Genomic DNA, 114,594 nt, shown 5'->3' on the forward strand with positions numbered 1-114,594 from the left:
AGTTTCTTCTAATTCCACAACTTCTTCTGTCGCTTCCTCAGATTTCTCTAATTCTACAACTTCTTCTGCTGCTTCCTCAGCTTCCTCTAATTCCACAACTTCTTCTGTCGCTTCCTCAGCTTCCTCTAATTCTGCAACTTCTTCTATTGCTTCCTCAGTTTCTTCTAATTCCACAACTTCTTCTGTCGCTTCCTCAGATTTCTCTAATTCCACAACTTCTTCTATTGCTTCCTCAGTTTCTTCTAATTCCACAACTTCTTCTGCTTCCTTAGCTTCTTCTTCAAAAGCATCTGGTATTTCTATAGTAATTGTTTCTTCAAGCTTTTCATCTGCTTTTACAATCACTACATCTTCTAAGGTTTCTTCTTCGACTTGATTTGCTGCAACTTCAGCAACAGTTTCTTCTATTTCTGTATTACATTCATTTTCTTCTGTTAATATCGAATACACATGCTCTACTTTAGAATCTATTGACTCTTCTTGTAAAGTTTCTTCGTTATCTTCTGTAGATGATAACGCCACTACATCTTGCTCCTGCTTCAAGGCTTGTACAATTGTAGCCTCTTCTTCCACATGCTGTCCTACTGTTTTATGAAGCAAATCATCACTTAGGCTTTCTTCTAATGAAGGGGCTTGACGTTCAACTTCGTAACCGTTTTTCTCTAACCATGTATCCACAACCGATTTTTCTTCTACTTTATTACTTCGTTCGTTCACTCCGTTCTTAACAGATGAACTTCCTTGTAGAACTCCCGAAAAGTCAGATAATGTATATCCCTTTTTCTCTAACCATGCGTCAACAACAGCTTTTCCTTCAACAGATATTTCAAGATCTTCTCTTACCTTTTCTTCCTCCTGCACAACCTTCGTTTCTACTGAAGGACGGTTATATCCATAAATCGGAGAAATCATTTCTGTTGGACGAAATGGTCTACGGTTACTTTCTTGCGACGGTACGAATGCTTTTTTTACGACAGGCTCTGGTTCCGGTTCATATTGCAATTCCGGTTCCTCATATGTAGGTGCTTCTGTTTCCACATACGGTCGTCTGCTTCTTTCCACTTTTATTCCTCTTTGAGTAGGCTGTTCTTCATATGCTCCTCTTTGAATAGGTTGTTCTTCAAAGTTAGGCAGTTCTCTTACATCCTCCTCATCGAAGCCATTATCTGGTATTAATGGAAAACGACATTTCCCTGCATTCCGACTTGCCATTTGTGCTTCTCTTGCTTCAGTGTAGTGGTTTACACGAGGAATTTTCGGCTGACTTTCAATTTGTGCCGGTACTTCTTTATTCATCACTGTTTTTTCTTCCTCTTTGTTAAACAGCTTTTTCATCCAATCTAACATGTTTACCACTCTTTCTACTAAATAGTAACATCCTTTATTGTATCAGCATTCGGCAAAAAGTGCAGGTAAAATTAAGCATATTAGTTTTATCCATAATATTCTAATTCACGATTGTTTTTCATATAGAAAAACGAGGTCTTACATGTAAGACCTCGTTTAATCTTTACCCTTCCGATATTCATCCACACTATCCGTTACACTTTGCAATAAAGAATTTACATACTGTGGGTCAGATAATTTTTTGTCTTCTTCAGGGTTTGACATAAATCCAAGTTCTAATAGTACTCCTGGAACTTTTGACCAATTAAATCCAGAAAGATCATCCCGAAATTTAATTCCATTTACTTTCACTTGATGATTCTCTCTCATTTTATTTACTATCGTTTGAGAGATTTGAAGACTTTCAGCATAAATCTCTTTCGTATACGGACTTCCTTCTGCCGGTGTCAATACAGCAAATCCACTTTGATTTGGATTTTCAGAACCATCTGCGTGAAGGCGCAAAAATAAATTCGCTTTATGATCATTCGCGAATGTTGCTCGTTCCTTATTACTTATATCAACCTCATGTGACGTTCTCGTCATCAATACTTGTATACCTTTTGCTTCCAGTTTTTCTTTCAATATAAAAGCCATCTCTAATACAAGAACTGATTCCCTCTTTTTCGTTACAACTCCCGCTGTTCCGTCTGTTACTTTATATTTTTGCGTAGTTGCTCCTGGACCAATTGCCTCTAAATTTAAATTCGCTTTTTGTTGATGCCCTGGATCAATAACGACGAGAAACTTTTCTTGTTTTTCATTATTCTCTACTTTTTGTTCATTATTTTGCAGCGGTTGCTCAGTTGGCTGCAGCGGCGTAGTTTCCTCTTTCTTTTCCTCGGCCGGCACTTCCTCCTGCTTATGTTCCACTTGCTCATTCGTTTGAATTGCTTGCGGCTGTTCTTTCTTTTCTTGTTCTTCTTGCTGCTTTTCTACCGGTGCGTCTTCCTTATTATCTTTGTTTTTTTCTTGTATAGAAGATGTTGTTTCTTTTTTCGGCTCTTCTTGCGAACAACCTCCCATATATATTCCAATGACTGCAATAGCGCTCATTATTTTTATATACTTCATTTTTCTCTCCTATCACTTTGCACCGGTCTCAAAGTTTTTCTTATAATTGTTTTATAATTTCATCCATATTTCCAATATGAACGGGTTGCCACGTTTCTGTACCACGCTCTGCGGTATAGACTAGATAAGCATCATCAGCTACATTTACGAAAACAGGATCCCCCATATCCGTTTCATATCCGATAACAATCCATTCCTCTTTCCATTTTCCACTTTCTTCACTTATTAATGAATTTTTATGTTTATCATATCGATAACCGATTTGTCCTTTTTCTAATTCATTTTCGCTAAACACATATATTTCATAGGAACCTAGTTCGATATCTTGCTGTTTTGAAGTTTCAATTCGTTTCAGAAGTTCTGCAATTTTTGGTTGTTGTTTCATACGTCTACCCCCTTCTTTTTTCTAAATTTTACCTAATCCATTTTTGAAATACAATATAGATTTTGAGAGGAAACGTTACAATGCTAGGAATTTCGCACAAAAAAATAGCCTCACATATGCGAGACTACTTTTTCTAACATCAATTAAAATTTAAATTCTTGTCCAACTTCAAAGCTATCTTCTAATACAAGAATACCTTTTTCTTCTGGAGCATCTGGAAGCTCTAACTCACGTGCAGAGCAAATCATTCCAGAAGAAGGAACACCGCGAAGTTCAGCTGGTTTAATTAACATACCACTTGGCATTACAGCACCGATTTTTGCAACAACAACTTTTTGTCCTGCATCAACGTTTGGTGCACCACATACGATTTGTAATGTTTCTGTACCGATTTCTACTGTACAAATGTTTAATTTATCAGCATTTGGATGCTTCTCTTTTTCAGCTACATAGCCTACAACAAATTTCGGCGTGAAATCAGCTTCTACTTTTTCTTCAAAGCCATTCTTCGCTAAAATTCCGTTAATTTTTTCAACAAACTCTTTCGTTAATGTAACGTTTCCGTTGTCTGTTACTTCTACATAAGAAGACGCATTAAAGATGTTGAATCCTGCTGTTACGTTGCTTTCACGATCGTATACGCGAGCAACATCTCCTTTGCGGTCAAATGTACGGTTTTCTAAAGTAATATCTTGTAAGGTAACAATTAAAGTGTCACCAATTCCTTCAAGGTTGTAAAAAACGTTCACTTCGTTCATCCTTTCTCTTTTCCATCTGTCTTCTTCCGATTCTTCGCTAAAATAAAGATTGGTTCGAAGTCCCCATCTTCATATACGAATGAAAGTGATGTAATCGGAACATGCCCTTCGGCAAAAAATTTCATTGTCATTTGTGCAATAATATCATAACCGATTTCGTTGACGATATCAGCAATAATTAATACATCTTGGTGAGGAACTGCAACAACCATATCACCAGAGATCTTTTCACGCATCGAGTGTAGTAACGATTCGTTTAAAATACGACTCGCATCGTATCCATCATTTGTGTTTAAAAAGTAGAATGTATTACCTGCTACTGTCTCCTGCTTAAATTCATAGCCTAATGAGCGAGCATTAAATAATGCCATTTCACGTACTTGTTCCTCTGTAAGCTCTAATTTTTGCAATAGGCGCTCATCAATTAATCGATATGTTTTATTAGAATCAAGCGCATAGTAAATACGTGTTTCCGCCGTATGGTCCGTCATAATAAACGGATTTCCTTCTTCTGATTGTTTCGGGAAAGAAGTAGAGCGAATAACAGGTAAAATTTTCGCCGTGCTATTTTCTTCTTTATGCATTGCAATTAGCGCTTCTTGTACGTAATAAGCGACCTCTTCAATTGCTTTTTCTTTGTTCACTTCCCATTTTGCAACTACTCCTGGAAGTGATACGTTAATACCTTTTTTCGAGTCTGTTTGTTCAATACGAAGAACTTCTTTCTCGCTATCATAATGACAGTCCCATTCTGGTCGAGATAATTTCTTCATTAACTCGTCTTTCATCTTTTTACTTGTCATTTTCATCTCTTTTTCCTCCCTTCCAAAAAAATAACCTCCCCCGCGAAGGTAGAGGTTGTTTTTACAATTCAATTGGCTAATTGTCTTATTTTAAACCTTCAATAAACTCTTCGATTTGCTCTTGTGTTTTACGATCTTTATTTACATAGCGTCCAGTTTCTTCACCTTTATTGTACGCTACAAAGCTTGGAATGCCAAATACGTCTACTTTCACGCATAAATCAATAAATTCATCACGATCTACATAGTAAAATGAGAAATCACTATACTTCTCTTCTACTTCTGGCATAAATGGATCAACGAAACGGCAATCTGGGCACCATTCTGCTGAGAACATGAAGACTACATTCTCTTCATTTTTTAATTCTTGGAATTGTTCCATGCTTTCTAATGATTTCATCTATATTTCCTCCTCTAACGAGTGCACTTTTTCACACTATAATCTTTTCTTTATACTACCATACATCGCGCATGGTGCAAGGTTTATGCTTGCTTTTCATCATACTTATATTGCCCAACAAGTAACTTAACAACGTGTACAAATAATTCCGTTCGGTCGACATAATCATCTGTAAAAATACCGATAGCACCTTCGTGACTACGAATATCTTTTCGCTCTACAAACTCTTCCATCACTTCACTTAGCTCTTTTCCTTCTTCAAGCGGTGCTAAAAAATCGTCTGGTAACTTAATACGTGCCCCGCCCGCAACAAATGTTTTACCTTCAATCGTCGCTAAAGCACCCCAGTTACACATAAATAACCCATGCTCCGTTTTCATAACGCCGCCTTCTAGCCCAATGCCGATATGAGCTGCACCTTCCTGCAATGCTCTCTTCGCTCTATTTACTGCTCCTTGCATCGTCTCTTCATCTGAAAAAGGCTGATTTGCTACTCCTGATGGAACAGAAAGAGATGTAATTTCAGCATCTTCCCAAACCTTCTCCACAGCCCCAACCTTCGTCTTATTCTTCGATCCAACTACTACCTTCATTTCATTCACCTCTATATAAATTCATCATTCTATCCTAATACTAGCCTCGAACACCAAATCAGTCTTCATGACTGAGATTTATACCGTAGTGCGCCTGACCGCACACACGCATCTCTGTGTCATCTCTCCCACCTAAAAAAAGAAAAGGTTTTCCAAAAACAGCCTTCCTCTCTCTTCCTACCCGCGGTCTTAATACATCGCTCGAACACCAACTAGACACTGACCGCTCCCATTCATCGCTGGGTCATCTATTCAACCTAAAAAAAGAAGGGTTTTTCACCCTTCCTCTTTACGCGTTATTCTTAATTGTCTCTAACGTCGTTTTGTCCGTCGCTCTCACAAGCTTCGTAATTAATTCCTTCGCTGCCGCATAATCATCAACATGTAAAATAGAAGCATGTGTATGAATGTAGCGTGCACAAACACCAATTACTGCTGATGGGATACCAGAGTTACTTGTATGCACACGGCCCGCATCTGTACCACCTTGTGAAATAAAGTATTGGTACGGAATGTTATGTGTTTCTGCTGTATCTAAAATGAATTCACGCATTCCTCTATGTGTTACCATTGTACGGTCATAAATACGAAGAAGAGCGCCTTTTCCTAATTGACCGAACTGCGTCTTATCACCAGATGCATCATTTGCTGGACTTGCATCAAGCGCATAGAAAATATCTGGTTGAATCATATTTGCAGCAGTTTGTGCTCCGCGAAGACCTACTTCTTCTTGTACAGTCGCACCAGAGTATAATGTGTTTGGTAATGTTTCATCTTTTAATTCCTTTAGCAATTCGATAGCAAGGCCACATCCATAGCGGTTGTCCCAAGCTTTCGCCATAATTTTCTTTTCATTTGCCATTGGCGTGAATGGGCAGATTGGAACGATTTGTTGCCCTGGCTTTATGCCAATTTCAATCGCATCTTCATAACTATCTGCACCTATATCAATTAACATATTTTTTATATCCATCGGTTTTGCACGTTGCGCATCACTTAATAAATGAGGAGGAATGGAACCAACAACCCCAATAACAGGACCATTCTTCGTCATAACTTGTACACGCTGAGCTAATAGTACTTGGCTCCACCAGCCACCTAACGTTTGAAAACGAAGCATCCCATTTTTCGTAATTTGCGTAACCATGAAACCTACTTCATCCATATGACCTGCTACAAGAACGCGCGGGCCAGTTTCGTCCCCTTTTTTCAGACCAAATACGCTACCTAAACCGTCTTGCACAATCTCATCAGCATATTTGCTTAATTCTTGCTTCATAAAACTGCGCACATCATGTTCAAAACCTGATGCACCTTGTAATTCTGTTAACGTACGAAATAATTGTAATGTCTCTTTATTCACGAAGTCCCCTTCTTTCAAACCTTAGTAGAATACCTCTTTTATTGTAACGAAATTTTCGAAATGTTTCTAGTTTCTTCTTTTTTAGTTGCATTTGCATTATAATTATTATTGGTACACTATTTTTATTTTAAAGAATTGAGGTGAATATATGAGCTGGAAAGGTTTAGTCACAGGTCTTGGCGTTGGGTTCGCAGCTGGTTATTTCGTTGCAAACAAAGTACAAGAACAATCCCATATTTCTTCAGAAAAAGCATTGAAAATGGTGAAACAAGCATTAAGTCATAAAGGTGAAATTACTGGCTCTTGGGTACATATGGTTCCGGAGACATTTGAAAAATATGATGTCGCGTACGAAGTTTATCGCGGCGGTCTTACAACGATGTTAGATGAAATACAAGAACGATTTGAATTTTTAGTTGATGCTAAAACAGGTACTGTTTTAGAGGTTATAGCAGCATAAAAAGAGGTTTCCCATTAGGTGAACCTCTTTTTTTTTAGAATTACCAACAAAAGCTGATAATAACAGCAATACATAATAAGTGGAGATTGTTCCAATAAATATTTTTGGACACCTTCCTCTTATTAATATTAAGCTTCTATATTTGTTTTTCTCTCTATCTTCTCCACTATATGCCCTTCCTCATTCCACTTTACTGCACGGTAATATGCATCATGATAAAAAGTAAACCACGCCTCTTTTTCAGCACCATACTTCATCCACTTTTGTTTATGTTCAATCGATGTCATTGGATAGTCATCGTATGCCATTACCCATAATACATTTTGATGTGCATGCGTCGGTAAAATGTCCGCTAAATGAAGCATCGTTTCACCCTGACTTTCAAGGACGACAACAGCATGTCCATCGCTATGACCACCCGTATGCACCATCTTTATTTCATCCGTAATTTCTATTTCTTGCCTGAACGTAACAATCTTATCAACGATTGGCTCCCAATTTTCCTTCCAATATGTATTACGCGATCTAACATTCGGATTTTTCATTTCATTCCATTCAGTCTCACTTACATAAATCGTTGCGTTCGGAAACGCCGGAACAAGGCGATTTCCCTCCCATTTTGTTAAACCAGATGCATGGTCAAAATGAAGATGCGTCATTAAGACGTAATGAATATCTTCATTATGCAGTCCCAATTTTTCTAAAGATTCCTTAACTGATGATTCTTCTGTTACACCTTGATTCCGCTTCATTTTCTCATTCAATTTACCATTCCCTATCCCTGAATCAATAAGCATGTTTCCTTCTTTCGTTTGTAAGAGTAACGGATCTGTTCGTAAATAAATATGATTTGTATCATTATGTTTATATTTTCGTGACCAAAGTACTTTTGGCACAACTCCAAACATCGCGCCTCCATCTAAATGTGTATTCCCACCTTTTAGCCACGTCACTTTTATATTTCCAATTTGTAACTGTTCCATATCACATCCCCCTTTTCTATTTAATTTTAACATAATATTCCGATTATTTTTCATATAAAAAACCTATGCATTACTGCATAGGCTCCGTACGATATTTTGCTTCAACTCGATAAATACGATGACCTTTACTAGAAAATTTCTCTTCGTATTCTGTCATAATGTTTCCTTCATAATCACTATTATGAAGATCTAGGCTAAGGTAAGTTAATAACATACCATACTCAGCCATACTCATAATAGAATATTCAAATAAACCTTGGTTATCAGTTTTGAAATGAATTTCTCCGCCATCTACTAACACTTCTTCATAATTGCGTAAAAATGTTTTATACGTTAAACGACGCTTCGTATGACGATTCTTCGGCCATGGATCTGAGAAGTTTAAATAAACGCGGTCAATTTCACCTTTCGCAAAGAAAACTGTTAAATCTTCAGCATCTTTATTAATTAACTTTAAGTTCGGTACTTCTTCTTCAATTAATTTATCAAGTGCATCTACAACAACACTTGTGAATTTTTCAATTCCAATATAGTTAATATGCGGATTTGCTTTTGCCATATCATACATAAAGCGGCCACGTCCTGTACCTACTTCAATATGAATTGGCTGTTCATTTCCAAATATTTCTTTCCAGTTACCAGCACTCTCCTCTGGGTTTCCAATTACGATATGTGAATACTCATTAATTCGATCCATTGCATAAGGCTTATGTCTTAAACGCATAGATGTCTCCCTCTCTTTACAAAACTATTTTAAAGGAAAAATTCCTTCTTTCTGTTTTAATCAATCTATCAAACAAAAAACCAAGTACGTACGAGCACTCGGTCCGTTTCTTTCAAGTATAAGATGTACCATTTTGATAAAAACTACATAAAGCATTAAACATTCCATGACGAAACAGCTTTTTCTCTTACATTTCTAGGGAGAGAAAAACACTCGAAAGGATGATCCGTTCATGCCAATTAATCAACAGCATCAATTAGAAGTATTAAAAGATATTTTAATCAACCATCAAAGTGATTGCTGCGGGACAGTTTCTGAATGCGAGCAATTAGAGCGACTCATTCAATCGTTACTCGCAAACGATAGTATAAGTAGTGACACTAAAGTAATGCTAAACGATGTATATTCTTATAGTCAATCGGGTAAATCTTCCTCTAATTTGGACAACCATATTTCCAATAATCAAGAACAACTTACTCAGTGGATTGCTGGAATGGACAATTTTTCTTAAGTATTATTCTGAAGCAAGTAGTTGCTGTAAATATTGATGCCAATATTTAGCTTCTGCTTGCTGCTTTTTTGTTGTGTGCCATTGCATAGATAAAATCGTTTGTGCTATCACATACCATCTCATACGCCTAAGCAATGATTCATCTAGTTCAATCTCATAATATCCGAGCCACTCACTCCATTCATGGCGCGGAACATACCAATATAATAACATACCAAGATCTAAAGCTGGGTCAGCAATAACAGCCCCATCCCAATCAATTAAAAACAATTCATCTTCGTCCGACAATATCCAATTGTTATGGTTTACATCACAATGGCATACAACGAATTCATTGTACTCAATATCTTTTAATGACTCCGTTAAATATTGAAGACCTTGCTGAATTGTTTCATCAACTCTTATATCTCCTCTTAAAACGAGCTGTAATTGTTGTAATAACTCTTGCGCATGAAGCGGCTGCTTTCCTAGCCTTTGAATCATCTGCACAAGCGCTTTAGAGGAGTGTATTTTCTTCAAAAGTTTCGCAACACGTTCTAGTTTCATATCCTCTGGCTCTAACTTCTGTCCCGGAAGCCATTTTTGAGCAGAAATTACATCACCGTTCGTTACCCTTCTTGTCCAAAGTAATTTTGGAACAATTCCTTCTGCTGACAATACCGCTAAAAAGGGCGATGTATTCCGCTTTAAAAATAACTTTTGTTGTCCGTTTTGCGCAATATATGCATCGCCCGTTACTCCACCAGCCGGTATAAGACTCCACTCTTTTCCTAATAATTGTTCCAACCATTCCATATTCATTACCCGTTAACAAATCCTTATCTTTTATAGTTATGAAAAGAAAAACCGCAACATTTCTACACATGTTGTGGATTCATATATTTTACTGTATTTGAATGAAAAAACTTGGCATAAGCCAAAAACAGGATAAATCACCTGTTCTTCTAGTTTATTTTACAAAATCAATCATAGAATGACAACTTATGAAAATCGTCACCTTTGTCAATTCTACATTTATTACATTCTCATCGTCAAGTAGCGATTTGTCACATTATCGTCAATATATACGTGCTAATTGGAGCCAATTGAAGTTCCTTTCCTCTAAATGAAGAAATTGGCTCTATTTTCGCTTGCTTTTCGTTTACTAACACATGCCACGTTTCTTCTTTTGGAAGCTGCACCGTTTTAGCTTCCAAACCGCTATTAAATAAAACTACAATCTCTTTCCACGGTCCAAATAATTCTACATGCTCTAAGTAGTATGCCAGTACTTCTGTAGATGTTTGCAAAAAAGTCATATGCTTTTTTATAAGGTCTACATTTTGTAATCGGAATGCCCCATGCCCTTTGCGAATCGCAATTAACCCTTTTATATAGTTAACGGTCTCCATCTCTTTCTCTTTTTGATCCCAATCTAATTGATTAATTTCATCATTTGCATTATAGCTATTTTCGTTCCCTTGCTTCGTACGATAAAACTCTTGCCCCGCATGTAAGAAAGGAATCCCTTGTGAAAGAATAACCATTGCAGTTGCTAAACGATGACGCCTTTTCAAAATTCCTTCTGATTCTGGATTACTTTGCACTAGTTTATCCCACATCGTCATATTGTCATGACATTCTACATAGTTGATGCTTTGTACTGGCTCTAGGAACAATCCTGTTTCTTTCATACTTAAAAGGCTACCAGCTACTATATACTGCAAATGATTACAGTCTACATGCCCACCAAATGCAAAGCCACGTTTATTTATATTAAAAGTACTTCCTTTTATTCCATCACGAAATTGATCATTAAACTGTGCGATACATGGCATTTTATTCGCATTATTTAACGTCGCTTTCTCTTCAAGAGGAAGCGGTGTTTGCAAATCCCATCCTTCACCTAATAACAGCGCATCCTGCTTTATTTTTCGTACTTCTTTTTGTAATTCATTCATCGTTTCAACATCTAAAATTCCCATTAAATCAAATCGGAATCCATCAACATTGTATTCAGTAAGCCAATATAAAACAGATTCTATAATAAATTTCCTCATCATTTTCCGTTCAGATGCTATATCATTTCCAACTCCCGTCCCATTAGAAGGCATACCGTCTTCCCCATGACGAAAATAATATCCCGGGACAAGCTTCTCAAATGATGATAATTCTCTTTCATAAACATGATTATATACAACATCTATAATCACTCGAATGCCGTGATCATGAAATGTTTCAATTAGTTGTTTACACTCTACTATCCTGTTATATGGATCAGAAAGGTTTGTAACATAAAATCCTGTTGGTATATTGTAATATAACGGATTGTAGCCCCAATTATATGCGGAAGCAGGATTCACTTCATCTATACCACCAAAACAATGTAAAGGTAATAGTTCAACATGTGTAACGCCTAAATCTTTTATATGAGACAATCCTGTTAATGTCCCATTTCGCCCTACTGTCTCCTCTTCCATTAGCCCTTTATATGTTCCTTTCTTATTCACCCCACTGTTTGGGTGAATAGTAGCGTCACGAATATGCAGTTCATACAATATGGCATCTGTCATTGACTGTAATGGTGATAATTCTACTCGTTTTGTCACATTCGTTTTTTCCAAATCGATAACGACGCCGTATTTTCCATTTATCGTCGCAGACTTTGCATAAGGGTCAACCGCTTCGTTCCATATTAAATTAATACAAACAAGGAATGTATATCGTGCTCCATCATGATCACCTTGTAATGTATGAATCCACACTCCGTTTTCTTCTCTGTACATTTCATAATCAATATATTCTTTATCACTTTTATAAATCCGTACTTTCGCAAGCCTTGCAGTCGGAGCCCATACTTTAAATATTGTTTCTTCTTTTTTATACACAGCACCTAAGTCGGTACCTTCGTAATAATATTTTTCATCGAAAACTACTGTTCGAATCACAGCGCCTATTTGTAAATCTGTTTCTTCATTCCGTTCATCCCGTACTGTATAATACTTCCCCACATCTATCGGCTCTTCTATAAAGCATTCATACTTCGTTGCATCTGGAAGAGCAATAGTATGAACAATCGGTAACTCTTTCACATTGCTTCCTTCTTGTAAACGAAATGTCCGGCTTGTTCCATACGCATGCGGGAGCAAAATTGTAATTTTATTCATTTCATCTAAATAGGCATCAAATGGACGTTTTACTTTCAACATAAAAAATCACCATCATTCTTAAAGTTAAAATGAAACGAGCTGCAAATGATAAGGTTTTTCTTATCAGCGAAGCTCTATACAGTAACACATTATTCCCTATAGTATATTCACCTGTATAAAAAACGTTTTCATACATTCTATTTTTTTAGTTTTATTTCAGTAATCGATTTATACTTCGGCGTTTCCTTAACGTGAGATTCATACAAAGTAATCGTATCTGCTTGAAATGATGTTACAGGTAACTCTTTTACATTTGTCAGATCAAACACTTTTTCTCCTACCCATTTACGCGCAACAGTAATATGTGGATGATAAGGACGTGTATCTAGAGAGAAGCCATTTTCTTCACAAATTGTATGCACTTGCTTTTGTAAACTAAACAAATCTTGATTATCACTTATCCCCGCCCAAAATATACGCGGCTGGTCCACCTGTCCGAATGTAGAAAGTCCTTGTAACGTGAACGATAATTCCGTTTTTTCTGTAAGTGTTTGTAATCCATTCTTTATTCCTTCTAACTGTTCCTCTGTCGCACTTCCTAAAAATGAAAGGGTAATATGATAGTCTTCTTCATATACCCACGAGCGAAATGGTAATTCATCCTTCATTTCCTCTTTATAATTAGAAAGAATTTCTTTTATATGACGTGGTAAAGTTACTGCGACAAAATAATGCGGCACCATCTACATCGTCTCCTTTATGTTATTGTTGCTTTTCTTCCTTATCTCATTCAGCTAAAAAGAATCCGCCCTCTAAAGTAGAGAGCGGTCATTATTTAAATATCTTTTATTTCGCTAATTCATGAATTGCTTGAGCGTAAATCGCTGTCGCTTTTAATAAATCTTCAATTTCAATGTACTCGTCTTTTTGATGCGCAAGTTCTTCTTTTCCTGGGAATAACGGGCCAAATGCAACGCCAGCTTTCAATGAACGAGCATAAGTACCACCGCCAATTGCTAACAATTCAGCTTTTTCACCAGTTTGTTCTTCATATACACGTTGTAAAGTACGAATTAACGTATGATCTTTGTCAACGTGATGCGGGCGAGAGTTAGAATAATCCGCTACTTCAAATCCGTGAGTACCAACATATTCTTTTAACTTTGCAATCGTTTCTTCAAAGTTAGTTGTAACTGGATAGCGTACATTTAATCCTAAATTACCACCGTTTTCTTGCGAGTAAGACAGACGACCAACATTCACTGTTAACGGCCCGCTAATATCGTCTTTATAAGAAATACCAGCTTTTTCTCCCATAATATCACCTGTAAATGTTTCTGTTACAAACGAGGTAAATGAAGCCCCTTTTCCATCAAGAGAAACTTTCGTTAAGAAGTTTACCAATAATAAACCTGCATTTTCTCCCTTTTCCGGAGTAGATCCGTGAGCTGAAATCCCTTTGATTTGCAACGTCACCGTCTTTCCTTCTACAATTGCTTTACCTATTTTTTTAGCAGTTTGTAAATACTCTTCATATGCTACTGTAAGTGTATTTACATCTTCTCCTGTAATAACTGCTTCTGCAAAATCAGGAACCATATTTAAACGACGACCTGACTCAAATGAAATAAGCTTAAATGTGCCTTCTTTCTCTTCGCCACCACTTTGCACAACTTGTATGTCAGAAATTCCTTTTTCCGCATTAATAATCGGAAAATCTGCATCCGGCGCAAAACCGATTGTTGGCATTTCTTCATTTTTAAAATAATGATTTACACACTTCCAATTACTTTCCTCATCTGTTCCTAAAATCATACGAACACGTTTTGAAAGAGGTAAGCCCAATTCTTTAACGATTTTCATCGCATAATAAGCTGCCATCGTCGGCCCTTTATCATCAATTGCACCGCGTGCAAAAATCTTCCCGTCGCGAATATCCGCACTATACGCAGGAGTTGTCCAGCCATCTCCTTCTGGTACAACATCAACGTGACAAAGAATACCTACTAATTCTTCTCCTTGTCCCATTTCAAGATGACCTGCATATCCTTCTAAATTTTTAGAACAGAAACCTTCTGCTTCTCCTTTATGTAACATGAAAGATAAGGCTTTTTCTACACCTTCACCAAATGGTGCGCCCTCTTTCGCAGATTCTTCTTCCCATACACTTTTAATTTGTAAAAATTTTTGTGTATCACGAATTAAATCATCTTTTCGTTTTGTAACTTCTTCTGTCCAATTAATCGTCGACATCACGCATCCATCCTTCACTATATTGTCTCTTTCATCATAGCAAACGAAAATCTCTTATGCCATACATGAAAAACTAATAACGGACAATTGTAATATTTCAGATATTTCTTATTAGTTTTTCTTTTATTTTTTAAAAAAAATTTGCAGGAATTTGGCGTTTTACGTAGAAATTTATGAGTTAGTTGACTGACCAGACATACAATGTCAACTACCAATATTTTTCTATATGAATATTTGTTAAACTTTTGTAAAATTTAAGTAAGTTAAAGCATGAATTTTATCATGTAGAGTACAATGGTAGTAACGACCTTCTTTCCTGAATGGGGTCAAAAAAACTAGTAGAGGAGCGGTTTTCTCTTGAAACCTACAACTACTCGTATGCTAACACGCATTAAATCGATTTATATGTACATCAATGAAAACGGTACGGTAACAACGAAAGACCTTGTAGATGAGTTCGGGATCACACCGCGAACAATACAACGTGATCTAAATGTGTTGCAGTTTAATGAACTCGTGTATAGCCCTTGCCGCGGCAAGTGGACAACGACAGGAAAGAAAGTGAGAATGACCTCATAATAAAAAATAATTGTATGTAAATAAATACATACCCCTTTCTAACTCATTAGAAAGGGGTCTTTTCTATGCTCTGAAATTGGCGTTACTTTTCGTTATCTACTTGATACGTCTTTAACATTTCTACTTCTTCATCTGTTAATTCACGATATTGCCCAAGTTCTAACTCTTCATCTAACATTAAAGGTCCCATCTCTGTTCTCTTTAAATAAACTACTTTTTTCCCTACCGCTTCAAACATACGCTTCACTTGATGGAATTTTCCTTCTGTAATAACGAGTTCAATCTCAGAAATATCATCACTTTTTAAAATTGTAAGTTCGCCTGGCTTCGTTTCATAGCCATCTTCTAAAATAACACCTTTAGCGAATTCTATTACATCCTCTTCCGTTACAACACCTGAAATGTGTGCATAATATTTTTTCGGCACATGCTTTTTCGGAGATAATAGTTGATGCGTTAACTTCCCATCATTTGTGATTAATAAGAAACCTTCTGTATCAATATCGAGCCTTCCAACAGGGAATGGATCGAAAATCGCATCTTCTAATTCTAATAAATCTATTACTGTTTCGTGGTTATCATCTTCTGTCGCTGAAATAACACCTTGTGGTTTATGCATCATTAAATAAACAAACTCTTTATATTCCACAACTTCACCGTGAATCATAACCTCTTGCTCTTCTACATTCACATGAAACTTCGCATCTTTCACTGGCGTTCCATCAATCTTCACAACGCCGTCTTTCAGTAATTTCTTTACTTCTTTTCTACTTCCGTGTCCCATATTCGCTAATAATTTATCTAATCTCATGTTCTTCACCTTCTTTATTTATCATAGAAAAGGGGACGTATTTACGCCCCTTTTGATTTCAACTTTATTTTGAATCTACTACCAAGTCTACGCTGGATTTTCTCTAAAGCTTCTCCGCCAAATACTCTTTCTAGTACTCCTGTGCGAATCGCTAACAATCCGTAAACAAGACCACCAATACCTGCACAAATCGCAACTGTAATAAGAGCACCAATACGGCCATCAGGCGAAATCATGAAGGATAGAAGCCATTGTGATAGTTTTACAGCAATAACCATTACAAGTGTTAAGACTGCAATTTGGAATGTTCTCTTATATACAACACCAAATGAATAGTGTGCGTGTTTTTTAATTTGTCTATTCGTATACCATACGGAAGCTAAGAAGCCGACTGCAGTAGCCAAAATCGCCCCAACTGTACCGAAATAACGAATAAAGATTACGTTACATGCAAATTTCAAAATAACACCCATCACAAGCGCAATAACCGCATGTTTCTGCTGGTTAATCCCTTGCAGAATTGCTGCTGTTACTGTGAATAAAGCGAATAACAATGCAACTGGCGCATACCACATTAATACTTGTCCACCTAGTGGGTCTGAATCGTAGAAAGCAGTGTAAATCGGATATGCAAGTGTAGAAATACCTACAACTGCTGGCAATGTTAAAAACATATTCGCCTGGAATGTTTGTGTAATTTGTAATTTCAAATAACGGTATTGCTTTTCAGTAAACGACTTTGTAATCGCTGGCACGAGCGTTAAACTAAACGCTGTTGCAAGTGATACTGGAATCATAATTAATTTATGCGTCCACATCGTGAAAATACCGAGTGCTCGCTCTGCGATATCTCCTTGACCAATCGCCTGCATAATAGAGTTAAATGTCAATGTATCAATTTGTTGATATAAAGGAATTGTTAATCCAATTACAACGTAAGGGATTGCATATGCAAACAACTCTTTAAACAATTGAGCGGTACTTACCGTCGATTCTGGTACAGTTTGCTCAATTAAATATTGATCCAAATATTTTTTACGTTTTAACCAGTACCAAATTAATACGCCAAGTGCTCCAACTGCTGAAACGAACGCAGCGAATGTCGCAACCCCAACTGCCGTTGCTACTGTACCGCCAAGTACTTTAATAACGATGAAACTACCCGCTAATAAAAAGACGATACGAATAATTTGCTCAATAATTTGTGAAACCGTAGTCGGTCCCATCGATTGGTGGCCTTGGAAATAACCACGAATCAAACTTGCTGCCGGCACAACAATAAGCGCAAAACTTACGAGGCGAATAATCGTCGTAACTTCTTCTATCTTATTTTGTAAACTTTGTTTACCAAGCATTGCTTCTGCAAATAATGGTGCGGTCATGTACAGTACTAAGAAGGAAAGAACTCCTGTTACTATCATCATAACCATTCCCGAGCGGAACATTCTCCGGCTCGTTTTATAATCTCCAAGTGCATTATATTTGGAAACAAACTTAGAAACAGCAAGCGGCACTCCTGCCGTTGCGATACTTAAAAATATCGTATATGGAATGTATCCATATGTATAGAGCGTTCCGCCTTCTGTGCCTACTAATGCATGAAACGGAAAAACGTAAATCATGCCTAAGAACTTTACTAAAAATGTCCCTAACGTCACAATAAGCGTTCCGCGCAGAAATTTTGAATCGGACATACGAAAATCCTCCTACATCTACATAAAGTGAAACTATAATTAGTGGGAGACTCCCCTCCTACTAATCATTCGAGCATTTACGGACCTTTTTAACTCCCTCTTTACTTCTCATAAATCTTAAGATAGTAGTCTTATTGCCCATAAATAGCAGTATAATGCTGAACTCTAACTTTTGTATTGTACCACAATTCTCCTCTTAAGCAGTACTTCACTCTATTTTTCTTTTAAGGGAAAACATGCTATTCTTTTAGGCAGGAAATGTAGAAAATGAGGTCGATATATTATGCATTATGATGTTATTGTCATCGGCGGCGGTCCTTCAGGGCTAATGGCTGCAATCGGTGCTGCTGAAGAAGGCGCAAGCGTCTTACTTCTTGATAAAGGAAATAAACTAGGACGTAAACTTGCGATTTCTGGTGGTGGTCGTTGTAACGTAACAAACCGTCTACCACTTGATGAAATCGTTAAACATATACCTGGAAATGGTCGCTTCTTATACAGTGCTTTTTCTATTTTCAGTAATGAAGATATTATTACATTCTTCGAAAATCTCGGTGTACAACTGAAAGAAGAGGATCATGGCCGCATGTTCCCAGTATCAAATAAAGCGCAATCTGTTGTAGATGCACTGTTAACACGATTAAAAGACTTAGGTGTGAAAACACGTACGAATACGCCTGTCGAAACGATTGAGTATGAAAACGGTCAAACGAAGGCTGTTATTCTGCAAACAGGTGAAGTGTTAGAAACGAATCACGTCGTTATCGCTGTTGGCGGAAAATCTGTTCCTCAAACTGGTTCTACTGGAGACGGATACGCTTGGGCTGAAAAAGCTGGGCATACAATTACAGAACTTTTCCCAACAGAAGTACCAATTCTTTCAAACGAACCGTTTATTCGTGACCGCACATTACAAGGTCTTGCTTTACGAGATGTAAACTTAAGTGTATTAAACCCGAAAGGAAAAGTTATCATTTCTCATAAAATGGATATGCTTTTCACTCACTTCGGCCTATCTGGTCCTGCTGCTCTTCGCTGTAGCCAATTCGTTGTGAAAGCGATGAAAAAGTTTAAAACGAACACAGTGCACATGAGTATCGATGCATTGCCAGAAGAAAATAGTGAGCAACTGTTCCAGCGCATGCTGAAACAAATGAAAGAAGATCCGAAAAAAGGAATTAAAAACGTTTTAAAAGGCTATGTTCCTGAACGTTACTTCCTATTCTTATTAGAAAAAAATGAAATTGACGGTAGCGAACAAGCTGGGCAAGTTTCTCATGAGAAGATTCGCGCACTTGTGAAAGACTTTAAAGAATTTACCGTCCATGTAAATGGTACGCAGTCAATTGAAAAAGCATTCGTTACTGGCGGAGGGGTATCCGTTAAAGAAATTAACCCGAAAGAAATGGCTTCGAAATTCACGAATGGTTTATACTTCTGCGGAGAAGTTCTTGATATTCACGGTTATACTGGCGGCTATAACATTACATCTGCCCTTGTTACTGGCCGAATTGCCGGAACAACAGCAGGACAAAATGCGAAAATGCAATACTAAAAAAAGAAACAGGGACTCCTGTTTCTTTTTTTAGTATGTTGAAATAGCAAAGCAGTACACGAAATTATATTGGCGATACTTTAAATATATCGACCGTTTCTTCAAAAATATCCCTTCCTCCTAACTTCCCATTTCTTTTTTGTTGCTTTATATACCTTAGTACCTTTATATTTTATATTGTTGAATATTCGAAAAAGGGTAAGGGGAAAACAAATGAGAAAAAAAGTCATGATGTCTTTAATGCTAATGACGTTTCTTTCTGCGGTAGAAGGAACGATTGTTAGTACAGCGATCCCTCGTATAACGAGTGATTTGTCAGGTGTCGAACTTGTTAGTTGGGTATATGCAATCTATATGCTTGCAACAGCTGTTTCGACTCCAATATACGGAAAGCTAGCTGATTTATTCGGCCGTAAAAAAGTTCTGCTCATCGGAGCAACAATCTTCTTAATCGGTTCTGCACTTTGCGGAGTCGTTACATCAATGGAACAATTAATCTTCTTCCGTGCTCTTCAAGGTATAGGGGCTGGTGCTGTTATGCCGATCACAATGACGATTATTGGAGATCTATATAGCGAAGCTAAAGACCGCGCGAAAGCACAAGGCTGGATGAGTGCCGTTTGGGGTGTATCTGGTGTTATTGGGCCGTTAGTAGGTGGATTTTTAGTTGATTCTCTTTCTTGGCGCTATATTTTCTTCTTAAACGTTCCTTTTGGAATTATCGCTTGCTTAATGTTTGCCACTTCTTATAAGGAATCTGTTAAGTCCGCCGCTAAGCAACATATCGACTATCTTGGTGCGACAGTTTTCTCATTAAGTACAATTGCTTTACTATACGCATTATTAACAGGTAGCAGTAAGCAAAACTGGGGAGACATTTCAATTATCGGCCTATTAATCTTTGCCGCTGTTTCATTCAGTATTTTCTTATACATCGAGAAAAAGTCTCCGGAACCATTAATTCCGCTAGCACTTTTCTCTAACCGTACATTATCTACAATAAACATACTAACACTTATTGCTGGCGCAATGATTATTAGTATTACAGTGTATCTTCCAATTTGGAGCCAAGGTGTTTTAGGAAAAAATGCGACAGAGGCTGGACTCATTTTAATGCCGATTCCTGTTATGTGGACATTCGGTGCTATGTTCTCCGGCAACTTAGTTGGCAAGTTACAAACGAAACAAATTATTTTACTTGGAGCTAGCATTTTATCAGTTGCTACTTTCTTATTATTTACATTATCAACAGATTCACCATCATTCCTTATTTATGTTGCAGTCGGATTATTCGGCTTAGGAATGGGGCTTGTTACACCAATTTACATGGTAACAATTCAAGCAGCTGTACCGGCCCATACGCGCGGAACGGCAGTTGGTTTAAATACATTTATTAATACATTTAGTCAAACACTAGGAGCTGCAATCTTCGGAACGATCTTCAATACGATGATTCATGCACGTGGCATTAAAAACCTTGATCTTGTTTCTTCTGGCGGACATGGAGGGGCTACAGCAAACGTAGCAACCGAGTCACAATCCGCATTAGCATCAAGTGTACACGTCATTTATATGAGCACTTTCGTATTAGCGGTATTCACATTAATTATCGCTTGGATCCTATTAAAGCCAGCTAAACAAACAAGTGAACAATAAAAAAAGGATGACCATTTTGGTCATCCTTTTTGCATAAAATCTACTCTTCATTCTCCACAATATGTTTAAGCACGGACAATTTATTATCCCAAAATCGTTCATAGTACGAGAGCCACTGCTGTAATTCCTCTAATGGTTCTGGATGCAAACGATATATCTTCTCTCTTCCGCTCTTTCTTCCACTCACTAAATTCGCTTCTGAAAGAATATAAAGGTGCTTTACAACTGCAGTACGGCTCATCGGAAAATGATCCGTTATTTTTGAAATTGGTAACTCTTTATCACTTAATAACCGTAACACTTCTCGGCGGGTTGGATCAGCAATTGCTTGAAACACATCATATTTCGCTGCTGACGAGGACACTTAACCTTCGACAACCTTTTTCAGTTTTTCATTTACAATCGCTACCCAGCCACCATTCATTCTATCGCGAATAATAGAGCTCTTCGCATTCGCTTTCGGAAGGATTTCATCAGGATGTTTCCAGCCGCCGTGAATTAACGTAAATTCTGTTTTATTATCTCCTAGGTCTTTCAAATTAAATGAAACAACCCAGCCATCTGTGTCCCATGAGAAAGATAAATAATTCGGCTCATCAATCTCTAACACTTTACATGGTGATGGTCCGAAAGGTGATTGCACATGAAACTCATGTCCTACCGCCAATTCGAAATCATTTGGCATAAACCATGACGCAATTCCTTCTGCAGTCGATACTACATTCCATACTTTTTGAATAGGCGCGTTAAAAACGATTGTTTGTTTAATATCATTTAATGTATTTTGTTGTTCCATTTTATATCTCCTTTATTCGGCATTAAAATATAACACCTTTTAGTTTCACATTAACAATATAACACCTTTTGGTTTCATGTCAAGAAAGACTCTTTTTCACTGTTGAGAAATTCTCAACATTTTTTCAACAGGACAAACACCCTCTCACCATTCCTTCATAATATACTCACAAAGGCAATGAAAAATAGAAAATTCCCTCAATATGAAGCTCTATCACTCCTATTGAGAGAAGCGCCTAACTTATCTCATCTGTACTTCGTCTCTCCTCCTTCCCTCGGGGACAATACGCGAGATATGTAAAAATCAGAAGGAGTATGCCCGCCATTTGGGTAGGTAGTTATTTCTCTTCTCCTCAACATTTCCTTAGGAGCGAAATGACTACCGACCCACTTTTTCAAACAAAAATAAAAAGGAGATGAAAGCTATGTTCTATTGCATTAACTGTTCTGAAATTCACCATGAAAAACACCCGAATGATAAAGTTTTTAAAAACGGTTTTTATATTGATCCATTTTTAGGTGATCGTTATCACCTTGGTATGTGTACAGATGCCCAAAACCATGAAACAGGGGCGCCTCTTTTAGCGACAAAGAAATTAGGCACAACTCAATCTATTATGAACGTATTACCGACACATGTTGTCCCAACATAAAACATAAAAAAGAGCTGGCTCACCCAGCTCTTTTTTATGCTTTATAAACGATCATTGCTGAAAAACAATAAATTTGGTTTTCGTCATCGTTAATAGAAACACCGACTTGGTACTTAATATCTACAAAGTTACTATCATCAATTTTTTTCAAAAATACATTTACAGCGTCTTCTAAGTCTTTTTCATGACTTTCATCAAACACTTTCACACGAATCATGTTAACACCATCCTAGATCGCAGCCCTCCGCCGCTTGTTTATTGCCACGGTGCGTATCTATGATGCGATAAAACTTTCCATCTTCATATATATATCCGTCTTCTAACACATATTGTTTATCTTCAGTATAGACATAAAACTTACCTATCATAAACTTACTCGTATATAATTCCAAATAATCTTGCCTAAATTTAGCTACAACTTTATTTGTAATATCAATTCTAATTGTGCGCCCCACCTTCTCTCCCTCCCTTGCAAAGAACGGATTTAGGTATATTGTATTAGCGATTTTATATTTTATGCTTAAAAATAAGTGGATATGCCCTCTTTCTGCGCCTGTACTATTTTTCTAAAAAAATCCCCCCTATTTATTCAACTTATAAGAGCAAAAAAACAAACAAAAAAACGACTTTTATATATTGACTACAGCATATCAGATGTGATATCATATAAAATTTGACATTTTTATCCTAGTATGTTATCATTAAAAGTAGTTACCACATACGGAGGTGGATGATTTGTTTCAAATTGGTGATAAAATCGTTTATCCAATGCACGGTGCAGGAATCATCGAAGCAATTGAAGAGAAAGAAATATTAGGCACTACGCGTCAATATTGTGTTATACGCATCATTAGTAAAGATATGCAAGTAATGCTTCCGATAAATCAATTACAAAAATCAGGTATACGTTATATCGTCGATAAAGGTACTTTAGATGGTATACTTCTTGAATTTCATCATGGGGAATCAGACCCCTCACTCTCTTGGAAACAAAGATATACAATGAATATGGAAAAAATGAAGAACGGCAATCTTCAAGATAGTGCAGAAGTTGTTCGTGATTTACTTCGTCGCAATAAAGAAAGAGCATTAAATGCGAGCGAAAAACAAATGCTAGATAATGCGCGTAAAATGGTTATTAGTGAAGTTGCGCTCGTACAGAATGTTTCAGAACATCAAGCAACAGAATTTCTTCAAGATACAATCAATCATTAATTTTAAAAATAGCCGACCGCTATTTTTTTTTGCGTAAAAAAGGCCAAAGAGTTAAATCTCTTTGGCCTTTCATATTACCCACGCCCCGCTTGAAACGATGGATATAAAGTCATTCCACCATCTGCAAATAACGTAATTCCAGTTACGTAACTTGCCTCTGCTGAAGCAAGCCACGTTGCTACTGCTGCGATTTCTTCAGGTTTTCCAATGTAACCCATTGGAATCATACTTTCTACGTCGTCACGTTTTTTCGGGTCAGCAAATTTTTCAGCATTAATTGGCGTATTAATTGCACCAGGCCCAATATTATTTACCCGAATACCTTTTGGTGCATATTCTAACGCTAACGTTTCTGTCATAAGCTTAATCCCCCCCTTACTAGCCGCATAATGCACAAATAATGGCCACGGGATTTTCTCATGAACACTAGACATATTAATAACCGAACCTTTAATATCGTGTTCCACAAAATATTTAATCGCTTCACGACTTCCTAAAAAAGCACCTGTTAAATTTGTATGAATTACTTTATTCCAATCCTCTAACGGCATTTCATGCGACGGTACCGCGTTTTCTATCCCTGCATTATTAATCATAACGTCGAGCGTACCAAACTCTTTCACAGCAGATTGAATGAGATTCACAACATCTGCCTCGACCGTCACATCACCTTTGACAGCAATCGCTTCTCCACCTACCTTTTTTATTTCTTCTAATACATCGTTCGCTTCTGACTCTCTTGAGCGATAGTTAATAACAACTTTCGCCTTCTCTTTAGCAAATCTTACTCCCATGGCTCTTCCAAGACCAGTTGCTGATCCTGTAATAACGACGACTTTCCCTTCTAAATCACTATACATTTTAATACCTCCTTAACTTTTCGCAATCCCCAGCATAATTCCAGCTGCAATGATAAAAACGATACCAATAACAATCCCAATTAATTGACGCTTCGTTTTCCTTTCACCTAATATAAAGATCCCGCCAAGCGTCGAAATAATAATTCCCATTTGTGAAAGGGAAAAGCTTGTTGCGACCCCAACTCTTGGCTGCGAAATGAATAAAAACATATTTCCAGCTGCCCAAATCAATCCTGGAAGAATATTTCGAATCGCATATTTATTGAATGGATGATGTTTAAATGTGAGTAAAATCCCGCCTAATACCATACCGACCGCTTGTGGTAATAAAGCCGACCAACCGTTCACGTTAAATAACCGGATAACTACTACGTAAACTAAATAACCGACTGTTGAAATTAATAAAATAATAATTCCTTTTTTAAAATTTCCTGCTTGCTCTGCATTCTTCTCTTCTTTACTTTGCAGCGATGTTAAAATAACCCCGATAATAATACAAACGAGCGCCAAAACTCCAAGAACGACCGATATCGTCGTTGACCATTCATGAAACACGATAACCCCAAATAATGTTGTCGCGACTAATTGAAGCCCTGTTGAAATCGGCATCGTCCTAGAAACACCCATTAAATCAATACTTTTTAATTGATTCGCTTGACCAAGTGCCCAAAATAAGCCAGATACAATTCCAACTCCAATAACGGTCGGAGTTAATACCGGCTTCATAAAAATATAAACAACAATTGAGAAGATAAGTGCACCGAACGTTGTACCGAGCGTTTGACTATACGGTCCCCCGCCCAGTTTCACGTTAAATAGCACAATACTCCCCCAAAATATAGCTGGTAAAATCGCTAAAAGTATATCCATCGCTCATTACCTTTCTCTACAAAATGTCATAGGTTATCGCTCTAAATCATTAGAGTGAGCTTTTATTTTTTCGTTTTTTCGTGCACAAATCTTTTCTACAATAGCACCAGAAACATTCTTTTCTCGCTCCACTTTCTTTATCTTTATGTGATCTAAATTGTCTTCCAAAGTAAGTGTAACTTTATCATTCGGCGGATTATGTGCCCCTTGAAATGTAAGAAATTGTATCGTAACTTCAAACCTAGGAACAAACTCATCTTTCTTGCCTAGACGCTTTATATTTGTAACTGAGTCACATTCATACTGATCTTCTGTCACTTGCCTTATAACCGAGTAATATCGATTCAGTAACGCACTTTCTAAAAGCTGTTCCGTCGATTCTTTTGCCAAAGAATTGCTTGGAGAAAAGAAAAAAACAGAACATATCATTGCAATCATTACACATATCTTTTTCATAACTTCCTCCTTTTCCTATAAGATAGTGTTCTCCAAAATGCCATAAAAAAACGACTTTCCCTATTTAGGAAAGTCGTTTTTCATAGCATAAATCCAATATTAACCACCACTCACTGGTGGTATTAGTGCAACTACATCACCAGTGTGTATCGTGTCATCTTCATTTGCGTACTCTTCATTAATCGCAACCATAATTGGCGCTGAAACTGGTACATTATATTCTTTCGCAACAATATCTTTTAACTCTGCAACAGTAATATCTTCTTTCTCTATTTGTAATTCACTCGTTCCTGCTTCTTCTTGCAAGTTCGCAAATAACAATACTCGAATCATATTTATAACTCCTTCCCAGGCTCTCCTGCTGGATATGGTGTTTTTTCTAATTGGTCACCAATCCATGAGTCACCATCTTCCCAAAACTCCTTTTTCCAAATTGGAACAATTTTCTTAATACGCTCCATAATATATTCATTCGCTTCATAAGCCTCTTTGCGATGAGGCGTTGATACAGCAACAACAACCGCTATATCAGAAATTTGCAGCGTGCCGATGCGATGCGTAATCGCAACATGTGTACCGGGCCACTTCTCCTTCACTTCTGATCCAATTTTCTGTAGCATCTTTTCTGCCATCGTCTTATAAGCTACATACTCTAAGTATAGTGTACGACGCCCTTTCGTAAACTCCCTAACTGTCCCGATAAATGTTGTAACAGCACCACATTCACGGCGAACTACTTTCTTTGTCACCTCTTCAATCGAGATTTCTGTATCAATTACTTCATAATACGTATTTATCATTTTGCACCCCTAGCTGTTTGTAAAAACCAGTCTATATACAATTTTTCTTCTGTTATATGAAATACTTTATATTCTTCTCGTACATTTGACGAAGCATCATACCACGTAATAACTGCCGCTATATTTTCTACTTTATGTAAAAGTTCAGCGTCTTCCGCAGAACGAAGTAACACTACTTTCGGATAGTTCTCAGCTTTATAGCCCTCTATTAAAATCGTATCTACTTCAAAAAATTCGTACAAGCGGATAATTTCTTGCAAGGACCATTCATCTCGCAAAGAGGACAAAGATAGTAATCCAGCACCTTCTACACTACTTACTACAGCACCAGCTTTTCGGTGTCTTTCACTATCTTTTTGCGCTACTTCAGGAAAGCCCCCGTGACCATGATGTTTAATTGTAGCAACCTTCATTTCTCTTTCAGCTAATGCATGTACCATCTTCTCTACAAGTGTTGTTTTCCCGCTATTTTGATACCCTACTATTTGTAAGATTGAAGAGGCTTTGCCCACGGCCAATCACTTCCCTCAGAGCATTCTAACAATAATACAGACACTTTCATTCCTGCTTCAAATCCTCTCGTTCCTCCAGGCAGCACGATAAAAGCATTTGCATCCGCAAGTGAAGAGACCGCACTCGATTTATCTAAACCGACTGGCATCGCTTGTAGTGCCCCATTAACAATACTCGCTTTCGCTCTTACAAAACGAGTAAACGGATTTGGTTTCGGAAAATCTTTTTGTAAAATAGCATCAGTTCTATATACGTGAGGCTCCTTCACATGCAAATACGTTTTCATAATTGGATGCACAAATAATTCGAAACCTACATAACAAGCTGATGGATTACCTGATAAACCAAAGAGTAGCTTTCCATCAACTTCAGCTACTGTCGTTACACTTCCAGGTCTCATCGCTATTTTATTAAAGAGTACATTCGCCTGTAACCTTTCATAAATAGCTGGCAAATAGTCGTAATCCCCTACTGAAACACCGCCCGTTGTAATTAAAATATCAACCTCATCCATCGCTGATTTAACAGCTGTAAAACATGCATCTAACTCATCGGCAAGTTGCCCATAGTAACGCACTTTCCCGCCAGCTTTCATAATTTGAGCGGCAATCATGTAAGAGTTACTATTTCTAATTTTCCCTGGCTCTAACGCCTCATGCACTTCTAGTAATTCACTTCCTGTCGTTACAATACCGACAACAGGCTGTTTTACAACTTTCACAGTGCTATATCCAAACGTCGCTAATAATGCGGCAACACCTGGATTGATTACGACACCTTTCTTAACGAGGACTTGATTTTGTTTTATATCTTCTCCTTTAAATGACACATTGTCACCGTTTTGGAAAGGACGTTTTAACTTCATATATGTACTTTCGTTCCTCTCGAATCCTTCCGTCAGTTCTAGCATTACGACTGCATTGCAATCTTCTGGAATAGCTGCTCCTGTCATAATACGAACCGCCTGAAAAGCCCCTACTTCTTCTGTAAAAACAGATCCTGCTCCGATCTCTCCTATTACTTCAAATTCAATCGGCTGCTCTTGACTCGCTTCCTTCGTGTCTTCTGCTCGAATTGCGAAACCATCGTAAGGAGAACGATCAAAGTGAGGAACGTCGTGATCTGAGACAACATCCTCTCCAAGAATCCTCCCATAACTTTCTGTAATAGAAACTTCTTCTACTTCACCATGCTTAGCATATTTCATAACCCGCTCTACAGCCTCAGCAACTTGAATCGGGATTCGTTTTTCTACCATTGTTTCTCACCTCATATTTGCAAAATATCTAATCTCGATTACACTTTATATATTAAATCGCAATTACTTCAAGGAGGAATTCCATGTCTTCATTCACACATTTCAACGACCAAGGGCGCGCTAAAATGGTTGATATAAGTGACAAAAAAATAACCGTTCGAACAGCAATAGCATGCTCTAGCATTCTCGTTACAAAAGAAATTTTTGATAAAATCTCACGCAACGAAATTGGTAAAGGTGACGTATTAGCCGTCGCACAAATCGCAGGTATTATGGCTGCAAAACGTACTTCTGATATTATCCCAATGTGCCATCCTTTATTATTAAAAGGTGTTGATGTCTCTTTCGATTGGAAACAGTCAGAAGAACAATATCGGCTACTTATTGAAGTAAAAGTTAAAACAGAAGGTAGTACCGGCGTTGAGATGGAAGCTTTAACAGCTGCTTCCGCTACCGCTCTTACTGTATATGACATGTGTAAAGCCGTTGATAAGGGTATGATTATTGGCGAAACGTACTTACTTGAAAAAACGGGCGGAAAAAATGGAGATTATATTAGAAATTCTTAATCCTACCTTTTCCATTTGAACCTAAAGGATTCCCCTTTAGGTTCAACCTATATATCTTGCATATAGTCGTTTCGCAACATTCATATCATTCGTACCATGAATAAACGCCCTGCCATCTGTAAATAAAACAAAACGATATTCTTCCACTGGAAATGATAATAAATACGGCGTTGCTTTTACATCCACACTTTTTTGTAAGCGCTTTTTAATTTCCTCTAAATTAAAACCCTGACGCACACCTGGACGGATTTGAACTGTATTTCGCCCACATAATACTTCTGTTTTCGTTTGTGCTTCAAATGTTAAACTCGGATATGTACGTAACTTTCCACAGGATAAACATGTATCCTTTTTCTGCCTATTCACTTTAAATGCCATCTGTTGATTATTCCAAAGATCAAATGATAGCATCGTTTCACGAAGTGCCTCAAAATCTTCTACTAATATTTTCAAGGCTTCCGTTATTTGATGTGCAACTACTAATTGCACTGCTGGCTGTATAATACCGGCCGTATCACATGTCGCTCCGCTCGCCGGATGTTCCATTAAACATCGAAAACACGGCGTTTTTCCTGGCAAGATTGTATAAGTTACTCCGTAGCTTCCAACGCATCCTCCGTATATCCACGGAACGTTATACATCTGCGATATATCATTAATAAGAAGGCGCGTTTCAAAATTATCTGTCGCATCTAATATTAAATCTACACCTTTAATTAACTCTTCCATTTCTTGCACCGTTACATCAGTCACAACCGGTACAATTTCTACTTCGGAATTAATTGCCTTTAAATGTTCTGCTGCCGCTATTGCTTTCGGTTTATAATGCTTTGCATCTTCTTCTGTATATAATTGTTGCCTTTGTAAATTACTCCATTCTACATAATCACGATCCGCAATTGTTATTTTTCCAACACCTGCTCTAACAATTGCTTCTGCATTCGCTGCTCCGAGTGCACCAGCACCGATAACGAGCACGTGCTTCCCTCTTATTTTCCGTTGCCCTGCTTCCCCAACACCAGAAAATAACATTTGTCTTGAATATCGCTCTTGCATACGACATCCCCCTTTCTTATCCTCCTATATAAGACATTTCAATTTTCGGACGATTTTTCGCACTTTCTTCTGTCCGTTCATCTGAATATCGATCTTTTCTATTCTCCCATACATATTGTATAGCTTTTAATAACTCATTATCCGAAAGGTTCTCCCTCAGAAGTTTCCTTAAATCCATTCCTTCTGTTGCAAACAAGCAAGTATAAAACTTTCCATCTGCCGAAATTCTTGCTCTCGTACAAGAAGAACAAAATGACTCAGAAACAGAGGTAATAAAACCAACCTCTACATTCGTTCCAACGTATCGATACCGCTTCGCAACCTCACCAAAATAATGAGCTTCAGCTGGCTCAATTGGATACACCCCATGAATCATATCAATTAATTCTCGTTTCGTAATAACTTGATCAAAATTCCATCCATTCGTACTGCCAACATCCATAAACTCAATAAATCTAAGCGTGATTCCTTGTTCTTTAAAATACGTAGCAACCGGAAGTACTTGATGATCATTCATTCCTTTTTTCACAACCATATTTACTTTCACTTCAAGGCCTGCTTCTTTCGCTGCCATAATTCCTTTTAACACTGGCTTCGTATTCATATTCCGGCCATTAATTGCGCGGAACACATTATCATCTATCGCATCCAAACTAACATTTACTCGGTGTAACCCAGCTTCTTTTAACGCCTTCGCTTGCTTCGTTAAATGAATCGCATTTGTCGTTAATCCTATATCTACTAAACCGTCAATTTTCACGAGACGTTCGATAAGTTTTGTTAAGTCCTTACGGAGCAAGGGTTCGCCACCAGTAAGTCTAATTTTCCGTACACCGATGCTAACAAATACTTTTGCTAATCGCTCTATTTCATCAAATGTCAGTAAAAACTCATCTTTCAAAAAAGCATAATCAGGACCAAACACTTCCGCTGGCATACAATACGTACACCGTAAATTACAACGATCAATGACAGAGATGCGTAAATCTTGAAGTGGGCGTCCGAAAAAATCTTTAACCTTCTCCTGCATCGCCACTCTCCCTTTCTGCCAAATTTATACCTCTCTTCATTCTATTATAATATATTTTTGAACCGCGATGTTTTTGCTCAAGTGAATAAAGTGAAACTTTAATCAGTGGGGGTTTTGTCCATCCCCACTGATTATTAGCCCACAAATAGAGGGATAAAAAACCTTGAAACATAAAAGTTCCAAGGTTTTTTTGCTTATTAACTTAATCTAATAATAGTTAGAGTAGCTCCTGGCGTTGTCGTAGATAATGTAGCCACTGCAAGTAATCCAAATAACTGTAAACTAATAGCAGAGCCCGCAGCTAAATTACTAATAATTGTCGCATTAAATGAACCTGTAGCCACTGCCGGTGAATTTATTGTTCCTGCTAGCGGACTTCCATTTACAGTTATACGCGAACTTACAAGTAAAGCTGCCGTTATATTAATTGTGTAGGCTATATAATAATTACCTGCATTTGTAACGGTAAACACAGTATTTCCACCACTAACTGTTATTCCCGGTCCAATATTTTGATTGTTCGGTAATGGTATATTCGTACCGCCTAACAACACGGAAATAGCACTTCCTGAAGTATTATTTGCAAAGGAATACGTTGCAGTTGTACTAACTCCAGTCACCCCGGTCGCTCCAGTTGCTCCTGTTGCTCCTGTTGCTCCCGTTGGACCTTGGATTCCTTGTGAACCTGTTGGACCCGTGCCTCCGGTTGGACCTTGTGAACCTGTTGCCCCCGTTGGACCTTGAATTCCTTGTGAACCTGTTGCTCCCGTTGGACCTTGAATTCCTTGTGGGCCTTGCGCTCCTGTTGGACCCGTGTCCCCGGTTGGGCCTTGTGGACCTTGTAAACCTTGCACACCTTGCGGACCAGTTGGACCTATTTCTCCTTGCACACCTTGTATTCCGGTTGGGCCTTGTGGACCAGTCGGACCTTGCACTCCTTGTATCCCTTGAATTCCCTGTGGGCCTTGTGCTCCGGTTACACCTGTTGCCCCTTGTATCCCTTGTGGGCCTTGACCTCCTTGGATTCCTTGAGGACCTGTTGGACCTTGGATTCCTTGCGGGCCTTGAATTCCTTGCGGCCCTTGATCTCCCGTTGCTCCCGTTATACCTTGGATCCCTTGTGGACCTTGAACACCTTGCGGACCGGTTGGGCCTATGTCTCCTTGTACTCCTTGTATTCCTTGTGGACCCTGCAGCCCCGTTGCTCCGGTTGCACCAGTTACTCCAGTTGCTCCTGTCGGCCCTTCCCCTGTCACCCCTGTTGTACCCGTATCTCCAGTTACTCCTGTCGGCCCTTGGATTCCTTGAATTCCTTGTGGGCCTTGCACTCCTTGCGCACCTGTCGGTCCTTGAATTCCTTGGATACCTTGAACTCCCTGTGGACCCATTGGACCTGTTGGACCTATATCCCCTTGAGTACCTTGCACTCCTTGCGGGCCCTCTGGACCTGTTGCTCCTATATTCCCTTGAACACCTTGAACTCCAGTTGCTCCTTGTGCTCCGGTTGCTCCTGTTATACCTTGAATCCCTTGTATTCCCTGAATTCCTTGTGGACCTTCTGGACCTGTTACTCCTATTGGTCCTTGAATTCCTTGTATTCCTTGTGGGCCCTCTGGACCTGTTGCTCCAGCTGGTCCTGGCACTCCTTGTATTCCTTGCGGACCCTGAAGTCCTTCTGGGCCTTCTGGGCCTGTTGGTCCTATATCACCCATTGGCCCTTGAATTCCTTGGACTCCTTGTGAGCCTGTGTCCCCGGTTGGACCAGGTACCCCTTGTATTCCTTGTGGGCCTTGATCTCCGGTTGCTCCTGTTATACCTTGAGGTCCTATGGCCCCTTGTATACCTTGCGGACCTTGATCTCCGGTTGCCCCCGTTATCCCTTGAATTCCCTGAACCCCTTGGATTCCTTGTTCACCAGTTACTCCTGTCGGACCAGGAATACCTTGAATACCTTGCGGACCTTCTGGACCCGTTGATCCAATTGGCCCTTGAACCCCTTGTATTCCTTGCAGGCCCTGTGCTCCTGTTTCTCCTGTACTTCCAGTCGGACCTGTATTTCCAGTCACTCCCGCACTTCCAGTTACTCCAGTATTTCCAGTCGCTCCCGTCGCACCTGTACTTCCACTCGGTCCACCTCCTGGCCCTGTCGCACCAGTTGCTCCAGTCGGACCTGGAGGTCCTCCAGATGGGCCGGTTATCCCTGTTGGACCTGTTATTCCAGTCGGACCACTAATCCCCTGACCAGTCACTCCTGTTGCTCCCGTATTTCCACTCGGTCCTTGTGGGCCTTGTATCCCTTGAGCTCCTTGTATTCCTTGTGAACCTGTTGCACCCGGTACCCCTTGCACTCCTTGAATTCCTTGAGGTCCCTCTGGCCCGGTAGCTCCAATCGGCCCCTGTAATCCCTGTATCCCCTGTATTCCTTGTGCCCCAGTCGCTCCGGTCGGACCAATCGGACCTTGTAACCCTTGCACTCCTTGAGGTCCTGTCGCTCCAGTTTCTCCCTGTGGTCCCCTTAATCCTTGTGGTCCCTGCTGTCCTTCTGGTCCTGTTGCACCCATTTGTCTAGCTGGTCCTTGAATCCCTTGCACTCCTTGAGGTCCTGTCGGGCCCATCTCCCCCATCGGACCTTGAAATCCCCTTGGTCCTTGTGGGCCAGTCGGGCCTTGTGGACCGGTTGGACCAGTAATCCCAATGCCAGTAAATCCCGTTGGAACGGGAGGAAAAGTAGGTCCAATAAGATTCGGTGAAATTCTGAAATTAGAGTTTAATGAATTTTGTCTATCGCGCTCTTTCACACTTTCACCACCTACACACCATCTTTTTTACTTTAAACAAACCTCTTCTTAATATGTATTTACAAAAACAATCTCAAAGACTATTTTTATTCTAAATAATAAAAACTCCCTTAATTCCTTAAGGGAGTCCAGCAACTGAATCCATATTATCTGTATTAGGGACAGCTTGCGATATACTCGATACATTTGCACCTTGCCCCATATTTGTTCCCGTTACAGTACCAGCAGGGGTACCTCGTGTATAGGTTGTCGTCACCGAATCTCCCGGCTGTAAACAAAGCTTCGTCTCTGTTCCTATTACTGTAACAACATCAATCCAAGTACACCCCATTGAACCACTATACGATTTCGAAGCAGTAAACGAATTATCACTCAAATTATCACCCGTGAATATATTCCCAGTATTATTAACGATAATAAATTCTTTAATACGTGCAGGCATACTTACACTCTACCTTTCCTTTATGCACCTAATGTACGTGTACTCGTCGCCAATGGTGGAAGAAACACTGATGTTCTAATCACAGCTTCTGGCTGTCGTTTCCCATTTAAAAACACAGCCGCACTCGATCCTCCAGCACCAGCATATATTTTTGCCACAGCTAAAGGTGAGATATCATAACAGTCGCCGACATTAACAGCTCCTGTATTATTAATAATTTTTACTTTACGCATGTTAATTCCCATTTCCCCTCCCCCTTTTGTATACTGTATGCAAAAGAAAAAAACTTGAAACAGACTCGTTTCAAGTTTTTGCAGCTACTTATTTAGTTTCGCCTTCATATTGAAGCATACCGCCAACCATATTCACTGTTTTAAATCCTTGCTCATTTAAATAATGGCATACATTTTCACTACGCATTCCCGAACGGCAAATAAAGATATATTCATTCTCTTTCTCAAAGAAATCTACTTTATTTGGAATATCGCCCATTTTAATATGTACAGCTTCCGGAATTTTCCCTGCCGCTACTTCTTCATCTTCCCTTACATCTACTAAAAATAATGTTTCTCCATTTTCTAAACGCTCTTGCACTTCTTCTGTAGTAATTGTTTTTACTTCTGTCATATGTAGTTCCTCCTTATATACAATAAAACCTTCAGTTTCTTCTTTAAACAATCATTTCTCATCAATTTTAGCATGCGAAGGAAGGAACGCAAAGAATGGAACATTTATTTCTCAATTTCCCCGCAAAACTTATTCTTTACAAACATAACTGGCGCATTGTATCCTCAATATACTTGTTTGATGAAAGGAGCCAGTTAAAATGACACTTTTTCTTTTCATTATGGGCATCATTTTCTTAGTTTTTGCAGTTATTGCTCTTAGTATGAAAAATAATAAAAAGATAAAATCCCCTCAAGAAATGTCATTCTTATTTCTATTACTTAGTATAGCTTTCTTCGGTTTATCAGTCGCTTCATATATTTTCCGTCTGCAAATCATGTAAAAAAAGGTGCCTACTATAAATCATGCACCTTTCCACATTAATTATTTCCTACACAAAACTAGATACTTTCCGATTTAAAAACTCGTAAACTTTCTTTTCAAACAAATGAACATCTAATGCCCCAGCCATATGCCCATTTATACTTTCTATCTCATACACTTCTGCATATTTCCCCTGTTTTTGCAAAATGTCTACCATTTTATAATTATAACGAGGTGGCTGAAGTAAATCTTGTTTGCACGGAATCATGAGTACATTCGCTTCTATATTAGAAAGAGCCTCTTCTAAAGAAGAAAATCCATGCGCAATATCATGTAATAAGACTGCTTTCGCAGTGTACATCCACGAATTTGCATCTACTAAATCTATACTTTTGCATGTCACTTTATTAATTTCTTTCTCAAATGATGTTAATGCAGAAAATTCCTGATAAGGTGCCATTTCTATACTGTTCCGCGGGAATGCCATTTCATAAAAATGTTCATCAAACGCATTCATAAACATCATTCGATTTGCTAAATGAAGACCCTTCGTTGGCTGCTCTTCTCCATACTTTCCACCTTTCCAGTTTGGATCAAGCTGAATTGCTTCAATCGCATTTTGCGCTACATTTCCCGACGTTATAATTGGATTTTGTGGATTCGTAATAACTCCAATCATTTGTTCTACCATATGAGGATAGTGAACAGCCCATTGCTGCGCAATCATCCCACCTGCCGATGGTCCCATTACAGCATGTAGCCTAGCAATCCCCATATCTTTTATTAACTCATATTGCATACGTGCTACATCTAAAAATGTGAAAACTGGAAAATCCATCGCATACTCAAAACCAGTCATCGGATTTATCGATTTTGGTCCCGTTGTAATCACGTAAGGGTTCTTCACCTGTACATTACAAAGGTTATCAGTGCATATAACGAAATATTTATTTGTATCAATTGCTTTTCCAGGTCCAATTAATCCATCCCACCAACCAGCTTCCTCATCATGCTCTGTATATTTTCCTGCCGCATGACTTGTTGCACTAAAATAGTGACAAACCAAAATTGCATTTGATCTTTCTCTATTTAAAGTGCCATACGTCTCATACCCCATTTGAACAGGAATTTCCCTACCATTTTCAAACACAAACTCTTTTAAAACAAACTTCTCCTTTTTTACAATTTGCACAGACTCGCCTTCTTCCCGTCATATTATAAACTCCTTACTAAAGGATTTTTTCTACGGAAAGCATTCTCCTTCTTCTTTTCATAAATAAATGAATAATATACAAAAATAGCCACAAAATAGCACTATATTACAAGATCAAAGAGGGCATACATATGATTTGGAATTGGTTACGTAAGAAAAAAAATTCAAGTACAAAAGAGACAAATGATTCGAAACAACAGTCTGATGATCAAAAGGAACATAACAAAGATAAGAATGACGAGCCAAAAAGTACGGAACAAACTGATGATTCTTCTCAAGACAAACAACAAAACTCTAAACAAGAGGATAATTCTCAAAACAAACAACAAAGTTCTAAGCAAGATGATAATTCTCAAAACAAACAGCAAAGTTCTAAGCAAGAGGATAATTCTCAAAACAAACAGCAAAATTCTAAGCAAGATGATAATTCTCAAAACAAACAGCAAAATTCTAAACAAGATGATAATTCTCAAAACAAACAGCAAGGTTCTAAACAAGAGGACTCTTCTCAAAACAAACAGCAAAATTCTAAGCAAGAGGATAATTCTCAAAACAAACAGCAAAATTCTAAGCAAGAGGATAATTCTCAAAACAAGCAGCAAAATTCTAAGCAGGAGGATAATTCTCAAAACAAGCAGCAAAACTCTAAGCAAGATGATTCTTCTCAAGACAAACAGCAAAATTCTAAACAAGATGATTCTTCTCAAGACAAACAGCAAAATTCTAAACAAGATGATAATTCTCAAAACAAACAGCAAAATTCTAAGCAAGAGGATAATTCTCAAAACAAACAGCAAACCTCAGGAAGTAACAGCATTTATGACTTTAGCAAACCAGAAAATGACCATATTCATTCTCTACAAGATTTAATAGAGAAGCTGAAAAAGTCTAGTGATTTTGTTAATTACCACACATCAGATGATGAAACGATGCCTTATTGGATTTCTTACTATCGTCCTTCACTTGATGGTGAGAAATTGCAAAAGTATTTAATGCCTACTCTAATGGAACGTCCTTGCACTCCATTAGAAGAATTAAAAGAACATATTCCGATGAGTGGTATTACAATTACGAACGACTTACAAAAAATTGAGGACATGGTTTTAAAAGGACATGCAATTATTCAATTAAATCAGCAAGATCAAAAATGTATGCTTGCAAACATTGCAATTGATAATTACCGGGCGCCCAGTCCTCCATTAAATGAATCAACCGTTATCGGACCTCAGGAAGGTTTCGTAGAAGCTATTGATACAAATATTAATTTAGTACGAAAACGCCTGCCTGTTTTAGAGCTACAAACAAAAGAGATGATTATCGGAGAGTTTTCAAAAACAAAGGTTGTCATGATGTATTTAGACAACCTCGCTGAAAAAGATAATGTAGAGTTTCTAGAAGAATCATTGCGGGCTCTTGAATATGATCAAATTAACGATAGTGCTTATATACAAGAATTAATGGGTGAAAAGTCAATTTTCCCTCTCTATATAAATACAGAACGCACTGATAGAGTCACAAAAGCACTTATTGATGGCAAAATCGCTATTTTTGTTGATGGTTCACCAAGTGTCCTCTTAACACCTGTATCATATTTCGACTTTTTCATTTCACCAGAAGACTATAACGTTTCTTGGTTATACGCTACATTCTCAAGGTTTTTAAGATTGATCGCTGTTCTATTCTCAATTTGTGCCACGCCATTATATGTAGCGGTTTTAAATTATCACTATGAATTAATTCCTAGTGACTTACTTGAAACATTAATTTTATCAAGGGCACAAGTGCCGTTTCCACCCTTAATAGAAGCACTCTTTTTAGAACTCGCAATTGATCTATTAAGAGAAGCTGGTGCGCGATTACCGATGAAAGTCGGACAAACGCTCGGTATTGTAGGCGGTATCGTAATCGGGCAAGCATCTGTACAAGCTGGTTTAACGAGTAATATTTTATTAATTATCGTTGCCTTATCAGCACTCGCTTCCTTCATTACACCGATTTATAAAATGGGTAACGCCGTTCGATTACTGCGTTTCCCATTTCTAGCATTCGCAGAAATAGGAGGACTCTTCGGTATCTCTCTTGGATTTATCTTTTTATTTACCCATTTGTTTAGACTTACTTCTTTACGTAAGCCGTACGCTCTCTTTTATCCAACGAGACAACAATCCTTTAAAGATTCTTGGATTCGTTTTCCATTAACAATGATTGATACACGAGATGTTCAAGCAAGACCGCAACACGTAAAGAAAGCAACTAATGGAATTTCTACGAAACATACATCTGATTTTGATGATTAAGAAATGAGGTGCATCGATGAGTAAAATTAAAGCAGAACACCAAATATCACCTATCTTCGTTTTCTTCTTAATTCACGGTGCACAATTTGGTGCTGGTGTTCTCGGATTTGCCCGCATTATTGCGAAAGCAGCTGGATACGACGGCTGGATAAGTGTCTTTCTCACAGGAATCATCATTCATATTCTCCTATGGATGATGTATTTCTTGTTAAAAGAAACAAACGGAAATTTAATTGATTTACATCGACAAACATTTGGAAAATGGCTAGGAAACGGCATTAACCTCATTTTTATAGCGTATTTTTTAACCGTTAGTATTTCCGTTGTACGAACATATGTAGAAATTATTCAAGTATGGATGTTTCCTTCTGCTTCGATTTGGATGCTAACAACTTTTCTATGCTTAGTCGGTTACTATATTATCTCATCTGGTTTTCGTGTTATTACTGGTATCTGTGTCATTTCTATCGGCGGGACACTTGGATATCTTTTCCTTAGCCTTTTTATCTTAAAATACACTCACTGGTCTAATTTACTCCCTGTATTGTCACATTCATTTTCAGACATTTTAAAAGCAGCTCAATTATCAATCTATACTATGAGCGGATTTGAAATTTTTCTTATGATTTATCCATTTATAAAAGAGTCTAAGAAATCTCATAAATTTGCACAATACGGTGCGCTATTCTCTAATCTTTTATATTTATTTAGCACCCTCTTAGCTTTTACCTTCTTTAGCGAAAAACAATTATCCAAAACAATTTGGGCCCAGCTCTCTATGACTCAAGTTGTCCAACTTCCTTTCATAGAACGGCTAGAGTACATTGCAATCTCAGCTTATACTCTCGTTATTGTTACGAGCTTCATTCTTCCTTTATGGGCAGCAACAAGAGGAACACACGAAATATTTCGTGTAAAACAAAGAGGTGTTTTAATTGCTTTTATGCTTATTACCCTCATTGTTTCACAACTTTTAACAAACAGACATGATATTAATGACTTTATTAGTAATGCGTCAAGAATTAGTTTTTGGCTTATATACATATACATCCCAATTCTATTTATTATTGTGTGGGTGAAAAGAAAATGGAAAAAATCAAAAGAAAATTAATGCTTCTTTCTTGTATTAGCATCTTCAGTCTAACTGGTTGCTTACAAAAAAATATTATCGATGATGTCAACCTAATTCAAGGGACTGTTTTTGATACAGCAAAAGATAATAAAGTAAAAGTCACATTCGTATGTCCTATACAGAAAAAAGGTAATAAAGTTCAAGTCTTTGAAGGCGTAGGAAACGCAGTAAAACAAGTAAAAGCGGATACTTCTTTAGAATCCGCTCAACCGTTTGCAAGTGGACAAATGCGTATTGCTTTATTTACTACAAAAATTGCTAAAAAAGGGTTGTCAACTTCCTTTGACACGTTAATTCGTGATGTGAATATCGGGAACTCTATGTATGTCGGTTTATTAGAGGGAACAGGGCTAGACTTACTAAAGGGTAAATATACAACATCATCTAACGTTGCAATTTATATAAAGAAAATGTTAGACCATAATATGAAAACGGGTCCTTTACCTACTGACAATCTACATTTAGGAGCCTATCGATATTATCGTGAAGGCCAAGATTCCTATTTACCAATTCTCAAAAAAGATAAAGATAAAATAAAAATTACTGGCATCGGCCTTTTAAAAGGAGATAAATATATTGGCAAAATTAGTTATCATGATATGTTTGCCTTTAAAGGTTTATTGGAAAAACACCGATTAGATTCACATGAATTTAAAGCAAACTCAGGATACACAATCATTAATAATATTCGATCCGTCCCAACTTACCAAGTAAGTATTAAAGATGGTAAACCATCATTTTTCATACACGTCAAACTAGAAGCACGTATTCAAGAACTATCTAAACAGTTCAACTTAGAAAATAAAAAGAACACAAAAAAAATAGAAAAATCAGTTGAAAAACAATTAGGTGCAAAAGCTAATAAACTAATTAAACAGTTTAAATCTTTGAATGTGGATCCACTCGGTCTCGGCGCAAGGTATAAAGAACATTACCGTCCATTCAAATTAGAAGAGTGGCGAAGAATGTATAAAGATGTTCCTATTAAGGTGACATACACTGTCAATATTACAAATTCTGGTGTAATTGAATAAGTTAATGATTGAACTCCCCTCTCTGGCATGGTACAACGGAGAGGAGAGTTTTTATTTTTAAATAGAGAAAAGGGATATTTACGGGGGAGCTTATGTCTAAAAAATTAGTAAAACCTATTTTAAATGGTATTTTATTTCTCGGCGTCTTTTTATTTGCTCATACATACTTAAAAAATGTTTCTTTCACACGTTATTTACTTGTAGTTATACCAATGCTACTCATCGGAATGTTTGGCATCGATCTTATTTTATCCGTTTTAATTAAGAAAGAAGAATAACGAGCGAACATCTTATTTCTCATAAGATGTTCTTTTTATTTAATAACTACCTTATGTTACAATAAAGTGAAACTTTAATCAGTGGGGATTTTGTCCATTCCCCACTGATTATTAGTTGAACCAATCGGGCTTTTACGGGCAGTTATCTCCCACCTCACTTCCTCGCATTTGCGACTTTTGAGGTGGGAGTCTTACTGCCCGTTAATGCGGGATAAAATTCGGCATAACGTAAGAAAGGATGAAACAACATGACAAACGAAAAAGGTTTAGATAAAGGATACGAACTTGTTGCAAAAATGCATGAAGAATTCGGACATCCTGTGACAAGTACTCCAACAAAACTAACAGAAAAGCGTGCAAAAATTCGTGCTAGCTTTATGCAAGAAGAGCTAGAAGAATTTCTAGAAGCAACAACTGTTGAAGATCAATATGATGCACTTATTGACCTTATTTACTTTGCATTCGGAACGTTTGCAGAAATGGGCGTACGTCCAGATAAAGGATTCGAAATTGTAAACAATGCTAACATGGCAAAACTATTCCCTGATGGAAAGCCTCGATTCCGCGAGGGCGACGGCAAAATTATGAAACCAGAAAGATGGCAAGCACCAGAACCACAACTTCGTGCGGAAATCGAACGCCAACGTCAAGAGGCAGAAAAAAACTGCTAGGATCTCCTAGCAGTTTTTTATTATGTCTTTTTTCCTTTGGTCTATTAATGACCCACGTGTCCCGCGTGTCCTGCTGCTCCTGCAGTACCAGCTGCTGCTCCTGCTGCCGTTCCTGCTCCAATTCCACCTGCCCAAGGCTGTTGTTGCTGCTGATACTGTTGGTATTGTTGTTGACCTTGATGATACTGTTGACCTTGATGATGTTGTTGATCTTGATGATGCTGTTGACCTTGATGATGCTGTTGACCTTGATGATGGTGTTGACCTTGATGATGGTGTTGACCTTGATGATGGTGTTGGCCCTGGTGATGATGTTGGCCTTGGTGATGGTGTTGGCCTTGGTGACGATGTTGGCCTTGGTGATGGTGTTGGCCTTGGTGTGTTTGGAAAAGAACAGCTTGCGGATGAATTTGGTGGTGGCCTTGGTGATGTACTTGTTGCTGATGGTGGCCGTGATGATCTTGATGACCTTGGTGCTGATGGTGACCGTGGTGCTGATGGTGGCCTTGGTGCTGATGGTGGCCTTGGTGCTGATGGTGGCCTTGGTGTGTTTGATAAAGGACAGCCTGCGGATGAATTTGATGATGGCCATGATGCTGATGATGACCGTGGTGCTGATGATGACCGTGTTGATGATGATGATGGCCGTGATGCTCATGATGACCGTGAACACCTTGAGGGAATCCGCCGATTCCACCAGCTACAACACCAACGCCAGGTACAGGAAATCCTGTTTGTACACCGCCAACGAAAGATGGAAATGTAGTTGGCATACCTACAGGCACTCCTCCTTGTGTACCTCCTACTACTGCCGGAAATCCTGTTTGCACTCCAGCTACTGATGTTGGGAATCCTGTTTGTACACCCGCCACTGACGTCGGAAATCCTCCAGCTGCTCCTCCCATCCAACTTGGGATTCCGCCATATCCGTGTTGACCATCTCCTCCCATAAACATCATGTGTCCATAACTATCCGATCCACCTCCGAAGAAGCCATGTGGTGCATTATTGTCCATCCCTTTCATTCCTTTCACCTCTTCTGCTCAATTTAACCTACCTTTTTTATCATATTTCCTATAGAAGAATAGGTGTTTGTCTATATAGGAATTCCGCACCTTTTTCTTCGTTCTCCATTCATGATAGGATTAATTGACTGATTATTTTTCTTTCACTTGAAAGGGGGCATTTCCATTGGAAAACATAGCAAAAGCTTCCATCGACGATTTAGATTCAATCTTACATATAGATGTTGATGTAATCGGAGACGATAGTAGACGAGATTATATTAAACACGCTATTGATGAAGGAAACTGCATAATTGCAAAAGAGGACAATTCCATTTTTGGTTTTCTAACATACGATACAAATTTCTTTGGTCATACTTTCCTCTCATTAATCATTGTTTCGCCAACGAAAAGAAGACAAGGTCATGCAAGCTCATTAATCTCATATATGTTAAGACATTCTCCTACTCAAAAAATATTTTCTTCAACGAACAAATCGAATACAAATATGCAAAAAGTTTTTAAAGCAAATGGATTTATGCGTAGTGGAATGATCGAAAACTTAGATGAAGGTGATCCTGAGCTTATTTTTCACGCAAAAAAGCTCAGAGCATAAACGCTCTGAGCTTTTATTAATAATTAATTAGTTTGCAACAACGTTAACAAGTTTTCCAGGAACAACAATTACTTTACGAACTGTTTTCCCTTCAATTTGTTCTTTGATTTCCTCAAGTGCAAGTTGTTCCATTTCTTCTTTTGATGCGTCTTTACTCATTGTTAATTTTGCGCGAACTTTGCCCATAATTTGAACAACGATTTCAACTTCATCTTCTACAAGTTTAGACTCATCAAATGTTGGCCAGCTTGCATATGTGATTGTTTCATTGTATCCAAGCTTGCTCCATAGTTCTTCCCCGATGTGAGGTGCAACTGGTGCAATCATTTTTACGAAACCTTCTACATATTCTTTCGGAAGTGTTTCAGCTTTGTATGCATCGTTGATGAATACCATCATTTGAGAAATCGCTGTGTTGAAGCGAAGCTCTGCATAGTCTTCTGTTACTTTCTTCACTGTTTGGTGGTAAGCTTTTTCAAGATCTTTGTTTGGTGCATCAGTAATTTTCTCACTTAATTCACCGTTATCTTGAATGAATAGGCGCCATACGCGATCTAGGAAACGACGAGCTCCGTCAAGACCATTTTCAGACCAAGCGATTGAAGCATCTAATGGTCCCATGAACATTTCGTATAGACGAAGTGTATCTGCACCGTGGCTTGCTACGATATCATCAGGATTTACAACGTTACCTTTTGATTTACTCATTTTCTCGTTGTTTTCACCTAAGATCATACCTTGGTTGAATAATTGTTGGAACGGTTCTTTCGTTGGAACTACACCGATATCATATAATACTTTATGCCAGAAACGAGCATATAGTAAGTGAAGTACAGCGTGCTCTGCTCCACCGATATAAATATCAACTGGAAGCCATTGTTTTACTTTTTCAGGGTCTACAAGTGCTTCGCTGTTGTTTGGATCGATGTAGCGTAGGTAGTACCAGCAGCTACCAGCCCATTGTGGCATTGTATTTGTTTCACGACGACCTTTTTTACCAGTTTCAGGATCAACAACATTTACCCACTCTTCAATGTTTGCAAGTGGTGATTCACCTGTACCTGAAGGACGAATATTCTCTGTTTTCGGAAGAACTAATGGTAATTCTTCTTCTTTCACAGCTGTCATTGTACCATCTTCCCAATGGATTACTGGAATTGGCTCACCCCAGTAACGTTGGCGACTAAATAACCAGTCACGTAGACGGTACGTTACTTTTTGATTTCCTGCGCTTGTTACTTCAAGCCACTCAATCATTTTTACAATTGCTTCTTCTTTATTTAAACCATCAAGGAATGCTGAGTTTACGTGCGCACCATCACCTGTATATGCTTCTTTCGAAATGTCTCCGCCTTTTACAACTTCCTTCATTGGAAGATTGAACGTTGATGCGAATTCATAGTCACGCTCATCGTGAGCTGGAACTGCCATTACAGCACCTGTTCCGTAAGTTGCAAGAACATAATCAGCGATCCAGATTGGTAATTTCTCACCGTTTACTGGGTTAACTGCGTAAGCACCAGTAAATACACCAGTTTTTTCTTTCGCAAGTTCTGTACGCTCTAGGTCACTCTTCATTTTTACAGAATTAATGTAAGCTTCTACAGCTTCTTTTTGTTCTGGTGTTGTAATGTTAGCAACAAGTGCATGCTCTGGAGCCAGTACACAGTAGCTTGATCCAAATAGTGTATCAGGACGCGTTGTGAAAACTGTGAACTTCTCATCTGTACCGTCGATGTTGAAGTGTACTTCTGCACCTTCAGAACGACCGATCCAGTTACGTTGCATGTCTTTTAAGCTTTCTGGCCAATTAAGCTCATCTAGATCTTCTAATAGACGATCTCCGTAAGCTGTAATTTTTAACATCCACTGTCTCATCGGACGACGCTCAACTGGATGTCCACCGCGCTCACTCTTACCGTCAATGATTTCTTCGTTTGCAAGTACTGTACCAAGTGCCGGGCACCAGTTTACAGGTACTTCATCAACGTAAGCTAAACCTTTTTCAAATAGTTTTAGGAAGATCCATTGTGTCCACTTGTAGTAGGTTGGATCTGTTGTATTTACTTCACGATCCCAATCGTAAGAGAAGCCTAATGCTTTAATTTGATTACGGAACGTATTAATATTAAGCTCTGTAAATTCAGCCGGGCTGTTCCCAGTATCAAGTGCATATTGCTCTGCTGGAAGACCGAATGCATCCCATCCCATTGGATGAAGAACGTTATATCCTTGCATACGCTTCATACGAGATAAAATATCTGTCGCTGTATAACCTTCTGGATGACCTACGTGTAAGCCTGCACCTGATGGATATGGGAACATATCTAGTGCATAAAATTTTGGTTTTTCTGTTTCATCTGGCGTACGGAATGTTTTATTCTCTTCCCAATGCCCTTGCCACTTCTTCTCAATTTCTTGATGATTAAAGCTCATGAGATACCCTCCTTGAAATTCTATTTATTTTCACCGCCCAAAATACAAAAAACCTCTCATCCCTAGAAAGGGACGAGAGGTTATAGATTCCCGCGGTACCACCCTAAATTAATGTAATAAATACATTCGCTTAGATCCGTAACGTGGATTAACGGCAATTGCTACTAATGATTTCACAACTGCAACTCAAAGGCGAGTTCATAACGAAACGTGGATTGACTTGCACCGACCGTCAACTCTCTAAACCAGCTTCTATTACTACTACTCCTTCTCACTGTTATTACAAATATGAGTTAATGTGAACTACCCACCACTTAGTATCTCTTAAGAGCTTACTTGAAGCGAGGGCTTCTCGGTTAATCGTTACTCTTGCTAACTAACGAATTTTTCTTAGGACAGCCGAGCTAACTCCCTTGTTCCAAAGGATATTTTATTACTATTTATTTAAATATATTCTAAAACATGTTGCATGTTCCGTCAAACTAAACTGCAATTTTTTCTTCAACTGTTTCTTCTACTTTTACTCGTCTATCATAAATACTCGTTGCTATAAGCGCTACTACAAGCATTACCATGATCGCAATAAACAATACTTCCATATTGTATAAGTCAACAATCGCTCCGCCAACGACCGGTCCGAACATTTTCCCTACAGTCGCTGCGCTATTTACAACACCTTGATAAAATCCTAGCTTATCTTTCGGTGCAAGTATATTTGCGATGGTCGGAACTGCCGGCCATACGAATAATTCACCAATTGTTAATGTCACCATCGCAACGAGAAACATCGTAAATTGCTGCGCTTGGCTTAAAACAATAAACGACGCCGCAAAAATGATAATTCCAATCATAATTTGTTGTTTTAAAGAACGCTTCATCCAGCGAATTAGCATACTAACAAGCGGCTGTGCACAAACAATCATCGCCCCGTTTATCGTCCATAATAAACTGTAGTGACGAAGGCTAATATTTAACTCTTGCATATACGTCGCAATTGCCCCTTGCCACTGTACGTATGTAACCCAGCATAAAGCATATGCTACACATACGATTAGAAGCGCTTTGAAGCCAGGTGTAAGTGACCAACCTTTTTTCGTTTCGGCTTCTTTTTGTACCTCTTGCTCTTTTTTTGCTTCCATACCACGAAATCCAATAAACGCAATTAAGAAGAAAATAAAATATAAAATAAAGTTCGCTAAGAAAATATAATCAAAACGATAAGACGCAACTAATCCACCGCACGCTGTTCCAATCGCAATCCCAACGTTTTGTCCAACATACATTGCATTGAACGCTCGTCTCCCGCCTTCTGGCCAAACCGTACCGACCATCGCATACATCGATGGAAATACCATTCCAGAACCGAATCCGATTAATGCTAGCCACACAACATATAATGGCCAACCATGGAAAAATACAAGACCTAAAATCGATACAAGTGTAATGACAATCCCTACTAAAATTGATTTATAACCGCCCCATTTATCAAATAAAACACCGCCGAGCAAGTTTCCGATTACACCAGTAAGCGAGTTGATCATTAATACCATTCCGGCTACTGATAAAGATTTCCCTAAACTATCATGTAAGTAAATTGTATTAAAAGGCCATAAAAAAGAAGCACCCGTGACATTAATAATCATCCCAGCTACTAATAGCCATACTTTCCTTGGCATAGTCTCCCCTCCTATTCTCTTTTTTTCGTTCATATATATAACAGTAAAATTGTAGTCGTTTTTAAATAGGAAGGCAACTGATTAATAGTTGATGAAATTCAGATAATAGCACAAAGACGATTAGAATGTATTCTAATCGTCTTTGTAAAATATTAATCTATAAATAATGGAATCGTTCCCTAGCGGAAGGTTATCCAACTTCCTTTTTACGTTTTGCACTTTCTTTAGCACTCCATTTAAATATTTTGTCTAGTAGAGAGTATATTCTCCCAGATTCCTTCGTTAATAATGGCCCTAACGACGCCAATATTAAAACATATAAAGCTGAGAATGGTTTAATCGTTGCCATTAAGCCACCCGCTATTCCGAGATTCGCGACAATAATGGAGAATTCCCCACGTGATATAAGTGTTAAACCGATATTCGTAGAAGCCTTATGCGATAACCCGGCTTTACGCCCTGCAATCATTCCAGCTGTAAAATTACCGATGAGAGTAATGAAAACTGCTCCTAATGCCAACCATACTGCTCCTCCAAGCGAAAACGGATCTATACTTAAACCGAAGCTGAAGAAAAATATAGCTCCAAAGAAATCACGAAACGGGACGACGAGATGCTCGATTCGATCACTATGCTCTGTTTCTGAAAAGACGAGTCCTAACAATAAAGCCCCAATCGCTTCCGCAACATGAATTGTTTCTGAAAATCCTGCTACAAAGAATAAAATAGCGAATATTACGATAATAAAAATTTCGTTTGACGAAATATCTAATACTTTATTTAGAAACGGCGTAGCTTTTCTAGCGATTACAAAGAATAGTAACATATATCCTACTGCGATTAGTACGGATGTAAGAGCACCTACAAATGATGTTGCACCTCCGAGTACTAATCCTGAAACGACTGATAAATATACAGCTAAAAAGATATCATCAAACATAATGATCCCTAAAATGAGTTCTGTCTCTTTATTACCAGATCTTCTTAAATCAACAATTACTTTTGCAACAATTGCACTCGATGAGATTGTAATGATTCCAGCAATAATTAATGTTTCTAATAAGGGGAAACCCATAACATATCCATAAAGTAAACCTAATATGAAATTAAGCGATATATGAACACTACCCCCAAAAGCAATCGACTTTCCTGATTTAATTAATTTTTTTATTGAGAATTCTAAACCTAAGTAGAATAAGAGGAATATGACGCCAACACGGCCGAGGAAGGAAATAACTTCTCCGCTTTCAATAAACCTTAAATCGATAAGTCCTAAATCTGGGGCATGAGGCCCCACTAACATACCGAGTATAATGAGAAACGGAATAATCGAGAACTTTAACTTCGCAGCGAGGATAGCTGCAAAAGCTACTAATACTAACGCAGTTCCAACTTCAAAAATTAAAGTATCCATCGATTAGGAATCACCTCCTGCTGAAAGCAATTCATTAATAATTCTTTTTACTTCATGTCTTTCACCCGATAATACGAGCATATCGCCAGCTTCAATAATAGAGTCTGGACCTGGATTAAAGAATTTCTTCATATTCTTTTTCAAAATAGCAATGATTGTTACGTTATATGTTTTTCTAACGTGTAAGCTCCCAATTGTTTGTTGTACTACTGGTGCATTATTCTCCACCTTAAACCATTCAATTGATAATCCTTCAAAAGCCATCTCAATTGTGTCTAGCGCTTGCGGCCTATATACCATTCCGCCTAATATAGCCGCAATTTGTCTCGCTTCAGAATCACGAAGAGAAATGCTTGAAATACTCTCATCGTGATCCGCATCAAAATGGTACATTTCCCTTCTTCCATCATCATGAATAACAATAACCATTTTTTCATTACCCTTTGTTATCACTTCAAATTTACATCCAATGCCCGGTAGTTCACTCTCTCTAATATTCATATTCCCGCCTCCTAATTTTTTAGTTACGGCTCTTTCCTTTTACAAATCTACATCAATCTCTGTTTTAAACTTCTCATCTTTTAAGATTCCTAAATACTTTAACGTTTCTGATGGAGTTGCGTGATGAAAATGCTTTTGCAATAGCGCAATCGCTATTCCTCTTTTGTACGCATGAAATCCAAATGTTTTTCGCATTGAGTTCGTTCCAATCTTACCAAGTATTCCGACCGCTTCAGCTGCGCTATGGATAACACGATACGCTTGTTGGCGTGAGATTGAATTTGTTGTTTTGTTAGATTGAAATACGTAGTTTTCTCTTTGAATATCAAAAGATTGTACGTACGCTAAAAGCGCCTCTTTTACTTTTGTATTTAAATAAATATCTTGTTTAAACTTTTCATCTTTCACAGGAAGAGAATAAAACTCTTTAACAGTTCCATCTTCATTTAATACATCTTCAAACTTAATACTCAATAGTTCAGTAATCTTTAATCCAGTGTTAATCCCAATAACAAATAAAAGATAATCTCGCTGCGAGTGCTCTTTTAAATACTTTTTCATAGCCTCAATTTGGTTTATATCTTTTAATGCCTCTACAACTTCCATACATGTATCTCCTCATCTTATGAACGGTAATTTTCTCATTATCCTGTCCATTTTACCTTATCATGCTATGAGATTTCCATGTATTATCCATTATTTTCACAATATACTGCTTAGGTCCAGGCAATTTGCATTTGGAAATTTATGATTGTACAAATACAGTGTGGGTAGAAAAATAGGGGATACAAGTTCAGCTTCTTTCTATAGATCGAATTCCTCCTTTCGTTTTCCAGTTGCTGATACTCACATATTATGTTACTTATTTACATTATATTATATATTTCAGTAACATTAAAGTGTTTTTTCTGAAAATATAAAAAACCGAGCAGTTTCGCTCGGTTTTTCATTAATCTTCTTTCGGAAGAACAATCCCTTTATACAATTGAACTGTAATGAAGTAATAAATCGCATAAATTACTACGAAAATTACGATTGGAACCCAAATGCGGAAGTACGGATCGACTAAAATAAATCCGAAAATATTCATACCAACTAATACGTGAGCAATACCCACAATTGCCGGGAATAAGAATACTAAGAATAACTCTTTATAAATTGATTTCGTTAATAATTCACGGCGCACACCGATTTTACGCAGCATTTGATAACGCGTAATATCTTTTGATGCCCCAGAAAGAATTTTAAACATTAAACAACTTGCCATCATTGCTAAGAATGCAATTCCAAGGAAGAATCCCATAAATACTGTTCCACTCGCAATGCCGTAGAATCCATTGTAAGATTGATATTTACTATCTAATCTTTCAGCTTTTACATTTTTATATTTAACTAGCTGCAACTCGTCAAGTTTTTTCCATTCTTTTGTGTATGCTACAAAATCGTCTGTTTTTCCAGTAACTACGATTCCTTCTTTACCATTTACAGTATCGTACATTTTCTGATCTACAATTTTAATTGCATGATCTTCATATAGATAAAATGGCTGAATTGTTCTGAAAGCCTCGTTCCATTCTTCTGGAAGTTCTTTAGCACTCGCATCTTTTTCATTCATTTCTCTAGAAACTGCACCTACTGGTAGTTCCTCTGAAACTTTCTTTGTTTTTCCTAAATCCTTCATACTTTCCATCTGTTTTGTATCTTGTACGAAAGGAGGTTTTTTCTCTAAATCTTCTTTTACATAATAAACGTATTTATTATCAACTTTGTAACGATATTCATTTTTCTCTTTAAATGTAATACCATCTAAAATTTTCTTTTCTTCAGCTGTTGGGTTATGAATAACTGAATCATATATTACTAAACCATCAACCATTTTTATAACGTTATTTTTAAACGCCATACCACCTGAAATTGCACCCGCTCCAAGAGCAACTAACATCGCTACTGTTGCAAGTACTTTCGTTAAGCTATTAATACGGAAATTTAATTGTGCAAACGTAAAAGCATTAAGTCCTTTTTCACTACGCTTTTTATTACTCTTTAACTTTCTAATGATAACTGGGAGAAGTGATCCAAATAGCATGTAAGTACCAGTTGTTGTTGTAATTAATGCAATAAGGATTCCCATTTCTCTTAGTTTTTCCATGTAAATCATTGATGCATAGCCAATTCCTAATAAAATAACAGCAAGGATTGCAACGACACCTGTCATTTTTCCTTTTACCGCAACACGTTCTGTTTGTGCATCTGCATGTACAAGTTGCAGTACTGAAATACGTGATAACTTAATACTGTTCATAATTGCTGATAATACAAATAATGCAAAGAAGAAAATGCAAGTAACAGTCATAGATGGTAGATAAAATGCCTTATAGCCTTCACCAGCAAATTCTAATTGTTTCATTAATAACTGTCCGATACCTTCTGCAAGTCCTACACCAACTGTAAGTCCAATCGCAAGAGACGCAGCACCTAATACAATCGTTTCAATAAACATAAGTAATGTAACTTTATGCTTTTTTGCACCTAACATCATGTACATACCAAACTCTTTTTGACGAAGAGATAATAAGAAAGAGTTTGCATATAAAATGTAGAAGAACGTTATAATTGCTAATAAAAATGAACCTGCTTGGAATACGAAACCAATAGACTTAATAACAGAATTGGATTCGATAAACGCTTTATTCAGCGCTAACGTTTGGAACATATAAAAAATTGAAATCGACATGACAAGACCAACAAGTAAGACAATATAATCTTTCAGCTTACTCTTTAGCCCTGACATGGAAAGTTTAAATAACATGCCCTAGACCTCCCTTCTTACGCTTTTTGTGTGCCTAAGTCCGCAAGCACATCTAAAATTTCTTTATAAAATTCTTCACGCGTACCACCGCGGTGAATTTCTTTATATAGCTCACCATCTTGAATGAATAAAATACGCTGACAGTAACTTGCACTATATGGATCATGCGTAACCATCATAATAGATACGCCTTGTTCTTCATTTAAGTTTGTCATCGCATCAAGTAAACTTGCTGCATTTTTCGAATCAAGAGCTCCTGTTGGCTCGTCTCCTAAAATAATTGCCGGTTCATGCACTAGTGCACGTGCTGCTGCTGAACGTTGTTTCTGTCCACCGGATACTTCAGTTGGATACTTTTGAAGAATTTCTGTAATCCCTAACATATCCGCTACTTTCTCTACTTTCGGTCCAATATTACGTGATGAAACACCTTGAAGGGAAAGTGGAAGTGCAATGTTCTCATAAATAGATAAGTTCTCTAATAAGTTAAAGTCTTGGAAGATAAATCCTAATTTTTGTGAACGGAAATCAGAAAGCTCACCTTGCTTCATTTTCGTAATATCCGTACCCGCAATTTCAACAACGCCGCCCGTTGCTTTATCAAGCGTTGAAATTACATTTAATAATGTCGTTTTACCAGAACCAGATGGTCCCATAATACCAACAAACTCACCCTCTTGAATTGAGAATGAAACACCTTTTAACGCGTGTGATTGGTTCTCACCTTTTTTACCGTACACTTTTTGAACGTTTTTCACGTCTACAACTGGTTTCGTCATATATATCCTCCTACGCTTGTTTTTCCATTACCTATTTTGCGCCTTTTGGAGGTGAACTGCTATTTATTAACATTACAATTACCTTACACTTTTGTAAGAAAAAAAACTGAGCATGTAAGCTTAGTTTTTTCATTAGTAAATGCAATTTTATCAGCGATTTTTCAAATATATCGACTTACCGACAAAAGATGACAATAAAAATAGGCTGTTTCGCATGTGGAACAGCCTATTTCCTACTCTTATTTCTTTAAAGGCGTTACCGTCCAATACGTAATAACACGCCAAATCCATTCTAATGGACCCATTTTAAAGATTTTCATCCAAATCACACTGAAAATAATTTGAATTGCATAAATTGCGATACACACATATAGCGTCTGCATGTACGTTAAGTTTCCTGCAAAATTAAATACACTGCCTGCAATTAAAATCATTGCAGTTTGTCCAACATAATTTGTTAAAGCCATACGACCATAGTATTTCAGTGGCGCTAACAATGCTTGAACTGGTTTTAACTGAAGTAATAAAATTAATGCTCCTACATAGAAAGCTGAAATAATTGGTCCAACTGTAACACCAATTTTTAAGAATTGACCTGCAGCGTCCATTGTTCCATCTTCAGTCATAAGTATCATATTTACAAATGGATTAGCAGGAACGTGCCCATATTGATACCATAAAGCTATCACACTTAAAACAAACATAACTCCTGTAAAAATAGCGACTTGCTTTATTTTCGCTGAAAGATTTTCAAATACTTTGTACTGTCCTGCAGCAAGACCTAATAAAATTAAACCTAATGGTAATAATTCCTTAGCTGCCATAATACTAAAAACTATCGTAAGAATAAGACCGATTACTAAATTTATTTGCTTCTTCACTTTATAAAATGGTAAAGTGACTAATCCACAAATTGCGTATAACGCTAGTGCTTCCCCAGGCTGAAACATTTGATGAATCAAACCAAAAATAAATAGTGCAACTAAGCGGCGTAGAAATAGAACATATCCATTCTTCCCTTTCGCAATTGCTCTTGTAATGAAGATATAGAATCCTACTCCAAATAAGAATGAAAAGATTGAGAAGAAACGACCTTCTACAAATAAGTATAGAAACCTTTGATAACTTGCATCCACTGTACTAGGATCTGGAACTTTAATATTCAGTAGTGCAAGAATATTTACTAAAATAATCCCCAGTAATGCGAAGCCACGAATGTAATCTAACTCATCAATTCGTTTGTTTGTAATATTGTTCCCCATAATACAACTCCTTGTCCAAAATTAAATCCTCCCTTACTCTACTGGAAAAAGACAATCGTAACTATCGGCAAACCTTACAGTAATCTTACGTTATTGTAATATAATGAATTAAATCTTTAATCAGTATTATTTTGCCCCTTGATTAGCCCGCACCAATCACGAGGCAAAATAAAACCAGGTCATAATGCGACCTGGTTTACTCTGATTGCTTTGATCTTTGAGGTTGTCCTTTTTTACTATTACGCTGTTTCACTTGAACAACTGGATCAAGTTCATTCGAAAACTCAGCGTTATGTCCGTTTTGCGTTTTTTGCTCTGGATTGTTTTGATCTGAACGTTTCGCCATTACATTCACTCCTTATTAGTGCGGTGTAATAATCATTTGATGTTGCAATTGGCGAATTGCCATACGTGCTCTATTTAATTGCTCACGTTGCTCATCATTCGCATGTTGTTGCATCGTTTGTAAATCATTATATGCTTGTTCTAATTGCAACTGAGCATCCGAATACTCCATCGTATTGTAATGCTCCTGTCTCATGCCTTGGTCTAATTGTTCTTTCGCATATTCCACCGCTTGTTCTGCCTGTGTAATATACTCTTCAAGTGATTGACGCTCTGCCATAATTGTCCCTCCTTGCTTCAATTCCCCTTTAGTGTGTCCCTTCCATATGAACCTTATGAGTATGTTATAATGGATTTTGTTTCATTTTGACTCGTCTTAGGAGGGAAAATAATGAAGGTTCAAAACCCTTTTCCATATACAAATGACAATAAACGTTATCATACATGGAATTACCACTTACGAAATGAATTTGGTGAAAAAATCTTTAAGGTTTCATTAGATGCTGGCTTCGATTGCCCGAACCGTGACGGTACAGTCGCTTACGGCGGCTGCACGTTTTGTAGTGCTGCTGGATCTGGTGACTTCGCTGGCGATCGCCGCGATGATGTTATAACGCAATATCATGAAATGAAAGAAAAAATGCACTCAAAGTGGAAAGACGGAAAATGTATCGCTTATTTTCAGGCTTACACAAATACACATGCACCACTTGAAGTGTTAAAAGAAAAATTCGAACCGCTTCTAGCAGAAAAAGACGTTGTCGGTCTTTCTATCGCAACTCGTCCAGATTGTTTACCAGACGATGTCGTTGAATATTTAGCGGACTTAAATAAACGTACATACCTTTGGGTTGAACTCGGACTACAAACTGTTCATGAACGCACTGCAAATCTTATTAACCGTGCTCACGATTATCCATCTTATGTGGAAGGCGTAAATAAATTACGCAAACATGGCATTAGAGTTTGCTCTCATATTATTAACGGTCTTCCACTTGAAGATTACGACATGATGATGGAAACAGCTCGTGAAGTAGCGAAGCTTGATGTACAAGGAATTAAAATTCATTTACTTCATTTATTAAAAGGAACACCAATGGTGAAGCAATATGAAAAAGGACAACTAGAATTCCTTTCTCTTGAAGATTACGTAAGTCTCGTTGTTGACCAACTTGAAATGATTCCAGAAGACGTAATTGTGCACCGCATCACAGGTGACGGTCCGCCTGACTTAATGATTGGTCCAATGTGGAGCTTAAATAAATGGGAAGTATTAAATTCCATCGATGCAGAATTTGTACGCCGCGGAAGCTGGCAAGGAAAATATGCAAATGAGGAGAAACAAAAATGAAATTAGAACGTGTATTACCGTTTGCTCGCTCGCTGCTGCAAACGGCAGTAAAAGAAGGCGATTACGCTGTAGATGCAACACTCGGCAATGGGCATGACACTTGCTTCCTAGCTGAAATCGTTGGAGATAACGGAAAAGTATTTGGATTTGATATACAACAAGAAGCAATCGAAAGTTCTACTATCCACCTAAAAGAAAAAGAACTTTTCGAACGCACTGTTTTAGTTCACGATAGTCACGATACACTTTTATCCGTACTACCAGAAGAAGCAAAAGGAAAAGTAACAGGCGCTATCTTCAACTTAGGTTACCTTCCTGGCGGTGACAAACATATCGTTACAAAACCGAACTCAACAATCTCGGCGATCGAGCAATTATTAGAAGTAATGGCACCTGAAGGTATCATCGTCCTTGTCATTTACCACGGACATCCAGAAGGACAAGTAGAACGCGACGCTGTTCTCAAATTTGCAGAAGAACTCGACCAAAAACAAGCTCACGTTTTGCGATACGGCTTCATTAACCAGCAAAATAACCCACCATTTATTGTGGCGATTGAGAAGCGATAAAGTGAAACTTTAATCAGTGAGGTTTACTGTCCGGCAAATAGCGGGATAATTATATCAACGATTTTTCAGATATATCGATTGTTCGACAAAACATAACAAAAAAAGACGTGCACTCATTGCACGTCTTTTTCTTATTCTCCTATATAATGGATGTATACAATATTTGAAGAAAGAAGGATAGAACTTTGCTAGTAGAACTAAGGGGAATTCAAAAGAAGTACAGCAAATCACTCATACTAGACAACATCGATTTATCCATTCCAGAAGGAGAAGCACTCGCTATTATTGGCGGGAACGGGACTGGAAAAAGTACTCTACTCAAAATAATTGCAGGATTTATTTCACCTACGGCAGGGACACTTCAAAGAAAAGAACATATACAAATCGGATATGTTCCTGAACATTTTCCAGAAGAAATTCGTTTTACATTAGAGGATTATTTATATCATCTCGGCCACATTCACGGTTTATCAACAAAATATTTAAGAAATAAAATTCCGATCCTCCTTGAATCTTTTCATTTACATCATGCAAAGCATTCCATTGTACGTAACTTTTCAAAAGGTATGAAACAAAAAACAGGCATTATGCAAGCGTTACTTACAGACGTCCATTTATTAATTTTAGATGAACCTCTTTCCGGACTCGACCCTAACTCTCAGCAAGAACTAGAGCATATTTTACTCTCATTAAAACAACAAGGCATATCTATACTCTTCACATGTCACGAAAAACAACTACTAGAAAACTTCGCCGATAGAATTGTGACATTAGCAAATCATACAATTGCGGAAGATACCTCTGTGCAAAAATCAACAGAACAGGTCTATATTGAGGCAATTGTTCACGAAACATTTTCATCTATAGAACTACAAAAGCAATCAGGATTTATACAAGTTACACACAATTCAAATCAAAACCTCATTCAATTACAAATCGAAAAGGAATATACAAACGAAATGCTTCAGTTTTTATTACATAAAAAAGCATCTATCACACTGCTACAGCCTAATTTTTAAATCGAAAGAAGGTTTATTATGTTTGCGCTTATTCGTTACCATTTTCTCGACTACACAAAATCGTATAAGTACATTCCTCCTATTGCGATGTACTGCATAAGCTTACTTTTTGTATATACATATAAACCAACTCCCATTGTACCGACATACTTAGAAACAGCACTCGCACTTTATTTATTATCTGCCTGGATTACAGTCACAATTTTTCATACTGAAGATCTTGTACAAGAACAAATCACTATTTCACATACAAATAATATTTCGGCATTATACGTTGGTAAATATGTTACGGCTCTTCTTATTTGTACTGTTTTATCTTTTATATCCGTAATCTATCCAATTATTTTGCAAATGTTTAATGAAAAAATGACAGCTTCTTTATTTCTAGTCGGATTTCTCGCTCACATGTCTTTATCTATACTAGGAATTTCAATCGCAACATTATTTACTAGAAATATTATTCAAAAAGCAAGCACCGCTTGGCTTAGTCTTACATTTATATTACTTATGACGATTGCCTCAATCCGGTTAAAAAAAGAGTTACTATGGTTTTTACCACCTGTCGAAAGCTTTATAATGCTTGGACAATACAAATATAATATACTTACTCATACTCTATGGCTTACAGCTTGGGCTATCGTATATTCATTTTTATTACTTACTTTATTTCTTTTTCTCGTTCGCAGAAAACGTTTTTGATTACATATTAAAGGGGACTAAACAATGATTGGAATACTAGCAGGAATGGGTCCAAAATCAACCGGACCATTCGTCGATACAGTTGTAGCAGGGTGCCAAACAATATATGGAGCAAAGCATGATATGGACTTTCCTCATATGATGATTTATTCGTGCCCAACACCGTTTTATATGGATCGCCCTATTGATCATGCGGCGATGAAAAAAGCGATTATTGAAGGAGCGCAAAGACTTGAAAGTACTGGTGTAGATTTCATCGCAATGCCATGTAATACAGCGCATCTTTATTTCGAAGAATTACAGCGTTCTATTACCATTCCTATTTTGAATATAGTCGATGAGACGTTAAAAGCAATTCCTGAAAATACAAAAAGAGTCGCTCTTCTTGCAACAGAAGCGACTGTTCAAGCAGGTATTTACCAAGACGGGATTACAAAACGTAATATAGAGTACATTCATAATGAACAATGGCAAGAAATGATTAATCAAATTATTACTTGTATTAAAGGCGGAGAAATTGAGGAAGCTCGCAAATTATGGAGTCTGCTCGTTTTACAGTTAAAAGACGAAGTAGATACCGCTATTATCGCATGTACCGATTTGAATGTGGTGGTGAGTGAGGACTTTGTTGATTCCGCTCAATGTCTTGCGGAAGCAGTTGTTAGGATCTATGCATCAAATATAAAAAGGTCTTCATAAACATAAAACACATCCCTTTTGAAATGTGCTTTGTGTTTGATAAAAATCCCCAAAACTTTTAACTTTTTTCACAATTCTTTCAAAGTAATCACACTTAATCTCGCTATATTAAATAAGTAGTTTATTCATATAGGGAAGGTTAGGGGAACTGTCGTATGAAACAAAATCGTTCGCTTCATTATATTTTTTGGCGTTGGCATTTTTATGCCGGGCTTTTTATTACGCCGCTTCTTATTACTTTGTCACTGAGCGGAATTGGGTATTTATTTCGTGAGGAAGTTGAAGATTTCATCTATAAAGATTTATATTTTGGGAAGAGCGCCCAAACAGAATCTATTTCGATGGCTGATTCGCTTTTCTTAACAGAGAAAAAATATCCGCATTATAGCGTGACGAAAATTAGTGAGTTTAATGGGGATTATAATACTAGGCTTACGATTGCTAATGAATATACAGGAAAGCAAAAATTTGTGTATTTAGATAGCAATAATCAAATTGTTGGGGATCAAAATACAGCTGAAACGTTTGCCAATATAATGCGGGAATTACATAGTTCCCTTTTAGTCGGTGGCACTGTCGTCAATTATATTGTAGAACTTGCAGCGTGCTGGACAATCTTTTTAATTGTGACTGGGTTGTATATGAGTATACGCCAATTCAAAAACACACCAGCATCCAATAAGCGAGAAAAAGCAAAACGACGTCATTCTATTATCGGTATTATATTTACAATTCCACTCGTTCTGCTAGTCGCATCTGGATTGCCTTGGTCAGGATTTATGGGTAACCAAATTTATAAAATCGCATCGTCGAATGAATCGATTGGATATCCAAAGTTGTATATGGCACCGCCTGAATCAAAGGTAAAAGAATTGCCGTGGGCAACAAGAAAAGAAGCTCCTCCTGAATCGAATTCAAATGAGCCAAAAGCAATTTCTGTCGATGAATTACAAAAAGGAATTGAAATAAAGAAGCCATATGTTATCTCCCTACCGGCTGATCCGAAAGGTGTATTCACCGTTTCGAAATCAAGCGGTTCCGGTATTACGGGTATGCATGTCGCACCAAATGAAGAAATAACAGCTTACTTTGATCAATATAGCGGAGAACTCATTTCGAAAACGGACTATCGTGATTATGGATTATTTGCACAATGGTTCACTTACGGTATCCCGCTTCACGAAGGACATTTATTCGGATGGCCAAATAAAATATTATGCTTACTAACGACATTATCTTTATTACTTCTCATTTATTACGGAATAAAAATGTGGTTAGCAAGAAAGCCAAAAGGAAAATTAGCAGCACCGCCAAAGCAAAGAGATAAGAAAAGCATAATCGTTTTCTTTATCATGATGGTTATACTAGGCGCTGTCATGCCTTTATTCGGACTATCTGTTTTAGTAATTTTCGCGATTGAACTTCTCATATATGTATTTTTAAAAATACGATCATAGTAAAAAGGGACAGTCCAAAAAATCTAATTTTGGACTGTCCCTTTTTCATTATGGAGCAAGATTGCAACAGCACATGAAATTATATCGACTTAACTACAAAATACGACAATAGGAAAAGACCATCCCAAAATACCTTTTGAGATGGTCTCTTCATCACTGCGCCATTTTCTTTCGGTACATCTTCCCGTTCCAGTAGAAGAATCGTGAAGTGAGCCCTCCGTATTTTACAATGCGCCGTGCCATTTTATGCATATTCTTTTGCGCTGATACTTTTTGATCTGATAAATAAATACCAAGTAATCCTCGGCTTATGAGACGATGAAACTTCGCATGAGGCAAATCACCAATGCTCTTCTCTGCTTCTTCTACAAAATGTTTCATACGATCTAATATAGCTTGCTCGTTTTCATAATAACTACAGAAATTCAAATCCCCGCCTATACGGTCTTCTTCTTGATCGATGAAATAATCAAGTAAAATGTGAAGTCCTTGTACGTAAGGGAAGTATCCTTGTCTAATTTTCGCAATATCTTCATCATGTAATTCATCATGAAATGCATATGCGACAAGACAGAAAATTCCAAGCGTAGAACCTGCACATGCTGAAAACTCAAACCAACTCATCGGTGGTAAATTTTCTTTATGCGCTTCAAACCATGTTTTTAAGCGTGGTTCTCTTTCTTCTAACTTCACGTGTTTATGAATTTGCAAATCACAATAATAACAAGCAAGTTCATGAAGAATTGGAGCAATTTTATCATAATGCTTCGTTTTCTTTAAAACATCCTGACATGTTTCAACAAGCTCATCTAAATAACCACCATCATCTTGATCATCACGATAACGATAATAGTTACCGCCCCCTTCAACTTCAGGGCTTAATGCCATTACCATCGACTCATGAAGAGCCGCAAAGTCTTTCGGGTCAAGTGATGTACTACGATCACATAAATTATCTAAATAGTCGCTAATCGTTTGATAAGCTACGATAAAACGAATACATTCCTCACGATGTTCATTTGCTAGTAGCGCTAAAATGCCACCGCCCTCGCAATGAAACGTTTTATTCTCAATACTTGCGATTGCCTGACTATGAAGCTCGTCATTCGGAATATGGTAGGCACGCTCTTTCCACATCGCTAGCTCATGGTGTACTACCGGAAACACATCACGGTATACTTTCGCCATGAGCGTTATGGGATTACTCGGTACGTTCACTTCTTCCTTCATCTCCTCTATTCAATGTACAAATAATTTACTTATTTGTTTCTATTATGTTATTGATGCGTATTTCAGTAAATGACTGAATATAATTCAAAATTTCATCACGCTCATACTCATTTAATAACTCATGATAACAATTCGGCCATTCTTTAAAAGCCTTATCACTTATTTTAACATTATCAAACCAAGTACGGACACGTGTTTTATCTACAAGTTTATCCTCACAAGCCTGCATTAGCAAGAGTGGAACGTCTGGAAAATCGCCTATTTTTTTATGCGCAATTTCGATAGACTTAATCAATTCACTATACCAACGTACTGATACTTTGCGCAAGAACAATGAATCATTCTCCATCGCATCTCTCACTTCATGATTACGAGTTGACATTTCCACTGTAAGATTCGTTGCAAATTGCAATTTTGGAGCAACAACATTTAATATTTTTGAGGCAGCTCGAAGCGGAGCAGAAGGTCCAGTTAATACACCTAAACATGGTGAACTTAAAATAATACCATCTACATCTTCTCTCTTCGTTTCTTGCATCATACGAATGACAATAAGACCACCCATACTATGACCAAATATAAAAATAGGTAATCGATACTTCCTTGCCTCTTTCACCCATAATTTAACTTCCTCTATGTATTCATCAAATGAATCAATATGTCCTCTATTTCTCGAAGTCGTTCCATGTGATGGAAGGTCTCCCATCACAACGTGGTAGCCGATATGATTCCACATTTCTGCTATAGCTTCGTAACGTCCGTGATATTCCATTGCGCCGTGCACGATAACGACTACAGCTTTCGCTTCCTCTGCTTCATAATTCCACATACGGACCTCCTCCATTTCACTCTTTCTCATAATTTGATACACTAAAACTAGTCTCTAGGAAAGGAAGGCTTTACATGATATATCCTTACAAAGAAAAAAATCCGAAAATTGCGAGTAGTGCTTTTATCGCTGACTATGTTACCATTACAGGCGATGTGACAATTGGCGAAGAATCTAGCATTTGGTTTAATACAGTCATCCGCGGTGATGTATCACCAACGATAATTGGAAATAGAGTAAATGTACAAGATCAATGTACACTTCACCAAAGCCCCCAGTATCCTCTTATTTTAGAAGATGACGTTACCGTTGGGCATCAAGTTATTTTACATAGCTGCAAAATTGAAAAAGATGCTTTAATCGGAATGGGATCTATCATATTAGATGGCGCTGAAATTGGTGAAGGAGCTTTCATCGGTGCTGGTAGTCTCGTTTCACAAGGAAAGAAAATCCCTCCTAATACGTTAGCTTTCGGTCGCCCTGCGAAGGTCATTCGCGAATTAACAGAAGAAGACCGTAAAGATATGGAACGTATCCGCACACAATACGTTGAAAAAGGACAATATTATAAATCGTTACAAAAGTGATTTTATCGCTGCCATAAGACTGGCAGCTTTTTTTATGAAAAAATCTAACTTTTTCTTTACAAAACATTATTATTCCCTCAATAAAATCTTATTAAAATAGAAGTTAATAACTCCATATATATGTAAATGAGGGAGGAAAAATCTCATGAAGGTCAGTGGACTATATAAAATAGAATGTTACATCTTCAAAGGAATTAATCGCTACTTTGATCAAAAAACATTAAACATCTTTTTCAGCAATATTACCCATATCGGTGGTGCAAGTTTTTCCATTGCACTTACCCTATTCTTTTTAATTTTCGCAACAGGGAATTTGCATCAAGCTGCAATTGCAACTGCTATTTCTTTAACAATTAGCCATATTCCTGTGCAAATATTAAAAAGATGGTATCCACGAAAACGCCCTTATTTAACAATTCAGGATGCGAAATATCCAGTTCATCCATTAAAAGATCATTCTTTTCCATCCGGACATACAACGGCTGTTTTCTCTGTCCTCATTCCATTTATTTGCTATAATCCAAACTTGCTTGCTTTTCTATTACCGTTAGCATTATGCGTCGGTATTTCCCGTATTTATTTAGGGCTTCATTATCCGTCAGATGTATTTGTAGGCATGTGCCTTGGCACTTGCTCTGGCATCATCTCTTTTTATCAACTCATTCCACTCATGTAAAGGAGCGATATGATGAGAGTCGCCATATTTACCGATACATTTACACCACAAGTCAACGGTGTGGCGAAAACTTTGGAACGTTTAACTAAATATTTTCAAAAAGAAAATATCGCCTATTCTGTTTTCGCCCCTCAGCATACGGCAGAAGATAATTTCGTAGCGAATGTGAACAAAATGAGAAGTATCCCGTTAACAATATTATATCCAGAATGTCGCTTTGCCTTTCCTACTCCGCGCATTAAGCGGGAACTTCTTGCCTTTAAACCTGATATCATTCACATCGCTACGCCTTTCAATATGGGACTTTGTGGGTTATATTATGCCAAAAAGTTAAATATCCCAGTTGTCGGTTCTTATCATACTGATTTTGACGCCTATTTACGCTATTACAAAATCGAATTTCTCTCCAATATGCTATGGAACTATTTAAGCTGGTTTCATAGTCATATGCAAAAAAACTTTGTTCCTTCTCCTGAAACATTACATCAATTAAAGAAAAAAGGATTTCAACAGCTCTATATTTGGGGACGTGGTGTAGATTGTACTCTCTTTCATCCAACTTACAATAAAGACCTATTCCGAAAAAAATATAATATTACAGCGAAACATATTCTTTCCTACGTCGGACGCCTTGCTCCTGAAAAAGATATCGATACTCTTCAAACACTTATTCAAACGACAAACAAAGAACGTGACGATATTCATTGGCTCATCGCTGGAGACGGGCCTCTAGCAACAAATTTGCGTGAAGCTGTTCCGAAAACAAATGTCACTTTTACTGGATATTTACAAGGTACGGATTTAGCTGAAGCATATGCTTGTTCTCATATGATGGTATTTCCATCAGCTACTGAAACGTTCGGAAATGTCGTACTTGAATCATTTGCATGCGGTACACCTGTCATTGGTGCAAATAGTGGCGGAGTTAAAAATATTATTACAGATGGAAAAACAGGAGTTCTTTGCCCACCCAAACATGCAGATTCATTTCTATCATCCATCCATTCTTTATTACAAAATGAAGAGCAGCTTATGCAAATGGGTATAGCTGCTTCGTCTTATGCCCAATCAAAAAGCTGGGATGGAATCTTTCGTGGCTTACTTGACCAATATGAAACAGTCCTTCAGCACACCGCATCAGAATTACTCGCTTAAAAAGAAATGACAAAATTTATTAATGCTTATAAAAGTGCAAGTTCTCAACTAATCAAGAAAGACTTTCCACAAGTGAAAAAAACTTTAGAAAGAAATGTTTTGGTCAAGAAGTTTTTGCTTACTAACTACTGGTAGTTCGCCAATAGACGTAGTAAAGAAACATATTGAAAATCAAGGTAAAAAGTGAGGTGAAATGATATGACAAAGCAGAATAAAGCATATAAATTCCGGTTGTATCCAACAGAAGAACAAGCAAATCTTATACGTAAAACCTTCGGTTGTGTACGTTTCGTGTACAATAGAATGTTAGCTGAGCGAAAAGAAGCGTACGAAAAATACAAAGATGATAAGGAACAACTAAAGAAACAAAAGCCTCCAACCCCTGCGAAATATAAAGCAGAATTTGAGTGGTTAAAAGAAGTTGATTCATTAGCTTTGGCAAATGCTCAACTACACTTGCAAACTGCATATAAGAATTTCTTTAGTGGTCAAAATAACTTCCCAACATTCAAAAGTAAAAAGGACAGAAAGTCTTATACAACGAATGTAGTAAACGGTAATATTCTGTTGCTTAATGGTCATATCAAATTGCCAAAACTGAAAATGGTACGTATCAAAAAACATAGAGAGATACCACAAGATTATATGATCAAGTCTTGTACGATTTCTATGACACCTACTGGTAAATACTATGTGTCAATCTTGACTGAATACGAAAAAGAGATTGTACAAAAAGAAGTAGAAACAGTTGTTGGATTAGACTTTGCAATGGATGGATTATACGTCAGTTCTGAGGATGAGAAAGCCAATTATCCTAAGTTCTATCGTAACATGTTAGACCGATTAACAAAGGCGCAACGAGTATTATCAAGACGCAATAAAGGTTCTGAACGTTGGAATAAACAACGTATTCGTGTAGCTACGTTACATGAGAAAGTAGCTAACCAACGTAAGAATTTTCTTCATCATGAGTCTAAAAAGTTAGCTGCCAATTTTGATGTTGTAGCTATTGAAGATCTAAACATGAAAGGAATATCGCAAGCACTTCATTTTGGAAAAAGTGTCGCTGATAATGGGTGGGGTATGTTCACTTCTTTCTTAACTTATAAACTAAACGAACAAGGAAAACAACTTGTGAAAATAGACAAATGGTTTCCATCAACAAAAACATGTAGTAGCTGTGGAAATGTGAAAAGTCTGACATTGTCTGAACGAATCTATTCTTGTATATGCGGTGTAAATCTCGATAGAGATTATAACTCAGCCATCAATATCAAAAATGAAGCAATACGTCTTTTAGCGTCAGCATAAATTGTAATAAAATAACCTTTGGAACAAGGGAGTTAGCTCGGCTGTCTTAGGACGAATTCGTTAGCTATCAGAAGTAATGATTAACCGAGAAGCCCTCACTTCAAACACTCCTTTAGGACGTTAAGTGGCGGGTAGTTCACGAAATCCCCTTAAAATCAACTTACTCACATACCTTTATACAGCAATTGTTCTCCAATTTCTGTATACCAAAAAACCTTTCATTCATTTGAAAGGTCTTTTTGAGCCTGCACATATTCTTCTTTCGTATTCACATTTATAAACCAATCTACATTCGCTTGTACATCTTCACCAGCAATATATTTCACATTACATTGTGATAAAAGCTGGCCCATACTTCTTTTTTCTTCTTGAAGCAAAGCATAAATCTTTTCTTTCACGCGGTTATTATACGCTGCAAGTAACGGTTGTTTTCTTCCATTAATAATAGGGACAACAGCATCATATTCATCGCTCGTTTGCTCTAATAAAATGGTAATCCATTCATTTGAAACGTTCGGTGCATCACAAGGCATGATAATATACCAATCTGAATCTATGTATTCCATTCCTGACACTATTCCAGCAAGTGGCCCATTTCCTTTATAGTGCGACATATCTTCTATAACTGGAACTTGTACTAATTGCTCTACTCTCTCTTTTATATCAGTATGACTAATGACTACAATTTCTTGCACAGCGCTTTCCATTACTTTCACAATATGCTCAATAAAAGTACTTTCTTTCCAGCCTACTAACGCTTTCGGCTCACCGAATCGGCTCGACATACCTCCTGCTAATACAATTCCAGCACACTTACTCATTGACGATGCAACTCAAATGTAATATGACCTAATTCCGGTAAAATTAACTTGTTCATCGCAAGACGAACCGCTCCGCTAGACCCTGGCATCGAAAAGACAACTTTACGCCCGATTGTACCACCGATCGCTCTACTTAACATTGCGCTACTTCCGATATCTTCTAAATAACTGATCATACGGAACAACTCACCAAATCCAACAATTTCTTTATCTAATAACACTGATACTGCCTCAATCGTTACATCACGTTTCGTAATACCAGTTCCACCATTCGTTAGCACGACATCAACATCTTCCCTATGATAACCAGCTAACACAGCCTGCTGAATACTCTCTTTATCATCTTTCACAATTTCATAAGAGGTCACTTTATGTCCTGCTTCTTTTAATAATTCATGTAATAGTTGTCCGCTCTTATCCGTCTCTTCCGTACGTGTATCGGAAATCGTCACGATTTTGCAGCGCACTTCTTTTGGAGCTTGTTTTTTATGTTCAGTTACGCTCATTTTTCATCTTTCCTTTCCTAAAGACTTTTCTTCATTTTATCATACATATCTTTACACAATTATGTATGAAGCCAATGATGCACCGTGATACAATATAAGTATATACGACCACAAAAAGGAAAATATACTTTCTTATACGCCTGGACTACACACCATTAGCTACTCTTTAAATCCCCTTATATTTTCTACATAGTAGATTTCATTTTAAATTACAAAATAATTTGGAGGTTCACTCACTATGGAACTTTACAAAAAATTAACAACAACATTCATTCTCTTATTTGTTGCTTCCATCACTGTCGGCTTTTCCTTAAAAGGCGCGATTCCATACGCTACATTAGTGAGTATTATATTCGCAACGCTATTTTTACTGAGCAGTGCTTTTTGCGCAGGAAAAGCACGCCAACTGAAAGGGTGACCGTCTATGTTCCGTAAGAAACCAATCCTTTGTAAATCATGTGAAAAGGAAATACAAACGTATGAAAAAGCGTGGATTCATATGCCATTTCCGGCAAGTGGTATGACAAATATGAAGAAGTATATTGAGCTAGACGGGGAAGTTTATTGTAGTTCTTGCATTCAAGTAGTAAATAAAGTGAAACTTTAATCAGTGGGGATTTTGTTCTTCCCCACTGATTATTAGTTGAACCAATCGGGCTTTTACGGGCAGTTAATGCGGGATAAAACCAAATAAAAAAAGCTTTGCGCACACAGCGCAAAGCTTTTTTTCATATATTATAGACCAGCTTGCTCTTTTAAAGTAGCTGCTTTGTCTGTACGTTCCCATGTAAGATCTACATCAGTACGTCCGAAGTGGCCGTAAGCTGCTGTTTGTTTGTAAATTGGGCGACGTAAGTCTAGCATTTTAATAATACCAGCTGGGCGAAGATCGAAGTTGTTACGAACTAGTTCTACTAATACGTCTTCAGATACTTTACCAGTGCCTAATGTATCAACTGAAATTGATACTGGTTGTGCTACGCCAATTGCGTATGCAAGTTGTACTTCTGCTTTGTCAGCAAGACCAGCTGCTACGATGTTTTTCGCAACATAACGAGCTGCATATGCTGCAGAACGGTCAACTTTCGTTGCATCTTTACCAGAGAATGCACCACCGCCATGGCGAGCGTATCCACCGTAAGTATCAACGATGATTTTACGTCCTGTTAAACCAGCATCACCTTGTGGTCCACCAATTACGAAGCGGCCAGTTGGGTTAATGAAGAATTTCGTTTCTCCATCCATTAATTCTGCTGGAACTACAGCTTTAATTACGTGCTCTTTTAAATCGCGATCGATTTCTTCCCACGTAACATCTGGATGATGTTGTGTAGAAATTACAATTGTATCCACACGTACAGGTTTACCATTTTCATCATACTCAACTGTAACTTGCGTTTTTCCATCCGGACGTAAGTATGATAATGTGTCATCTTTACGTACTTCAGTTAAACGACGAGCTAATTTGTGAGCAAGCGAGATTGGAAGTGGCATTAATTCTTGTGTTTCATTACATGCGAAGCCAAACATTAAACCTTGGTCTCCCGCACCAATTGCCTCAATCTCAGCGTCAGTCATTTGACCTTCGCGTGCTTCTAGTGCTTGGTCAACACCCATAGCGATGTCAGCAGATTGCTCATCGATAGATGTTAAAACTGCACAAGTTTCTGCATCGAATCCGTATTTTGCGCGTGTGTAACCAATGCCTTGAATTGTTTCACGAACGATTTTTGGAATATCTACGTAAGTAGAAGTCGTAATTTCCCCCGCTACCAATACTAAACCAGTTGTTACAGTTGTTTCACAAGCTACACGTGCATTTGCGTCCTTTGCTAAGATCGCATCTAAAATTGAATCAGAAATTTGGTCACAAATTTTATCTGGATGTCCTTCAGTTACAGACTCAGATGTGAACAGATGACGTTTTTTTGTCATGTGGTAAACCTCCCTACAGTAATTGTATATATTGTACGGAACTCATCCTTAATTTGCCACAAACTGCGACATACATTTATTCTCCCACACAAGCATACAGAAAAACCTTTCCTACTTAACATAGAGGAAAGGTTTAATTTGCTACTTGCATACTGCTTTTTGCCCTTTGCTCTTATCGTTCGAGACCGTTAGCCTCGCACAGGTTTTAGCACCTATTCACCTGTATTTACCACTACAAATGAGGTTGCTGGGCTTCATCGGGCCTGTCCCTCCGCCAGCTCGGGATAAGAGAGTATCCGTCCCAACCTATACTAAAGAAATGATATTCATTTGTCAATTAATATTCACATTTTCCTGAAAGTTTTTCTCAATACCCATAGAATGAAATATTAATAGGGAAATGATACATTCACACAAACAAAAATAAATAAATAGTATACATTATTTATATAATTGTGTTATACTATTGATGGGGATTACGAGAAATATTTCATTAAATGAAAAGGATGGTATATAAATATGAGTACTGTGAATGTCCAAATTGGTTTACATGAATTATTGAACGGAAGCAATGCACAGATTCAATTAAGTGTTCCGCAATTAGTGGAAAAAGTATTAATGCGAAACGAAGGGAAATTAACTTCTACTGGTGCCGTTTCTGCTTCAACAGGAAAATACACAGGACGTTCTCCTAAGGATAAATTTATTGTGAAGGAAGCATCGGTTGCTGACAAAATTGCTTGGGGAGCCGTGAACCAACCGATCTCTGAAGAACATTTTAATAAATTATATATAAAAGTTTTAGAATACTTAAAAGAAAAAGAAGAGTTATTCATCTTCAAAGGATTTGCTGGCGCTGATCGCAACTATCGCCTACCAATTCAAGTTGTTAACGAATATGCATGGCATAATTTGTTCGTACATCAATTATTTATTCGTCCAAATGAAGAAGAATTAGCAACTCACGAATCAGAGTTCACAATTGTTTCTGCACCAAACTTCAAAGCAGATCCAGCAATTGACGGTACAAATTCTGAAGCATTCATTATGGTTTCATTCGAAAAACGTATCGTACTAATCGGTGGTACAGAATACGCTGGAGAAATGAAAAAATCAATCTTCTCTATTATGAACTTCTTACTACCTGAACAAGACATTCTTTCTATGCACTGCTCTTCAAACGTAGGCGAAGAAGGCGACGTAGCACTATTCTTCGGTTTATCTGGAACAGGCAAAACAACATTATCTGCTGATCCAAACCGTAAATTAATCGGTGACGATGAGCACGGTTGGTCTGATAACGGCGTATTCAATATTGAAGGCGGTTGCTATGCAAAATGTGTAAACCTTTCTCATGAGAAAGAACCACAAATCTTCGATGCAATCAAATTTGGTTCAGTTTTAGAAAACGTTGTCATTGATGGTCAAACACGCATCGCTGACTATAACGATACTACTTTAACAGAAAATACACGTGCTGCATACCCTATGCATGCGATTGACAATATCGTACTGCCAAGTGTTGCAGGACATCCAAATACAATTATTTTCTTAACTGCTGATGCATCTGGCGTATTGCCTCCAATCAGTAAGTTATCAAAAGAGCAAGCTATGTACCATTTCTTAAGCGGTTACACTAGTAAGCTAGCAGGAACAGAGCGCGGTGTTACATCTCCGCAAGCTACATTCTCTACTTGCTTCGGTTCACCGTTCTTACCGCTTGATGCATCTCGTTATGCTGAAATGCTTGGTGAAAAAATCGAGAAACATGATGCGAAAGTATTCTTAGTAAACACTGGCTGGACTGGTGGCGAATACGGCGTTGGTAAACGTATGAACTTAGGTTACACTCGTGCAATGATTCAAGCAGCACTAAGCGGTGAACTTGCTAAAGCTGAAACTGCAAAACACGACATCTTTGGCCTTGAAGTACCTCGTCATGTTCCAGGTGTACCTGATGAAGTATTAATGCCTGAACAAACTTGGGCTGATAAAGATGCTTACAAAGTGAAAGCAATTGAGCTTGCAAACGAATTTAAAGAAAACTTCAAAAAATTCGATAGCGTTTCTGAAGCTATTATTAACTTAGGCGGTCCAATCGCTTAATTACAAATTTTCTGTTGGAATAACCCTTTTACTCATATGAATAAGTGTCGTGTAACCGTAAAGTTCCGCGTACTCACCGACAAAACCCAATGCGGCTTAACGGTTACACACACTTACATAAAAAAGAAGCTTACGTTAAAAACGTAAGCTTCTTTCTATATCTTATATAAAGTGAAACTTTAATCTCTTCATCTATTGCATACCAATACCTATAAATTTACAGAAAATTCATTTTATAATCATTCGTTTGTAGTTTCCTATGATATATTTTACATATAAAGGAAAGGGTGAGGCCCATGAAAAATTTTTCTCGTACAGAAAAAATTTTATTCAGTTATGGAGCGATTCAAATGTTTTGGGGACTTGTAATGCTTAACGTTAATTTATTTGAGCATACAAGTGAAACGATAAAATACATTATTCTAATTACCGGAATAGTTTGTTGTATTGTATCCAACTTTTTTAAAGAACCTAAGAGTCATACTACTAAGTGATTTCATATTAACTTATTGGAAGCGGAAACCTATATTTTATACAAAGTTACGCTTCCTGTTGTACTATCCATCGCCGGATCCCTTATTCCAGAGTAAGCCAATTTTCAATTTAAATAACCAGATTTTCATATATACAAATTACGGCTTCGAACATATAAATTATATTCCTGCTCACTACCTCGCTCTGGTTTCGCACCGCATGTGGCTAAAAAAGGCCCTAACGGCTTCTATCCACCGCTGGATCCTCTATCCCATCTAAAAAGAGGCTTTTCATCTTTTTATCTTTTTCAGCCCTTCGTTAATTCTTCCTCATCCTTCATACTATAATACCCTAAATTAATAACGATTAAGAAATAACCACCCAGAATACCTACTGCAAATGCCCACATTACCATATGATGCTCAATTTCGTACATGATAATAGCACCCAAAATTGCAGCTGCAAAGCGATTAAACATACCAAGCGTCGGTGCTTTCGTCTTCTTTACTATACTATCTCCAAGCTTTTCGATACGCCTTCCTAAAATCCAAACACAATACATGCTTACAATAAGTCCAATTCCTGCACCTAGAAAATGTGCTGAAAACGGTGTTAACATCCAGCCTAATAACAGAATACCTAGTAGATAATATGATTGAACTTTAAACGATTTTAATGACAAACTAATCATGCTGTACTCCCCTTCAATGTTTTTTCTATTTATCCAACAAAAGCTGTATAACTCATTTCTTTCGAGTCCATACTACTTAAAATCTATTTCATTCAAATTAAAAACAACATAAACGGTATGTTTATGTTGTTAAAATGCTTTTAGGAAATAATATTATACAAGATTTTTAATATAGAATCCCTCATAAATGTGACGTTTTTCAAAACATTTCCGTCCAATTATGAAAAAATTGATATCAATCTATGAACATACGGATATGATGTAATAAGCACATAAATAAAGGGGGCGTCTAATGATTTATTTTTTAATGGCTCTCATTCATCTCATTGTTCCTGCACTTATTGGACTTTCCTTGTATTGGTACACGAAAAAACATAGTATTTTCTATGCTGTCCTCGGTGTTCTTCTTCCAGGTATTATTCTTATTACACTCTTCCGCATTCCTTTTCTTAATTTAATCCCACTTATTACTGCCATTTTATTCCTCGTATTTTTACCAAAAATAAAAAAATAGGAAAGCAGATCATAGGTGATCTGTTTTCCTATTTTGATATAGGTTCTTGCACGATAGAATTAGCTTCTACTTTCTCTGATTTCACAAACCATAGACCGAAGAAAATGATGATTCCACCGATTATTTGTTGAAACGATACATATTCATTTGCCCATACAGCTGCAAATAAAACAGCTACAAGCGGCGTAATATACATATATACCATCGTATGTGACGCACCAATTTTTTGAACACCAACATACCACATGACTAAACCGAATACTGTTACAAAGAAAACAGAATATAGTAAAGCAAATAGTGTCATTCCGTGTGTAATGTGAAATGGCATGACAAATACATGTGGGCCACTTAACAATAAGAGCGGAATCGCTCCAACTAATGTCGACCATGCAGTAACACGTAATGCTGAGTATTTTTTAATAAGCGGCCCTGCTAAAACGGGGTAAAGTCCCCAACATATTGATGTAATAAGTCCAATCCCATTTCCGTAGAAAGAACTAGCGAGTGAATGCCCCGCTACTAAAACTAATGTAGCACCAATAAAGGCAATCATGGAACCAACTAACTTTCGAGAAGAAAATTTTTCTTGTTTCAAGAAAATCGCAAATACAGTTGTAAAAATAGGTGAAATAGATATGAGTAAAGAAGCATTTGTAGCGGATGTGTATTTTACAGTTTCCATAAATAACGTTTGATACAGTACAATACCTACAACGCTAACGATGATTAATCTTGGTATATCTTTTCGCTCCATATAAAGTGACTTTTCGATAAAGAACGTAAGTAATAACAGTAGTGGTGCTGCTGTCATCATTCGAACTGCAGTAAACTCAATTGCTGTAAATTCTAAAAGTCCATATTTCGCAATCGTATAGTTAATCCCCCAAATAATAACGACACTTAAAATTAATAACTCAATTCCCCATCTTTTCATGCGCAACTCCCTTCGCAAAGAGAATTATACAGAAAATTCAACTATATGTACATTTCATTATGTGAAAAAATCCATAAGAAAAAGGAGCATATTATATACTCCTTCTCTCTTCATTATACTCGAACATGTAACTTCATATTCGGATTATAAAACTGGCTTGGGCTCTTCAGCTGGAAAGTCCCTCCAACTTCATGCCAATCAACTGTTAATTTATCATCCATAAATACAAGCTTTGTGCGATCTGCAATAAAGTTTAGTACGCTTGATTCGATATCTACATCGCGCTCATCTTTCTCTGAAACGGCTACTAAATCGATAATCCCGCTCATAACACAACCGCAACCTTCATTATCATAAAATAACTTTATATATTTCGTTTCACTTGGAATCGTATCCATAATCTTTTTATATGCTGCCTCTGTTACAGTAACGTACATGTGTTAACCTACATCCTCTCTTCTCGTATCATTTATATATTGTACCACCATTTTTCTCGAATCTTATATGCAGAAAATTAAGACTACTATGAAATATATGTGATAAAGTGAAACTTTAATCAGGGAGGTATCCATCCCCCTCTGATTATTAGCCCTCGCCAATCAGGTTACGGGCAGTTAATGCGTGATAAAGGAGGTTGTATCACTGATGTTCAAACTACAGCGATATCTCATTTTCTTAGGTCTATTAGGTAGCTTTTTTATTTCTAGCGGAATGGTATTACAACATATACTTCCCTATTCTCCTTCTATTGGCTGGATTCTAGGTTTTATTTGTTTCCTATCCGCTTCTTATTTTTCCATAAAAAAACAAAAACAACTAACAAAGTAAGAACTATCTTAAGGAGGATTACCAAACATGCCAGCCTTAAAAGAAATAGAACAATAACTTAATCATTTATTACAGGAGAAATCCATTGCCATATCGACAATGATTATGGTAGGCATAAATACTCACTCATTATGGATTATGCGAAAGAAACAAATATGTCACTCATCGGTTTGTCACACTCTGCCTCTGAATATTTAGTGAAAGAGACATTGATGTATGATTGGTTTAAAGAGAATTTTGATGTAGATGTTACTTTGATTCCGCAGGAGACCTGGTGGTTATAAAACTAATAACACCTCCCCTATTTTTAAAATCTATATACACAATACGATCGACCACACAAAAATATAGAATCTACAATATATATATAGTAGTTCTACTTTTAAAACTAGATTTTCAAAAATATAGAAAGGAGATAATATATGTACCAACGCAATTGCTTTAGTTGTGACGGTAGACGCAACAGCGGTTCTATCGGTGCTACTGGACCCACTGGTGCTACTGGACCTACTGGCAATGCCGGGGCCGGTTTGCAAAGTACTACCGCTTTTAGTCTAGCAGCCGCTCCTAACTATAAAACGGGACAAGTTGTCACTTACACGAGTAGCGGCTATGTTGTAAAAAAAGATGCACCTCAAGGATTTCCGAATGTGTCTCAAGATTATATCGTATTGGTAGAAGGTGGTTCTACTGGTTCTACCGGAACTACCGGAACTACTGGTTCTACTGGTTCTACTGGTTCTACCGGAGTCACTGGTTCTACCGGAGCTACCGGAACTACTGGAGTCACTGGTTCTACCGGAGCTACTGGTTCTACTGGAGTCACTGGTTCTACCGGAGCTACTGGTTCTACTGGAGTCACTGGTTCTACCGGAGCTACTGGTTCTACTGGAGTCACTGGTTCTACCGGAGCTACTGGTTCTACTGGAGTCACTGGTTCTACCGGAGCTACTGGTTCTACTGGAGTCACTGGTTCTACCGGAGCTACCGGAACTATTGGTGCCACTGGTTCTACCGGGACTACTGGACCTGCTGGTAGTTCAACAGCGAAAAGTATTGTTTTTCAAGGGACGAATGCTGGGTTTCAACGTATAGCAGGTTCTCCAGGAATTGATTCTAACGTTATTCCGTATGTAACTGCTGGAGCTGGAAATATAGTTGGTTTTGCTACATCTATAAATATTAATAACTTACCCGCTGCTGTTTATACGATTGATATTTGCAGGAATGTCCCAACAAACCTCTCTGCCCCTACCTCTAGTTACATCCTATCTACTATTACTTTAACTACTACAGATAAAATTACGGGAACTATGACATTTTCAATTAAACCTACGGATATTGGCTCTAGACAACCTCAAGTGTATAACCCTACTCCAGCACCTGGACCTGCCACTGTAACTTGGACTAGTATTACAACCGGAAACCTGTTTTCGAGGGGGGATGCGATATCTCTTTATATTACCCCCGGGATTACGGCAAGTTCTGTATATTCTATTTTTCTAATCACTGATATATAATCCACACTTACAAATCATTCATTTACAAAAAGGACCTCGATGCCGAGGCCAAAAAAATTGCAAATAAATTAAAACAAATAACAGACAAATTTATTATATACTCTCGCTTTAAAACACCCATATTTTGGATTGTGAATTTGTACAGTTTGTCAATGTTGTAAACATCCCGTTTATTAAAATTCCGTACTTCCTTCCACACTGAAAAGGGAAATCACTCTAAAGAAAGTGATTTCCCCTTTTTAAAATATCCCACTATAATTAAATCGGCAACATAATCTCAACAGTCGTTCCAACTCCAACTTCACTTTCAAAGTTCAATTTACCGTGGTGATCTTTAATAATTTTTTCCGTAACTACTAATCCTAAGCCTGTTCCAGTTTCTTTCGTTGTGTAAAAAGCTTCATTTAGCTTCGGAATTTTATCTTTCGGAATGCCGCATCCCTCATCTATAATTTGAACAATGATCACATCTTCCACTATAACTTTTACAGTAATAGTTCCGCCAACTGACATTGCTTCAATCGCATTTTTTATTAAATTAAAAAATACTTGTTTCAATCGTTTTTCCTCACATGTAATTGATGGTATATCTTTACTATAAATAGCATGCATTTTTATTCCTTGTTCTAAAGCTGGCTTTTCCATAACCCTGATAACATAAGAGATGATTTCTTTAATATTATACGTTTCGGATTCTACCGATTTAGATTTCTCAAACCCATTTAGTTCTGTAGCAATTGTATGAATTCGCTCTACTTCCTGTCTCATAATTTCACTATAAATTTTATCTTCTGGATATTTTTCCGCTTGCTTATTCACAAGTTTTTTCAATTTTTCTAACGGTCTTCTAATCTTATCGCCAATTACTGTCGCCATTTTTCCAACCATTGCTAATTTCTCTACATTTCGTATTTCTTTATCCATCATTTCAAGTGTACGAACGTAAGATTGGAATCTTAAAAATATAATCCAACATATAATAACAAACACGCTATATAATGCTATTGGGATAAGAACAATAAAGGATTGAACAACGAATCCCATAAGTGCATATTTTCCAACAATAGTTCCCGCAACTAACCAAAAGTACCTCTTATTCACAAATATTGGTGCAAATAAAATAAAGAATCCTTCTACTATATTCCCGCCATCAAATTCCGCATCACTTCCGTAATAAATAATGAAGTTATTAATAAAATCCAATATATTATAGCCAATTAAAATAATATACTTCACAATATACGGCTTTTTCCATTTCATAAAATAAAGTCCTATAAAGAATAATCCAACCATAAAACTATATAGCCATAAACCTAATCCTTCTCCAAAAGCATCTGCTAGTTTTTGATTTTTATCTGATAAAAGGACAATAGCTTTTTCAGCAAAATCATACGCAAAAAATATAACGAAGAATAAGCTTAAAAATATTATTAATGCCTTTATCTCTTCTTTTTCAAATATATTTCCTTTTTCCATATGATAGCTCCTTTAACAACACCTCTTAATCTTGTGTCACATTGCGCTCACATTTTTTCGGGAGCAGTATTTCTACTCTCGTTCCTTTCTTTACTTCACTAGAAATGTGTAATTCTCCAAGGTGCTCTGTCACAATTCGCTCTGCTACCGTAAGACCTAATCCAATTCTATCTTGCTTCGTTGTATAAAAAGCATCCTTAACTCGTCCTAAATTATCCTTTTTTATCCCAAAACCACTATCTACTATACTTACTATTACATAATCTCTTTTTTTATTTTCAACTTGTATTTTTAATGTTCCGCCATGTTCCATTGCCTCTAAAGCATTTTTAATAACATACAAAAATACTCCTTTTAATTTGCGTTTATCACATTCAATTTCGCTTCTATTTTGCTCTTCATTAAAGGTACAATTTATATTTAACTCGTTCATTTTTCCGCGCATGTTTTCTACCGCTTGTACTAAAACATCACTTACAATGTGTTTTTCATAAACAGAAGGTTTACATGCAGCAACCTCCATTAATTCACTAATCATATTATTCATATTTTCGATTTCGAGAATCATTTGTTCATATGTTGCATCTTTTTCGTGTTTCTCTTTTTGTAATTGCGTAAACCCTTTTAATGAAGCAAGTGGGTTTTTAATTTCATGTCCGACTGTCGCTGCCATTTTTCCGATAACCGCCAATTTTTGTGAATGACTTGCCTCTGCAATACGTCCCTTTACTGCTGAAAGATATTGTAAAAATCGATTTAAAATAATAAATGACACGAAAAGTAACACCATATTTATAACAAGAGACATAAACAGGTTAAGTTCTCCAAATACAAATAGGTATATCATATATTTCCCTATAAGGAATGGCGCTAAGACAAATAAATATCTTTTACTCAAAAAGATCGGTACGAAGAAAATGAAAATATATTCAATTACATTCCCTTCATCAAATGCTATTGTATTATGAAAAGCATACCATCCAATATTAAAAGTCTCTGCGATCATGTATGCAAATAAATATGTATATTTAACTAAATATGCTTTTTCTCTCTCAAATAAGTAAACACTAATACCTAATATAGCCATAATATATGCAAGCTTCCATATCCCTTTATGCCAATTTGCTAAAGGCATTGTATCTTCTAATATAATCGCGTATGCAACCTCGTATACAATTAAAATAACATGTATTACCCATAAGAAAATCTTAGCGTTTTTCTTTTCTTCTTTAGCTGATAGAAAACTCTCTTCCACTTCAACACCCCTTCAAAAGAATACCATTTATTATAATAAATGATTTTCATAGACAAACAAAGATAAATTGAACAAATGAGGAAAATCAATCCATAGATAATATACTTCCCCATACCATATGTAAGCATAAAAACCATGAACAATAATACGTATAATATGGGAGGTGCTTTATATGGACGGTCGTGAAAATAAGAAGATAGAACAGTTACAATCCTTTACGAAAAACAATGAAGGAAAAGAGATGACAACGAATACGGGTGTCAAAATTTCAAATGATGAAAACTCTTTAACCGCCGGCGATCGTGGTCCTACACTTTTAGAAGATTTCCTGATGCGAGAAAAACTCGCTCATTTTGACCGTGAACGAATTCCTGAAAGAGTCGTTCATGCCCGCGGTTACGGAGCACATGGTGTTTTTGAGCTATATGATTCTTTAGAAGACTTAACAATGGCTCATTTTTTACAAGACCCATCTAAAAAGACACCTATTTTTATTCGTTTTTCTGAAGTTGCTGGATCAAAAGGTGCAAATGAAACGAACCGAGATGTACGAGGATTCGCTGTTAAGTTTTATACAGAGGAAGGAAATTTCGATTTAGTGGGTAATAACATTCCGATTTTCTTCATTCAAGATGGTATTAAATTTCCGGATCTTATTCATGCTCTTAAACCAGAGCCACATAATGAGATTCCCCAAGGACAAACAGCACACGATACTTTTTGGGACTTTATCGCCAATAATCAAGAATCAGCTGCGATGATGATGTGGATTATGTCGGATCGCACAATTCCGAGAAGTTTTCGAATGATGCAAGGGTTCGGCGTTCATACATTTCGTTTAGTTAATAAACATGGGAAGTCACGATTCGTAAAATTCCACTGGAAGCCAAAGCTTGGCGTTCACTCGTTAATTTGGGATGAAGCTCAAAAACTAGGCGGCGCTGATCCAGATTATCATCGCCGTGATTTATGGGAAAATATTAATGCCGGAAACTACCCTGAGTACGAACTTGGCGTTCAAATTTTAGAAGAAGAGGATGAATTTAAATACGATTTCGATATATTAGATGCAACAAAAATTTGGCCGGAAGAAGACTTCCCTGTTAAGATCATCGGAAAAATGACGTTAAACCGAAACGTTGATAACGTATTTGCGGAAACAGAACAAGTCGCACTGCACCCTGGAAGCATCGTCCGCGGTATCGATTTTACAAATGATCCTCTCTTACAAGGTAGACTCTTTTCTTATACAGATACACAATTAGCACGCGTCGGTACAAACTATCAAGAGTTACCGATTAATCGTCCGGTATGTCCTTTTCATAACAATCAAAGAGATGGTGCGTCTAAATATATAATTGATAAAGGAAAAGTCGCTTACCATAATAACTCTTTAGCTAATAACTCTCCCTTTACTGTACCTGGTACGAAAGGCGGTTTCGTTACATATCCTTCTACTGTTTCTGGACATAAAACAAGAGAGACAGCCGCAAGTTTTAAAGACCATTTCTCACAAGCCCGTTTATTTTGGAATAGTATGAGCCACGTCGAAAAAATCCATATTATGCAGGCCTTTTCCTTTGAATTAGGAAAAGTAAAAAGTAAATCAGTTCGCCAACAAGTCGTAGGTATGATTGGTCATATAAGTACGGAATTAGCTACTTTAGTAGCTGAAGCAGTCGGGGCAACAGTACCAAATGTTCAAGAATCAAATGTTACAAAATCCTCACCAGCACTAAGTATGGAACATACAACATTCAGCCCAAATACATTACGAGTAGGCGTCATTGTGGCAAACGGATATGACGGTCAAAACGCACAATATATTATAAATCAATTCAAACAAGCCGGTCTTCAGCCCGTTATTATTTCCGAACGATTAGGTTTTGTGCAAGGCTCTCAAAATGGACAGTGGGAAGTGAATGATACTTTCTTAACAGGATCACCACTTCTTTATGATGGGCTACTTCTTATTGGTGGAAATATTAATGATCATTTTCTTAACAAGGCAAGTTCATTCGTCGTAGAATCGTATAATCACTTTAAGCCAATTGGCGCTTTCCAAAATGGAACTACTATTGTTCAATCTTTAAACATCGAAGGAAAACCTGGCGTTATAACAGAACAAAATCCTACCTTACTTGCGAATGAATTTATTCAGGCAATGACAAAACAGCGATTTTGGGAGAGAGCCTACTAAAATGCATGAGGAGGATACATCATGTTCGTTACAGTGGAAAAAGATGTACACATTTTTGTTGAGGATATTAACCCAGGCCCTGGAAGTAAACCTGTCTTCTTCGTTCATGGCTGGCCTTTAAATCATCAAATGTACCAATATCAATTTAATATCTTACCACAACATGGTTTCCGCTGCATCGCCATGGATATACGAGGAAACGGACAGTCTGATAAACCATGGACTGGTTACACTTATGATCGTTTAGCTGATGATATCGCAATTGTATTAGATGCACTTCAAATAGAAAATGCTACGTTAGTCGGCTTCTCAGTCGGTGGTGCTCTCTCTATTCGGTATATGTCACGATATAATGGGCGTCGTATTTCCAAACTTGCATTAGTGGATGCTGTCTCTCCTTCTTTCGTGAAAAACCAAGAATCCCCTTACGGCGTACCGAAAGAACAAGCAGATGCTCTGATTGCTCAAATGTATGTAAATTTACCTAAGTTTCTAAGTGATGTATCTTTATCATTTTTTAATAGAAACTTAGGAGCTGCCACGTTAGAATGGTTTTCTTATCTCGGTATGCAGTCCGCTTCTTATGCTCTCATCAAAATTTTGCAAGCCGCTGCAAACGAAGACGTAACGAAGGACTTAAGTAAAATTAACGTCCCAACAAAAATATTCCACGGTGTTCACGACCAACTCATCCCTTATAAAAGTGCTGAGCTAACAAAAGAGCGAATTAAAAACTCTGAACTATATCCTCTTACAAATAGTGGCCACGGCTCTCCAATCGATCAAGCGGATGAATTAAATAAGGAACTGATAAAATTTTTAAATTCATAGTTCCTTTACAGTAAAAAAAGAATTTGCCCTTACGGCAAATTCTTTTTTCTTAACTACCTTTTGCACGAGCAAATTCCACATATGGCTTATTCTTCTCCTCCATTAAAAATAAAACGATAATGCGGAAAAAATGAAAAGTTGGAACAATAGTCATACAAAGAATAGGTAAAAAATAAACACGCTCATCGTTAAACGCATAAATACTAACAACTCGAAATCCTGTTTGTTTATAAATCCACACAACAAATAATTGTAAACTAAAAATTAATAATAAATCTGGAACTGATTCTATTAAAATTAAACAAATTGTCCAATTATATACTAGATGAAAATTCACACACTTCTCACAAATCAATTATTAAAACGGCTCTATTTTAATTTATACTAAATGTACAAGTAATACTCCCTAAACCTAGCTTGTCTGGTTATCCCGTTAAATACTATGAAAAAAGAACTTGTATCGTATACAAGTTCTTTTTTGTCGCCTATTTAAATAATATATCCTTACTATATTGCTTTCCGATGAGTAAGTCATATTGAATAAACTCATATTGCTTTAACATTTCTTTTTGTTTTTCTGTTAAACTTTTTATTGCTTCTCCGTCTTTTCCTATCTTCAATTCATCACGAAGTACGGGAATTTCTTCATATAACTTCGATAAAAATTGATAGAACGGTACCTTATTTAATCCAGCATAATCAAAGACAAGATTTGAAAAATAGATTGGACTTACTAAACCTAAATTGTCATTTGGCATATCAAAATTTGCATACATTAATAACGGCGTTTGCGCCATCGCTAATCGTTCACTTGGCGTTTTTTCATTTGTTATATAACCAGTCTCTTTATAAAGAGATTTATTTGTTCCTAGTGATGGGAGATGATCCCCAAAGAATACTAATAATGTAGGTCTATCTAAATTATCTAGCTCCTCTATTAAATATTGAAGAGCTTCATCTGAACGTCTTAACCCTTCTGTATAAGTCTCTAATTCAGCCTTCGACTCTTCATTTTCTAATCCACTAATCTCTATTTGATTTTCACCAAATCTTCCTTCTGTAAATGGAAAATGATTTTGCATCGTAACTGCATGAACAAACGTAGGTTTCTTTTGCTTCTCTAATTCAGCTATTATCTCTTTACTCATAGATAGATCGCTAATATAATCTCCATCAACTTCTACATTTTCCATCGTATCTTGTGCATTAAACTTATCAAATCCTAACACTTTATATACATCATCCCGTTTAAAGAATGAGCGACCGAACGAATGAATTGCACTTGTATAATACCCTTCTTTTTTCAAAGCTCGAGGAATTGATGGAATTTCTTTCTTATTTGTAACAACTTGCTGATACGGTATAGATCCTGGTTTTAACAAACTCATTGAATAACTCGTTAATACCTCAAATTCAACGTTCGCAGTATTTCCTCCAAATGCAGGAGAAATAGTTTGTCCACCAGGAAAACTTTCTATATAATGATGCAAATTAGGTAAAGGATCTTCACTAAAGGACAGGTTCGTTAACTTCGTTGGATCCCAAAACGATTCACTCATTACAAAAATAATATTCGGTTTCTCTTTTTGCTTCTGCGCCCCTATATTGCTACTATATTGTTTCTTTATATCGTTTGCTATTTGAAGCATATTTTCTTTTGAATAATCTTTCGGCTTTTCAATGACTGTCGTATCTAAATTACTTATAAATCCTAGCACAAAACCATTTGAAGCATAATTTTCATTTTGATCCCACAAAACGAACTCTATACCCGACTTTTGAAACCATTTATTTATAAACGTATTCGTAAAATTACCATACACATATAAAATAAAAACGGATCCTATTATAAATAGAACTCGTACGCCTGCATGAACTTTTACATTTTGAATATACTTCCTCACATACATACCCGCCAAAATACAGACAACAACACTTACAATAACAAGAAGAATATAACCCCAACTAAAATAATCCATCACCATTGGTATAACAGATTGCATATGTCCAATCTGTGTAAAATCAGAAGGATATAGTGGGTCTCCCCTAAAAACAATTTTGAAGTGATTTACAATAGCCAAAATGATTAGCAAAATGCTTGCCAAAATAGTACTCAAAAAAACTTTCCCAAGCACGTTATACACCAAAACATATATCGCATAAATTACAATTAAACTAAATATAAACTGTGCGTTATAATTGTAAATCCAATTCAGTGTATTTACGAGATTCATATTATTTTGCGTGAAAATAAAAAGCAAAGTAACCACATGCGCTACTAAAAACATTCTAATATAAATCCGAATAATCGGTTTAAATTTATTAACAATATCTTTATTCAAATGCGCAACATACAATAGTACAATCCACATCAAAATTGTCATTATACTTAAGACAATTTTTTGATTTAACATATCTTTCATCGTATCTAAACTAAAATATTTTAAAATCAAAAAAAGTGTGGGTATTACATATAGGGTTACTAGGCCACTTAACATCGCTGAAATTAATATACTTCTTCTTGGCTGATGAAATGAAAAATCACACCTCAATTCATTCCCTCTTTTCTGTTTATTAATTTCACCCCGCACCGTAAAAACAGTTTCTATTAAGATAACATACTTCACGCATTTCGTCTTCACACTGGATTCTACTATAACTGTAGTTTCTTAATTCTCCCTTAATCAACAGTTAATTTTTGGAATACCAACTATTCATTCTTAAAAAACTAAATTCCTTCATTCCACTTTATGATATAATAACTATGTTTTGGAAAACCTTAATACTAATAGGGTTTTATCATGAAAATACGAAAGAAACAATAAAAAAGGAGATGCTCATTTTTGCTAAATAAGTTTAAAAATCTACCTAAAGCGGTATATGTAATTTTGGCGCTTTCTTTCCTACTGCACGTTTTTTGTCTAGTAAAACAGCCAGGATTAGATGGAGAGTTAGTCAAAGTAACATATGGTGCAAATGATGCCTTTAACTATTCGTTAACAGCTGAACAATTATTAAAACATGGTGTATTTGGCTATGTTTATTTAGAACCTAGTGAAGTGCCTGGAAAAAATGCATACATCACACCAGGTCAGCCGCTATTATTAGCTGGTGCTATGATTATTTCTGATGTTACATCACTTCCTTACTATTACGTAGCAACTGTTATTAATATGATACTAAACCTTTGCACAGTGTTATTAGTATTCTTAATAGGGAAAGAGTTATTTGAAAAGAATATTTATGGAATTGTTGCGAGTATTTTATATGCTATTTATCCAAGTAACTATACATACTTCCGTACATTACTAACAGAAGTTCCTTCAATATTCTTATTATCGTTAAGCGTGTATGTATTTGTTCTCGCATGGAAATACAATAAAGCAAAATTCCATATATGGTTTGGAATTGTCGTTTCCATTTTACTTATGTTCCGCCCAAATCCAGCTCCAATGATGCTCATTCCTGTTCTTGTCGTCTTATTCACATATGGATTTAAAGACTCAATTCGAATTGGATTATTATGGTTCATTGGCCCGTTCTTTATTATCGGTGCCTGGGTTGTTCGTAACTATTTAGCGTTCAATCAATTTATCTTATTCTCAACCCAAGGTGCAGACCCATTAATTGCCGGTGCAGATCCATTTAACAAAATTGGCTATGAAAATGTAGTTAACCAAATGAAAGCCCAGGGCTTAGATGATAAAAATGCATACGCAAAAGATTTAATCAAAAATGGATTTAAAACGGACTTCACATATTGGTTCTCTTGGTTCACTGTCGGTAAAACAATTGAGTTATTCAAAACAGCTCCTGCTGTAGACCAATACCGTATTCATAACTTTATACAAATGTGTCATAGAGTCTTTATCATCGGTACATTCTTGAGCAGTTTCTGCTTCATGCTAAATTCATTTAAGCATAAGCGCGTTATGATGCTAGTAGCAAGTTCTGTTATTTACATCATCTTCTCAAACTTATTCTTAGCAATTAATCGCTACGGATTTTTCATTAACCCTCTTATGTGCTTAATTCTTGCATACGGGTTAGTTTACGCTGTGCAGAAGCTTCCATTTTTCCGCACTAGCCAAGCATAATAAAAAAAGAGGTCGTCCAAAAATGGACGACCTCTTTTTTTATTTATCCAACACTTTGAACACGGCCAATTTGTCCATCTTGTAATCGAACCTTAATTCCGTACGTATGTGTTTCCGTGTTTGTTAAAATATCTTTCACAACACCGCTCACTGTTTTACTATAATCTTTATCTAATTGAATAACTACATGTGAACCAACCGAAATTTGTGATCTTGTCGGTTTACCACCTGTTGCTTCTGTTGTTTTTTCTTGTTTTTGTGTTCTCTCTTGTTGTGCAGACTGTTGTTGCTGAATCTTCTGCTGCTCTTCTTGCTTACGTTTTTCTTCCTCTACCCTTTGTTGTTCTTCTTGCTTACGTTTTTCTTCCTCTTCCTTTTGCTGCTCTTCTTGTTTGCTTTCCTCTTCTACCTTCTTATCTTCTTCAACTTTCTTCTCATCTATTTTCTGTTCTTCCGATGCTTTCAGCTTTTCCTCTTCATCTTTACAAGCTGTTAAAACCACTACACATAAGCTCATAAGCAAAAATAATAATAATTTCTTTAACATTAAAAAATCCTCCTATATATACATTACAAATAATGACCTTTAATAGAATAACAAATATGTATAAACCCCTTTGTCGTAATTTGTCGTATACATTGGATTTTCCATGTAACACTACATGCTACAAATAGAAAAGAACCTGTCATATGACAGGTTCTTTTCGTTATTTATTAGGATACGATGATTAGCATGTTTACTATACAAGAGGAAGCATCCATATTTTCCATATGATACTTACGATTACTATAAGTACAAAATCAAACAAATCTAATCTCGGACCCTTTTTCATAGTCATGTCTAGCCACATATGAATCCATTTCATTTCCTTATATTTATGAATATTTTTCTTTGCGAATCGGTAAGTGAGCACTTGCATGATGTAAATTCCAATTACACAAATAAGCAATAAGATGAGAAATTCAAACACAAAATTCCTCCCTATTTTTGAAGCGTTCTTTCTACTATATGGTTCTTCAAAACCCATTCCTCAAACTGAGCACTTCCAAATTCCCAGCTCAAATCACGAGCATGTACAGAAAAAACGTAATAACCAGCATATTCGTCCATAAACCGACCTGTCTCTATCTCCTCTTTCTGAAGACCGTATACTCCAAAATTAAAATACACATCCCACACGTCTTCATGCTTCCTCTTATAAGCAATCGATTCCATATCACATTCAGTTCCGAAATAATCAAGATGTAAATGTACGCTATCATCGTATTCGTAATCCATTTTATCACCCCTTATATTTGTACTTCTTTACTACCCAAAAAATTCCTGCTATATATACTCACATATGGGCACTTACCTACATATTATGCTTGTAGATTGACTTCTAGGAGGTGTCATATAGTGAAAAAATTAATAACCGTTTTTTGCATCATGTTACTAGCTGTTTTCACATTCGCTGCTTGTAGTAGTACAAAGGAAAGTACGAAAGAACAAGCTCAAAAAATTCGCGTTGGCGAAGTTACACACTCTCTTTTCTACGCACCATTATATGTTGGAATTGAAAAAGGATTTTTTAAAGATGAAGGCTTAAATATTGACTTACAAACAACAGCTGGCGGAGATAAAACGATGACCACCCTTTTATCTGGCGGAATTGATATTGCTCTCGTTGGTTCAGAAACGTCTATTTATGTTCATCAACAAGGAGCAAAAGATCCTGTCATTAATTTTGCACAGCTTACACAAACAGATGGCACATTTTTAGTTTCCCGTAAAAAATTAGACTCTTTTAATTGGAACGACGTAAAAGGCGTTACGTTTTTAGGACAGCGTAAAGGCGGCATGCCGCAAATGGTTGGTGAATACGTTTTAAAGAAAAATGGCATTGACCCTCGCAAAGATACGAACTTAATTCAAAATATCGAGTTTGCTAATATTGCAAATGCCTTTGCATCTGGTACGGGAGAATTTGTACAGCTCTTTGAACCGACTGCAAGTATACTTGAAAAAGAAGGAAAAGGTTATATCGTCGCGTCTTTCGGAGCTGAATCTGGTACTGTCCCTTATACAACGTTTATGGCAAAAGAAAGTTTCTTAAAGAAAGATAAAGCTGCTGCAGAAAAATTCACGCGCGCACTATATAAAGCGCAGCAATGGGTTGATACACATAGTCCAGAAGAGATTGCCGATGCCGTTTCACCACTATTTAAAGACACTTCAAAAGACATTTCAGTAAAAGTAATTGAGCGCTACAAAAAACAACATTCATATGCGACAAATCCATTATTAGATGATGCAGAATGGAAACAACTCCAAACGATTATGAAAGAATCTGGTGAATTACAAAAAGAAGTTCCACATGAAGCGCTCGTCAATACAAAAATTGCCGAAAGCGTTATTAAGAAATAGAGGCGAAGTGTATGAGCTTTTTACAAATACGTAACGTTTCTCACTGCTTTTTTGCAAAAGAAAATGCCAAACTTATTCTTGAAGATATGAGTTTGCAAGTAGACGAAGGCGAATTTATTTCAATCCTTGGTCCAAGTGGTTGCGGAAAAACAACGCTCCTCTCCATCATCGCAGGGCTACTCGATCCAATTGAAGGTATCGTATTTTTAGATGGTGAACCGATTACAACTAAGACCCCATCTATGGGCTATATGCTCCAGCAAGATTACTTGTTTCCTTGGAAAACAATTGAAGAAAATATTATGCTCGGACTTCATATTCGGAAGGTTTATGATGAAAATACGAAAGAACATACATTAAAGCTTTTAAAACAAGTCGGCCTATATGATATAGAACAGCAATACCCTCGTGAACTATCCGGTGGTATGCGCCAACGTGCTGCACTCGTTCGAACATTAGCGACCGACCCAAAAATTTTATTGTTAGATGAACCATTTTCCGCTCTTGATTATCAAACAAAATTAAAACTAGAAGATCTCGTCTTCACATTACTACGTAACTATAAGAAAACATCCCTACTTGTGACACATGATATTGAAGAAGCAATTGCGATGAGTGATCGTATTTATTTACTGCAGGCGAACCCTGGAAAAATCGCAAAAACGTTCATCGTCCCAGAAAGTATCCGTTCCTTATCGCCGTTAGAAGCACGCCACCACCATGACTTCCCATCCCTCTTCCAAGAAATATGGAAGGAGCTGGAACGAATTGGATAATATAAAACAACTACATGAACAGTTTCGAAAAAAAGAAAGACAACATGCATGGTTAGCTCGCTCTTTACAACTTGTACTTCTTGTTCTTTTCTTTGCACTATGGGAAATAGCTAGTAAAAAAGAATGGATTGATCCTTTACTCTTTAGCTCTCCTTCAAGTATTTGGGATCTCTTTTTAACGAAATGGATTGACGGTTCACTTTGGGTCCACATATGGACGACATTACTTGAAACAGGAGTAGGCTTCATTCTCGGAACTGTACTCGGAGCTATTATTGCTACTCTCCTTTGGTGGATGCCACTTTTGGCCCGCGTACTTGATCCTTATCTCGTCGTCCTAAATGCAATGCCAAAAGTTGCACTCGGTCCAATCATCATTGTTATTTTCGGTCCAAATATTTCATCCTCTATCGCAATGGGGGTAATCATCTCTATCATCATTACCATTCTCGTTATTTACAGCGCATTTCAAGAAGTCGATTCCAACTATATTAAGGTCATGGACACATTCGGCGCAAATAAATGGCAATGCTATAAGCACGTTATTCTCCCTTCATCTTTCCCTGCAATTATTTCAACGTTAAAAGTGAATGTTGGCTTATCATGGGTCGGTGTTATTTTCGGGGAACTCCTCGTTTCTAAACAAGGACTTGGCTATTTAATTAGCTACGGATTCCAAGTCTTTAACTTCACACTCGTCTTGCTCAGTGTATTGCTCACTTGCGTCCTCGCAACTCTTATGTATGTATTTGTCGAGGCATTTGAAAAACTCCTTATTGGAAAACGAAAAAAAAGCTGACTTAGAGCGATATGCTAGAGTCAGCTTCTTTCTCTTACCTTTTATCACACATTTTCGAATCGTCTGCAATATTCCCATTAGCAACCGTAACTGTATGGAAACAATCTTTCACACGCACCGTAACGACATTATCTTTTCGATCAATAATATGATAATCATTAAACTCTTTATTTAATGCACTACGAATTTGCTCCCCTTCAAAAATCGGAAAACCGTGAGACATTACCCAAATGAGACCAGCAACAGCAAGAATCGTTTTCATACGTTTCATTACCTCCTCGAGAGTAAACTTATAGCCCCTATACTATGCGCATTATAATTGTGTCTAATTTGTGACGTTTTTATACTAATTCTATTTTAATGATTCAGTTCCTTCTTCTTTTTTTAAAAAAGACAGAATTTTCAATTTTATCAACATAAAGAAACGCAAAGAACTATAATTCTTCACGTTTTCCCTTGGCTAAAATATATCGAACACATAATTCGCATTAGTGTCCACTTGGTTGTTCTATCGTTTTCGAAACATCATATAATCCCGCTAACACTTCCGCTCTCATTTTTACAAGCTCGGGGAATTGATAGAAAAAGACAATTTTTTTATATTTTAATTCTGTTCCTTCTTTCACCTTTTTTGAATCTTGTAAAATAAACGCTGTAAATGTATCCGCAATATCCTCTGCTACATTTGTCGTCCCATACAGTGAAACAAACTCACCATGCTTTTCCTTAAAAAATTCAATTTGAGCTTCTTCGCTTTCTTCCACTTTCTTTTCTGTCCACTCCTGGTCAATTGGTTTCCAGAAAGAATTATAAAATTGATTTATATAAGAGCTCTCCTTCGCACATCCTTCTTGTAAGAAAAGAGATTTACATTTATTTTGGTATGATGAAATATCTTTATCTTCTTCAAAAGCCTTTAAGTACTTTTCATTTACTGGTATTTGTTTATGTCCCAGCGTCAATACGTGAGCCGTCTCATGTATTAATGTTTTCATCACTTGATCGATATTTACTGCAGAATCAAGCGTATCTAAACTAATGGTCCACTCTTTCGGATACTCCATACTTGGCATAACATGAGCCACAATTCCATCGTATCCATCTGTTACCATATCAAACTCTTTTATGTCAGTTCGATACTTAGCAGGAATAATCGTGCTATACATCTCCCATAACGATTCATGATAATCCCTATCTTGACGTTGCTTTAATACTTCTTCTTTCGCGTCCTTATCCTCCGCAAAAGCCTTATTCAATCGTTTGCGATCTAGTTTATCGAAATAAGGATCTACAATTTCATCACCATCGATATAATAAGAAGCTAAAAAGAAATAATTTTCATCATCCTTTTTTTTCATTTCTGCTTCTTTCATATCGTTACTTGAATGTCCTTCTAAATCATAATCCTCTAGTACTTCAAGTTCTGAAAGTCCATCTATCTTTTTATATACTTTTTGAAGTGTTTTATCACCTATTTGTGTGCATTCTTCTGTCGTTTCGCACACATCTTTTTTCTCTCTTTTCGAAGTTTGCTCCGACATATCACATCCAGCTACTAAGCCCGTTGAAATCATAAAACACATTAACTTGCCATACAGTTTCTTCATACGCACCTCCATTATTCCATTCTACAAAAATATCATAATCATTTTTTAACGAATATGCGATAATTAATTATAAAAGCTGTATGGAGGTTTCCCATGATTCGAGCAGTCTTATTTGACTTAGATGGAACACTATTAGATCGTCGCCAATCTCTAGAGCAATTTATTCGTGATCAATATAATCGCTTCGCCTTTCATTTGATAAACATAGAAAAATTCGAGTATTGCTCTCGTTTTCTCGAACTCGACAATAATGGTTACACGTGGAAAGATAAGGTATATTCCACTCTCCTTTGCGAATACAACATTACCACTTTAACGCAAGAGCAACTGCTGCACGACTACATTACAAACTTCCAACATCATTGTATTCCTTTCCAAAACATGCATGAATTACTTCAACAACTAACTCAGCGAAACATTAAAATTGGTATTATTACAAACGGCTTTACTAAATTTCAGATGAGCAACCTTCGAGCACTAAACATACATACGTATACAAACACAATTTTCATTTCAGAAGCAGAAGGAATGAAAAAACCACATCCTGAGATTTTCGAACGAGCTTTGCAAAAGCTAAACGTAAAAGCAGAAGAATGCCTTTACGTTGGAGACCATCCAGAAAATGACGTAATAGGAGCTGAACAAATAGGCATTCTTGGCGTTTGGAAGAGAGATTCATTTTGGGGTGACTTTGAACATTCACGTGTGGTGGATGATTTATTAGAGGTGCTTTCGTTTTTAGAGGTGGAGAGAAAAACAAGACGATAGTAAATGAAATTTCACTTTATCAGCGATTCAACAAGAAACATCGGCTTACCGACAAAAGCTGACAAACAAAAAAGAGGCCATTTTTCAAAAGTGCCTCCTCTTCCTTTATTATTCATATACTGTAAACTGCGGTTTGCTCGGATGATCTTTAACTAGCGCATCATCTGGAAACTTTGAAACTTTTTTATATAAAGCAATGTCACCGATACAACCTGCTGCTAGTAGAATCCCTAAAAATGAGAGTGGCTCCAGATTCATAGCTAATCCCAATACAATTGGTAAAATTCCAGTTGGTAAAAACGGAAGCATTAACACTGTCTTCATTTGCTTTACTGTAATCACCTGTTTAGAATGAGCATATGCAGCACCTAATTTCCAATTGACGCCCCATTTTAGTTCACTCCACGGAACACCTCCGATATAACGAAATCCAATTAAATGTATTGCCTCATGAATACAAACGAGAATAATCATTCCAATAATCAAAAGAAACATAATCGGCAATGTAATTTCAATTTGAAACTCGCCTGAAAAAAGCGCATGTAAATAACCAATTCCAATCGCCAGAGCAAATATTATAAAAAATGAATAAATATTTAATTTAACCATTGAAACAGAGACAGTTGTTTCTTTTCTGTTATCCACCTTTTCACCTCCTAAAATGTAAATATATCTTTACAAAATTGTATAATATACCCAAAGTAATATAAAGATATATTTACATTTTGAACATAAAAAAAGAAACCGGCCATTTTACTTCGTAAAACAGCCGATTTCTTCTATATGTTTCATCGTACGCGCTAATACATCATCGCGCATAATAAAGCTAAATTTTCTATCAGTTTTAATATTATCAGGAATGTCTTTTAATAAAACAGACCCTTTCGTTTCTTCGTAATGCGTATGTTGCTCTACCGCACTAATTGTTGCAAAATAAATGTTTTTAATGATTATTTTGTCTTTTCCGGATACTTTGTATTGCCCTAAGTAAGTTAAATCAGAAACTATGCCGCCGGTTTCCTCATGAACTTCTCGAACTGCCGCTTCTTCCGGTGTTTCCTCGAGTTCTACTTTACCACCTGGAAATTCAAGACCACGGCGTAAATGATGCGTTAATAACCATTGATCCCCGTACCGGCATACAACCCAAACATGCTTTGGCTCAGGAGAAAATGGGTAACGTTCAAACGATAATTGTACAGTGTTGTGGTAATAATCTTTAAATTTGTACATGCCATTACTCCCCTATTGATGATTACAAGTTTTTCCTACCACAAATTGTAGCATATTCTCGCTTTTCTGCATAATATTATCCAATTACAATCCATTGATTATTCCCATTTGTGCGACTAATTCTTTCGTTTCATGATTCCCTAGATCATAAATCATTTTATATGCTTTTTGTAGTTGTTCATCATATCGATCATTATTCGAATCGTGATGATACTCAACGAATGGAACGTGGGAGCGTACATATGAACCTAAGTCCTCTTCATACGCTTGATCAAAATACTCTCTTAACTCCGTAATCTCTTCGTCATTTGCATAAATTTCAAAATTATACGTATCCGCCGTCTTCACTTGCGAAATTTGACCATTTCCAACTGATATATAATATGTTTTTTTATTCTCCATGTAACACCCTTCTTTCATCCTTTTAATTTCTATTGTTTTCATCAATTACAAAATTATGTAAAATAAAGAAAAGGAGGGATTTCATGCTCAAAATATTAATTATCGGCATTATAATCGTACTGATCATATTAGTACTCTCCGTTATGACGATTAATAAAGGCTACGCATATAAACATTCTGTTGATAAGCCCGACGATAACCCTTACTCGAAAAATAATAAGGAGGAATCATAGTATGCTTCGTATACTTCGCATCGCAATCGCACTCACTGTGATAATTATGTCGGCAATTGGGCTCTATACAGGTCAAAATAACTTTCTACCACTTTCACAATTTCTATTAGGAGCTTTAATGTTTCTCATCGCAATTGAGCAAATAAAAAAGAAGGATTCAGGAACCGGGTTTATTTGCATTGTTGCTGGTGCTTTCATTTGGCTTGTTTTTATCATTACCTACATAAAATAGAGGAGGGTCTTTTATGCTGAAAGGATTACGGATTACTTTATCACTTATTGCTTTATCTATAGCAATCTATAGCTTTTTTACTGGTAATAGGGAAATCATGCCTTATATGTTCATCTTTTTAGGGGGGATGGCTTTCATTATTAGTATAGAGGAAATCTTGAAACAGCAAAAAGGTGGTAGCATACTTGCTCTGTTAGGAGGAGCTGTTGCTTTATTTCTTGGCTTCTCAGAAATATTTCGATAAATAGTCTCTTTAAAGGAGGAATTCGATGCTAACTGGAATACGCTATTTTTTCATGCTTCTCACAATCTCTCTTTGCACTTATTCTCTTGCTACCGATAATTTCACACTTCTCCCATACATGCAATTTGCTCTCAGTTGTTTCTTTATTCTTCTAGGAATTAATGAACTGAAATCCGGAAGAAAATCAATGGGTATCTCGCATTTTTTCGTTTCTATTCTTATGCTCTTCATTGTAATATCGAACTACCTTCGTTACATGTAGAATGAAACTTTAAATACCAACTACGAACTGTTATTACATTGAAGGCTAATTTAAAACTACAAGAAGATAGGTGGTAGTATGCTAAAAACATTTCGCATCATATCCGCTCTTATTGTCATCTCTCTCGCTCTATATGGAATATCTACAAACCCGCTTGTTACGATGCCCTATATGCTTATTGCCTTATCTATTATGACTTTCATCATGAGCGCAGAAGAAAAACAGAAAGGAAAGAAAGTACATAGTACACTCTCCTTCTTTTCTGGCGTATTTACTTTAATCGTCGCTATTATAATTATTATCTCCAGGTAACTAACTCTTTCTACTTAAAAGGGGCTAAAATGCACATAAAACAAATACAACTAATCATCGTTTTTATTACTTTAATTCTATGTTTATACAGCACATTTACAATGAACTTTCAAATCTTTTCACCTATCATTTTGTTTCTCTTTAGTTTGTATGGCATTTTAGTAGGAATTAAGACGATTCAAAAGCATTAAAAGCAAATTGGAGCTATTAGCATCGGTTTAAGTATGTTTGCCATTATTTTTGTTATTCCATTTATACTGCTCTTCTAAAGGAGGATTCCATGTTAAAAAACATTCAAATTATAATAGTGACTATCGCTCTTATTCTCGCCCTATTTAGCCTCTTTGCAAACTTCTCTATGCTTTTACCATTCGTATATATCCTTTTAAGTATTATGTTTATCCTTTTTGGAATTGATGAAATAAAAGAGCGACAAAAAGCAAAAGCATTTGTTTATTTTCTCTGTTCTGTCTTTATTTTATATGTTGGAGTGTCTAGTATACTTTCATAAAAGAAGAGCAAGTTTTCTCTTAACAAAATAAAAAAAACTGCCCTTTCACAGGCAGTTTTTCATTCTTATCCAAATACTTTCTCAAGTTCATCTTTATCTTGGCTTAACCAGAAGTTCATTAAGCGTTGTGCTCCTTCTAAGTCGTGAAGCTTCGCTTGGCCACATTGTGTTTCATTTGCAGCTGGAATTTCTGTAATTTGAACCGCATCTTTTAATGTTAGTTCTAATAAATCAATAATTTCACGAACTGTCGGTGTCCCGCTTACTACAAGGTAATACCCTGTTTGGCAGCCCATTGGTGAAATATCGATAATATCAAAATGCGGATAACGATCAATATATTTACGTAAATTAAATGCTAATAAATGTTCTAACGTATGAATAACATCTGGTTTCATTGCTTGTTTATTCGGTTGGCAAAAACGAATATCGAATTTATTTACAATACCGTCACTACCTACGTTGTGAACTCCGCAATGTCTTACATAAGGCGCCTTTACAATCGTATGATCTAATTCAAAGCTTTCTACTGATGGCATACAACATCTCTCCCGCTTTTAATTTAATTCCGTTATATCCAATATGATATAACGGAAATGCACATTAGTAAAGTATTATGTACTGTCGTGCTATAATACTTTAAGACTATGCTGAAAAGGAGACCATTATGAAACAGATTTTTATCGGTATTATACGCTTTTATCAAAAGTTCATTTCTCCGATGACACCGCCAACGTGCCGCTTTCATCCGACTTGCTCTCATTATGGATTAGAAGCGTTTCAAAAACACGGTGCCTTCAAAGGATTTTGGCTTACATGTAAGCGTATATTAAAATGTCACCCTTTCCATCCAGGAGGATTTGATCCTGTCCCAGATAAAAAGGATGACAAAGTAAATTCTTAATTGTCGTAACCATTTACAACTAAATCTAATTTTCCTGTGTCAGGATCTATAACAAGACCGTGAACAGGTACTTCTTCCGGAAGTAACGGATGGTTGCGGAGTATTGACACACTATGTTCTACACTTTCTTCTACACTAGAGAACCCTTGTAAGAATCTTTCTAAATCGATTCCAGAATAACGAAGTGTATCTAATTTCTCTTCTGTTACGCCGCGCTCTTTCATTTTTTCAATTGTACTGCTTGCTTGAATTTTCGCCATACCACAATCATGATGACCGACAACACATACTTCATCAGCTCCAAGCTCATATACAGCGACTAAAATACTACGCATAATACTTCCGAATGGATGTGAAATAACAGCGCCTGCTACTTTAATAATTTTCACATCACCGTTACGCATATTCATTGCTTTCGGTAATAATTCAACAAGACGAGTATCCATACAAGAGATAATTACCATTTTTTTATTTGGAAATTTTCCTGTTTCATACTCTTCGTATTTTTTCTCTTCAACGAATTTTTCATTGTATTGTAAAATCTCTTCTAATGACTTCATAGTAAAGAACCCTCTTTTCTCTCATTTACATTACATATGTAGTGTACCAAAATTTGAAAAACTCAAAAAGGATATTGCTTTATAGTAAAAAAAGGATATTTTCAGATAATCGACATAATTCTTTCAAAATATACACACACCTTTGTAACAAGTCTCACATACTTTAAACGTTTTTTCACTATAAACTGATTGTAGATAATGTAAAAAAGGAGTGAATATTTATTATGTCCGACGTTCTGTTACTAAGTCGTTTTCAATTTGCAATTACTATTTTTTATCACTTTTTATTTGTACCTTTGACAATCGGACTTGTTATTTTAGTAGCATGTATGGAAACTCAATACGCCCGCACATTGAATCCAACATACCACAAAATGGCAAATTTCTGGGGAAAACTTTTTACAATTAACTTCGTAATGGGGATTATAACTGGGATTACGATGGAATTCCAATTTGGAACAAACTGGTCTGAGTACTCCAAATATATGGGGGATATTTTCGGATCACCTCTCGCAATCGAAGCACTCGTTGCCTTCTTCTTAGAATCTACTTTCATGGGAATATGGTTATTCGGTAAAGACAAAATCTCACCAAAATTCCGTGCTTTCTGTATGTGGATGGTTGCACTTGGAACAAATATTTCTGCCCTTTGGATTATTACTGCAAACGGATTCATGCAAAATCCTGTTGGGTACGTAGTACGTAACGGCCGCGCTGAATTAAATGACTTCTGGGCACTTGTTACAAATCCATATGCATGGAATATGTTCTTCCACACTGTAATTGGTTGTTATATTGTCGGTGCTTTCTTCGTTATGGCAATTAGTGCATATCACTTACTACGTAAAAACGAAGTGGAATTCTTCAAAAAATCATTTAAATTTGGTTTAATGTTAGGTTTATTCGCCGCAACAATTACACCATTTATGGGCCATCAATCCGGTGTATCAGCTGCTAAATATCAACCAGCAAAAGGAGCTGCGATGGAAGCTGTTTGGGAAACCGGAAAAGGACAAGGCTTCTCAATCATTCAAATTCCTGATGTGAAAAATGAAAAAAACTTTGAACTACTTACTATTCCAAAGCTCGGAAGTTTCTTCTATACAAACTCATTTGATGGAGAAATTGTTGGTTTAAAAGATATTCCAAAAGAAGATCGTCCAAATGTTAACCTCGTGTACTATAGCTTCCGCTTAATGGTTGCACTTGGCATGTTCTTTATGGCATTAACTTGGTACGGTTTCTATTTAAACCGAAAAGGAAAACTAGAAAACTCAAAACGTTATTTAAAAATTACAATGTGGTCTGTTTTACTTCCATATATCGCAATTAATGCTGGCTGGATTGTCGCTGAAGTAGGTCGTCAACCGTGGACAGTTTATAAACTAATGCGTACAGCAGAATCCGTGTCACCTATATCAGTTCCACAAATTTGGTTCTCATTAATTAGTTTAATATTGTTCTACACTTTACTCTTAATTGCAGACGTATACTTAATGCTGAAGTTCGCGAAAAAAGGACCCGCTGCATTAGAAGAACCTGCTACTGAAGGAGGTGCGGCTCATGTCTCATGATATGCTTGCAATTATCTGGTTCGGTTTATGGGGCGTAATTTGGACAGTGTACTTCATTCTTGATGGCTACGCACTCGGTAACGGAATGATTTTCCCATTCGTTGCGAAAGACCGACAAGAACGAAATCAATTACAAGAAGCTATCGGCCCGTTCTGGGGTGGTAATGAAGTATGGTTAATTACAGCTGGTGGTGCAACATTTGCTGCCTTTCCAGTCACATATGCAAATATGTTTAGCTACCTATATACACCACTATTTTTAGTATTACTTGCACTATTTGCTCGTGCCGCTGGACTTGAATTTATGCATAAAGACGATTCACCAATTTGGCAAAAAACTTGTAAATGGGCATTTACAAGTGGTAGTTTCCTAATCGCCTTCTTATTCGGTGTTACATTCGCTAACCTGTATTACGGGCTGCAAATCGGAAAAGATGGTTATGAAGGAACTTTACTTAGCTTACTAAACCATTATGGTATTTTAGGCGGTCTTTTCTTCACTGCTATATTCGTCGTATCTGGTGCCCTTTGGATTATGATTAAAACAACTGGCGAAGTATCTGATCGTGCTTATAAAATTGCAAGACCATTTTCAATGGCAGCTGCTATCATTTTAGCTATCTTCTATGTCGCAACTGCAAATCGTACAAATTTATTCCAAAACTTCACGGAATATCCTGTACTATTCATTCTTCCAGTACTTGCAATGTTAATGAGTGTACTCACACTTATTATGGTGTACAAACATAAAATCGGCCTTGCATTCACATTCGTTTGCTTAACAATCGCAATGTTTATGACAACTGGTTTTGCAGGTATGTTCCCAAGAATGTTACCATCTCGTATTAACGACGCTTATAGTACAACGTTATACAACGCAGCTGGTAGTCAATTAAATTTAAAAATTATGTTCTTCGTTGCAATGGTCATGGTACCAATCGTTATTGGATATCAACTTTGGAGCTACAGCATATTTAAAAATAAAATTCATAAAGACTCTGCTAAAGGATATCACTAAAATGAAAAAGACACTTCGTTTGAAGTGTCTTTTTTATTTTACGTATGATTTTCGATAAGATGTTACATTTCTAATCTAACAACTACGATAAAGAAGAATCACTAACAGCTCACAACTAAATTGTATCACAGGGCAAGCACATCATTTTATGCAATTTTACATATAAAAATTATAACGTAGATTGAATTACTTGGTCATACACATCGTTATCCGTTACATCTGCCGTACTAATACCACTGAATGTCCTCACATTTAATCCGGTATTTGAAGATCCCGATCCATTATAAGCTTTCGTTTTTTCAATTGGATGTACGTTATATTTATCACCTAAGTTAATTGTCCCGTTACAGTTCTCAATAATAACCCCTTCCACAATAGCTGGCATTTTATCACCTACTTTCATTTCGTTACTTTTATTTTATGAACATCGCCTACAAAAATAGCATGTTTCAATAAGAAAAAGCACTCAAATTGAGTGCTTTTTCTCTAAGCATTAATGGCAAGTTTGGAGACAGTTGACTTCTTCAAAATTTTATTAGGGGTAATATTTTGAAAAAGAAAGCCTTTCATATGTAGCTTAACACCGCTGGAATATATAGTAAATTGATAATCTTTATACGGAAGATTGCTAATGTTTAGTATAGATAGTTTGCACTACGTTAATAGTGGAAATTATCTATACTAAGAAACAAAAAGACGCCTTTCAAGAAGACGTCCTTTCCCCTGTTTATATATACCCCATCCCGCTTTTTGTAAACACACACTAGAAAACAGAATCATGAATTGTTACAAGATTGTTAGGTACAAAAGAGTAGAAATAAATATTAATATAAAATTCTGCTTTATAGCGTGTATCCACAACTTATATTTTAATCCTCTTCCCTTGAAAATAAACATAATATGCATAATTACATACCAAAAAGAAAAAGACACTCCACAGAGTGCCTCTTCAACCATTTTACTTTTAATATATCGCCTTGAATACATTTTAACATATGTATCCATATATTTTATTAAGAAAATTCGAAATCCTTTTTCTTTCATTTCCAATTATAAAATCATGTAATATAGAATGTAGGTCAAATTATTATACAAATTGAGGTGTACTATATTTATGTATTTCGGAATTATTCCTCTTACATTGTTTATTATTTTTCTTATCTCTTACTTAAAAGATCCACGGAAAATAATAAACGGTTTTTTATTTAATGCCTTTTTCTGTTCTTTCCTTATTTTTTGCACTATTACATCCTATGATTCAGGCAATAATACCCTGCATTCAATCATATTGCTACCTATTTTAGCACTTATCATTATGATTCCTTTTGGTATTATCGCTTTAATGTTTGGATTATTTCTGAATGCTAGAATTTTAATGAAACGAGAAGGAAGACGTTTCACTAACTGTTTAACACTCATTGCTGCTTTAGGTATTTTATTCTTTATGTTACTCCCTATTATAAATCCAGCAAGTTTGTTCTCATCACATTTCCAGCCTATTTTCGCTGGTATTTCTCTTATAACTGTATATTTCTTTATACACTTATCTAACTTCTTAACTGCTTATTTTTTATACCAATTCAACAGACCAAGGCGTAATCAAGATTTCATCATCGTTCTTGGTAGTGGCTTAATTAATGACAAAGTGCCACCTTTACTTGCAAGTCGTATTAATAAAGCGATCGACTTTTACTGGAAACAAGCCGCTGTGAATACACCACCAACAATTATTTTCTCTGGTGGACAAGGTCCAGATGAAGGGCTTCCGGAAGCAGAAGCGATGCAAAAGTACGCTGTTGAAAAAGGAATTCCGCTTGAACATACAGTGCAAGAAAATCGCTCTGTAAACACATATCAAAATATGTCGTTCTCTAAAGAAATTATGGATTCTTTAAATCCTGAAGGTAAGTATAGAAGTATTTTTACAACGAATAATTTCCACCTTTTCCGTGCTGGTATATATGCAAAACAAGCTGGTCTTAATAGCCAAGGGATCGGATCAAAAACTGCATTTTATTACTGGCCTAATGCAATGATTCGCGAATATGTCGCAATTGTTGTGATGGGACGTAAACGTCATATGAAAGTTTGCGGAACGGTTTTAGGATTTGCTTTATTCGTATCCGTGCTTAGTTTTATTGTTTCTTAATAACTAAAAAAATGCCCCTTTTCATGAAAGAGGGGCATTTTTTAGTTAAATAATTAACATAAACGCATACAGAACATTAATAATTCCAGAAACAACTCCTATGATAGCAAACACTTTACTAGTCCCTGTCACCTTTTTATTTAAACCTAATATAGAAAAAACGATAGCTATAATGCCAACAAGTCCCCACAAATTAATAAAACAAGATATTAATCCTGTTATAAAACCAACTAATGAAAACACCTCTATATCACTATTTGAATGACGATTTACTGGATTTCCCTTAACTGCTGCATAACTAAGACTCTCTCCACACTGTCCACAAAACTTATTACCATCGTTCGTTTCATTTCCACATTTCGCGTACAGTATCTCACAGAATCCCTCCTTAAGATCAACGTCCCAAGTGTACATATCCATACTGTTCATTCCCACTTGTTTATATCAAATTATGACCACTCACTTATCAGCTACAGGCGTATTTAAATTAATAATATGGTGATAATATCCCCTGCATACATCCATTAAAGGAGAATTTTTTCAAATTAAATGTTAAAATGGAGTTTAGGTGTGAATTACGTAACAAATAAGAAACTAGTTTGAAACGAGGAAATTACATGGAGAAAATTATCAGAAACAAGCCCAATAAGCTAAAAATCGCTTCAAAAGCTTTGATGATTATTATTGGGGCATTTATCACAGCGTACGGATTAGAATCGGTATTAATTCCAAATAACGTATCAGACGGTGGTGTGACTGGTTTAAGTATCGTTAGTTCAAGATTATTTGGATTGCCATTAGGAGCTCTAATCGCAGTTATTAACATTCCTTTCGTTTGGTTAGGATATAAACAAATTGGTAAAAGTTTTGCAATTTATTCTATTATCGGGATTGCTTCATTAGCAATAGGTACCGTTGTCATGCACGGAATACCAATTATTATTGAAGGTGATACATTACTCGTTACAGTTGTTGGTGGTATTATTATCGGTTTTGGTATGGGACTAGCATTACGTAACGGCGGCGCATTAGATGGAATCGATATGCTAGCTGTATTACTTTCTCGTAAGTTACCTTTTGGAACAAGTGACCTTATTTTATTCTTAAATATGTTTGTCTTTATTTTTGTTTCAACAGTATTTGGTCTTCAAGGGGCTATCCTTTCGGCAATTGCTTACTTTATCGCTTCGAAAGTGATTCATATCGTTGAAGTTGGTTTAAGTGGTTCGAAAACATTTAAAATCATCACGAAAGAGCCTGAATTAATGGTAGAAACAATTCGCGATCGTTTAGGCCGAAGCGCAACGTATAACGAAGTATACGGTGGTTATTCAAGAGAGAAATTCAAAGAAATTTCTTGTGTAATTAACCGTTTAGAAGAAAGTAAAATGAAGGACCTGATTAATGAAATCGATCCTAATGCCTTTATTACAGTTTATGACGTAGCTGAAGTAAAAGGCGGTAACTTTAAGAAACGTGATATTCATTAATCATTATGAAAAAAGAGGCTGTGCCAAAATTTTGGTGCAGCCTCTTCTTATTATTAAAATCAATATTCCTTGTCGAATCGTTGATATATTTTACTCCCCCCATCTTCCCCCGCTTTTAATCCAATCGACGTATTTTTGAAAAGCGGGCACTTCATGCTGAAAGCGAAGCGGAATATATAGAAAGAGAGTACATGTACATAGTATCCATAGAATACCAACTACAAAGTGAAATTTCATCGTTGTACTAATAAACAAACTGAGGAATAATACGAGGAATATGATTAAACTAAATCTTTTATACATGGTCATAATATTCCCTCCTTATTCATTAATTGTACCAGCTGCAAGGAATTAATTTCCATAATAAAAAGACCGAAAAGCAAATTCCACTTTTCGGTCTCTATACTATCTTCTCTTCATAATTTTCCCTGAACCGCCAACCCTTGTTTTCGGGGGCGACGTATTCTTTGGTGGGGTTTTAATGGATGATTTCGGCTTCACATCAGATCCACTCGAGCCACCCGGATTTTTCGTAATTTTCCCCTTGCTTCCGGTAGAAGGCGGTGGCGTCGTTTTACTTCCTTTTTCCGTAATACTTCCTTTATCACCTACAGATGATTTCGGATCTACATTATCGCCTCGCTTAATAATAGATCCTTTCCCTTCCTTCGTAATTGGAGGCGGGGTTTTCTTTTCCTCTTTCGTAGGTGGTCTTTCCGGGATCACCGGTTTATGATTTTGTCTGTCATTATATCCGCGATAATCACCGTATGATGATTTGCGTGAACCGAATATATCGTTTAATATACTCCCCATAATATATCCTTGTAAGAAGGATGGTTGGTAATTTTGACGGACAAATTCTTCATTGCTTATTTCAATTAACGTATCAGATGGTTTCTCTTTATCCTTTTGTAAATTATACATTTTATCAGAATAAACGAGGAACATTTGATTTTCGTCTTCTTTAGATGCTTGCTTCGGTTTCCTTTCGGCTATAAGTTCCTTTGCAACTTCAGGAACTGACCGATTGGCGGCCCTATACACGTAAGATTCTTGTTTACCATCCTTTGCGACAGACTCTAGTGGGTAACGGTCCTGAATTGACTTCGCCTGACCACTTTGACAGCCCGATAAAGCATAACCGGCAATAACAAGTAATGTAACGATAGCAAGTATAGGGATCACGAACGATTTAATCATGGTAAACAATCGGTTTGACATGATTACGCCCCCCTTATGTTGCTCTTATGATTTGTACATCAGCAGGAATAATTGCTTCTCCCTCATACATCATTGTGCGACCATTTTGCCATTCAACACGTAATAATTTGCGGTTATCAGATTGGAATTCCCATACGTACTGTTCTTCTGAAGCAGCGAATGGTGTTTTCCCCATAACAACAACACGTCCATTATATTGTTCTTCCATATGATACTCTATATCATCCATTTCAATCGTCGTCGGAATTTCATCGATTGAATCTAAACGACCATCAATCGGTGTATACAATTTGTAATACGTATTTTCACGGTCTTCGATTTTCAAATAACGAATATCTTTCCCATCCTGCAAAGTTAAAATAATCTCCTTGCGAGAATGCATGCTCGTTTTCCCAGTTAATTCGTACATGACTAACGAGACTTCAATCATATCGCCAGGAGCCAACGTTAAAAGACTCTTTTCTGGCTTCGGCGGCTCCGGACTCTTCATTATATTTTTAATACGTTTAAATAAACTCACAATCTACCCCTCCTTTTCTCTTTATAAACAAGCACCTAAAATAAGTGCACCAACGATATGTAACGAACCAGCTAACAACGCATGTGCTACGCTGCCTTCTTTCGTTCCTTCTTCTAAATCTAAACCAGACATTTTCTTTAACACAAACTCAATGAACATTTCTACAATTAATAAAATAACGAATGAAACTGCTGAGGCAAGAAGTGCTTGCCATAAGTCATTCGCTTTCGTTATAGATTGAGATAAAATGTACCCTTGCGCGAATAATTTCATAACGAAACGCGTTGTCACTGCTGTATTTCCATTTTTCATCTCTTTTAAATCATTGTATTTTGTAAAAATCGAATCAACCCACATAATTGCAAATAAAAGTACCGCACTCGCTCCAGTCCATACAAGCATAGCTAAAACATTCATCCACGTCATTACAAAACCTCCTCTAAAAAAGTAAAGTGAAACTTTAATCAGTGGGGAGTTTTCCATCCCCTACTGATTATTAGTTGAACCAATCGGGCATTTACGGGCAGTCGATCTCCCACCATTCACAAAATGTTGAGGTGGGAGTCTTACTGCCCGTTAATGCGGGGTAATAGAAAACCGACATGAATTCTCTTCAGACATGTCGGTTTCTTTGTCTATTCTATATTATTTCTCGTACTGCTTCATAATACGAGCTAATTCATCGTCAACAACAGAATTTTTGTTTAAGCTTGCGAATTCATCATCTAACGACTTTTCTTTCTTGTAAATTTCACCGCTTGCTTCTGCTTCAGCCTCTAATTGAAGTGCTTTCTCTTCCATACGGCTTAAACCAGCTTTTGCTGAATTTGAATCAAATCCAGACATCGCCTGATTAATATTCTTTTGTGCTTTCGCTGCATTTACACGTGCAACAAGTGTTTCACGTTTATTTTTCAGCTCTGTTAATTGCTTACGCATTTCTTCTAGCTTAAGACGAAGGTTATCAGCAGCTGCTTTGTTTTGCTCATAGCTCGCTTTATACTCATTCATCTTTTGCTCTGCATTTTGTTTTTCTTCAAGAGCACGACGCGCAAGGTCAAGATTGCTTGCTTGAACAGCCATATGAGCTTGCTCTTCACGTTTTTTCACAAGTGCTTCTTGCTCTTCAAATAATATTTTGAATTTCTTCTCAAGTGCAATTTGAGCTGCTACACTTTTCTCAGCTTCTTGTACATCCGCTTGCATATCGCGTAAATATTGATCCGTCATCTTAACTGGATCTTCCGCTTTTTCAATTAATGAATATACATTCGACATTGTTAAATCTCGTAATCGTTTAAATACAGACATTCTAATTCCTCCTATGACTTACCTCATATTTCAAATTCACTACTTGGAAAACTGAAAAATCTCCCTTAACAGTAAAGAATATTCATTTTTACAGCCTATGTGTTTATTATAACAAAACTAATATGTCCTTACATGTTATTTCCAAAATACAGCCAATATAATATGACATTCTAGATAAAACATTGTATTCCTAATATATTCTCATTAATCCTCTTCAGAATTGACATATTTTTATGCACTTTCACTAAATTACATTATTGTAATGTTACTGTAAGCTAACTCGATAGTTACGTTTCAATATTTCTTATACACTAATACCAGAAGCAACAAACAAGCTTCTCATAATTTCAGGACTAATACAAAAAATGTATTTACTATAAAACATATAAAAGGAGCAATCATCATGAAAAAATTAGTAGGAATCGGATTAGCAGCAGCAATTTCATTCGGAGCATTATCAGGTTGTTCTTTATTAGGAGAAAAAGCGAACGGCTTTGTACTATACGGAACAGATGAGCAAATTCAACAAGTTACAGATAAAAATAAAAAAGAAGTGAAAGAAAAAGACTTCTATAAAATGAAAATGACAACATTAGAGGGTAAAAAAGTTCTTGTAATGGATAAGAAAACTGGTGAAGAACTGGTGAAAAAAGAATTACTTAGCAAAGTTGATAAAAACGATGATACAAAACCACTTGATAAATTACCAGCTGTAACAACAGAAGAAGGCGTGTTATTTGCAAAAGAGAAAGTAGAAAATGCTACACTTGATGGGGCAAAATTAAAATACGAAGGCAACACAATTATCGGAAGTGGCCGTGCATATGCAGACATGTTCGCAATTGTTGACGATGCAACTTATGGAAATGTAAAAGGTGATGAAAAATCTGTTGGTGTATTAAAATTCGATAAAGACCCTAGTAAAGAATTCCCTGGTTACAACGGAGTAGAAGCTTCTCAGCTTGTAAAAATTAAAAAGTAAACAAAAAAGCTTTGCGAAATTCGCAAAGCTTTTTTCTATTTATGAGCAATTTGCTCCATATCTGGACTACAAGTTTGCGACTGACATGACTTACTTAAAGAGCATGCTGCGCATTTTCCCTTTTTACTTCTCTTTACAAAATTAACTAACGTATATGCTGCATAACCAAAAATGATAGCTCCAATTATAATATTGACCATCACCGCGATACATCTCCTTCTAGAATCCGAGTAAGGACCCAACTTGGTATATAATGAGCGTTAATACATAAGCAACAACGAGCGGATAAACGACAGAGAAAACTGTCCATTTCATCGATCCTGTTTCACGTTTAATAACAGCTACTGTCGCTAAGCACGGAACATATAATAAAATAAAGAACATAAATGCATAGGCTGATAGCGCAGTATAATGTGCTCCCATTACATTTCCTAGCACATCTTCTTTAACCGCATAAATAATTGCCATCGTAGAAACGACAACTTCTTTCGCTAAAAATCCTGTTAAAAGGGATGCCGCAGCTTGCCACGTTCCAAAACCGAGCGGTGCAAAAAGTGGTGCAATAAATCCACCAATCATCGCTAAGAAACTGTCTCCCATATCAACACCAAATCCTGATGGACCTGCATAGTTTAATAACCAAATGACAACAGAACCACCGAAGATGAATGTACCTGCTTTACGAACAAATCCTTTACCTTTCTCCCACGTGCTGAGCCATAACGTTTTTGCTTGTGGCACACGGTAAGGCGGTAGCTCAATTACAAAAATAGATTTTTCCGCTTTTAAAATAGTAAGTGACATAATTTTTGTAACGAGTAATGCAAGAACAATACCTGCAATGTATAAAGAGAACACAACAGTCGCTTGACTATTAGGGAAGAATACTCCCGCAAATAATGCATATACAGGTAAACGTGCTGAACAAGACATAAATGGTGTTACAAGAACGGTAAGTAATCTTTCTTTTTCTTGTTCAATCGTTCTCGCTGCCATAATACCTGGAACGTTACATCCAAAGCCGATAATCATCGGAATGAACGCTTTTCCGTTTAAACCGAAAAACTCCATAATTCTATCCATAACAACTGCAATTCGTGCCATATATCCCGAGTCTTCTAATAATGAAATGAAAAAGAATAGTGCAAAGATTTGTGGAACGAATACTAATACCGCACCAACACCAGCAATAATACCTTCTGTAACGAGTGCTTGAATAAAGTCAGAAGCCCCAACACTTGTGAGCCCAGCTGTAACCCAATCAGTAAGTTGTCCGCCAAAAAATCCATCAAGCATATCAGATAAAGGTGTACCAATCCACGTAAACGTAACCTGAAAAATAAAAAACATAACTGCTAAAAAGATTGGAAGTCCTAAAATTTTATGTGTAATTAACCTGTCAATTTTTTCTGAAAAAGGAATTTTCCCTTCTTTCTCATGTTGCATAACATTTGTTTTTAACTTTTCAATATACGCTTCACGAGTCTTGTAAATGTGCTCTTCCAACGTACAATCAAGTTTTCCATCTAAACGAGATCGAATGGCTATAAGTTCCTTATAAATTGGTAATGCTTTCATTTCTTTTTCTACTACTTCGTTATTGCTTAAAAATTGAAGGGCTAACCATCTCGGATGCTCATAATTCGCTGTCTCTAAAAGAGCGATTACCTCTCCAATTCCTTCATCCATTTGTACACCATATGAAATAATGAATGGCTTTTTCTCTTTTTGTTTCTCTTCATGAAGAGTAGTAAGTAATTCTTCACAGCCTTTTCCGGTTCTTGCGATGACAGGAACGACTGTTACACCTAATATTTCTGATAGCCTTTTTACATTAATCACAATTCCTCTTTGCTTTGCCACATCAATCATATTTAAACCAATTGAAACGGGCTTACCAAATTCAAGTAATTGCAATGTTAAATGCATATTTCGCTCAAATTGAGAAGAATCCACTATATTTAACATATGATGAAATTCATCTGTTAGTAGAAAATTCGTAACGACACCTTCATCACGTGAAACTGGATTCAAATCATAAACGCCTGGTAAATCAATTAATGTTCCTTGCTTATCTTTTAATTTACCAACCTTCTTTTCTACTGTTACACCGCTCCAGTTTCCTACATATTCATAAGAACCAGTAAGTGCATTAAATAATGATGTTTTCCCTGTATTCGGATTCCCTAGCAAAGCAACCTTATTCACGCTAATTCCACCTTTATCATTTTCGCGTCACAATGACGAATACTAATTAACTGTCCACGACACTCCAATGTACAAGGACCTTTAAACATCGCTTTCTGTTTCAAGCGAAGTTCGCTTCCTTCCGCGAGACCGAAAGCAGCTAGTCTACGCTTTAATAACTGATCTAAAGACTGAATACTTTTTACTAATACTTTCTCGCCAATTTTAATATCTACTAAGCTCATAACCTTCCCCCTCAGAAGAGAATGATAATTATTTTCAGGAAAATTATATCATACTCTATTTCAATTGGACTATACCCTTTTGCTTCATATTTATTAACATTTCGCTACAATTCTATTTCAATAATTGTCATACGGTATTCATTTGCCATTCTCATCCATTTCGCTTACAATGAACAATAGCAAATAAAGAATCTCGTTATCACAGGGGGAGCCTTACCGCTGAGAGGGAACAATTCGTTCCGACCCTTTGAACCTGTTAGTTAATGCTAACGCAGGAATTGTGCAAACGTCCGAAATACACACCTCTTTTTTTATTTACGTATTTCGTATCCTCCTATGATATCTATTCTTTTTTTGCAACTTGGATTTAGGGGGAGACAACATGCGTAACACCAATTTACAAGCGATGATCGAATCTGCTATTCTTGCAGCCTTCGCCTTGGTCATCGATATTTTACCACTTTCAATCAAAATATCAGCAACAGGCGGTTCCATCTCATTCGCTATGATTCCTATCTTTATTATCGCATACCGCTGGGGCTTCAAAATGGCTTTCTTAGGAGGCTTAATTTGGGGATTATTACAAATTGTCGTAGGCGATGCCATTATCGTCACACCAATTCAAGTAATCATTGAATACTTCGTTGCTTTCGCATTCATTGGATTTGCTGGTTTATTCTATCGTCCAATTCAAAAAGCACTTCTAGCATCTAATAAGAATGGAAACGAACAATCAAACTTAAGTAGCCGTAAAGATAAGCCTTCATCAAAACAAAACCAAGGAAAGAAAGTAATTGGATACATTATCATTGCTACTTTTATCGGTAGTCTAGCTCGTTACTTCTGTCACTTTATTGCCGGTATTATTTTCTGGGGACAATATGCACCGAAAGGTCAATCAGCTATTCTATATTCTTTAATATTTAACGGTAGCACAATGATTGGTTCCTATATTCTATGTACCGTTTTACTTATATTTTTATTTATCACTTCACCAAGATTATTCAAAAGCATGAGTGCTTATCAAATAAATTCACAAAAAAAGGGCGCTTAACTTAGCGCTCTTTTTTCACATCGTAATATCAATTAAAAATACAATAAATGCACAAAAGAAAATAAATACCATTATACTTAGCCAATTGCTATGCACGGTTCATCGACTCCTTACATAACCTCATTTTCTATTCAAAGTATACTGTTTAGAAATAAAGATTAGGTAAAGATAATATGAAAATAAATTAAAAAAGCGTAGATAGTATTGTCTACGCTTTTTTCGGTAAATAGAAGTAAAATAACACACCATCTTTTGTATTCTTGACCCCATATTCAGCATTGTGCAGCTCTAAAATGTTTTTTGAAATCGCAAGGCCAAGCCCGGTTCCACCTTGTGAACGTTTCCGTGCCGCATCTACTCGATAAAAACGATCCCAAATTTTATCTAATTGTTCTTCTTCAATGTGGGCACCCTTATTTTCAATACACACTTTTATATAATTCTTCTCGTCTATTGTGGAAATAATAATATCCTCTTTATCTGGTGTATAACGTATTGCATTCGTAATGAAGTTCACAATTACTTGTTCAATTCTATTTTGATTCCCAACCACTTCAGCTGGACATATATGTTTGTGCACACTCAGTTCTTTTTTCTCTATCTCCGATGAAAGCTGTTCACATATTTCTTCAATCACTCCATCGATATAGAAAGAATCCATCTTCATGTTATATGTGCCAGACTCAAATTTAGCTAATTCAAGCATATCCAAAATTAGTATATCCATCTTGTCTACTTCTTTTTCCATCGCCTGAAAATAGTAGTCTTTCTTATGTTCAGCTACCCCATCTTTTAAAATGGAAATACAGCTTTTCATAATACTCAGCGGCGTTTTTAGTTCATGCGATACACCTGCAATAAATTCTTTCCTTGTGTTTTCTAACTTTCTTTCTTTTTCAATATCTTGTTCTAACTGTCCAATATGTGAATGTAGCTTATTAGATAGTGTATTAATATTTTTTGATAAATCACCAATTTCATCTTTTGAAGTAATCGGAATTTTTTCTGTAAAATCTAAATGCGCTATCTTCTTTGTTGTATTATTTATTTTTAATAATGGTTTTGCAATTTGTTTTGAGTAATAGAACGAAGCTAGAAAAATGAGAACGACTACAAACGCAACAATATAGATGTAATAATCTTGCACCATTTGTACAGCCTCATCTACAGGCTGCAAAGAAGCCATCGCATATATATATGCTATCGATCCGTCTTTTTCTTTTATTGGTTTAATTAATAATTTATATTTTATATCATTTTTTTCATAATCCACTATTTGTGTTGAATACTGTATGTGATTGCTCTCTTTTGATAATAAATCAGTTTGAAATTCCTTTATGCTATCTAAGAATAAACTATTTTTATAAATTGGATTCACAGGACCTTTTACATCGGGTAACTGTACTTTCGTAACACGCCCGTCTATCTTAGCACCCTGTTCCTGATTAGCTCGTTCTTGAGCAGCCTGTTCTTGAGTAACTTGCTTCTTTTCCTTAACAAGTGGTTCTTGGTCCGCTTTCTTTTTTTCCTTCTCTTCTCGAATCTCACTGATTTTTTTTTCTAACGGTTTATTAGATCCACTTAAATTCCCCTTGCCTAACGCGAAAGAAAATGGAATAAAACTATCTTCTTTTTTCACTCCAGAAAAATTAATTTCTTGGTCTAAAAACTGATTTGACGGTTTATTATCAATCTCTTCTATATTGATGAGATTGTATAAGGGAATCATGATTATTTGTTGTCCAAAGCTCTTCTGTTGCTTACGGTCTATCGTTACCTCAAAATAAAAATCATCCGCATGTTTTAAATTCCCATTCTGATCTAATGTCGTAATCCATGTATTATTTTCGCTTAAAAAGTCTTGCTCCAGCTTCTGAATTTCTTCTGCACTTCCTGCATAACTTAAATAGTTTTTTTCAAAAGAATTTAAATTCACTTTAATATCTTCCACTTTTCGATTCGCATAATATTGCTTAAAAAATATCGTTTGTCCAATAAATATCGTCGCTAAAATCAACATACATAGAGCTGTTGTAAGGGTAAATAATTTAAGTACAATCCCTTTTCTCATATGTTCCCCTCGAATTTATAACCAGTTCGCACTACAGTTGTAATGTACTTTGCTTTCTCTCCTAATTTATTTCTCAAATTACGAATATGACTATTTACTGTGCGATCATCCCCAGCAAATTCATATCCCCAAATTCTTGAAATTAATTGCTCTCTTGTTAGTACAATTCCTTGGTTTTTCATGAAATACACTAATATTTCAAATTCTGTATGTGTTAAAGTAATGTCTGCCTCATCAACAGTAACAGTACGTGACGGAAAATGGACGTGAATGCCATGAATTGATAACGTATCATCTTCATTCTCTAAAGGCTTCTTTGTTGCTTTTCTACTTTCTAACAACCTTTTCGCTCTCGCTAATAAAATCGGCGGACTATATGGTTTCGTAACATAATCATCTGCCCCAAGCTCAAATCCAAGTAACGTATCATCTTCATCTACACGTGCTGTCAGCATAATAATTGGAACCCCGGACGTCTTACGAATCCTTCGGCAAACAGACCATCCATCAAGTTCCGGCAACATAATATCAAGTATAACTAAATCGACCTCTTCTTCTTCAAATAAGACTAAAGCTTCTTTTCCATCTCTCGCTTCAAGCACTTTATATTGTTCACTCAAAAAGTAATCCTTTAATATTTCGCGTAAAATATCTTCATCTTCAACAATTAAAATGTTTTTTGACATAATCTATGTCTCCCCCTCTCATTTTAAGTAGCTAGCATTTTGTACTTGATAATTTTATTTTGAATTGCTCGTAATTAACTTTGCCTCGATAATATATCGATCCGGTGCATCCCCTATATAATCAAATGGATAGCAAGTCGTCAGTGTTAATGTCGGTTCTTCTTTTTTTACAATA

At 36.6% G+C, this 114,594-nt stretch carries 130 protein-coding genes, 4 pseudogenes, 2 riboswitches and 1 other annotated feature (1 of these 137 only partly in view); of the genes and pseudogenes, 54 read left to right on the forward strand and 80 right to left on the reverse strand.

Annotated elements, in window-relative coordinates; translation table 11 throughout:
- The 8 genes and pseudogenes from CQ058_RS18990 to CQ058_RS19025 form a co-directional block, all read right to left on the reverse strand.
- Positions 1-1,347 (reverse strand): annotated as a pseudogene (locus CQ058_RS18990) (DNA translocase FtsK); the annotation flags it as partial.
- A gap of 156 nt (positions 1,348-1,503) precedes the next feature.
- Complete coding sequence (locus CQ058_RS18995) at positions 1,504-2,460, reverse strand: N-acetylmuramoyl-L-alanine amidase (protein ID WP_105589926.1); 957 nt, start codon at positions 2,458-2,460, stop codon at positions 1,504-1,506.
- 40 nt (positions 2,461-2,500) lie between these two features.
- Complete coding sequence (locus tag CQ058_RS19000) at positions 2,501-2,845, reverse strand: hypothetical protein (protein ID WP_002015616.1); 345 nt, start codon at positions 2,843-2,845, stop codon at positions 2,501-2,503.
- A 143-nt stretch (positions 2,846-2,988) separates the two neighbouring features.
- Positions 2,989-3,603: a YtpR family tRNA-binding protein gene (gene ytpR, locus CQ058_RS19005; RefSeq protein WP_002089041.1), complete on the reverse strand. Its 615-nt coding sequence runs from the start codon at positions 3,601-3,603 to the stop codon at positions 2,989-2,991.
- A complete protein-coding gene (locus CQ058_RS19010) occupies positions 3,600-4,412 on the reverse strand; it encodes a DUF1444 domain-containing protein (RefSeq protein WP_002089043.1) in 813 nt (270 codons plus the stop codon). The genes ytpR and CQ058_RS19010 overlap by 4 nt, the downstream gene beginning before the upstream one ends.
- Positions 4,413-4,491: 79 nt before the next feature.
- Complete coding sequence (locus CQ058_RS19015; protein ID WP_002015619.1) at positions 4,492-4,806, reverse strand: thioredoxin family protein; 315 nt, start codon at positions 4,804-4,806, stop codon at positions 4,492-4,494.
- A gap of 83 nt (positions 4,807-4,889) precedes the next feature.
- Positions 4,890-5,399 carry a DUF84 family protein gene (locus CQ058_RS19020; protein ID WP_002089045.1) on the reverse strand — a complete coding sequence of 170 codons (510 nt, stop codon included), beginning with the start codon at positions 5,397-5,399 and terminating at the stop codon, positions 4,890-4,892.
- A 289-nt stretch (positions 5,400-5,688) separates the two neighbouring features.
- The gene (locus CQ058_RS19025) at positions 5,689-6,762 is read right to left on the reverse strand and encodes a M42 family metallopeptidase (protein WP_002089046.1); all 1,074 of its coding nucleotides are present in this window, start codon (positions 6,760-6,762) and stop codon (positions 5,689-5,691) included.
- A 148-nt stretch (positions 6,763-6,910) separates the two neighbouring features.
- Between CQ058_RS19025 and CQ058_RS19030 the strand changes: the two genes are divergently transcribed.
- A complete protein-coding gene (locus CQ058_RS19030) occupies positions 6,911-7,222 on the forward strand; it encodes a PepSY domain-containing protein (protein WP_002112333.1) in 312 nt (103 codons plus the stop codon).
- A gap of 128 nt (positions 7,223-7,350) precedes the next feature.
- On the opposite strand, the gene CQ058_RS19035 is transcribed toward CQ058_RS19030, so the two are convergent.
- Together CQ058_RS19035 and trmB are read right to left on the reverse strand one after the other, a co-directional pair.
- Positions 7,351-8,205 carry a YtnP family quorum-quenching lactonase gene (locus tag CQ058_RS19035; RefSeq protein ID WP_002190924.1) on the reverse strand — a complete coding sequence of 285 codons (855 nt, stop codon included), beginning with the start codon at positions 8,203-8,205 and terminating at the stop codon, positions 7,351-7,353.
- A 70-nt stretch (positions 8,206-8,275) separates the two neighbouring features.
- A complete protein-coding gene (trmB, locus tag CQ058_RS19040) occupies positions 8,276-8,929 on the reverse strand; it encodes a tRNA (guanosine(46)-N7)-methyltransferase TrmB (RefSeq protein ID WP_002015624.1) in 654 nt (217 codons plus the stop codon).
- A gap of 232 nt (positions 8,930-9,161) precedes the next feature.
- On the opposite strand from trmB, the gene CQ058_RS19045 reads away from it, so the two are divergent.
- Positions 9,162-9,440: a YtzH-like family protein gene (locus CQ058_RS19045; RefSeq protein WP_002015625.1), complete on the forward strand. Its 279-nt coding sequence runs from the start codon at positions 9,162-9,164 to the stop codon at positions 9,438-9,440.
- 3 nt (positions 9,441-9,443) lie between these two features.
- Here CQ058_RS19045 and CQ058_RS19050 read toward each other — a convergent pair whose 3' ends face one another.
- The 4 genes from CQ058_RS19050 to pepV all read right to left on the reverse strand — a co-directional run bounded on the left by CQ058_RS19050 (position 9,444) and on the right by pepV (position 14,821).
- Entirely contained in the window at positions 9,444-10,241 is a 798-nt protein-coding gene (locus tag CQ058_RS19050; protein ID WP_002034382.1) for a phosphotransferase family protein, read from the reverse strand.
- A gap of 245 nt (positions 10,242-10,486) precedes the next feature.
- Entirely contained in the window at positions 10,487-12,628 is a 2,142-nt protein-coding gene (gene pulA / locus CQ058_RS19055; protein WP_002190925.1) for a type I pullulanase, read from the reverse strand.
- Between the two features lie 137 nt (positions 12,629-12,765).
- A complete protein-coding gene (gene thpR / locus CQ058_RS19065) occupies positions 12,766-13,311 on the reverse strand; it encodes an RNA 2',3'-cyclic phosphodiesterase (protein WP_002190927.1) in 546 nt (181 codons plus the stop codon).
- 103 nt (positions 13,312-13,414) lie between these two features.
- Positions 13,415-14,821, reverse strand: a complete 1,407-nt coding sequence (gene pepV, locus CQ058_RS19070; RefSeq protein ID WP_002190928.1) for a dipeptidase PepV — start codon at positions 14,819-14,821, stop codon at positions 13,415-13,417.
- Positions 14,822-15,178: 357 nt separating this feature from the next.
- On the opposite strand from pepV, the gene CQ058_RS19075 reads away from it, so the two are divergent.
- A complete protein-coding gene (locus tag CQ058_RS19075) occupies positions 15,179-15,400 on the forward strand; it encodes a DeoR family transcriptional regulator (protein ID WP_000805512.1) in 222 nt (73 codons plus the stop codon).
- Positions 15,401-15,482: 82 nt separating this feature from the next.
- Here the strand turns inward: CQ058_RS19075 and CQ058_RS19080 are convergent, their stop codons facing one another.
- Positions 15,483-16,211, reverse strand: a complete 729-nt coding sequence (locus CQ058_RS19080) for a pseudouridine synthase (protein ID WP_002034388.1) — start codon at positions 16,209-16,211, stop codon at positions 15,483-15,485.
- A 41-nt stretch (positions 16,212-16,252) separates the two neighbouring features.
- Positions 16,253-17,905 (reverse strand): putative polysaccharide biosynthesis protein, encoded by a 1,653-nt coding sequence (locus tag CQ058_RS19085; RefSeq protein ID WP_002190930.1) that lies wholly within the window; start codon positions 17,903-17,905, stop codon positions 16,253-16,255.
- 283 nt (positions 17,906-18,188) lie between these two features.
- Here CQ058_RS19085 and CQ058_RS19090 point away from each other — a divergent pair, with 283 nt between their 5' ends.
- Together CQ058_RS19090 and CQ058_RS19095 are read left to right on the forward strand one after the other, a co-directional pair.
- Positions 18,189-19,460 (forward strand): BaiN/RdsA family NAD(P)/FAD-dependent oxidoreductase, encoded by a 1,272-nt coding sequence (locus CQ058_RS19090; RefSeq protein ID WP_105589927.1) that lies wholly within the window; start codon positions 18,189-18,191, stop codon positions 19,458-19,460.
- A gap of 213 nt (positions 19,461-19,673) precedes the next feature.
- The gene (locus tag CQ058_RS19095; protein ID WP_002190932.1) at positions 19,674-21,116 is read left to right on the forward strand and encodes an MDR family MFS transporter; all 1,443 of its coding nucleotides are present in this window, start codon (positions 19,674-19,676) and stop codon (positions 21,114-21,116) included.
- A gap of 40 nt (positions 21,117-21,156) precedes the next feature.
- On the opposite strand, the gene CQ058_RS19100 is transcribed toward CQ058_RS19095, so the two are convergent.
- Positions 21,157-21,480: an ArsR/SmtB family transcription factor gene (locus tag CQ058_RS19100; RefSeq protein ID WP_002190933.1), complete on the reverse strand. Its 324-nt coding sequence runs from the start codon at positions 21,478-21,480 to the stop codon at positions 21,157-21,159.
- Positions 21,481-21,912 (reverse strand): SRPBCC family protein, encoded by a 432-nt coding sequence (locus tag CQ058_RS19105; RefSeq protein ID WP_002015664.1) that lies wholly within the window; start codon positions 21,910-21,912, stop codon positions 21,481-21,483.
- A 424-nt stretch (positions 21,913-22,336) separates the two neighbouring features.
- Between CQ058_RS19105 and CQ058_RS19115 the strand changes: the two genes are divergently transcribed.
- Positions 22,337-22,564 carry a DUF3973 domain-containing protein gene (locus CQ058_RS19115; RefSeq protein WP_002129470.1) on the forward strand — a complete coding sequence of 76 codons (228 nt, stop codon included), beginning with the start codon at positions 22,337-22,339 and terminating at the stop codon, positions 22,562-22,564.
- Positions 22,565-22,598: 34 nt separating this feature from the next.
- Here the strand turns inward: CQ058_RS19115 and CQ058_RS19120 are convergent, their stop codons facing one another.
- Together CQ058_RS19120 and CQ058_RS19125 are read right to left on the reverse strand one after the other, a co-directional pair.
- The gene (locus CQ058_RS19120) at positions 22,599-22,781 is read right to left on the reverse strand and encodes a sporulation protein Cse60 (RefSeq protein ID WP_000621751.1); all 183 of its coding nucleotides are present in this window, start codon (positions 22,779-22,781) and stop codon (positions 22,599-22,601) included.
- Between the two features lies 1 nt (position 22,782).
- On the reverse strand, positions 22,783-23,019 hold the full coding sequence (locus CQ058_RS19125) for a DUF2553 family protein (RefSeq protein ID WP_002089059.1): 237 nt from the start codon (positions 23,017-23,019) through the stop codon (positions 22,783-22,785).
- 280 nt (positions 23,020-23,299) lie between these two features.
- Here CQ058_RS19125 and CQ058_RS19130 point away from each other — a divergent pair, with 280 nt between their 5' ends.
- Entirely contained in the window at positions 23,300-23,779 is a 480-nt protein-coding gene (locus CQ058_RS19130) for a CarD family transcriptional regulator (RefSeq protein ID WP_002143447.1), read from the forward strand.
- A gap of 74 nt (positions 23,780-23,853) precedes the next feature.
- Here the strand turns inward: CQ058_RS19130 and CQ058_RS19135 are convergent, their stop codons facing one another.
- The 7 genes from CQ058_RS19135 to CQ058_RS19165 form a co-directional block, all read right to left on the reverse strand.
- A complete protein-coding gene (locus tag CQ058_RS19135; RefSeq protein ID WP_002015659.1) occupies positions 23,854-24,639 on the reverse strand; it encodes a glucose 1-dehydrogenase in 786 nt (261 codons plus the stop codon).
- A gap of 12 nt (positions 24,640-24,651) precedes the next feature.
- A complete protein-coding gene (gene glcU / locus CQ058_RS19140; RefSeq protein ID WP_002015656.1) occupies positions 24,652-25,509 on the reverse strand; it encodes a glucose uptake protein GlcU in 858 nt (285 codons plus the stop codon).
- 33 nt (positions 25,510-25,542) lie between these two features.
- Positions 25,543-25,965 (reverse strand): DUF3888 domain-containing protein, encoded by a 423-nt coding sequence (locus tag CQ058_RS19145; protein ID WP_002089063.1) that lies wholly within the window; start codon positions 25,963-25,965, stop codon positions 25,543-25,545.
- A gap of 99 nt (positions 25,966-26,064) precedes the next feature.
- Positions 26,065-26,298 (reverse strand): molybdopterin converting factor subunit 1, encoded by a 234-nt coding sequence (gene moaD / locus CQ058_RS19150; RefSeq protein ID WP_002015653.1) that lies wholly within the window; start codon positions 26,296-26,298, stop codon positions 26,065-26,067.
- A 2-nt stretch (positions 26,299-26,300) separates the two neighbouring features.
- The gene (gene moaE / locus CQ058_RS19155) at positions 26,301-26,765 is read right to left on the reverse strand and encodes a molybdopterin synthase catalytic subunit MoaE (RefSeq protein WP_002164944.1); all 465 of its coding nucleotides are present in this window, start codon (positions 26,763-26,765) and stop codon (positions 26,301-26,303) included.
- On the reverse strand, positions 26,762-27,283 hold the full coding sequence (gene mobB / locus CQ058_RS19160) for a molybdopterin-guanine dinucleotide biosynthesis protein B (protein ID WP_002143449.1): 522 nt from the start codon (positions 27,281-27,283) through the stop codon (positions 26,762-26,764). The genes moaE and mobB overlap by 4 nt, the downstream gene beginning before the upstream one ends.
- On the reverse strand, positions 27,247-28,536 hold the full coding sequence (locus CQ058_RS19165) for a molybdopterin molybdotransferase MoeA (RefSeq protein WP_002190935.1): 1,290 nt from the start codon (positions 28,534-28,536) through the stop codon (positions 27,247-27,249). The genes mobB and CQ058_RS19165 overlap by 37 nt, the downstream gene beginning before the upstream one ends.
- Positions 28,537-28,619: 83 nt before the next feature.
- On the opposite strand from CQ058_RS19165, the gene moaC reads away from it, so the two are divergent.
- Positions 28,620-29,105 carry a cyclic pyranopterin monophosphate synthase MoaC gene (gene moaC, locus CQ058_RS19170; protein WP_002129484.1) on the forward strand — a complete coding sequence of 162 codons (486 nt, stop codon included), beginning with the start codon at positions 28,620-28,622 and terminating at the stop codon, positions 29,103-29,105.
- A 42-nt stretch (positions 29,106-29,147) separates the two neighbouring features.
- Here moaC and CQ058_RS19175 read toward each other — a convergent pair whose 3' ends face one another.
- The 6 genes from CQ058_RS19175 to CQ058_RS19205 all read right to left on the reverse strand — a co-directional run bounded on the left by CQ058_RS19175 (position 29,148) and on the right by CQ058_RS19205 (position 35,058).
- Entirely contained in the window at positions 29,148-30,161 is a 1,014-nt protein-coding gene (locus CQ058_RS19175; RefSeq protein ID WP_002190938.1) for a molybdopterin-synthase adenylyltransferase MoeB, read from the reverse strand.
- A 16-nt stretch (positions 30,162-30,177) separates the two neighbouring features.
- Positions 30,178-31,191 carry a GTP 3',8-cyclase MoaA gene (gene moaA / locus CQ058_RS19180; protein ID WP_002138702.1) on the reverse strand — a complete coding sequence of 338 codons (1,014 nt, stop codon included), beginning with the start codon at positions 31,189-31,191 and terminating at the stop codon, positions 30,178-30,180.
- Positions 31,192-31,388: 197 nt separating this feature from the next.
- Positions 31,389-33,989: a BclA-related collagen-like exosporium protein gene (locus tag CQ058_RS19190; protein ID WP_105589928.1), complete on the reverse strand. Its 2,601-nt coding sequence runs from the start codon at positions 33,987-33,989 to the stop codon at positions 31,389-31,391.
- A gap of 118 nt (positions 33,990-34,107) precedes the next feature.
- Complete coding sequence (locus CQ058_RS19195; protein ID WP_002190941.1) at positions 34,108-34,431, reverse strand: hypothetical protein; 324 nt, start codon at positions 34,429-34,431, stop codon at positions 34,108-34,110.
- A 20-nt stretch (positions 34,432-34,451) separates the two neighbouring features.
- Positions 34,452-34,676, reverse strand: a complete 225-nt coding sequence (locus CQ058_RS19200; RefSeq protein ID WP_000512595.1) for a spore germination protein — start codon at positions 34,674-34,676, stop codon at positions 34,452-34,454.
- 76 nt (positions 34,677-34,752) lie between these two features.
- Positions 34,753-35,058 carry a rhodanese-like domain-containing protein gene (locus CQ058_RS19205; protein ID WP_000141214.1) on the reverse strand — a complete coding sequence of 102 codons (306 nt, stop codon included), beginning with the start codon at positions 35,056-35,058 and terminating at the stop codon, positions 34,753-34,755.
- A gap of 199 nt (positions 35,059-35,257) precedes the next feature.
- Here CQ058_RS19205 and CQ058_RS19210 point away from each other — a divergent pair, with 199 nt between their 5' ends.
- Complete coding sequence (locus tag CQ058_RS19210) at positions 35,258-35,440, forward strand: hypothetical protein (protein WP_002015640.1); 183 nt, start codon at positions 35,258-35,260, stop codon at positions 35,438-35,440.
- A 48-nt stretch (positions 35,441-35,488) separates the two neighbouring features.
- On the opposite strand, the gene CQ058_RS19215 is transcribed toward CQ058_RS19210, so the two are convergent.
- On the reverse strand, positions 35,489-36,613 hold the full coding sequence (locus CQ058_RS19215; protein ID WP_002192400.1) for a homoserine O-acetyltransferase family protein: 1,125 nt from the start codon (positions 36,611-36,613) through the stop codon (positions 35,489-35,491).
- A 152-nt stretch (positions 36,614-36,765) separates the two neighbouring features.
- Between CQ058_RS19215 and CQ058_RS19220 the strand changes: the two genes are divergently transcribed.
- The 5 genes from CQ058_RS19220 (at position 36,766) to CQ058_RS19240 (ending at position 42,046) form a co-directional block, all read left to right on the forward strand.
- Positions 36,766-38,931 (forward strand): spore germination protein, encoded by a 2,166-nt coding sequence (locus CQ058_RS19220; RefSeq protein WP_002192399.1) that lies wholly within the window; start codon positions 36,766-36,768, stop codon positions 38,929-38,931.
- A gap of 16 nt (positions 38,932-38,947) precedes the next feature.
- Positions 38,948-40,042: a spore germination protein gene (locus CQ058_RS19225; RefSeq protein ID WP_002190944.1), complete on the forward strand. Its 1,095-nt coding sequence runs from the start codon at positions 38,948-38,950 to the stop codon at positions 40,040-40,042.
- Entirely contained in the window at positions 40,018-41,097 is a 1,080-nt protein-coding gene (locus CQ058_RS19230) for a Ger(x)C family spore germination protein (RefSeq protein WP_033728174.1), read from the forward strand. The genes CQ058_RS19225 and CQ058_RS19230 overlap by 25 nt, the downstream gene beginning before the upstream one ends.
- Positions 41,098-41,189: 92 nt before the next feature.
- Entirely contained in the window at positions 41,190-41,375 is a 186-nt protein-coding gene (locus CQ058_RS19235) for a hypothetical protein (RefSeq protein ID WP_002129504.1), read from the forward strand.
- 248 nt (positions 41,376-41,623) lie between these two features.
- Positions 41,624-42,046 carry a pyrophosphohydrolase domain-containing protein gene (locus tag CQ058_RS19240; RefSeq protein ID WP_002190946.1) on the forward strand — a complete coding sequence of 141 codons (423 nt, stop codon included), beginning with the start codon at positions 41,624-41,626 and terminating at the stop codon, positions 42,044-42,046.
- 44 nt (positions 42,047-42,090) lie between these two features.
- On the opposite strand, the gene CQ058_RS19245 is transcribed toward CQ058_RS19240, so the two are convergent.
- Positions 42,091-43,071, reverse strand: coding sequence for a VrrB protein (locus tag CQ058_RS19245; RefSeq protein ID WP_105589929.1), 981 nt, complete (start codon positions 43,069-43,071; stop codon positions 42,091-42,093).
- A 166-nt stretch (positions 43,072-43,237) separates the two neighbouring features.
- Here CQ058_RS19245 and CQ058_RS19250 point away from each other — a divergent pair, with 166 nt between their 5' ends.
- The gene (locus CQ058_RS19250) at positions 43,238-43,666 is read left to right on the forward strand and encodes a GNAT family N-acetyltransferase (RefSeq protein ID WP_002190948.1); all 429 of its coding nucleotides are present in this window, start codon (positions 43,238-43,240) and stop codon (positions 43,664-43,666) included.
- A 27-nt stretch (positions 43,667-43,693) separates the two neighbouring features.
- Here CQ058_RS19250 and leuS read toward each other — a convergent pair whose 3' ends face one another.
- The 10 genes from leuS to CQ058_RS19300 form a co-directional block, all read right to left on the reverse strand.
- Complete coding sequence (leuS, locus tag CQ058_RS19255) at positions 43,694-46,102, reverse strand: leucine--tRNA ligase (RefSeq protein ID WP_002190950.1); 2,409 nt, start codon at positions 46,100-46,102, stop codon at positions 43,694-43,696.
- Between the two features lie 65 nt (positions 46,103-46,167).
- Positions 46,168-46,386: a binding site (T-box leader), on the reverse strand.
- Between the two features lie 198 nt (positions 46,387-46,584).
- A complete protein-coding gene (locus CQ058_RS19260; RefSeq protein WP_002190952.1) occupies positions 46,585-47,778 on the reverse strand; it encodes an MDR family MFS transporter in 1,194 nt (397 codons plus the stop codon).
- Positions 47,779-47,968: 190 nt separating this feature from the next.
- On the reverse strand, positions 47,969-49,192 hold the full coding sequence (locus CQ058_RS19265; protein WP_002167528.1) for a cation:proton antiporter: 1,224 nt from the start codon (positions 49,190-49,192) through the stop codon (positions 47,969-47,971).
- A 3-nt stretch (positions 49,193-49,195) separates the two neighbouring features.
- Positions 49,196-49,693: a cation:proton antiporter regulatory subunit gene (locus tag CQ058_RS19270; RefSeq protein ID WP_001026048.1), complete on the reverse strand. Its 498-nt coding sequence runs from the start codon at positions 49,691-49,693 to the stop codon at positions 49,196-49,198.
- A 39-nt stretch (positions 49,694-49,732) separates the two neighbouring features.
- Complete coding sequence (locus CQ058_RS19275) at positions 49,733-50,299, reverse strand: tyrosine-type recombinase/integrase (protein ID WP_002190954.1); 567 nt, start codon at positions 50,297-50,299, stop codon at positions 49,733-49,735.
- A 343-nt stretch (positions 50,300-50,642) separates the two neighbouring features.
- Positions 50,643-52,502 carry an FtsX-like permease family protein gene (locus CQ058_RS19280; protein WP_002190956.1) on the reverse strand — a complete coding sequence of 620 codons (1,860 nt, stop codon included), beginning with the start codon at positions 52,500-52,502 and terminating at the stop codon, positions 50,643-50,645.
- Positions 52,503-52,519: 17 nt separating this feature from the next.
- Complete coding sequence (locus CQ058_RS19285; RefSeq protein WP_002129519.1) at positions 52,520-53,281, reverse strand: ABC transporter ATP-binding protein; 762 nt, start codon at positions 53,279-53,281, stop codon at positions 52,520-52,522.
- Positions 53,282-53,520: 239 nt separating this feature from the next.
- The gene (locus CQ058_RS19290; RefSeq protein WP_002190957.1) at positions 53,521-54,543 is read right to left on the reverse strand and encodes a DUF418 domain-containing protein; all 1,023 of its coding nucleotides are present in this window, start codon (positions 54,541-54,543) and stop codon (positions 53,521-53,523) included.
- Positions 54,544-54,739: 196 nt separating this feature from the next.
- Positions 54,740-54,889, reverse strand: a complete 150-nt coding sequence (locus tag CQ058_RS19295) for a hypothetical protein (protein ID WP_001129345.1) — start codon at positions 54,887-54,889, stop codon at positions 54,740-54,742.
- Positions 54,890-54,904: 15 nt separating this feature from the next.
- The gene (locus CQ058_RS19300; protein ID WP_002089099.1) at positions 54,905-55,168 is read right to left on the reverse strand and encodes a YtzC family protein; all 264 of its coding nucleotides are present in this window, start codon (positions 55,166-55,168) and stop codon (positions 54,905-54,907) included.
- Between the two features lie 111 nt (positions 55,169-55,279).
- Between CQ058_RS19300 and mnmL the strand changes: the two genes are divergently transcribed.
- The 6 genes from mnmL to CQ058_RS19340 all read left to right on the forward strand — a co-directional run bounded on the left by mnmL (position 55,280) and on the right by CQ058_RS19340 (position 60,682).
- Positions 55,280-56,239: a tRNA modification radical SAM protein MnmL/YtqA gene (gene mnmL, locus CQ058_RS19305; protein ID WP_002190960.1), complete on the forward strand. Its 960-nt coding sequence runs from the start codon at positions 55,280-55,282 to the stop codon at positions 56,237-56,239.
- A complete protein-coding gene (gene mnmM / locus CQ058_RS19310) occupies positions 56,236-56,808 on the forward strand; it encodes a tRNA 5-(aminomethyl)-2-thiouridylate-methyltransferase MnmM (RefSeq protein ID WP_002190961.1) in 573 nt (190 codons plus the stop codon). The genes mnmL and mnmM overlap by 4 nt, the downstream gene beginning before the upstream one ends.
- 185 nt (positions 56,809-56,993) lie before the next feature.
- Entirely contained in the window at positions 56,994-57,827 is an 834-nt protein-coding gene (locus CQ058_RS19320) for an ABC transporter ATP-binding protein (RefSeq protein ID WP_002190962.1), read from the forward strand.
- A gap of 18 nt (positions 57,828-57,845) precedes the next feature.
- Positions 57,846-58,526, forward strand: coding sequence for a hypothetical protein (locus CQ058_RS19325; protein ID WP_002190963.1), 681 nt, complete (start codon positions 57,846-57,848; stop codon positions 58,524-58,526).
- 24 nt (positions 58,527-58,550) lie between these two features.
- Positions 58,551-59,225, forward strand: coding sequence for an aspartate/glutamate racemase family protein (locus CQ058_RS19330; protein WP_002138726.1), 675 nt, complete (start codon positions 58,551-58,553; stop codon positions 59,223-59,225).
- A 155-nt stretch (positions 59,226-59,380) separates the two neighbouring features.
- The gene (locus CQ058_RS19340; RefSeq protein ID WP_105589930.1) at positions 59,381-60,682 is read left to right on the forward strand and encodes a PepSY-associated TM helix domain-containing protein; all 1,302 of its coding nucleotides are present in this window, start codon (positions 59,381-59,383) and stop codon (positions 60,680-60,682) included.
- A 153-nt stretch (positions 60,683-60,835) separates the two neighbouring features.
- On the opposite strand, the gene CQ058_RS19345 is transcribed toward CQ058_RS19340, so the two are convergent.
- Complete coding sequence (locus CQ058_RS19345) at positions 60,836-61,900, reverse strand: tetraprenyl-beta-curcumene synthase family protein (protein ID WP_002190965.1); 1,065 nt, start codon at positions 61,898-61,900, stop codon at positions 60,836-60,838.
- A 37-nt stretch (positions 61,901-61,937) separates the two neighbouring features.
- Positions 61,938-62,741 carry an alpha/beta hydrolase gene (locus tag CQ058_RS19350; RefSeq protein ID WP_002129529.1) on the reverse strand — a complete coding sequence of 268 codons (804 nt, stop codon included), beginning with the start codon at positions 62,739-62,741 and terminating at the stop codon, positions 61,938-61,940.
- 74 nt (positions 62,742-62,815) lie between these two features.
- Here CQ058_RS19350 and CQ058_RS19355 point away from each other — a divergent pair, with 74 nt between their 5' ends.
- The 5 genes and pseudogenes from CQ058_RS19355 (at position 62,816) to CQ058_RS19375 (ending at position 66,470) form a co-directional block, all read left to right on the forward strand.
- A complete protein-coding gene (locus tag CQ058_RS19355; RefSeq protein ID WP_002015678.1) occupies positions 62,816-63,328 on the forward strand; it encodes a gamma carbonic anhydrase in 513 nt (170 codons plus the stop codon).
- Positions 63,329-63,473: 145 nt separating this feature from the next.
- Entirely contained in the window at positions 63,474-64,004 is a 531-nt protein-coding gene (locus CQ058_RS19360; protein ID WP_002034412.1) for a phosphatase PAP2 family protein, read from the forward strand.
- 12 nt (positions 64,005-64,016) lie between these two features.
- On the forward strand, positions 64,017-65,159 hold the full coding sequence (locus tag CQ058_RS19365; RefSeq protein WP_002190966.1) for a glycosyltransferase family 4 protein: 1,143 nt from the start codon (positions 64,017-64,019) through the stop codon (positions 65,157-65,159).
- 3 nt (positions 65,160-65,162) lie between these two features.
- A pseudogene (locus CQ058_RS19370) lies at positions 65,163-65,346 on the forward strand (IS200/IS605 family transposase); the annotation flags it as partial.
- Between the two features lie 11 nt (positions 65,347-65,357).
- Entirely contained in the window at positions 65,358-66,470 is a 1,113-nt protein-coding gene (locus CQ058_RS19375; protein ID WP_002184793.1) for an RNA-guided endonuclease TnpB family protein, read from the forward strand.
- Between the two features lie 218 nt (positions 66,471-66,688).
- Here CQ058_RS19375 and CQ058_RS19380 read toward each other — a convergent pair whose 3' ends face one another.
- Positions 66,689-67,291, reverse strand: coding sequence for a molybdenum cofactor guanylyltransferase (locus CQ058_RS19380; protein WP_002190967.1), 603 nt, complete (start codon positions 67,289-67,291; stop codon positions 66,689-66,691).
- Positions 67,288-67,797: a MogA/MoaB family molybdenum cofactor biosynthesis protein gene (locus tag CQ058_RS19385; protein ID WP_002034407.1), complete on the reverse strand. Its 510-nt coding sequence runs from the start codon at positions 67,795-67,797 to the stop codon at positions 67,288-67,290. Before CQ058_RS19385 ends, CQ058_RS19380 begins: the two co-directional genes overlap by 4 nt.
- A gap of 238 nt (positions 67,798-68,035) precedes the next feature.
- On the opposite strand from CQ058_RS19385, the gene CQ058_RS19390 reads away from it, so the two are divergent.
- Together CQ058_RS19390 and CQ058_RS19395 are read left to right on the forward strand one after the other, a co-directional pair.
- Positions 68,036-68,215: a hypothetical protein gene (locus CQ058_RS19390; protein ID WP_002067722.1), complete on the forward strand. Its 180-nt coding sequence runs from the start codon at positions 68,036-68,038 to the stop codon at positions 68,213-68,215.
- A gap of 6 nt (positions 68,216-68,221) precedes the next feature.
- On the forward strand, positions 68,222-68,404 hold the full coding sequence (locus CQ058_RS19395; protein WP_002067721.1) for a hypothetical protein: 183 nt from the start codon (positions 68,222-68,224) through the stop codon (positions 68,402-68,404).
- 128 nt (positions 68,405-68,532) lie between these two features.
- Here the strand turns inward: CQ058_RS19395 and metK are convergent, their stop codons facing one another.
- A complete protein-coding gene (gene metK, locus CQ058_RS19400) occupies positions 68,533-69,732 on the reverse strand; it encodes a methionine adenosyltransferase (RefSeq protein WP_002015707.1) in 1,200 nt (399 codons plus the stop codon).
- 169 nt (positions 69,733-69,901) lie between these two features.
- A riboswitch (SAM riboswitch) is annotated at positions 69,902-70,023 on the reverse strand.
- A 228-nt stretch (positions 70,024-70,251) separates the two neighbouring features.
- On the opposite strand from metK, the gene pckA reads away from it, so the two are divergent.
- Complete coding sequence (gene pckA / locus CQ058_RS19410; RefSeq protein WP_002034448.1) at positions 70,252-71,838, forward strand: phosphoenolpyruvate carboxykinase (ATP); 1,587 nt, start codon at positions 70,252-70,254, stop codon at positions 71,836-71,838.
- Positions 71,839-72,134: 296 nt separating this feature from the next.
- Complete coding sequence (locus CQ058_RS19415; RefSeq protein WP_002190968.1) at positions 72,135-72,332, forward strand: hypothetical protein; 198 nt, start codon at positions 72,135-72,137, stop codon at positions 72,330-72,332.
- 287 nt (positions 72,333-72,619) lie between these two features.
- Here the strand turns inward: CQ058_RS19415 and CQ058_RS19420 are convergent, their stop codons facing one another.
- The gene (locus CQ058_RS19420) at positions 72,620-73,003 is read right to left on the reverse strand and encodes an ATP synthase subunit I (RefSeq protein WP_002129542.1); all 384 of its coding nucleotides are present in this window, start codon (positions 73,001-73,003) and stop codon (positions 72,620-72,622) included.
- Positions 73,004-73,295: 292 nt separating this feature from the next.
- Here CQ058_RS19420 and CQ058_RS19425 point away from each other — a divergent pair, with 292 nt between their 5' ends.
- Positions 73,296-73,517 carry a hypothetical protein gene (locus CQ058_RS19425; protein WP_002034446.1) on the forward strand — a complete coding sequence of 74 codons (222 nt, stop codon included), beginning with the start codon at positions 73,296-73,298 and terminating at the stop codon, positions 73,515-73,517.
- 28 nt (positions 73,518-73,545) lie between these two features.
- Here the strand turns inward: CQ058_RS19425 and CQ058_RS19430 are convergent, their stop codons facing one another.
- Complete coding sequence (locus CQ058_RS19430) at positions 73,546-74,451, reverse strand: DMT family transporter (RefSeq protein ID WP_002190970.1); 906 nt, start codon at positions 74,449-74,451, stop codon at positions 73,546-73,548.
- A 113-nt stretch (positions 74,452-74,564) separates the two neighbouring features.
- The gene (locus CQ058_RS19435; protein WP_002089124.1) at positions 74,565-74,888 is read right to left on the reverse strand and encodes an iron-sulfur cluster biosynthesis family protein; all 324 of its coding nucleotides are present in this window, start codon (positions 74,886-74,888) and stop codon (positions 74,565-74,567) included.
- Positions 74,889-75,096: 208 nt separating this feature from the next.
- On the opposite strand from CQ058_RS19435, the gene CQ058_RS19440 reads away from it, so the two are divergent.
- The 3 genes and pseudogenes from CQ058_RS19440 (at position 75,097) to CQ058_RS19450 (ending at position 76,799) form a co-directional block, all read left to right on the forward strand.
- Positions 75,097-75,279: a hypothetical protein gene (locus CQ058_RS19440; RefSeq protein ID WP_002034443.1), complete on the forward strand. Its 183-nt coding sequence runs from the start codon at positions 75,097-75,099 to the stop codon at positions 75,277-75,279.
- A 62-nt stretch (positions 75,280-75,341) separates the two neighbouring features.
- Positions 75,342-75,563: pseudogene (locus CQ058_RS19445) on the forward strand (Nif3-like dinuclear metal center hexameric protein); the annotation flags it as partial.
- Between the two features lie 138 nt (positions 75,564-75,701).
- The gene (locus CQ058_RS19450; protein ID WP_105589931.1) at positions 75,702-76,799 is read left to right on the forward strand and encodes a collagen-like protein; all 1,098 of its coding nucleotides are present in this window, start codon (positions 75,702-75,704) and stop codon (positions 76,797-76,799) included.
- A gap of 258 nt (positions 76,800-77,057) precedes the next feature.
- Here CQ058_RS19450 and CQ058_RS19455 read toward each other — a convergent pair whose 3' ends face one another.
- Both CQ058_RS19455 and CQ058_RS19460 read right to left on the reverse strand, forming a co-directional pair.
- Positions 77,058-78,275 (reverse strand): ATP-binding protein, encoded by a 1,218-nt coding sequence (locus tag CQ058_RS19455; RefSeq protein ID WP_105589932.1) that lies wholly within the window; start codon positions 78,273-78,275, stop codon positions 77,058-77,060.
- Between the two features lie 25 nt (positions 78,276-78,300).
- The gene (locus CQ058_RS19460) at positions 78,301-79,530 is read right to left on the reverse strand and encodes an ATP-binding protein (protein ID WP_002190973.1); all 1,230 of its coding nucleotides are present in this window, start codon (positions 79,528-79,530) and stop codon (positions 78,301-78,303) included.
- A gap of 172 nt (positions 79,531-79,702) precedes the next feature.
- Here CQ058_RS19460 and CQ058_RS19465 point away from each other — a divergent pair, with 172 nt between their 5' ends.
- Both CQ058_RS19465 and CQ058_RS19470 read left to right on the forward strand, forming a co-directional pair.
- Positions 79,703-81,730, forward strand: coding sequence for a catalase (locus CQ058_RS19465; protein WP_002067740.1), 2,028 nt, complete (start codon positions 79,703-79,705; stop codon positions 81,728-81,730).
- A gap of 21 nt (positions 81,731-81,751) precedes the next feature.
- Positions 81,752-82,561, forward strand: a complete 810-nt coding sequence (locus CQ058_RS19470; protein WP_002129555.1) for an alpha/beta fold hydrolase — start codon at positions 81,752-81,754, stop codon at positions 82,559-82,561.
- Between the two features lie 49 nt (positions 82,562-82,610).
- Here the strand turns inward: CQ058_RS19470 and CQ058_RS19475 are convergent, their stop codons facing one another.
- Both CQ058_RS19475 and CQ058_RS19480 read right to left on the reverse strand, forming a co-directional pair.
- Positions 82,611-82,898 carry an ABC transporter permease subunit gene (locus CQ058_RS19475; protein WP_002190974.1) on the reverse strand — a complete coding sequence of 96 codons (288 nt, stop codon included), beginning with the start codon at positions 82,896-82,898 and terminating at the stop codon, positions 82,611-82,613.
- A 148-nt stretch (positions 82,899-83,046) separates the two neighbouring features.
- Complete coding sequence (locus CQ058_RS19480) at positions 83,047-85,113, reverse strand: LTA synthase family protein (protein WP_078176455.1); 2,067 nt, start codon at positions 85,111-85,113, stop codon at positions 83,047-83,049.
- Positions 85,114-85,404: 291 nt separating this feature from the next.
- Between CQ058_RS19480 and CQ058_RS19485 the strand changes: the two genes are divergently transcribed.
- On the forward strand, positions 85,405-86,658 hold the full coding sequence (locus CQ058_RS19485) for a glycosyltransferase family 39 protein (protein ID WP_002190978.1): 1,254 nt from the start codon (positions 85,405-85,407) through the stop codon (positions 86,656-86,658).
- Positions 86,659-86,701: 43 nt separating this feature from the next.
- Here CQ058_RS19485 and CQ058_RS19490 read toward each other — a convergent pair whose 3' ends face one another.
- The 3 genes from CQ058_RS19490 to CQ058_RS19500 form a co-directional block, all read right to left on the reverse strand.
- Entirely contained in the window at positions 86,702-87,205 is a 504-nt protein-coding gene (locus CQ058_RS19490; RefSeq protein WP_002190983.1) for a YwbE family protein, read from the reverse strand.
- Between the two features lie 193 nt (positions 87,206-87,398).
- The gene (locus CQ058_RS19495) at positions 87,399-87,629 is read right to left on the reverse strand and encodes a hypothetical protein (protein ID WP_002034470.1); all 231 of its coding nucleotides are present in this window, start codon (positions 87,627-87,629) and stop codon (positions 87,399-87,401) included.
- 11 nt (positions 87,630-87,640) lie between these two features.
- Entirely contained in the window at positions 87,641-87,937 is a 297-nt protein-coding gene (locus tag CQ058_RS19500; protein WP_002034469.1) for a DUF3986 family protein, read from the reverse strand.
- 120 nt (positions 87,938-88,057) lie between these two features.
- Between CQ058_RS19500 and CQ058_RS19505 the strand changes: the two genes are divergently transcribed.
- The 3 genes from CQ058_RS19505 to CQ058_RS19515 are packed head-to-tail and all read left to right on the forward strand — an operon-like array spanning position 88,058 to position 90,640.
- Positions 88,058-89,065 carry an ABC transporter substrate-binding protein gene (locus tag CQ058_RS19505; RefSeq protein ID WP_002089139.1) on the forward strand — a complete coding sequence of 336 codons (1,008 nt, stop codon included), beginning with the start codon at positions 88,058-88,060 and terminating at the stop codon, positions 89,063-89,065.
- Positions 89,066-89,076: 11 nt separating this feature from the next.
- Positions 89,077-89,841, forward strand: a complete 765-nt coding sequence (locus CQ058_RS19510) for an ABC transporter ATP-binding protein (protein WP_002190985.1) — start codon at positions 89,077-89,079, stop codon at positions 89,839-89,841.
- Complete coding sequence (locus tag CQ058_RS19515) at positions 89,834-90,640, forward strand: ABC transporter permease (RefSeq protein ID WP_002138764.1); 807 nt, start codon at positions 89,834-89,836, stop codon at positions 90,638-90,640. Before CQ058_RS19510 ends, CQ058_RS19515 begins: the two co-directional genes overlap by 8 nt.
- A 34-nt stretch (positions 90,641-90,674) precedes the next feature.
- Here the strand turns inward: CQ058_RS19515 and CQ058_RS19520 are convergent, their stop codons facing one another.
- Together CQ058_RS19520 and CQ058_RS19525 are read right to left on the reverse strand one after the other, a co-directional pair.
- Positions 90,675-90,902 carry a hypothetical protein gene (locus tag CQ058_RS19520; RefSeq protein ID WP_002129567.1) on the reverse strand — a complete coding sequence of 76 codons (228 nt, stop codon included), beginning with the start codon at positions 90,900-90,902 and terminating at the stop codon, positions 90,675-90,677.
- A 226-nt stretch (positions 90,903-91,128) separates the two neighbouring features.
- A complete protein-coding gene (locus CQ058_RS19525) occupies positions 91,129-92,247 on the reverse strand; it encodes a hypothetical protein (RefSeq protein WP_002190988.1) in 1,119 nt (372 codons plus the stop codon).
- A gap of 93 nt (positions 92,248-92,340) precedes the next feature.
- Here CQ058_RS19525 and CQ058_RS19530 point away from each other — a divergent pair, with 93 nt between their 5' ends.
- On the forward strand, positions 92,341-93,015 hold the full coding sequence (locus tag CQ058_RS19530) for an HAD family hydrolase (RefSeq protein ID WP_105589933.1): 675 nt from the start codon (positions 92,341-92,343) through the stop codon (positions 93,013-93,015).
- Between the two features lie 108 nt (positions 93,016-93,123).
- On the opposite strand, the gene CQ058_RS19535 is transcribed toward CQ058_RS19530, so the two are convergent.
- The 3 genes from CQ058_RS19535 to CQ058_RS19545 form a co-directional block, all read right to left on the reverse strand.
- Complete coding sequence (locus CQ058_RS19535) at positions 93,124-93,660, reverse strand: DUF3267 domain-containing protein (protein WP_002190990.1); 537 nt, start codon at positions 93,658-93,660, stop codon at positions 93,124-93,126.
- Positions 93,661-93,768: 108 nt separating this feature from the next.
- The gene (gene mutTA / locus CQ058_RS19540) at positions 93,769-94,248 is read right to left on the reverse strand and encodes an antimutator 8-oxo-(dGTP/GTP)ase (protein ID WP_105589934.1); all 480 of its coding nucleotides are present in this window, start codon (positions 94,246-94,248) and stop codon (positions 93,769-93,771) included.
- A gap of 84 nt (positions 94,249-94,332) precedes the next feature.
- Positions 94,333-94,650: a hypothetical protein gene (locus CQ058_RS19545; protein WP_002089150.1), complete on the reverse strand. Its 318-nt coding sequence runs from the start codon at positions 94,648-94,650 to the stop codon at positions 94,333-94,335.
- An 83-nt stretch (positions 94,651-94,733) separates the two neighbouring features.
- On the opposite strand from CQ058_RS19545, the gene ytzI reads away from it, so the two are divergent.
- From ytzI to CQ058_RS19580, 6 genes and pseudogenes are all read left to right on the forward strand, one after another.
- Positions 94,734-94,883: a YtzI protein gene (gene ytzI, locus CQ058_RS19550; protein ID WP_002143497.1), complete on the forward strand. Its 150-nt coding sequence runs from the start codon at positions 94,734-94,736 to the stop codon at positions 94,881-94,883.
- Position 94,884: 1 nt separating this feature from the next.
- A complete protein-coding gene (locus CQ058_RS19555) occupies positions 94,885-95,115 on the forward strand; it encodes a DUF3953 domain-containing protein (RefSeq protein WP_002190991.1) in 231 nt (76 codons plus the stop codon).
- A 13-nt stretch (positions 95,116-95,128) separates the two neighbouring features.
- Entirely contained in the window at positions 95,129-95,359 is a 231-nt protein-coding gene (locus tag CQ058_RS19560) for a YczI family protein (RefSeq protein WP_002190993.1), read from the forward strand.
- A gap of 340 nt (positions 95,360-95,699) precedes the next feature.
- Positions 95,700-95,933: a hypothetical protein gene (locus tag CQ058_RS19570; RefSeq protein ID WP_002129577.1), complete on the forward strand. Its 234-nt coding sequence runs from the start codon at positions 95,700-95,702 to the stop codon at positions 95,931-95,933.
- Positions 95,934-95,962: 29 nt separating this feature from the next.
- Positions 95,963-96,202 (forward strand): annotated as a pseudogene (locus CQ058_RS32740) (hypothetical protein).
- Between the two features lie 11 nt (positions 96,203-96,213).
- Entirely contained in the window at positions 96,214-96,444 is a 231-nt protein-coding gene (locus CQ058_RS19580) for a DUF3953 domain-containing protein (protein ID WP_002190994.1), read from the forward strand.
- A 65-nt stretch (positions 96,445-96,509) separates the two neighbouring features.
- Here CQ058_RS19580 and luxS read toward each other — a convergent pair whose 3' ends face one another.
- Positions 96,510-96,983, reverse strand: coding sequence for an S-ribosylhomocysteine lyase LuxS (luxS, locus tag CQ058_RS19585; RefSeq protein ID WP_001141371.1), 474 nt, complete (start codon positions 96,981-96,983; stop codon positions 96,510-96,512).
- Between the two features lie 128 nt (positions 96,984-97,111).
- Here luxS and yidD point away from each other — a divergent pair, with 128 nt between their 5' ends.
- The gene (gene yidD, locus CQ058_RS19590) at positions 97,112-97,348 is read left to right on the forward strand and encodes a membrane protein insertion efficiency factor YidD (protein WP_002112460.1); all 237 of its coding nucleotides are present in this window, start codon (positions 97,112-97,114) and stop codon (positions 97,346-97,348) included.
- On the opposite strand, the gene CQ058_RS19595 is transcribed toward yidD, so the two are convergent.
- Positions 97,345-97,908 (reverse strand): beta-class carbonic anhydrase, encoded by a 564-nt coding sequence (locus CQ058_RS19595; RefSeq protein WP_002015742.1) that lies wholly within the window; start codon positions 97,906-97,908, stop codon positions 97,345-97,347. The genes yidD and CQ058_RS19595 overlap by 4 nt on opposite strands.
- A gap of 224 nt (positions 97,909-98,132) precedes the next feature.
- Here CQ058_RS19595 and cydA point away from each other — a divergent pair, with 224 nt between their 5' ends.
- The gene (gene cydA / locus CQ058_RS19600) at positions 98,133-99,482 is read left to right on the forward strand and encodes a cytochrome ubiquinol oxidase subunit I (RefSeq protein WP_105589935.1); all 1,350 of its coding nucleotides are present in this window, start codon (positions 98,133-98,135) and stop codon (positions 99,480-99,482) included.
- Positions 99,472-100,500, forward strand: coding sequence for a cytochrome d ubiquinol oxidase subunit II (gene cydB / locus CQ058_RS19605; RefSeq protein ID WP_002190996.1), 1,029 nt, complete (start codon positions 99,472-99,474; stop codon positions 100,498-100,500). The genes cydA and cydB overlap by 11 nt, the downstream gene beginning before the upstream one ends.
- 169 nt (positions 100,501-100,669) lie before the next feature.
- Here the strand turns inward: cydB and CQ058_RS19610 are convergent, their stop codons facing one another.
- Entirely contained in the window at positions 100,670-100,903 is a 234-nt protein-coding gene (locus tag CQ058_RS19610) for a spore germination protein (protein ID WP_002015747.1), read from the reverse strand.
- Positions 100,904-101,614: 711 nt separating this feature from the next.
- Between CQ058_RS19610 and CQ058_RS19615 the strand changes: the two genes are divergently transcribed.
- Positions 101,615-102,649, forward strand: coding sequence for a YdcF family protein (locus CQ058_RS19615; protein ID WP_002190999.1), 1,035 nt, complete (start codon positions 101,615-101,617; stop codon positions 102,647-102,649).
- A gap of 45 nt (positions 102,650-102,694) precedes the next feature.
- Here the strand turns inward: CQ058_RS19615 and CQ058_RS19620 are convergent, their stop codons facing one another.
- Complete coding sequence (locus CQ058_RS19620; RefSeq protein ID WP_078176447.1) at positions 102,695-103,069, reverse strand: zinc ribbon domain-containing protein; 375 nt, start codon at positions 103,067-103,069, stop codon at positions 102,695-102,697.
- Between the two features lie 197 nt (positions 103,070-103,266).
- Here CQ058_RS19620 and CQ058_RS19625 point away from each other — a divergent pair, with 197 nt between their 5' ends.
- The gene (locus tag CQ058_RS19625; protein WP_002191001.1) at positions 103,267-104,139 is read left to right on the forward strand and encodes a YitT family protein; all 873 of its coding nucleotides are present in this window, start codon (positions 103,267-103,269) and stop codon (positions 104,137-104,139) included.
- 90 nt (positions 104,140-104,229) lie between these two features.
- Here the strand turns inward: CQ058_RS19625 and CQ058_RS19630 are convergent, their stop codons facing one another.
- The 5 genes from CQ058_RS19630 to CQ058_RS19650 all read right to left on the reverse strand — a co-directional run bounded on the left by CQ058_RS19630 (position 104,230) and on the right by CQ058_RS19650 (position 107,194).
- Positions 104,230-104,448: a hypothetical protein gene (locus tag CQ058_RS19630; protein ID WP_002191002.1), complete on the reverse strand. Its 219-nt coding sequence runs from the start codon at positions 104,446-104,448 to the stop codon at positions 104,230-104,232.
- Between the two features lie 96 nt (positions 104,449-104,544).
- Positions 104,545-105,363, reverse strand: a complete 819-nt coding sequence (locus tag CQ058_RS19635) for a DUF4247 domain-containing protein (RefSeq protein WP_002129590.1) — start codon at positions 105,361-105,363, stop codon at positions 104,545-104,547.
- A gap of 13 nt (positions 105,364-105,376) precedes the next feature.
- On the reverse strand, positions 105,377-105,883 hold the full coding sequence (locus CQ058_RS19640; RefSeq protein WP_002191003.1) for a DUF4178 domain-containing protein: 507 nt from the start codon (positions 105,881-105,883) through the stop codon (positions 105,377-105,379).
- A gap of 21 nt (positions 105,884-105,904) precedes the next feature.
- Positions 105,905-106,309 (reverse strand): DUF350 domain-containing protein, encoded by a 405-nt coding sequence (locus tag CQ058_RS19645; RefSeq protein ID WP_002089172.1) that lies wholly within the window; start codon positions 106,307-106,309, stop codon positions 105,905-105,907.
- A gap of 219 nt (positions 106,310-106,528) precedes the next feature.
- Positions 106,529-107,194, reverse strand: coding sequence for a PspA/IM30 family protein (locus CQ058_RS19650; RefSeq protein ID WP_002015754.1), 666 nt, complete (start codon positions 107,192-107,194; stop codon positions 106,529-106,531).
- Positions 107,195-107,597: 403 nt separating this feature from the next.
- Between CQ058_RS19650 and CQ058_RS19655 the strand changes: the two genes are divergently transcribed.
- A complete protein-coding gene (locus CQ058_RS19655; protein ID WP_002129594.1) occupies positions 107,598-108,176 on the forward strand; it encodes a lipoprotein BA_5634 family protein in 579 nt (192 codons plus the stop codon).
- A 35-nt stretch (positions 108,177-108,211) separates the two neighbouring features.
- Here the strand turns inward: CQ058_RS19655 and CQ058_RS19660 are convergent, their stop codons facing one another.
- Genes CQ058_RS19660 through CQ058_RS19670 form a run of 3 tightly spaced genes read right to left on the reverse strand, consistent with a single transcriptional unit; the run spans position 108,212 to position 110,608 of the window.
- Positions 108,212-108,379, reverse strand: coding sequence for a FeoB-associated Cys-rich membrane protein (locus CQ058_RS19660; protein WP_000989601.1), 168 nt, complete (start codon positions 108,377-108,379; stop codon positions 108,212-108,214).
- Between the two features lie 16 nt (positions 108,380-108,395).
- Positions 108,396-110,384: a ferrous iron transport protein B gene (gene feoB, locus CQ058_RS19665; protein WP_002167503.1), complete on the reverse strand. Its 1,989-nt coding sequence runs from the start codon at positions 110,382-110,384 to the stop codon at positions 108,396-108,398.
- Positions 110,381-110,608, reverse strand: a complete 228-nt coding sequence (locus CQ058_RS19670; protein WP_000060512.1) for a FeoA family protein — start codon at positions 110,606-110,608, stop codon at positions 110,381-110,383. Before CQ058_RS19670 ends, feoB begins: the two co-directional genes overlap by 4 nt.
- A gap of 194 nt (positions 110,609-110,802) precedes the next feature.
- A riboswitch (TPP riboswitch) is annotated at positions 110,803-110,904 on the forward strand.
- Between the two features lie 86 nt (positions 110,905-110,990).
- On the opposite strand from CQ058_RS19670, the gene CQ058_RS19675 reads away from it, so the two are divergent.
- On the forward strand, positions 110,991-111,662 hold the full coding sequence (locus CQ058_RS19675) for an energy-coupled thiamine transporter ThiT (RefSeq protein ID WP_002015759.1): 672 nt from the start codon (positions 110,991-110,993) through the stop codon (positions 111,660-111,662).
- 208 nt (positions 111,663-111,870) lie between these two features.
- Here CQ058_RS19675 and CQ058_RS19680 read toward each other — a convergent pair whose 3' ends face one another.
- The 3 genes in view from CQ058_RS19680 to CQ058_RS19690 are tightly spaced (at most 54 nt apart) and all read right to left on the reverse strand, a layout consistent with a single transcriptional unit that may run on beyond the window.
- Entirely contained in the window at positions 111,871-113,733 is a 1,863-nt protein-coding gene (locus CQ058_RS19680; RefSeq protein WP_105589936.1) for a sensor histidine kinase, read from the reverse strand.
- Complete coding sequence (locus CQ058_RS19685; protein WP_098775812.1) at positions 113,730-114,419, reverse strand: response regulator transcription factor; 690 nt, start codon at positions 114,417-114,419, stop codon at positions 113,730-113,732. Before CQ058_RS19685 ends, CQ058_RS19680 begins: the two co-directional genes overlap by 4 nt.
- Before the next feature lie 54 nt (positions 114,420-114,473).
- Positions 114,474-114,594, reverse strand: partial view of a class D sortase gene (locus tag CQ058_RS19690; RefSeq protein WP_105589937.1) — the 3' end only. Its footprint extends 500 nt past the window's final position; only the last 121 of its 621 coding nucleotides appear in the window; its start codon lies off the right edge, out of view; it ends in the stop codon at positions 114,474-114,476.

It is taken from the genome of Bacillus sp. MYb56, from assembly GCF_002976445.1.
GTDB lineage: Bacteria > Bacillota > Bacilli > Bacillales > Bacillaceae_G > Bacillus_A > Bacillus_A mycoides.

Excerpts from the sequence above, each read along its gene's own strand:
- CQ058_RS19235 (WP_002129504.1), top strand. The coding sequence starts at position 41,190 with ATGTCTAAAAAATTAGTAAAACCTATTTTAAATGGTATTTTATTTCTC.
- CQ058_RS19365 (WP_002190966.1), top strand. The coding sequence starts at position 64,017 with ATGAGAGTCGCCATATTTACCGATACATTTACACCACAAGTCAACGGT.
- CQ058_RS19245 (WP_105589929.1), bottom strand. The coding sequence starts at position 43,071 with ATGAAAGGGATGGACAATAATGCACCACATGGCTTCTTCGGAGGTGGA.
- CQ058_RS19350 (WP_002129529.1), bottom strand. The coding sequence starts at position 62,741 with ATGTGGAATTATGAAGCAGAGGAAGCGAAAGCTGTAGTCGTTATCGTG.
- CQ058_RS19620 (WP_078176447.1), bottom strand. The coding sequence starts at position 103,069 with ATGGATATGTACACTTGGGACGTTGATCTTAAGGAGGGATTCTGTGAG.
- CQ058_RS19560 (WP_002190993.1), top strand. The coding sequence starts at position 95,129 with ATGCTGAAAGGATTACGGATTACTTTATCACTTATTGCTTTATCTATA.
- CQ058_RS19425 (WP_002034446.1), top strand. The coding sequence starts at position 73,296 with ATGATTTATTTTTTAATGGCTCTCATTCATCTCATTGTTCCTGCACTT.
- CQ058_RS19355 (WP_002015678.1), top strand. The coding sequence starts at position 62,816 with ATGATATATCCTTACAAAGAAAAAAATCCGAAAATTGCGAGTAGTGCT.
- CQ058_RS19435 (WP_002089124.1), bottom strand. The coding sequence starts at position 74,888 with ATGTACGTTACTGTAACAGAGGCAGCATATAAAAAGATTATGGATACG.
- CQ058_RS19555 (WP_002190991.1), top strand. The coding sequence starts at position 94,885 with ATGCTTCGTATACTTCGCATCGCAATCGCACTCACTGTGATAATTATG.
- CQ058_RS19390 (WP_002067722.1), top strand. The coding sequence starts at position 68,036 with ATGGAACTTTACAAAAAATTAACAACAACATTCATTCTCTTATTTGTT.
- CQ058_RS19205 (WP_000141214.1), bottom strand. The coding sequence starts at position 35,058 with ATGACAGAAGTAAAAACAATTACTACAGAAGAAGTGCAAGAGCGTTTA.
- CQ058_RS19015 (WP_002015619.1), bottom strand. The coding sequence starts at position 4,806 with ATGAAATCATTAGAAAGCATGGAACAATTCCAAGAATTAAAAAATGAA.
- metK (WP_002015707.1), bottom strand. The coding sequence starts at position 69,732 with ATGACAAAAAAACGTCATCTGTTCACATCTGAGTCTGTAACTGAAGGA.
- CQ058_RS19615 (WP_002190999.1), top strand. The coding sequence starts at position 101,615 with ATGTATTTCGGAATTATTCCTCTTACATTGTTTATTATTTTTCTTATC.
- CQ058_RS19145 (WP_002089063.1), bottom strand. The coding sequence starts at position 25,965 with ATGAAAAAGATATGTGTAATGATTGCAATGATATGTTCTGTTTTTTTC.
- mutTA (WP_105589934.1), bottom strand. The coding sequence starts at position 94,248 with ATGTACAAATTTAAAGATTATTACCACAACACTGTACAATTATCGTTT.
- CQ058_RS19530 (WP_105589933.1), top strand. The coding sequence starts at position 92,341 with ATGATTCGAGCAGTCTTATTTGACTTAGATGGAACACTATTAGATCGT.
- CQ058_RS19645 (WP_002089172.1), bottom strand. The coding sequence starts at position 106,309 with ATGACGTGGATGAATGTTTTAGCTATGCTTGTATGGACTGGAGCGAGT.
- CQ058_RS19270 (WP_001026048.1), bottom strand. The coding sequence starts at position 49,693 with ATGAATATTAGAGAGAGTGAACTACCGGGCATTGGATGTAAATTTGAA.
- CQ058_RS19500 (WP_002034469.1), bottom strand. The coding sequence starts at position 87,937 with ATGGATTACGAATACGATGATAGCGTACATTTACATCTTGATTATTTC.
- glcU (WP_002015656.1), bottom strand. The coding sequence starts at position 25,509 with ATGGATATACTTTTAGCGATTTTACCAGCTATATTTTGGGGGAGTATT.
- CQ058_RS19265 (WP_002167528.1), bottom strand. The coding sequence starts at position 49,192 with ATGGATACTTTAATTTTTGAAGTTGGAACTGCGTTAGTATTAGTAGCT.
- mnmL (WP_002190960.1), top strand. The coding sequence starts at position 55,280 with ATGAAGGTTCAAAACCCTTTTCCATATACAAATGACAATAAACGTTAT.
- moaE (WP_002164944.1), bottom strand. The coding sequence starts at position 26,765 with ATGATAAATACGTATTATGAAGTAATTGATACAGAAATCTCGATTGAA.
- CQ058_RS19230 (WP_033728174.1), top strand. The coding sequence starts at position 40,018 with ATGGAAAAAATCAAAAGAAAATTAATGCTTCTTTCTTGTATTAGCATC.
- moaA (WP_002138702.1), bottom strand. The coding sequence starts at position 31,191 with ATGCAGGAGAAGGTTAAAGATTTTTTCGGACGCCCACTTCAAGATTTA.
- CQ058_RS19380 (WP_002190967.1), bottom strand. The coding sequence starts at position 67,291 with ATGAGTAAGTGTGCTGGAATTGTATTAGCAGGAGGTATGTCGAGCCGA.
- CQ058_RS19220 (WP_002192399.1), top strand. The coding sequence starts at position 36,766 with ATGATTTGGAATTGGTTACGTAAGAAAAAAAATTCAAGTACAAAAGAG.
- CQ058_RS19395 (WP_002067721.1), top strand. The coding sequence starts at position 68,222 with ATGTTCCGTAAGAAACCAATCCTTTGTAAATCATGTGAAAAGGAAATA.
- CQ058_RS19415 (WP_002190968.1), top strand. The coding sequence starts at position 72,135 with ATGAAAAATTTTTCTCGTACAGAAAAAATTTTATTCAGTTATGGAGCG.
- thpR (WP_002190927.1), bottom strand. The coding sequence starts at position 13,311 with ATGGTGCCGCATTATTTTGTCGCAGTAACTTTACCACGTCATATAAAA.
- CQ058_RS19090 (WP_105589927.1), top strand. The coding sequence starts at position 18,189 with ATGCATTATGATGTTATTGTCATCGGCGGCGGTCCTTCAGGGCTAATG.
- yidD (WP_002112460.1), top strand. The coding sequence starts at position 97,112 with ATGAAACAGATTTTTATCGGTATTATACGCTTTTATCAAAAGTTCATT.
- CQ058_RS19545 (WP_002089150.1), bottom strand. The coding sequence starts at position 94,650 with ATGGAGAATAAAAAAACATATTATATATCAGTTGGAAATGGTCAAATT.
- CQ058_RS19340 (WP_105589930.1), top strand. The coding sequence starts at position 59,381 with ATGAAACAAAATCGTTCGCTTCATTATATTTTTTGGCGTTGGCATTTT.
- CQ058_RS19260 (WP_002190952.1), bottom strand. The coding sequence starts at position 47,778 with ATGCCAAGGAAAGTATGGCTATTAGTAGCTGGGATGATTATTAATGTC.
- CQ058_RS19200 (WP_000512595.1), bottom strand. The coding sequence starts at position 34,676 with ATGGGAATTAACATGCGTAAAGTAAAAATTATTAATAATACAGGAGCT.
- cydB (WP_002190996.1), top strand. The coding sequence starts at position 99,472 with ATGTCTCATGATATGCTTGCAATTATCTGGTTCGGTTTATGGGGCGTA.
- CQ058_RS19290 (WP_002190957.1), bottom strand. The coding sequence starts at position 54,543 with ATGGGGAACAATATTACAAACAAACGAATTGATGAGTTAGATTACATT.
- CQ058_RS19285 (WP_002129519.1), bottom strand. The coding sequence starts at position 53,281 with ATGACGAAACCAGTTGTAGACGTGAAAAACGTTCAAAAAGTGTACGGT.
- CQ058_RS19240 (WP_002190946.1), top strand. The coding sequence starts at position 41,624 with ATGACAAACGAAAAAGGTTTAGATAAAGGATACGAACTTGTTGCAAAA.
- CQ058_RS19595 (WP_002015742.1), bottom strand. The coding sequence starts at position 97,908 with ATGAAGTCATTAGAAGAGATTTTACAATACAATGAAAAATTCGTTGAA.
- CQ058_RS19030 (WP_002112333.1), top strand. The coding sequence starts at position 6,911 with ATGAGCTGGAAAGGTTTAGTCACAGGTCTTGGCGTTGGGTTCGCAGCT.
- CQ058_RS19630 (WP_002191002.1), bottom strand. The coding sequence starts at position 104,448 with ATGACCATGTATAAAAGATTTAGTTTAATCATATTCCTCGTATTATTC.
- mnmM (WP_002190961.1), top strand. The coding sequence starts at position 56,236 with ATGAAATTAGAACGTGTATTACCGTTTGCTCGCTCGCTGCTGCAAACG.
- CQ058_RS19635 (WP_002129590.1), bottom strand. The coding sequence starts at position 105,363 with ATGTCAAACCGATTGTTTACCATGATTAAATCGTTCGTGATCCCTATA.
- CQ058_RS19655 (WP_002129594.1), top strand. The coding sequence starts at position 107,598 with ATGAAAAAATTAGTAGGAATCGGATTAGCAGCAGCAATTTCATTCGGA.
- CQ058_RS19295 (WP_001129345.1), bottom strand. The coding sequence starts at position 54,889 with ATGGCGAAACGTTCAGATCAAAACAATCCAGAGCAAAAAACGCAAAAC.
- CQ058_RS19195 (WP_002190941.1), bottom strand. The coding sequence starts at position 34,431 with ATGCCTGCACGTATTAAAGAATTTATTATCGTTAATAATACTGGGAAT.
- CQ058_RS19675 (WP_002015759.1), top strand. The coding sequence starts at position 110,991 with ATGCGTAACACCAATTTACAAGCGATGATCGAATCTGCTATTCTTGCA.
- CQ058_RS19420 (WP_002129542.1), bottom strand. The coding sequence starts at position 73,003 with ATGATTAGTTTGTCATTAAAATCGTTTAAAGTTCAATCATATTATCTA.
- leuS (WP_002190950.1), bottom strand. The coding sequence starts at position 46,102 with ATGAGCTTTAATCATCAAGAAATTGAGAAGAAGTGGCAAGGGCATTGG.
- CQ058_RS19210 (WP_002015640.1), top strand. The coding sequence starts at position 35,258 with ATGACACTTTTTCTTTTCATTATGGGCATCATTTTCTTAGTTTTTGCA.
- pulA (WP_002190925.1), bottom strand. The coding sequence starts at position 12,628 with ATGTTGAAAGTAAAACGTCCATTTGATGCCTATTTAGATGAAATGAAT.
- CQ058_RS19685 (WP_098775812.1), bottom strand. The coding sequence starts at position 114,419 with ATGTCAAAAAACATTTTAATTGTTGAAGATGAAGATATTTTACGCGAA.
- CQ058_RS19455 (WP_105589932.1), bottom strand. The coding sequence starts at position 78,275 with ATGGAAAAAGGAAATATATTTGAAAAAGAAGAGATAAAGGCATTAATA.
- luxS (WP_001141371.1), bottom strand. The coding sequence starts at position 96,983 with ATGCCATCAGTAGAAAGCTTTGAATTAGATCATACGATTGTAAAGGCG.
- CQ058_RS19300 (WP_002089099.1), bottom strand. The coding sequence starts at position 55,168 with ATGGCAGAGCGTCAATCACTTGAAGAGTATATTACACAGGCAGAACAA.
- CQ058_RS19465 (WP_002067740.1), top strand. The coding sequence starts at position 79,703 with ATGGACGGTCGTGAAAATAAGAAGATAGAACAGTTACAATCCTTTACG.
- CQ058_RS19050 (WP_002034382.1), bottom strand. The coding sequence starts at position 10,241 with ATGAATATGGAATGGTTGGAACAATTATTAGGAAAAGAGTGGAGTCTT.
- CQ058_RS19135 (WP_002015659.1), bottom strand. The coding sequence starts at position 24,639 with ATGTATAGTGATTTAGAAGGGAAAGTCGTCGTTATTACAGGATCAGCA.
- CQ058_RS19360 (WP_002034412.1), top strand. The coding sequence starts at position 63,474 with ATGAAGGTCAGTGGACTATATAAAATAGAATGTTACATCTTCAAAGGA.
- CQ058_RS19570 (WP_002129577.1), top strand. The coding sequence starts at position 95,700 with ATGCTAAAAACATTTCGCATCATATCCGCTCTTATTGTCATCTCTCTC.
- CQ058_RS19325 (WP_002190963.1), top strand. The coding sequence starts at position 57,846 with ATGTTTGCGCTTATTCGTTACCATTTTCTCGACTACACAAAATCGTAT.
- pepV (WP_002190928.1), bottom strand. The coding sequence starts at position 14,821 with ATGTCGACGATTAATTGGACAGAAGAAGTTACAAAACGAAAAGATGAT.
- CQ058_RS19580 (WP_002190994.1), top strand. The coding sequence starts at position 96,214 with ATGTTAAAAAACATTCAAATTATAATAGTGACTATCGCTCTTATTCTC.
- CQ058_RS19670 (WP_000060512.1), bottom strand. The coding sequence starts at position 110,608 with ATGAGCTTAGTAGATATTAAAATTGGCGAGAAAGTATTAGTAAAAAGT.
- CQ058_RS19385 (WP_002034407.1), bottom strand. The coding sequence starts at position 67,797 with ATGAGCGTAACTGAACATAAAAAACAAGCTCCAAAAGAAGTGCGCTGC.
- CQ058_RS19375 (WP_002184793.1), top strand. The coding sequence starts at position 65,358 with ATGACAAAGCAGAATAAAGCATATAAATTCCGGTTGTATCCAACAGAA.
- moaD (WP_002015653.1), bottom strand. The coding sequence starts at position 26,298 with ATGATTCGAGTATTGTTATTTGCGAACTTGCAAGAAGAAGCAGGAACG.
- CQ058_RS19450 (WP_105589931.1), top strand. The coding sequence starts at position 75,702 with ATGTACCAACGCAATTGCTTTAGTTGTGACGGTAGACGCAACAGCGGT.
- CQ058_RS19010 (WP_002089043.1), bottom strand. The coding sequence starts at position 4,412 with ATGAAAATGACAAGTAAAAAGATGAAAGACGAGTTAATGAAGAAATTA.
- CQ058_RS19490 (WP_002190983.1), bottom strand. The coding sequence starts at position 87,205 with ATGTTAAAGAAATTATTATTATTTTTGCTTATGAGCTTATGTGTAGTG.
- CQ058_RS19175 (WP_002190938.1), bottom strand. The coding sequence starts at position 30,161 with ATGCAAGAGCGATATTCAAGACAAATGTTATTTTCTGGTGTTGGGGAA.
- CQ058_RS19330 (WP_002138726.1), top strand. The coding sequence starts at position 58,551 with ATGATTGGAATACTAGCAGGAATGGGTCCAAAATCAACCGGACCATTC.
- CQ058_RS19510 (WP_002190985.1), top strand. The coding sequence starts at position 89,077 with ATGAGCTTTTTACAAATACGTAACGTTTCTCACTGCTTTTTTGCAAAA.
- CQ058_RS19470 (WP_002129555.1), top strand. The coding sequence starts at position 81,752 with ATGTTCGTTACAGTGGAAAAAGATGTACACATTTTTGTTGAGGATATT.
- CQ058_RS19610 (WP_002015747.1), bottom strand. The coding sequence starts at position 100,903 with ATGAAAGTAGGTGATAAAATGCCAGCTATTGTGGAAGGGGTTATTATT.
- CQ058_RS19080 (WP_002034388.1), bottom strand. The coding sequence starts at position 16,211 with ATGAGATTAGATAAATTATTAGCGAATATGGGACACGGAAGTAGAAAA.
- CQ058_RS19430 (WP_002190970.1), bottom strand. The coding sequence starts at position 74,451 with ATGAAAAGATGGGGAATTGAGTTATTAATTTTAAGTGTCGTTATTATT.
- trmB (WP_002015624.1), bottom strand. The coding sequence starts at position 8,929 with ATGCGTTTAAGACATAAGCCTTATGCAATGGATCGAATTAATGAGTAT.
- CQ058_RS19440 (WP_002034443.1), top strand. The coding sequence starts at position 75,097 with ATGTTCAAACTACAGCGATATCTCATTTTCTTAGGTCTATTAGGTAGC.
- ytpR (WP_002089041.1), bottom strand. The coding sequence starts at position 3,603 with ATGAACGAAGTGAACGTTTTTTACAACCTTGAAGGAATTGGTGACACT.
- CQ058_RS18995 (WP_105589926.1), bottom strand. The coding sequence starts at position 2,460 with ATGAAGTATATAAAAATAATGAGCGCTATTGCAGTCATTGGAATATAT.
- CQ058_RS19115 (WP_002129470.1), top strand. The coding sequence starts at position 22,337 with ATGTTCTATTGCATTAACTGTTCTGAAATTCACCATGAAAAACACCCG.
- CQ058_RS19120 (WP_000621751.1), bottom strand. The coding sequence starts at position 22,781 with ATGATTCGTGTGAAAGTGTTTGATGAAAGTCATGAAAAAGACTTAGAA.
- CQ058_RS19000 (WP_002015616.1), bottom strand. The coding sequence starts at position 2,845 with ATGAAACAACAACCAAAAATTGCAGAACTTCTGAAACGAATTGAAACT.
- CQ058_RS19680 (WP_105589936.1), bottom strand. The coding sequence starts at position 113,733 with ATGAGAAAAGGGATTGTACTTAAATTATTTACCCTTACAACAGCTCTA.
- CQ058_RS19020 (WP_002089045.1), bottom strand. The coding sequence starts at position 5,399 with ATGAAGGTAGTAGTTGGATCGAAGAATAAGACGAAGGTTGGGGCTGTG.
- CQ058_RS19165 (WP_002190935.1), bottom strand. The coding sequence starts at position 28,536 with ATGGTAGAAAAACGAATCCCGATTCAAGTTGCTGAGGCTGTAGAGCGG.
- CQ058_RS19280 (WP_002190956.1), bottom strand. The coding sequence starts at position 52,502 with ATGTTATTTAAACTTTCCATGTCAGGGCTAAAGAGTAAGCTGAAAGAT.
- CQ058_RS19520 (WP_002129567.1), bottom strand. The coding sequence starts at position 90,902 with ATGAAAACGATTCTTGCTGTTGCTGGTCTCATTTGGGTAATGTCTCAC.
- CQ058_RS19275 (WP_002190954.1), bottom strand. The coding sequence starts at position 50,299 with ATGGAAGTTGTAGAGGCATTAAAAGATATAAACCAAATTGAGGCTATG.
- CQ058_RS19035 (WP_002190924.1), bottom strand. The coding sequence starts at position 8,205 with ATGGAACAGTTACAAATTGGAAATATAAAAGTGACGTGGCTAAAAGGT.
- cydA (WP_105589935.1), top strand. The coding sequence starts at position 98,133 with ATGTCCGACGTTCTGTTACTAAGTCGTTTTCAATTTGCAATTACTATT.
- CQ058_RS19085 (WP_002190930.1), bottom strand. The coding sequence starts at position 17,905 with ATGTCCGATTCAAAATTTCTGCGCGGAACGCTTATTGTGACGTTAGGG.
- CQ058_RS19650 (WP_002015754.1), bottom strand. The coding sequence starts at position 107,194 with ATGTCTGTATTTAAACGATTACGAGATTTAACAATGTCGAATGTATAT.
- ytzI (WP_002143497.1), top strand. The coding sequence starts at position 94,734 with ATGCTCAAAATATTAATTATCGGCATTATAATCGTACTGATCATATTA.
- CQ058_RS19045 (WP_002015625.1), top strand. The coding sequence starts at position 9,162 with ATGCCAATTAATCAACAGCATCAATTAGAAGTATTAAAAGATATTTTA.
- pckA (WP_002034448.1), top strand. The coding sequence starts at position 70,252 with ATGAGTACTGTGAATGTCCAAATTGGTTTACATGAATTATTGAACGGA.
- CQ058_RS19105 (WP_002015664.1), bottom strand. The coding sequence starts at position 21,912 with ATGGAACAACAAAATACATTAAATGATATTAAACAAACAATCGTTTTT.
- CQ058_RS19625 (WP_002191001.1), top strand. The coding sequence starts at position 103,267 with ATGGAGAAAATTATCAGAAACAAGCCCAATAAGCTAAAAATCGCTTCA.
- moaC (WP_002129484.1), top strand. The coding sequence starts at position 28,620 with ATGTCTTCATTCACACATTTCAACGACCAAGGGCGCGCTAAAATGGTT.
- CQ058_RS19095 (WP_002190932.1), top strand. The coding sequence starts at position 19,674 with ATGAGAAAAAAAGTCATGATGTCTTTAATGCTAATGACGTTTCTTTCT.
- CQ058_RS19225 (WP_002190944.1), top strand. The coding sequence starts at position 38,948 with ATGAGTAAAATTAAAGCAGAACACCAAATATCACCTATCTTCGTTTTC.
- CQ058_RS19525 (WP_002190988.1), bottom strand. The coding sequence starts at position 92,247 with ATGAAGAAACTGTATGGCAAGTTAATGTGTTTTATGATTTCAACGGGC.